Source organism: Mycobacterium sp. DHQP2018-32-09, from assembly GCF_058148405.1.
Genome location: NZ_JBYVYK010000006.1, coordinates 1 through 114,869, shown reverse-complemented (window position 1 = coordinate 114,869; position 114,869 = coordinate 1). Strand labels below are relative to the sequence as shown.

Annotated in this window: 101 protein-coding genes, 2 tRNA genes and 2 pseudogenes (1 of these 105 running past the window's edge); 33 read left to right on the top strand and 72 right to left on the bottom strand. The window is 71.0% G+C overall.

Going from position 1 to position 114,869, the window contains the following annotated elements; all coding sequences use genetic code 11:
* Together leuD and leuC are read right to left on the bottom strand one after the other, a co-directional pair.
* Positions 1-380, bottom strand: partial view of a 3-isopropylmalate dehydratase small subunit gene (gene leuD / locus AC30CM_RS05035; protein ID WP_490115723.1) — the 5' portion only. Its footprint begins 214 nt before the window's first position; only the first 380 of its 594 coding nucleotides appear in the window; its start codon is at positions 378-380; its stop codon lies off the left edge, out of view.
* A gap of 72 nt (positions 381-452) precedes the next feature.
* Entirely contained in the window at positions 453-1,868 is a 1,416-nt protein-coding gene (gene leuC, locus AC30CM_RS05030) for a 3-isopropylmalate dehydratase large subunit (RefSeq protein ID WP_490115722.1), read from the bottom strand.
* A gap of 79 nt (positions 1,869-1,947) precedes the next feature.
* Here leuC and AC30CM_RS05025 point away from each other — a divergent pair, with 79 nt between their 5' ends.
* On the top strand, positions 1,948-2,649 hold the full coding sequence (locus tag AC30CM_RS05025) for an IclR family transcriptional regulator (RefSeq protein WP_490115721.1): 702 nt from the start codon (positions 1,948-1,950) through the stop codon (positions 2,647-2,649).
* 173 nt (positions 2,650-2,822) lie between these two features.
* On the opposite strand, the gene AC30CM_RS05020 is transcribed toward AC30CM_RS05025, so the two are convergent.
* The 4 genes from AC30CM_RS05020 to AC30CM_RS05005 all read right to left on the bottom strand — a co-directional run bounded on the left by AC30CM_RS05020 (position 2,823) and on the right by AC30CM_RS05005 (position 5,468).
* Positions 2,823-2,895 (bottom strand) — tRNA-Glu (locus AC30CM_RS05020).
* A 60-nt stretch (positions 2,896-2,955) separates the two neighbouring features.
* Positions 2,956-3,030, bottom strand: a tRNA-Gln gene (locus AC30CM_RS05015).
* Positions 3,031-3,171: 141 nt separating this feature from the next.
* Positions 3,172-4,671, bottom strand: coding sequence for a glutamate--tRNA ligase (gene gltX, locus AC30CM_RS05010; RefSeq protein WP_490115720.1), 1,500 nt, complete (start codon positions 4,669-4,671; stop codon positions 3,172-3,174).
* Positions 4,671-5,468, bottom strand: a complete 798-nt coding sequence (locus AC30CM_RS05005; RefSeq protein WP_490115719.1) for a fumarylacetoacetate hydrolase family protein — start codon at positions 5,466-5,468, stop codon at positions 4,671-4,673. Before AC30CM_RS05005 ends, gltX begins: the two co-directional genes overlap by 1 nt.
* Before the next feature lie 108 nt (positions 5,469-5,576).
* Here AC30CM_RS05005 and AC30CM_RS05000 point away from each other — a divergent pair, with 108 nt between their 5' ends.
* Positions 5,577-6,776: an MFS transporter gene (locus AC30CM_RS05000; protein ID WP_490115718.1), complete on the top strand. Its 1,200-nt coding sequence runs from the start codon at positions 5,577-5,579 to the stop codon at positions 6,774-6,776.
* 3 nt (positions 6,777-6,779) lie between these two features.
* On the opposite strand, the gene AC30CM_RS04995 is transcribed toward AC30CM_RS05000, so the two are convergent.
* From AC30CM_RS04995 to serA, 3 genes are read right to left on the bottom strand one after another with little or no spacing between them, the layout of a single operon-like run.
* Positions 6,780-7,397 carry a hypothetical protein gene (locus AC30CM_RS04995; protein ID WP_490115717.1) on the bottom strand — a complete coding sequence of 206 codons (618 nt, stop codon included), beginning with the start codon at positions 7,395-7,397 and terminating at the stop codon, positions 6,780-6,782.
* 7 nt (positions 7,398-7,404) lie between these two features.
* Positions 7,405-8,415, bottom strand: coding sequence for a 3-isopropylmalate dehydrogenase (locus tag AC30CM_RS04990; protein ID WP_490115745.1), 1,011 nt, complete (start codon positions 8,413-8,415; stop codon positions 7,405-7,407).
* Positions 8,416-8,423: 8 nt separating this feature from the next.
* Positions 8,424-10,010 (bottom strand): phosphoglycerate dehydrogenase, encoded by a 1,587-nt coding sequence (gene serA / locus AC30CM_RS04985; protein WP_490115716.1) that lies wholly within the window; start codon positions 10,008-10,010, stop codon positions 8,424-8,426.
* 31 nt (positions 10,011-10,041) lie between these two features.
* Between serA and AC30CM_RS04980 the strand changes: the two genes are divergently transcribed.
* The 5 genes from AC30CM_RS04980 (at position 10,042) to AC30CM_RS04960 (ending at position 16,797) form a co-directional block, all read left to right on the top strand.
* Complete coding sequence (locus AC30CM_RS04980) at positions 10,042-11,487, top strand: phytoene desaturase family protein (protein WP_490115715.1); 1,446 nt, start codon at positions 10,042-10,044, stop codon at positions 11,485-11,487.
* Positions 11,488-11,773: 286 nt separating this feature from the next.
* Entirely contained in the window at positions 11,774-13,291 is a 1,518-nt protein-coding gene (crtI, locus tag AC30CM_RS04975; RefSeq protein WP_490115714.1) for a phytoene desaturase family protein, read from the top strand.
* Between the two features lie 2 nt (positions 13,292-13,293).
* On the top strand, positions 13,294-14,247 hold the full coding sequence (locus tag AC30CM_RS04970; RefSeq protein WP_490115744.1) for a phytoene/squalene synthase family protein: 954 nt from the start codon (positions 13,294-13,296) through the stop codon (positions 14,245-14,247).
* 1 nt (position 14,248) lies between these two features.
* Complete coding sequence (locus AC30CM_RS04965; protein ID WP_490115713.1) at positions 14,249-15,769, top strand: FAD-dependent oxidoreductase; 1,521 nt, start codon at positions 14,249-14,251, stop codon at positions 15,767-15,769.
* Positions 15,766-16,797, top strand: a complete 1,032-nt coding sequence (locus AC30CM_RS04960; RefSeq protein WP_490115712.1) for a Rieske (2Fe-2S) protein — start codon at positions 15,766-15,768, stop codon at positions 16,795-16,797. The genes AC30CM_RS04965 and AC30CM_RS04960 overlap by 4 nt, the downstream gene beginning before the upstream one ends.
* 27 nt (positions 16,798-16,824) lie before the next feature.
* Here the strand turns inward: AC30CM_RS04960 and idi are convergent, their stop codons facing one another.
* From idi to AC30CM_RS04935, 5 genes are all read right to left on the bottom strand, one after another.
* Positions 16,825-17,394 carry an isopentenyl-diphosphate Delta-isomerase gene (idi, locus tag AC30CM_RS04955; RefSeq protein ID WP_490115711.1) on the bottom strand — a complete coding sequence of 190 codons (570 nt, stop codon included), beginning with the start codon at positions 17,392-17,394 and terminating at the stop codon, positions 16,825-16,827.
* Between the two features lie 29 nt (positions 17,395-17,423).
* Positions 17,424-18,074 carry a TetR family transcriptional regulator gene (locus AC30CM_RS04950; protein WP_490115710.1) on the bottom strand — a complete coding sequence of 217 codons (651 nt, stop codon included), beginning with the start codon at positions 18,072-18,074 and terminating at the stop codon, positions 17,424-17,426.
* A gap of 77 nt (positions 18,075-18,151) precedes the next feature.
* Complete coding sequence (gene ilvC / locus AC30CM_RS04945) at positions 18,152-19,153, bottom strand: ketol-acid reductoisomerase (protein ID WP_490115743.1); 1,002 nt, start codon at positions 19,151-19,153, stop codon at positions 18,152-18,154.
* Between the two features lie 50 nt (positions 19,154-19,203).
* Positions 19,204-19,710 (bottom strand): acetolactate synthase small subunit, encoded by a 507-nt coding sequence (gene ilvN, locus AC30CM_RS04940; protein ID WP_490115709.1) that lies wholly within the window; start codon positions 19,708-19,710, stop codon positions 19,204-19,206.
* 4 nt (positions 19,711-19,714) lie between these two features.
* Complete coding sequence (locus tag AC30CM_RS04935) at positions 19,715-21,565, bottom strand: acetolactate synthase large subunit (RefSeq protein WP_490115708.1); 1,851 nt, start codon at positions 21,563-21,565, stop codon at positions 19,715-19,717.
* 311 nt (positions 21,566-21,876) lie between these two features.
* Between AC30CM_RS04935 and AC30CM_RS04930 the strand changes: the two genes are divergently transcribed.
* Positions 21,877-22,218: a PH domain-containing protein gene (locus AC30CM_RS04930; RefSeq protein WP_490115742.1), complete on the top strand. Its 342-nt coding sequence runs from the start codon at positions 21,877-21,879 to the stop codon at positions 22,216-22,218.
* A gap of 32 nt (positions 22,219-22,250) precedes the next feature.
* Here the strand turns inward: AC30CM_RS04930 and AC30CM_RS04925 are convergent, their stop codons facing one another.
* A complete protein-coding gene (locus AC30CM_RS04925) occupies positions 22,251-23,096 on the bottom strand; it encodes a DoxX family protein (protein ID WP_490115707.1) in 846 nt (281 codons plus the stop codon).
* A gap of 174 nt (positions 23,097-23,270) precedes the next feature.
* On the opposite strand from AC30CM_RS04925, the gene AC30CM_RS04920 reads away from it, so the two are divergent.
* Complete coding sequence (locus AC30CM_RS04920) at positions 23,271-24,386, top strand: PQQ-dependent sugar dehydrogenase (protein WP_490115706.1); 1,116 nt, start codon at positions 23,271-23,273, stop codon at positions 24,384-24,386.
* An 18-nt stretch (positions 24,387-24,404) separates the two neighbouring features.
* Here the strand turns inward: AC30CM_RS04920 and AC30CM_RS04915 are convergent, their stop codons facing one another.
* The 5 genes from AC30CM_RS04915 to gatC form a co-directional block, all read right to left on the bottom strand.
* Positions 24,405-25,775, bottom strand: coding sequence for a sensor histidine kinase (locus AC30CM_RS04915; protein ID WP_490115705.1), 1,371 nt, complete (start codon positions 25,773-25,775; stop codon positions 24,405-24,407).
* A 15-nt stretch (positions 25,776-25,790) separates the two neighbouring features.
* Positions 25,791-27,281, bottom strand: a complete 1,491-nt coding sequence (gene gatB / locus AC30CM_RS04910) for an Asp-tRNA(Asn)/Glu-tRNA(Gln) amidotransferase subunit GatB (RefSeq protein WP_490115704.1) — start codon at positions 27,279-27,281, stop codon at positions 25,791-25,793.
* A gap of 86 nt (positions 27,282-27,367) precedes the next feature.
* On the bottom strand, positions 27,368-28,399 hold the full coding sequence (locus AC30CM_RS04905; protein ID WP_490115703.1) for an ATP-dependent 6-phosphofructokinase: 1,032 nt from the start codon (positions 28,397-28,399) through the stop codon (positions 27,368-27,370).
* 17 nt (positions 28,400-28,416) lie between these two features.
* A complete protein-coding gene (gatA, locus tag AC30CM_RS04900) occupies positions 28,417-29,901 on the bottom strand; it encodes an Asp-tRNA(Asn)/Glu-tRNA(Gln) amidotransferase subunit GatA (protein ID WP_490115702.1) in 1,485 nt (494 codons plus the stop codon).
* Positions 29,898-30,197, bottom strand: a complete 300-nt coding sequence (gene gatC, locus AC30CM_RS04895) for an Asp-tRNA(Asn)/Glu-tRNA(Gln) amidotransferase subunit GatC (RefSeq protein ID WP_490115701.1) — start codon at positions 30,195-30,197, stop codon at positions 29,898-29,900. Before gatC ends, gatA begins: the two co-directional genes overlap by 4 nt.
* A 66-nt stretch (positions 30,198-30,263) precedes the next feature.
* Between gatC and AC30CM_RS04890 the strand changes: the two genes are divergently transcribed.
* Positions 30,264-30,923 (top strand): ACT domain-containing protein, encoded by a 660-nt coding sequence (locus AC30CM_RS04890; protein ID WP_490115700.1) that lies wholly within the window; start codon positions 30,264-30,266, stop codon positions 30,921-30,923.
* A 48-nt stretch (positions 30,924-30,971) separates the two neighbouring features.
* Positions 30,972-31,241, top strand: a complete 270-nt coding sequence (locus AC30CM_RS04885; RefSeq protein ID WP_490115699.1) for a pyridoxamine 5'-phosphate oxidase family protein — start codon at positions 30,972-30,974, stop codon at positions 31,239-31,241.
* A gap of 261 nt (positions 31,242-31,502) precedes the next feature.
* On the opposite strand, the gene AC30CM_RS04880 is transcribed toward AC30CM_RS04885, so the two are convergent.
* Positions 31,503-32,780, bottom strand: a complete 1,278-nt coding sequence (locus AC30CM_RS04880) for an HNH endonuclease signature motif containing protein (protein ID WP_490115698.1) — start codon at positions 32,778-32,780, stop codon at positions 31,503-31,505.
* A gap of 214 nt (positions 32,781-32,994) precedes the next feature.
* Positions 32,995-35,115 (bottom strand): NAD-dependent DNA ligase LigA, encoded by a 2,121-nt coding sequence (gene ligA, locus AC30CM_RS04875; RefSeq protein ID WP_490115741.1) that lies wholly within the window; start codon positions 35,113-35,115, stop codon positions 32,995-32,997.
* A gap of 125 nt (positions 35,116-35,240) precedes the next feature.
* On the opposite strand from ligA, the gene AC30CM_RS04870 reads away from it, so the two are divergent.
* Together AC30CM_RS04870 and AC30CM_RS04865 are read left to right on the top strand one after the other, a co-directional pair.
* Entirely contained in the window at positions 35,241-35,651 is a 411-nt protein-coding gene (locus tag AC30CM_RS04870) for an MmcQ/YjbR family DNA-binding protein (protein WP_490115697.1), read from the top strand.
* 39 nt (positions 35,652-35,690) lie between these two features.
* Positions 35,691-37,310, top strand: a complete 1,620-nt coding sequence (locus tag AC30CM_RS04865) for a 4-coumarate--CoA ligase family protein (RefSeq protein WP_490115696.1) — start codon at positions 35,691-35,693, stop codon at positions 37,308-37,310.
* A gap of 10 nt (positions 37,311-37,320) precedes the next feature.
* On the opposite strand, the gene AC30CM_RS04860 is transcribed toward AC30CM_RS04865, so the two are convergent.
* Both AC30CM_RS04860 and AC30CM_RS04855 read right to left on the bottom strand, forming a co-directional pair.
* Complete coding sequence (locus AC30CM_RS04860; RefSeq protein WP_490115695.1) at positions 37,321-37,881, bottom strand: hypothetical protein; 561 nt, start codon at positions 37,879-37,881, stop codon at positions 37,321-37,323.
* A 497-nt stretch (positions 37,882-38,378) separates the two neighbouring features.
* On the bottom strand, positions 38,379-39,389 hold the full coding sequence (locus AC30CM_RS04855) for a uroporphyrinogen decarboxylase/cobalamine-independent methonine synthase family protein (RefSeq protein WP_490115694.1): 1,011 nt from the start codon (positions 39,387-39,389) through the stop codon (positions 38,379-38,381).
* A 40-nt stretch (positions 39,390-39,429) separates the two neighbouring features.
* On the opposite strand from AC30CM_RS04855, the gene AC30CM_RS04850 reads away from it, so the two are divergent.
* Entirely contained in the window at positions 39,430-40,062 is a 633-nt protein-coding gene (locus AC30CM_RS04850; RefSeq protein ID WP_490115693.1) for a sensor domain-containing protein, read from the top strand.
* An 11-nt stretch (positions 40,063-40,073) separates the two neighbouring features.
* On the opposite strand, the gene mnmA is transcribed toward AC30CM_RS04850, so the two are convergent.
* The 7 genes from mnmA to AC30CM_RS04815 form a co-directional block, all read right to left on the bottom strand.
* On the bottom strand, positions 40,074-41,144 hold the full coding sequence (gene mnmA, locus AC30CM_RS04845; protein ID WP_490115692.1) for a tRNA 2-thiouridine(34) synthase MnmA: 1,071 nt from the start codon (positions 41,142-41,144) through the stop codon (positions 40,074-40,076).
* A gap of 34 nt (positions 41,145-41,178) precedes the next feature.
* Positions 41,179-42,366, bottom strand: a complete 1,188-nt coding sequence (locus tag AC30CM_RS04840; protein ID WP_490115691.1) for a cysteine desulfurase family protein — start codon at positions 42,364-42,366, stop codon at positions 41,179-41,181.
* Positions 42,367-42,399: 33 nt separating this feature from the next.
* The gene (locus AC30CM_RS04835; RefSeq protein WP_490115690.1) at positions 42,400-43,251 is read right to left on the bottom strand and encodes a lysophospholipid acyltransferase family protein; all 852 of its coding nucleotides are present in this window, start codon (positions 43,249-43,251) and stop codon (positions 42,400-42,402) included.
* Positions 43,248-44,099, bottom strand: coding sequence for a GNAT family N-acetyltransferase (locus AC30CM_RS04830; protein ID WP_490115689.1), 852 nt, complete (start codon positions 44,097-44,099; stop codon positions 43,248-43,250). The genes AC30CM_RS04835 and AC30CM_RS04830 overlap by 4 nt, the downstream gene beginning before the upstream one ends.
* A gap of 183 nt (positions 44,100-44,282) precedes the next feature.
* Positions 44,283-44,942 (bottom strand): nitroreductase, encoded by a 660-nt coding sequence (locus AC30CM_RS04825; protein ID WP_490115688.1) that lies wholly within the window; start codon positions 44,940-44,942, stop codon positions 44,283-44,285.
* A 129-nt stretch (positions 44,943-45,071) separates the two neighbouring features.
* On the bottom strand, positions 45,072-46,025 hold the full coding sequence (locus AC30CM_RS04820) for an electron transfer flavoprotein subunit alpha/FixB family protein (protein ID WP_490115687.1): 954 nt from the start codon (positions 46,023-46,025) through the stop codon (positions 45,072-45,074).
* Between the two features lie 63 nt (positions 46,026-46,088).
* The gene (locus tag AC30CM_RS04815; RefSeq protein WP_490115686.1) at positions 46,089-46,880 is read right to left on the bottom strand and encodes an electron transfer flavoprotein subunit beta/FixA family protein; all 792 of its coding nucleotides are present in this window, start codon (positions 46,878-46,880) and stop codon (positions 46,089-46,091) included.
* A gap of 272 nt (positions 46,881-47,152) precedes the next feature.
* Between AC30CM_RS04815 and AC30CM_RS04810 the strand changes: the two genes are divergently transcribed.
* The 3 genes from AC30CM_RS04810 to AC30CM_RS04800 all read left to right on the top strand — a co-directional run bounded on the left by AC30CM_RS04810 (position 47,153) and on the right by AC30CM_RS04800 (position 50,815).
* The gene (locus AC30CM_RS04810) at positions 47,153-47,956 is read left to right on the top strand and encodes a class I SAM-dependent methyltransferase (RefSeq protein ID WP_490115740.1); all 804 of its coding nucleotides are present in this window, start codon (positions 47,153-47,155) and stop codon (positions 47,954-47,956) included.
* A gap of 49 nt (positions 47,957-48,005) precedes the next feature.
* Positions 48,006-49,484 (top strand): 1,4-alpha-glucan branching protein domain-containing protein, encoded by a 1,479-nt coding sequence (locus tag AC30CM_RS04805; protein WP_490115739.1) that lies wholly within the window; start codon positions 48,006-48,008, stop codon positions 49,482-49,484.
* A gap of 92 nt (positions 49,485-49,576) precedes the next feature.
* Positions 49,577-50,815, top strand: coding sequence for a glycosyltransferase family 4 protein (locus AC30CM_RS04800; protein ID WP_490115685.1), 1,239 nt, complete (start codon positions 49,577-49,579; stop codon positions 50,813-50,815).
* Here the strand turns inward: AC30CM_RS04800 and AC30CM_RS04795 are convergent.
* Positions 50,812-51,363, bottom strand: a complete 552-nt coding sequence (locus AC30CM_RS04795) for a MarR family winged helix-turn-helix transcriptional regulator (protein ID WP_490115684.1) — start codon at positions 51,361-51,363, stop codon at positions 50,812-50,814. The two genes, AC30CM_RS04800 and AC30CM_RS04795, sit on opposite strands and share 4 nt — an antisense overlap.
* Positions 51,364-51,443: 80 nt before the next feature.
* Between AC30CM_RS04795 and AC30CM_RS04790 the strand changes: the two genes are divergently transcribed.
* Entirely contained in the window at positions 51,444-53,027 is a 1,584-nt protein-coding gene (locus tag AC30CM_RS04790) for an MFS transporter (protein WP_490115683.1), read from the top strand.
* Here the strand turns inward: AC30CM_RS04790 and AC30CM_RS04785 are convergent.
* Positions 53,024-53,761: an acyltransferase gene (locus tag AC30CM_RS04785; RefSeq protein ID WP_490115682.1), complete on the bottom strand. Its 738-nt coding sequence runs from the start codon at positions 53,759-53,761 to the stop codon at positions 53,024-53,026. The two genes, AC30CM_RS04790 and AC30CM_RS04785, sit on opposite strands and share 4 nt — an antisense overlap.
* 87 nt (positions 53,762-53,848) lie before the next feature.
* On the opposite strand from AC30CM_RS04785, the gene AC30CM_RS04780 reads away from it, so the two are divergent.
* Together AC30CM_RS04780 and AC30CM_RS04775 are read left to right on the top strand one after the other, a co-directional pair.
* Positions 53,849-55,153 carry an outer membrane protein assembly factor BamB family protein gene (locus AC30CM_RS04780; RefSeq protein ID WP_490115681.1) on the top strand — a complete coding sequence of 435 codons (1,305 nt, stop codon included), beginning with the start codon at positions 53,849-53,851 and terminating at the stop codon, positions 55,151-55,153.
* A 186-nt stretch (positions 55,154-55,339) separates the two neighbouring features.
* The gene (locus AC30CM_RS04775) at positions 55,340-56,887 is read left to right on the top strand and encodes an alanine/glycine:cation symporter family protein (protein ID WP_490115680.1); all 1,548 of its coding nucleotides are present in this window, start codon (positions 55,340-55,342) and stop codon (positions 56,885-56,887) included.
* 13 nt (positions 56,888-56,900) lie between these two features.
* Here AC30CM_RS04775 and AC30CM_RS04770 read toward each other — a convergent pair whose 3' ends face one another.
* The 8 genes and pseudogenes from AC30CM_RS04770 to AC30CM_RS04735 all read right to left on the bottom strand — a co-directional run bounded on the left by AC30CM_RS04770 (position 56,901) and on the right by AC30CM_RS04735 (position 62,992).
* Positions 56,901-57,596, bottom strand: a complete 696-nt coding sequence (locus tag AC30CM_RS04770; protein WP_490115679.1) for an esterase — start codon at positions 57,594-57,596, stop codon at positions 56,901-56,903.
* An 80-nt stretch (positions 57,597-57,676) separates the two neighbouring features.
* Positions 57,677-58,923, bottom strand: a pseudogene (locus AC30CM_RS04765) (THUMP-like domain-containing protein).
* Positions 58,857-59,846 (bottom strand): class I SAM-dependent methyltransferase, encoded by a 990-nt coding sequence (locus tag AC30CM_RS04760; RefSeq protein WP_490115678.1) that lies wholly within the window; start codon positions 59,844-59,846, stop codon positions 58,857-58,859. The pseudogene AC30CM_RS04765 and the gene AC30CM_RS04760 overlap by 67 nt, the downstream one beginning before the upstream one ends.
* A 27-nt stretch (positions 59,847-59,873) precedes the next feature.
* Positions 59,874-60,512 (bottom strand): enoyl-CoA hydratase-related protein, encoded by a 639-nt coding sequence (locus AC30CM_RS04755; protein ID WP_490115677.1) that lies wholly within the window; start codon positions 60,510-60,512, stop codon positions 59,874-59,876.
* Positions 60,509-61,330: an NUDIX hydrolase gene (locus tag AC30CM_RS04750; RefSeq protein ID WP_490115676.1), complete on the bottom strand. Its 822-nt coding sequence runs from the start codon at positions 61,328-61,330 to the stop codon at positions 60,509-60,511. Before AC30CM_RS04750 ends, AC30CM_RS04755 begins: the two co-directional genes overlap by 4 nt.
* Complete coding sequence (locus AC30CM_RS04745) at positions 61,327-62,226, bottom strand: ABC transporter ATP-binding protein (protein WP_490115675.1); 900 nt, start codon at positions 62,224-62,226, stop codon at positions 61,327-61,329. Before AC30CM_RS04745 ends, AC30CM_RS04750 begins: the two co-directional genes overlap by 4 nt.
* A complete protein-coding gene (gene yczE, locus AC30CM_RS04740) occupies positions 62,127-62,822 on the bottom strand; it encodes a membrane protein YczE (protein ID WP_490115674.1) in 696 nt (231 codons plus the stop codon). The genes AC30CM_RS04745 and yczE overlap by 100 nt, the downstream gene beginning before the upstream one ends.
* Entirely contained in the window at positions 62,819-62,992 is a 174-nt protein-coding gene (locus AC30CM_RS04735) for a hypothetical protein (protein ID WP_490115673.1), read from the bottom strand. Before AC30CM_RS04735 ends, yczE begins: the two co-directional genes overlap by 4 nt.
* A 61-nt stretch (positions 62,993-63,053) precedes the next feature.
* Here AC30CM_RS04735 and yczR point away from each other — a divergent pair, with 61 nt between their 5' ends.
* A complete protein-coding gene (gene yczR / locus AC30CM_RS04730; protein ID WP_490115672.1) occupies positions 63,054-64,499 on the top strand; it encodes a MocR-like transcription factor YczR in 1,446 nt (481 codons plus the stop codon).
* 16 nt (positions 64,500-64,515) lie between these two features.
* On the opposite strand, the gene serB is transcribed toward yczR, so the two are convergent.
* Together serB and ctaD are read right to left on the bottom strand one after the other, a co-directional pair.
* A complete protein-coding gene (gene serB, locus AC30CM_RS04725; protein WP_490115671.1) occupies positions 64,516-65,751 on the bottom strand; it encodes a phosphoserine phosphatase SerB in 1,236 nt (411 codons plus the stop codon).
* A gap of 19 nt (positions 65,752-65,770) precedes the next feature.
* Positions 65,771-67,513 (bottom strand): aa3-type cytochrome oxidase subunit I, encoded by a 1,743-nt coding sequence (gene ctaD, locus AC30CM_RS04720; RefSeq protein ID WP_490115670.1) that lies wholly within the window; start codon positions 67,511-67,513, stop codon positions 65,771-65,773.
* A gap of 213 nt (positions 67,514-67,726) precedes the next feature.
* On the opposite strand from ctaD, the gene AC30CM_RS04715 reads away from it, so the two are divergent.
* Positions 67,727-68,785, top strand: a complete 1,059-nt coding sequence (locus AC30CM_RS04715; protein ID WP_490115669.1) for an iron-siderophore ABC transporter substrate-binding protein — start codon at positions 67,727-67,729, stop codon at positions 68,783-68,785.
* On the opposite strand, the gene AC30CM_RS04710 is transcribed toward AC30CM_RS04715, so the two are convergent.
* The 10 genes from AC30CM_RS04710 to AC30CM_RS04665 all read right to left on the bottom strand — a co-directional run bounded on the left by AC30CM_RS04710 (position 68,782) and on the right by AC30CM_RS04665 (position 79,756).
* A complete protein-coding gene (locus AC30CM_RS04710) occupies positions 68,782-69,828 on the bottom strand; it encodes an isopenicillin N synthase family dioxygenase (RefSeq protein WP_490115738.1) in 1,047 nt (348 codons plus the stop codon). The two genes, AC30CM_RS04715 and AC30CM_RS04710, sit on opposite strands and share 4 nt — an antisense overlap.
* A 74-nt stretch (positions 69,829-69,902) precedes the next feature.
* A complete protein-coding gene (locus tag AC30CM_RS04705) occupies positions 69,903-70,430 on the bottom strand; it encodes a hypothetical protein (protein WP_490115668.1) in 528 nt (175 codons plus the stop codon).
* Entirely contained in the window at positions 70,427-71,443 is a 1,017-nt protein-coding gene (gene alc, locus AC30CM_RS04700) for an allantoicase (RefSeq protein WP_490115667.1), read from the bottom strand. The genes AC30CM_RS04705 and alc overlap by 4 nt, the downstream gene beginning before the upstream one ends.
* A complete protein-coding gene (allB, locus tag AC30CM_RS04695) occupies positions 71,440-72,780 on the bottom strand; it encodes an allantoinase AllB (protein ID WP_490115666.1) in 1,341 nt (446 codons plus the stop codon). Before allB ends, alc begins: the two co-directional genes overlap by 4 nt.
* Positions 72,777-73,607 (bottom strand): N-acyl homoserine lactonase family protein, encoded by an 831-nt coding sequence (locus AC30CM_RS04690; RefSeq protein WP_490115665.1) that lies wholly within the window; start codon positions 73,605-73,607, stop codon positions 72,777-72,779. The genes allB and AC30CM_RS04690 overlap by 4 nt, the downstream gene beginning before the upstream one ends.
* A 3-nt stretch (positions 73,608-73,610) precedes the next feature.
* A complete protein-coding gene (locus AC30CM_RS04685) occupies positions 73,611-75,191 on the bottom strand; it encodes an ABC transporter substrate-binding protein (RefSeq protein ID WP_490115664.1) in 1,581 nt (526 codons plus the stop codon).
* Entirely contained in the window at positions 75,188-75,877 is a 690-nt protein-coding gene (locus AC30CM_RS04680; protein ID WP_490115663.1) for a cysteine hydrolase family protein, read from the bottom strand. Before AC30CM_RS04680 ends, AC30CM_RS04685 begins: the two co-directional genes overlap by 4 nt.
* On the bottom strand, positions 75,878-76,882 hold the full coding sequence (locus AC30CM_RS04675) for an ABC transporter permease (protein ID WP_490115662.1): 1,005 nt from the start codon (positions 76,880-76,882) through the stop codon (positions 75,878-75,880).
* A gap of 7 nt (positions 76,883-76,889) precedes the next feature.
* Complete coding sequence (locus tag AC30CM_RS04670) at positions 76,890-77,759, bottom strand: ABC transporter permease (protein WP_490115661.1); 870 nt, start codon at positions 77,757-77,759, stop codon at positions 76,890-76,892.
* A complete protein-coding gene (locus AC30CM_RS04665) occupies positions 77,759-79,756 on the bottom strand; it encodes a dipeptide ABC transporter ATP-binding protein (RefSeq protein ID WP_490115660.1) in 1,998 nt (665 codons plus the stop codon). Before AC30CM_RS04665 ends, AC30CM_RS04670 begins: the two co-directional genes overlap by 1 nt.
* Before the next feature lie 211 nt (positions 79,757-79,967).
* Here AC30CM_RS04665 and AC30CM_RS04660 point away from each other — a divergent pair, with 211 nt between their 5' ends.
* On the top strand, positions 79,968-80,675 hold the full coding sequence (locus tag AC30CM_RS04660; RefSeq protein ID WP_490115659.1) for a TetR/AcrR family transcriptional regulator: 708 nt from the start codon (positions 79,968-79,970) through the stop codon (positions 80,673-80,675).
* Here the strand turns inward: AC30CM_RS04660 and atzF are convergent.
* The 4 genes from atzF to AC30CM_RS04640 are packed head-to-tail and all read right to left on the bottom strand — an operon-like array spanning position 80,624 to position 87,553.
* On the bottom strand, positions 80,624-82,468 hold the full coding sequence (gene atzF, locus AC30CM_RS04655) for an allophanate hydrolase (RefSeq protein ID WP_490115658.1): 1,845 nt from the start codon (positions 82,466-82,468) through the stop codon (positions 80,624-80,626). The genes AC30CM_RS04660 and atzF overlap by 52 nt on opposite strands.
* Complete coding sequence (gene uca, locus AC30CM_RS04650) at positions 82,465-86,076, bottom strand: urea carboxylase (protein WP_490115657.1); 3,612 nt, start codon at positions 86,074-86,076, stop codon at positions 82,465-82,467. The genes atzF and uca overlap by 4 nt, the downstream gene beginning before the upstream one ends.
* Positions 86,073-86,711, bottom strand: coding sequence for an urea amidolyase associated protein UAAP2 (locus AC30CM_RS04645; RefSeq protein ID WP_490115656.1), 639 nt, complete (start codon positions 86,709-86,711; stop codon positions 86,073-86,075). The genes uca and AC30CM_RS04645 overlap by 4 nt, the downstream gene beginning before the upstream one ends.
* Complete coding sequence (locus AC30CM_RS04640; protein ID WP_490115655.1) at positions 86,708-87,553, bottom strand: urea amidolyase associated protein UAAP1; 846 nt, start codon at positions 87,551-87,553, stop codon at positions 86,708-86,710. The genes AC30CM_RS04645 and AC30CM_RS04640 overlap by 4 nt, the downstream gene beginning before the upstream one ends.
* 371 nt (positions 87,554-87,924) lie before the next feature.
* Here AC30CM_RS04640 and AC30CM_RS04635 point away from each other — a divergent pair, with 371 nt between their 5' ends.
* The gene (locus AC30CM_RS04635) at positions 87,925-88,971 is read left to right on the top strand and encodes an NAD(P)-dependent alcohol dehydrogenase (RefSeq protein WP_490115654.1); all 1,047 of its coding nucleotides are present in this window, start codon (positions 87,925-87,927) and stop codon (positions 88,969-88,971) included.
* Positions 88,972-89,095: 124 nt separating this feature from the next.
* On the opposite strand, the gene nrdF is transcribed toward AC30CM_RS04635, so the two are convergent.
* The 3 genes from nrdF to AC30CM_RS04620 all read right to left on the bottom strand — a co-directional run bounded on the left by nrdF (position 89,096) and on the right by AC30CM_RS04620 (position 92,461).
* Entirely contained in the window at positions 89,096-90,070 is a 975-nt protein-coding gene (gene nrdF / locus AC30CM_RS04630; protein ID WP_490115653.1) for a class 1b ribonucleoside-diphosphate reductase subunit beta, read from the bottom strand.
* A 112-nt stretch (positions 90,071-90,182) separates the two neighbouring features.
* On the bottom strand, positions 90,183-91,658 hold the full coding sequence (locus AC30CM_RS04625; protein ID WP_490115652.1) for a flavin-containing monooxygenase: 1,476 nt from the start codon (positions 91,656-91,658) through the stop codon (positions 90,183-90,185).
* 62 nt (positions 91,659-91,720) lie between these two features.
* A complete protein-coding gene (locus tag AC30CM_RS04620) occupies positions 91,721-92,461 on the bottom strand; it encodes a TetR/AcrR family transcriptional regulator (protein ID WP_490115651.1) in 741 nt (246 codons plus the stop codon).
* A gap of 109 nt (positions 92,462-92,570) precedes the next feature.
* Between AC30CM_RS04620 and AC30CM_RS04615 the strand changes: the two genes are divergently transcribed.
* Positions 92,571-93,755 (top strand): NAD(P)/FAD-dependent oxidoreductase, encoded by a 1,185-nt coding sequence (locus tag AC30CM_RS04615; protein WP_490115650.1) that lies wholly within the window; start codon positions 92,571-92,573, stop codon positions 93,753-93,755.
* 265 nt (positions 93,756-94,020) lie between these two features.
* On the opposite strand, the gene AC30CM_RS04610 is transcribed toward AC30CM_RS04615, so the two are convergent.
* Both AC30CM_RS04610 and AC30CM_RS04605 read right to left on the bottom strand, forming a co-directional pair.
* Positions 94,021-94,863, bottom strand: coding sequence for a GNAT family N-acetyltransferase (locus tag AC30CM_RS04610; RefSeq protein ID WP_490115649.1), 843 nt, complete (start codon positions 94,861-94,863; stop codon positions 94,021-94,023).
* A 41-nt stretch (positions 94,864-94,904) separates the two neighbouring features.
* Positions 94,905-95,636 (bottom strand): LysR family substrate-binding domain-containing protein, encoded by a 732-nt coding sequence (locus tag AC30CM_RS04605; RefSeq protein ID WP_490115648.1) that lies wholly within the window; start codon positions 95,634-95,636, stop codon positions 94,905-94,907.
* 41 nt (positions 95,637-95,677) lie between these two features.
* Here AC30CM_RS04605 and AC30CM_RS04600 point away from each other — a divergent pair, with 41 nt between their 5' ends.
* Complete coding sequence (locus tag AC30CM_RS04600) at positions 95,678-96,061, top strand: DUF5997 family protein (protein WP_490115647.1); 384 nt, start codon at positions 95,678-95,680, stop codon at positions 96,059-96,061.
* A gap of 271 nt (positions 96,062-96,332) precedes the next feature.
* Here the strand turns inward: AC30CM_RS04600 and nrdE are convergent, their stop codons facing one another.
* From nrdE to AC30CM_RS04580, 4 genes are all read right to left on the bottom strand, one after another.
* A complete protein-coding gene (nrdE, locus tag AC30CM_RS04595) occupies positions 96,333-98,498 on the bottom strand; it encodes a class 1b ribonucleoside-diphosphate reductase subunit alpha (protein WP_490115646.1) in 2,166 nt (721 codons plus the stop codon).
* A complete protein-coding gene (gene nrdI / locus AC30CM_RS04590) occupies positions 98,483-98,923 on the bottom strand; it encodes a class Ib ribonucleoside-diphosphate reductase assembly flavoprotein NrdI (protein ID WP_490115645.1) in 441 nt (146 codons plus the stop codon). Before nrdI ends, nrdE begins: the two co-directional genes overlap by 16 nt.
* A 42-nt stretch (positions 98,924-98,965) precedes the next feature.
* Complete coding sequence (locus tag AC30CM_RS04585) at positions 98,966-99,208, bottom strand: redoxin NrdH (RefSeq protein ID WP_490115644.1); 243 nt, start codon at positions 99,206-99,208, stop codon at positions 98,966-98,968.
* Between the two features lie 441 nt (positions 99,209-99,649).
* The gene (locus AC30CM_RS04580; protein WP_490115643.1) at positions 99,650-100,192 is read right to left on the bottom strand and encodes an NADPH-dependent FMN reductase; all 543 of its coding nucleotides are present in this window, start codon (positions 100,190-100,192) and stop codon (positions 99,650-99,652) included.
* 111 nt (positions 100,193-100,303) lie between these two features.
* Here AC30CM_RS04580 and AC30CM_RS04575 point away from each other — a divergent pair, with 111 nt between their 5' ends.
* The 3 genes from AC30CM_RS04575 to AC30CM_RS04565 are packed head-to-tail and all read left to right on the top strand — an operon-like array spanning position 100,304 to position 103,165.
* Positions 100,304-100,915, top strand: coding sequence for a TetR/AcrR family transcriptional regulator (locus AC30CM_RS04575; RefSeq protein WP_490115642.1), 612 nt, complete (start codon positions 100,304-100,306; stop codon positions 100,913-100,915).
* Positions 100,912-102,003: a DNA polymerase IV gene (locus AC30CM_RS04570; protein ID WP_490115641.1), complete on the top strand. Its 1,092-nt coding sequence runs from the start codon at positions 100,912-100,914 to the stop codon at positions 102,001-102,003. Before AC30CM_RS04575 ends, AC30CM_RS04570 begins: the two co-directional genes overlap by 4 nt.
* Positions 102,004-102,013: 10 nt before the next feature.
* Complete coding sequence (locus AC30CM_RS04565; RefSeq protein WP_490115640.1) at positions 102,014-103,165, top strand: AAA family ATPase; 1,152 nt, start codon at positions 102,014-102,016, stop codon at positions 103,163-103,165.
* A gap of 16 nt (positions 103,166-103,181) precedes the next feature.
* Here the strand turns inward: AC30CM_RS04565 and AC30CM_RS04560 are convergent, their stop codons facing one another.
* Together AC30CM_RS04560 and AC30CM_RS04555 are read right to left on the bottom strand one after the other, a co-directional pair.
* A complete protein-coding gene (locus AC30CM_RS04560; protein WP_490115639.1) occupies positions 103,182-104,060 on the bottom strand; it encodes an SDR family oxidoreductase in 879 nt (292 codons plus the stop codon).
* Positions 104,057-104,692, bottom strand: a complete 636-nt coding sequence (locus AC30CM_RS04555; protein ID WP_490115638.1) for a TetR/AcrR family transcriptional regulator — start codon at positions 104,690-104,692, stop codon at positions 104,057-104,059. The genes AC30CM_RS04560 and AC30CM_RS04555 overlap by 4 nt, the downstream gene beginning before the upstream one ends.
* 113 nt (positions 104,693-104,805) lie before the next feature.
* Here AC30CM_RS04555 and AC30CM_RS04550 point away from each other — a divergent pair, with 113 nt between their 5' ends.
* Positions 104,806-106,287, top strand: coding sequence for a cytochrome P450 (locus tag AC30CM_RS04550; protein WP_490115637.1), 1,482 nt, complete (start codon positions 104,806-104,808; stop codon positions 106,285-106,287).
* Positions 106,288-106,366: 79 nt separating this feature from the next.
* Entirely contained in the window at positions 106,367-107,677 is a 1,311-nt protein-coding gene (locus tag AC30CM_RS04545) for an MFS transporter (RefSeq protein ID WP_490115636.1), read from the top strand.
* Here the strand turns inward: AC30CM_RS04545 and AC30CM_RS04540 are convergent.
* The 4 genes from AC30CM_RS04540 to poxB all read right to left on the bottom strand — a co-directional run bounded on the left by AC30CM_RS04540 (position 107,668) and on the right by poxB (position 112,660).
* Positions 107,668-108,132, bottom strand: coding sequence for a homocitrate synthase (locus tag AC30CM_RS04540; RefSeq protein ID WP_490115635.1), 465 nt, complete (start codon positions 108,130-108,132; stop codon positions 107,668-107,670). The two genes, AC30CM_RS04545 and AC30CM_RS04540, sit on opposite strands and share 10 nt — an antisense overlap.
* Positions 108,133-108,350: 218 nt before the next feature.
* Positions 108,351-109,517, bottom strand: a complete 1,167-nt coding sequence (locus AC30CM_RS04535; RefSeq protein ID WP_490115634.1) for a phosphotransferase — start codon at positions 109,515-109,517, stop codon at positions 108,351-108,353.
* 60 nt (positions 109,518-109,577) lie between these two features.
* Positions 109,578-110,894 (bottom strand): neutral zinc metallopeptidase, encoded by a 1,317-nt coding sequence (locus AC30CM_RS04530; RefSeq protein ID WP_490115737.1) that lies wholly within the window; start codon positions 110,892-110,894, stop codon positions 109,578-109,580.
* Between the two features lie 29 nt (positions 110,895-110,923).
* A complete protein-coding gene (poxB, locus tag AC30CM_RS04525) occupies positions 110,924-112,660 on the bottom strand; it encodes a ubiquinone-dependent pyruvate dehydrogenase (RefSeq protein WP_490115633.1) in 1,737 nt (578 codons plus the stop codon).
* 161 nt (positions 112,661-112,821) lie between these two features.
* Between poxB and AC30CM_RS04520 the strand changes: the two genes are divergently transcribed.
* Together AC30CM_RS04520 and AC30CM_RS04515 are read left to right on the top strand one after the other, a co-directional pair.
* A complete protein-coding gene (locus tag AC30CM_RS04520) occupies positions 112,822-114,411 on the top strand; it encodes a molybdopterin-dependent oxidoreductase (RefSeq protein WP_490115632.1) in 1,590 nt (529 codons plus the stop codon).
* Positions 114,411-114,869: pseudogene (locus tag AC30CM_RS04515) on the top strand (ATP-dependent DNA ligase); the annotation flags it as partial. The gene AC30CM_RS04520 and the pseudogene AC30CM_RS04515, both read left to right, overlap by 1 nt.

The window sequence follows — 114,869 nt, the reverse complement described above, 5'->3', positions numbered from 1 at the left end:
ATGACCTTCCACAGCAATTCGACGTCATCTTGAGTGACTTCCGCCGCAAGGAGCCCGGCCTTGCCCGAATTGCCCCGGAAGATGTCGGCGAAGCGCGACGAGATGACGACCCGGAAGCCGTAATCCATCAGCGCCCAGACCGCGTGTTCCCGCGAGGACCCGGTGCCGAAGTCCGGCCCGGCCACCAGAACCGAACCCCGGTCGAAGGGCGCCTGGTTCAAGATGAACGCCGGATCGTTGCGCCAGGCGGCGAACAGACCGTCCTCGAAACCCGTTCGGGTGACCCGCTTGAGGTACACCGCCGGGATGATCTGGTCGGTGTCGACGTTCGACCGGCGCAGCGGGACGCCGATTCCGGTATGTGTGGTGAAGGCTTCCATGGGTACTCCTGGTTGACGACGCGGTGGTTGACGGCGCGGTGCTTGGCGACGCGGTGGTTGGCGACGGAGCGATCAGAGATCGGCGGGCGAGGACAGCGTGCCGCGTACGGCGGTGGCCGCGGCGACTGCCGGCGACACCAGGTGCGTGCGGCCGCCCTTGCCTTGGCGGCCCTCGAAATTGCGGTTCGACGTGGAGGCGCAGCGCTCGCCGGGGGCCAGCTGATCGGGGTTCATCCCCAGGCACATCGAGCATCCCGCCTGCCGCCACTGGGCGCCCGCCGCGGTGAAGATCTCGCCGAGCCCCTCGGATTCGGCTTGCGCACGCACCTGCATGGAGCCGGGCACCACCAGCATCCGGACGCCGTCGGCCACCGTGCGGCCGCGCAACACGTCGGCCACCACCCGCAGATCCTCGATGCGGCCGTTGGTGCACGAGCCCACGAACACCGCGTCGACCGGGATGTCCCGCATGGCGGTACCGGGGCGAAGATCCATGTAGGCCAACGCCTTCTCCACGCTCTGCCGCTCGGCGTCATCGAACACCAGTTCGGGATCCGGCACCGATCCACTCAGCGGCACACCCTGACCGGGGTTGGTGCCCCACGTGACGAAGGGGCTCAGCGAGGCGGCGTCGAGGTAGATCTCGGTGTCGAATTCCGCTCCCTCGTCGGTGCGCAACGCCGTCCACGCCTCGACGGCGGCATCCCAGTCGGCTCCGGTCGGCGCGTGTGGCCGCCCCTTGAGGTATGCGAACGTGGTCTCGTCGGGAGCCACCATGCCCGCTCGCGCGCCGGCCTCGATGCTCATGTTGCAGATCGTCATCCGGCCCTCCATCGACAGCGATTCGATGGCAGTGCCGCGATATTCGATGACGTGGCCCTGACCGCCGCCGGTGCCGATCTTGGCGATCACGGCCAGGATGACGTCCTTGGCGGTGACGCCGGCGGGCAGCACCCCGTCCACGTTGACCGCCATGGTCTTGAAGGGGCGCAAGGGCAACGTCTGCGTGGCGAGCACGTGCTCCACCTCCGAGGTGCCGATGCCCATCGCGATGGACCCGAAGGCGCCGTGGGTCGAGGTGTGACTGTCACCGCAGACGATCGTCATGCCGGGCTGGGTGAGCCCCAGCTGCGGCCCGATGATGTGCACGATGCCCTGCTCGGCGTCGCCCATCGGATGCAGTCGGATGCCGAATTCTTCGCAGTTGCGCCGCAACGTCTCCACTTGGGTGCGGGACACCGGATCCGCGATCGGCTTGTCGATGTCGACGGTCGGGACGTTGTGGTCCTCGGTGGCGATGGTGAGGTCGGGGCGGCGCACCGGCCGGCCGGCCAGGCGCAGCCCGTCGAAGGCCTGCGGGCTGGTGACCTCGTGCACCAGATGGAGGTCGACGTAGATCAGATCGGGCTCACGCGAGGCTCCCTCGCCGGTGCCGGGGACGACGACGTGATCGGCCCAGACCTTCTCTGCCATGGTGCGCGGGGTCATGGATTCATCCTTCGGGCGGTCCGCAGGGCTGTGCGGACGTTTCGATGCTTCTCAATATGCGGGACGCTAGTATCTCCCTGTGAGACAGGATAGCGGCATCGGCGTTCTCGACAAAGCCGTGGGGGTGCTCCACTCGGTGGCCGAGTCCCCTTGTGGTCTGGCAGAACTGTGCGAGCGCACCGGCCTGCCGCGCGCCACCGCACATCGCCTGGCCGCGGGCCTGGAAGTCCACCGACTGCTGGCCCGCGACGCGGAGGGACGCTGGCGTCTGGGACCCGCCGTGACCGAGTTGGCCGGCCACGTCAACGATCCCCTGTTGGCCGCGGGGGCCCTGGTGTTGCCGCGGTTGCGCGAGATCACCGGTGAGAGCGTGCAGCTGTACCGCCGCGAGGGCACCGCACGCGTCTGCGTGGCGGCCTTGGAACCGCCTGCGGGCCTGCGGGACACCGTGCCCGTCGGCACCCGGTTGCCGATGACCGCCGGGTCCGGCGCCAAGGTGCTGCTCGCCTACAGCGATGCCGCCACCCAGCAGGCCGTGCTGCCGCAGGCGATGTTCACCGACCGCACGCTGGCGGAGGTCCGCAAGCGCGGCTGGGCGCAGAGCGCGGCGGAACGGGAGCCGGGCGTGGCGAGCGTGTCCGCCCCGGTGCGCGACGCCCGCGGCGCCGTGATCGCCGCGGTCTCGGTGTCGGGGCCCATCGACCGCATGGGGCGCCGACCCGGTGCCCGCTGGGCCGCCGACCTTCTCGCCGCCGCCGAGGCGCTCACCCGGCGACTGTGAGGATGCCCACGTGGCCCACGTGGCCCACGTCCGCGCGCCCCGCGGTGATCGCGCCCTGGTTGCCTGACCCGACGGCGTGGTCCGACGGTGTGGTCCGACGATGTGGTCCGACGGTGTGGTCCGAAGACGTCGAAGGCGCCCGGTCCGGATGGACCGAGCGCCTTCGACTGACGTACCCCCGATGGGATTCGAACCCACGCTACCGCCGTGAGAGGGCGGCGTCCTAGGCCGCTAGACGACGGGGGCTAGAACTTTCTGCGACGAGAAGCATAGCTCAGCGGTGCACGCTGACCTAATCGCCGGCAGTGGCTGGGGTACCAGGACTCGAACCTAGAATGGCTGAACCAGAATCAGCTGTGTTGCCAATTACACCATACCCCAAGGCGACCCATAACCACTGGTCACGGACCTTTCCGAGGCGGCCGCCCCGCGGTGGCCACCGCGGTGCTGCGTTCTCGGGCCGACGAGCAGACTACCAAAGATTTCGACGCCCTCTTGCCACCCACCCCGGGTCGGCCTCCGTCACGACGCGGCGGACGCCGCCTCGGCCCGGGCCCGCCCGGCGCGCAGCCTGGTCAACGTGCGGTCGCGCCCCAGCAGCTCGAGCGACTCGAACAGCGGCGGGCTCACCGACGCCCCCGTGGCCGCGACCCGAAGGGGCCCGAAGGCCTTGCGGGGTTTGAGTTCGAGATCGTCGAGCAGGGCCGCCTTCAGCGCCGCCTCGATGGCCGCGGTGGACCACTCCCCGACCGCCTCCAGCGCACCGACGGCGGCGTCGAGGACCGCGACCGCCTCGGGCCGCAATTCCTTGGCCGCCGACTTCTCGTCGAGGGCGAAGGACGCCTCGTCGAGGAACTTCAACAGCTCCCAGGCATCGCCGAGCACGACGATGCGCGTCTGCACCAGGGCGGCGGCGGCGGCGAACCCGGCGTCGTCGAGCCCGGTGTCGTGCCCGTGCGCCACGAAGAAGTCCCGTAGGCGGGCGGTGAACTCCGCCGCGTCGAGCAGGCGGATGTGCTCGGCGTTGATGGCGTCGGCCTTCTTCTGGTCGAAGCGCGCCGGATTGGAGTTGACGTTGCGGACGTCGAAGGTCGTCACCATCTCGGCGAGGCTGAAGACGTCCCGGTCGTCGGCAATGCCCCAGCCAAGCAGCGCAAGGTAGTTCAGCAGCCCCTCCGGCAGGAAGCCGCGGTCGCGGTGCAGGAACAGGTTGGACTGCGGGTCGCGCTTGGACAGCTTCTTGTTGCCGTCGCCGAGCACCGAGGGCAGGTGCGCGAACTCGGGCACGAACTCGGCCACCCCGATCCGGATCAGCGCGCGGTAGAGCGCGATCTGACGCGGCGTGGACGGCATGATGTCCTCGCCGCGCAACACGTGCGTGATCTTCATCAACGCGTCGTCGACCGGATTGACCAACGTGTACAGCGGATCTCCGTTGGCGCGCGTGATCGCGAAGTCCGGCACCGAACCGGCGGGAAAGCTCACGGGCCCACGCACCAGGTCGGTCCAGCCGAGGTCTTCGTCGGGCATGCGCAGCCGCAGCACCGGCGAGCGCCCCTCGGCGGCGAACGCCGCACGCTGCTCGGCGGTCAGCGTGCGATCGAAGTTGTCGTAGCCCAGCTTGGGATTTCGTCCCGCGGCGAGGTGGCGGGCCTCGACCTCGTCCGGGGTGGAGTACGCCTCGTAGACCTCGCCCGCCTGCAGCAACCGGTCGATGACGTCGCGGTAGATCGCACCGCGTTGCGACTGCCGGTAGGGCTCGTACGGTCCGCCGACCTCCGGGCCCTCGTCCCAGTCCAGACCCAGCCAGCGCAGAGCGTCCAGGATGGCCTCGTAGCTCTCCACGCTGTCACGGGCGGCGTCGGTGTCCTCGATGCGGAAGACGAACTCACCGCCGGTGTGTCGCGCCTGCGCCCAGTTGAACAGCGCCGTCCGCACCAACCCGACGTGGGGCGTCCCCGTGGGCGACGGGCAGAACCGCACGCGTACCACGCCCTGCGCGCCCGCCTCCTGGTTGGCCATCACTTCGCCTTCCGCACAACGGGATTGGTGAGGGTACCGATGCCCTCGACGGTGATGGCGACGGTGTCGCCGTCCTCGATGGGTCCGACACCCTCCGGCGTTCCGGTCAAGATCAGATCACCGGGGAGCAGGGTCATCACGGCCGACACCCACTCGACGATGGCGCCGATGTCGTGCAGCATCAGCGACGTCCGACTCCGCTGGCGCACCTCGCCGTTGACCTCGGTGCGCAGCTCCAGGTCGAACGGGTCGACGTCGGTGTCGATCCACGGCCCCACCGGACAGAAGGTGTCGTGGCCCTTGGCGCGCATCCACTGGCCGTCCTTGCGCTGCTGATCGCGCGCCGAGACGTCGTTGGCGATGGTGTACCCGAGGATGAACTCGGCGGCCCGCGCGGCGGGCACGTCCTTGCACGGGCGCCCGATCACGATCGCCAGCTCCCCCTCGTGGTGCACGGGATGGGCGTCGGCGGGCAGTTGGATCGGCACGTTGGGCCCGATGATCGCGGTGTTGGGCTTGAGGAAGATCACCGGGTCCTCCGGCGCGGGTCCGCCCATCTCGGCGGCGTGCGCGGCATAGTTCTTGCCCATCGCCACCACCTTGCTGGCCAGGATGGGCGCGAGCAGCCGGACGTCGGCCAACGGCCAGGACCGTCCGGTGAACTCGGGTGTGCCGAACGGATGTTCGGCGATCTCGCGGGCCACGGCGTCGGTGGCCCCGCTGCCGAAGTTGGACGCGTCCCCCTCGATCGTGACGAAGGCGACACCGTCGGGACTGGCGATTCGACCTAGGCGCATACGCCCAGCCTAATCGGCACGCCCGGCCGTCGGACGACGGGTGGCGCGCCTCCGACCCGTCTCATCATGCGAGAAAGCTGTTCAAACATATGAGACATCGGTGACACGATGGCCACCATGGCGGAAATCGGGACGGCACGACGCTGGTCGATGTTGGCGATCGCACTGACGGCCACGTTGTTCACCAACGTGTTCATCAACGGCGTCGCGTTCCTCATCCCCACGCTGCACGCCGAACTGGGCCTCGACCTCGGCACCGCGGGTCTGGTCGCGGCCATGCCCAGCTTCGGCATGGTGGTGACGTTGATCGCCTGGGGCTGGGTGGTCGACCGGATCGGCGAGCGCATCGTATTGGCCCTGGGCTCGGCGCTGACGGCGGCGGCCGCCTACGGCGCCGCCGCCGCACACTCCCTGATCGCGGTCGCGACGCTGTTGTTCCTCGGCGGCATGGCGGCGGCCAGCAGCAACTCGGCCAGTGGCCGGCTGGTGGTGGGATGGTTCCCACCACACCAGCGCGGCGTCACCATGGGAATCCGCCAGACCGCGCAACCGCTCGGAGTCGGCTTGGGGGCGTTGGTCATTCCGCGGCTGGCCGAGCAGCACGGCGTCGGGAGCGCGCTGTTGTTCCCCGCCGTCCTGTGCACGGTGGCCGCCGTGATCAGCCTGGCGGGCGTGCTGGATCCGCCGCGGCCGCCCCGCGCCGAGGCTCCGGCCGCGCACCTGGTCAACCCCTACCGGGGCTCGTCGACCCTGTGGCGCATCCACGCGGTGTCGGTGCTGCTGGTCACCCCGCAGGTACTGGTGTGGACCTTCGCGCTGGTGTGGCTGATGACCGACCGCGGATGGTCGGCCGCCGCCGCGGGCGTCGTGGTGACGGGCGCCCAAGTGCTCGGCGCGGCAGGACGAATCGGCGCGGGCATCTGGTCGGACCGCGTCGGGTCGCGGCTGCATCCGGTGCGCGTCATCGCCATCGGCGCGGCCATCGCGATGGGGCTGCTGGCCGTCACCGACCTGCTGGACTCCCCCGTCAGCATCGTGCTGCTGGTGATCGCCTCCGTGGTGACGGTGTCCGACAACGGGTTGGCCTTCACCGCGATCGCCGAGATCGCCGGGCCCTTCTGGAGCGGCCGGGCGCTGGGCACGCAGAACACCGCGCAGCTGTTCACCTCCGGCGTCGTGCCACCGGTGTTCGGCGCGCTGATCGCCGCGGCGGGGTACCCGCTGGCCTTCGCGGTGTGTGCGGTACTGCCGCTGATCGCGGTGCCGTTGGTCCCCGTGGCCGGCGATCCGCTGCGCAGCCGCAGCTAGGCGTCAGGAGAGCGACGCGCGCCCGCCCGTACGGCCCGGCACCACCAGCAGCGCGGCCACCAGGAAGCACAGCGCCCCCACGAACGTCCCCAGCCCGGCGACGTTCGCGTCGACCACCGCGCCGGTGGTCTCGACGAACGCGGCCAGCGCGCTCACCCCGAACGCGATGCACCCCAGCAGGTTGACCCAACCGGCCTTCCACTCCGCAGACCGTGGCGCCCAGGCACCCACGCCGACGGTGACGGCAGCCACCGCCACCACCCCGCTGACCAAGAACGCCGCCGAGCCCACCGCGTCGGGCGCCCACACCAGGCGGCGCTCGGCGAGCACCTGGTGCGCCCACACCGCCGCGCCGGTGCTCACGTTGAACAACACCGTGCCCGCGAATTGGGTTGCCGCCGCGAACCAGTCGAGGCTGCCCTCGGGACCCGAGCGGACCAGCTGGATCCAGGCCGCCGCGGTGAAGCACCACGACCCGGTGAAGCACAGCGCGTTGGCCACCGTCGCGTCACCCGGGAAGCCGGGCATCGTCGCGACGGCGAACAGCGTGGAACCGACGGCGAACAACCAACACTGATGGGTCGACGTGACCAGCTCGCGCAGCCGGGTTCGGCGAGCCACGGCCGGGTCAGAGCTTCGAGACGATCCGATCGCCGATCGCCGACGTACTCGACGACTCGGTGCCTCGCGTGGCCAGATGCTCCGCGACGGCGGCGTCGACCCGCGCCGCGGCGGCAGTCTCACCGACGTGCGCGAGCAACAGCGCCACCGACATGATGGCGGCGGTGGGATCGGCGATGCCCTTGCCCGCGATGTCGGGTGCGCTGCCGTGCACCGGCTCGAACATCGACGGGTTGGTCCGCGTGGCGTCGATGTTGCCGCTCGCGGCCAACCCGATGCCACCGGACACCGCGGCGGCGAGATCGGTGATGATGTCGCCGAACAGGTTGTCGGTGACGATGACGTCGAACCGGCCCGGATCGGTCACCATGTGGATCGTGGCGGCATCGATGTGCTGGTAGGCGACCTCGACGTCGGGGTACTCGGCCCCCACCGCGTCGACGATGCGCGCCCACAGCCTGCCCGCGTACGACAGCACGTTGGTCTTGTGCACCAATGTCAGGTGCTTGCGACGCGACCGAGCGCGCGCGAACGCGTCGCGCACCACCCGCTCGACCCCGAACGCCGTGTTCAGGCTGACCTCGGTGGCCACCTCGTGCGGCGTCCCGACGCGAATGGCGCCGCCGGTGCCCGTATAGGGCCCCTCGGTGCCCTCGCGCACCACCACGAAGTCGATCTCCGGATTGCCCGCCAGCGGGCTGTCGACACCGGGGTACAGCTTCGACGGCCGCAGGTTCACGTGGTGGTCCAGCGCGAAGCGCAGCGACAGCAACAGCCCGCGCTCCAGCACGCCGCTGGGCACCGACGGGTCCCCGATGGCGCCGAGCAGGATCGCGTCGTGGCCGCGCAGTTCGTCGACCATGCCGTCCGGAAGCGTTTCACCCGTGGCGTGGTAGCGACGCGCGCCCAGGTCGTACTCGGTGCGTTCGACCCCGGGCAGCACGACGTCGAGGACCTTGAGCGCCTCGGCGATGACCTCGGGCCCGATGCCGTCGCCTGCGATGACGGCCAGCTTCATGGGCGTGCTCACGACAGGTCCACCAGTTCCAGCGTCGCCGCGTTGACGTCCCGGCCGATCGTGGCCAGCACGTCGTCGGGCACCGGACGGTCCAGGCGCAGCATGATCGTCGCGCCGTCGCCGTCGGCGTCCTGGCTGAGCTGGGCGGCCAGGATGTTGACCCCCGTGCCGCCGAGCAGCGTGCCGATCTTGCCGAGGGCGCCCGGCTGGTCGTCGTAGTTGATGATCAGGTTCACGCCTTCGGCGCGCAGGTCCAGGTTGCGCCCGTTGACCTGGACGATCTTCTCGACCAGCTGCGGCCCCGACAGGGTGCCCGCGACGTTGACCGTCGACCCGTCGGCGGCCACCGCGCGCACGTCGACGACGCTGCGGTGGTTGGGGCTCTCGGACTCGGTGTCGATGGACGCCTCGACGCCGCGCTCGGCGGCCAGGGCGGGGGCGTTGACGAACGTGACCTGATCCTCGATGACCGACGAGAACAGGCCGCGCAGCGCCGACAGCCGCAGCACCTCGACCTCCTCGCCTGCCAGCTCGCCACGCACCTGGACGCACAGGTTGGTCGGCAGCTCGGCGGACAGCACGCCCGCCAGCAGCCCCAGCTTGCGCACCAGGTCCAGCCACGGTGCCACCTCTTCGCCGACGACACCGCCGCCGACGTTGACCGCATCGGGGACGAATTCGCCGGCCAGCGCCAATCGCACGCTGGCAGCGACGTCGGTACCCGCACGGTCCTGCGCCTCGGCCGTCGACGCGCCCAGGTGCGGCGTCACGACGACCTGCGGCAGCTCGAACAGCGGGCTGTCGGTGCACGGCTCGGTGGAGAACACGTCGAGGCCCGCGCCGCGGACGTGACCGCTGGTGATGGCGTCGGCCAGCGCCTGCTCGTCGATCAGTCCGCCGCGGGCGGCGTTGACGATGATGACGCCCGGCTTGGTCTTGGCCAGCGCCTCCGTGCCGATGAGGCCCGCGGTCTCCTTGGTCTTGGGCAGGTGGACCGAGATGAAGTCGGCGCGTCCGAGCAGGTCGTCGAGCGTCAGCAGCTCGATGCCCAGCTGGGCGGCGCGGGCCTGTGACACGTACGGGTCGTAGGCGGTGATGTGGGCGCCGAACGCCGCGAGCCGCTGCGCGACCAGCTGGCCGATGCGGCCCAGCCCGACGACGCCGACGGTCTTGCCGAAGATCTCGGTGCCGGAGAACGACGACCGCTTCCACGTGTGCTCGCGCAGCGTGGCGTCGGCGGCCGGGATCTGCCGCGCGGTGGCCAGCAGCAGCGCCAGCGCATGCTCGGCCGCGCTGTGGATGTTGGAGGTCGGGGCGTTGACGACCAGGACGCCACGGGCGGTGGCGGCGTCGACGTCGACGTTGTCCAGGCCGACGCCGGCGCGGGCGACGATCTTGAGCTTGGGCGCTGCGGCGAGCACCTCGGCGTCGACGGTGGTGGCCGAACGCACCAGCAGCGCGTCGGCGTCGGCAACCGCCGACAGCAGCTTGGGGCGGTCCGGGCCGTCGACCCAGCGCACTTCCACCTGGTCGCCGAGAGCGGCGACGGTCGACTCGGCGAGTTTGTCGGCGATCAATACCACGGGGAGACTCACGCGGTCAGCCTAATGGGCTTGAATCTCACTCATGGACGTGACCGTCGTAGGCAGTGGACCCAACGGGCTGAGCGCGGCGGTGATCCTCGCCAGGGCCGGGTTGTCGGTGCGCGTGATCGAGGCCCAGGACACCCTGGGCGGTGGTGCGCGCACCCTGCCGGACCCGGAGTTCGACGGTGTCGCGCACGACATCTGCTCGGCCGTACACCCGCTCGCCCTGGCGTCGCCGTTCTTCTCCGAGTTCGACCTGCAGCGCCGGGGGGTGACCCTGGCGGTCCCGGACGTGTCCTACGCCAACCCGTTGCCGGGCAGACCGGCCGCCGTCGGCTACCGCGACATCGCGCGCACGTGCGCCGAACTCGACGGCGGCGGCCACGCATGGCGCCGGCTGCTCGGTCCGCTGGTCGCCGACTGCGACGGCGTGGTGGGCCTGCTGCTCGGCGACAAGCGTTCGCTTCCCCCGTCACTGCCTGCGGCGCTACGGGTGGCACCCCGGCTGCTCGCCCAGGGCACCCCGGCGTGGCGCGCGCTCACCGGCGAGGATGCTCGCGCACTGTTCACTGGCGTTGCGGCGCATACCATCTCGACCATGCCGTCGCTGGTGTCGGCCGGCGCCGGCCTCATGCTGGCCACCCTGGGGCACGGCGTCGGCTGGCCCATCCCGGTGGGCGGTTCGCAGGCCATCGCCGACGCGCTGATCGCCGACCTGCGCGCCCACGGCGGCGAACTCGTCACCGGCGAGGAGGTCACCCGGCCGCCGGGCGGCGTGGTGCTCTACGACGTCGCTCCCCCGGCCCTGCTGCGCATCTACGGCGACGCGCTGCCCCGGCGATACGCCAACGCCCTGCGCCGGTATCGGTTCGGGCCGGGCGTGGCCAAGGTCGACTTCGTCCTGTCGGGCGAGATCGATTGGCGCGAACGACGATTGGCGGCGGCGCCGACGCTGCACCTGGGTGGCAGCCGAGCGCAGATGGTCCACGCCGAGCGCACGATCGCCCAGGGCAGGCACGCCGAATGGCCGATGGTGCTGGCCGCGCTGCCCCACCTGGCCGATCCCGGTCGCGTCGACGCCGCCGGCAGACGGCCGCTGTGGACCTACGCGCACGTCCCGACCGGCTCGACGCTGGATGCGACCGAAACGGTGATCGGCGTGTTCGAGCGGTTCGCGCCGGGCTTCCGCGACCTCGTGGTGGCCGCCCGCAGCGTGCCCGCGGCGCACCTGGCCGACCACAATGCCAACCTGGTGGGCGGCGACATCGGCGTGGGAGGCAACAACATGTTCAGCGCGTTGACCGGACCCACCGTGCGGTGGACCCCGTGGGCGACCCCCATCCCGGGCGCATACCTGTGTTCGTCGGCGATGCCACCTGGCGGCGGCGTGCACGGCATGGCCGGGTACTACACGGCGCGCGCGGTGCTGCGCCGCGAGTTCGGCATCGACCGCCTGCCGAGCCTGGCGCCGAGCGGCTCGCAATGATGACCACATCCTTACGGTTTCGGCAGGTTTCGGGCCACGTCCCTGGGGTCATCCATATCCATGATGCTTCCCACGTACCAAGCCCAGCCGCTGACCAATGCCGCTGCTCTGTCGGCCTTCATCGCGATGAGCCCGCTGCTGCGCACCCTGAGGAGCACACGCTCCGGCACCCGCGCCGACCGCCCCCCAGCGGGGAACGTCACACCCCGTCACGGGTGAAAACGGCGGTTGGCGAGCCGTCGAACGGGTATGAATCGATCATGGTCGTTCGTCGTCGGGCCCGTTGATGCGCACGCTTGCCGCCCCCTCGGATGACGTGGTGGTCGTCGGGGCGGGACTCGCCGGCCTGTCGGCCGCCCTGCAACTCGCCGGCCGCGGACGACGCGTCACGGTCCTCGAGCGTGGAGCGCACCCCGGTGGCCGCGTGGGCCGCGAAGACGTGAACGGGTACCGCATCGACACCGGGCCCACCGTGATCACCATGCCCGACATCCTCGACGAGGCGTTCGCGGCGGTGGGCGACTCGCTGGCCGCGCGGCTGACCCTGCACCCGTTGGATCCCGCCTACCGGGCATCGTTCGCCGACGGCAGTGCCATCCACGTGCACAGCGACGCCGATGCCATGACCGCCGAAGTGGAGCGGTTCGCCGGCCCGCAACAGGCCGCGGGATACGCGGCGCTGCGCCACTGGCTCACCAAGCTCTACCGGGCCGAGTTCGACGGCTTCGTCGCCGCCAACTACGACTCGCCGCTGGCACTGGTCACCCCACAGCTCGCGCGACTGGTCGCCATGGGCGCGTTCCGGCGGTGGGAGACCATGGTCGAGCGCTTCATCACCGACGACCGCCTCAAGCGCGTGTTCACCTTCCAGGCCCTCTACGCCGGCGTGCCGCCCCACCGGGCACTGGCGGTGTACGCGGTGATCGCCTACATGGACACCGTCGCAGGCGTGTACTTCCCGGAGGGCGGCGTGCGCGCCCTGCCCGACGCCATGGCCGCCGCGGCAGCGGACGCGGGCGTCGAATTCCGTTACGGCACCACGGTCACCGGGCTGGAACGGTCGTCGGGACGCGTCCGCGCCGTGCTGACCGACACCGGTGAGCGCGTGCCCGCCGACGCCGTCGTGCTGACGACCGAACTGCCCGAGACCTACCGGCTGCTCGGCCGCACCCCGCGCCGGCTGCTCCGGCTGCGGCCGGCGCCGTCGGCCGTCGTCGCGCACGTGGGGTGCCGCGCCGTCGACGACCCCGCCGCAGGCCATCACGACATCCTCTTCGGCGGCCAGTGGGAGCAGACGTTCCGCGACATCATCGACGACGGCCGCGTCATGAGCGATCCGTCCCTGCTCGTCACCCGGCCCACGGCCAGCGACCCTGGGCTGGCGCCTGCGGGTCGAGACCTGCTCTACGTCCTGGCCCCCGCGCCCAACACGTGGGTCGGCACCGTCGACTGGCCCAGCACGCGCGACGCGTACACCCAGCAGATGCTCGACGTCGTCCGGAAGCGCCTGCCGGGGTTCGCCGAGGACGCCGAGGTGCTGCACGTGACGGATCCCGACGACTGGGCCCGCCAGGGGATGGCCGCGGGCACGCCGTTCGCGCTCGCCCACACGTTCGCCCAGACGGGGCCCTTCCGCCCGGCCAACACGATCCGCGGGATCGACAACGTCGTGCTGGCGGGGTCGTCCACCACCCCCGGCGTCGGCGTACCGACCGCCGTCCTGTCCGGTCGGCTGGCGGCCGACCGGATCACGGGCACAATGACCGACAAACGGGTAGGCGGGCGAACTCGGACGGTGGTGTGATGATGATCGGATCGGAACTGGATGCCGCGGGGGTACGGGACCCCGATCTGCGCGAGGCCTACGGCCGCTGCCGCAGGATCAACGCCGAGCACGGCCGCACCTTCTTCCTCGCGACCCGCCTGCTGGCCCCGGACCAGCGCCCCGCCGTCCACGCCTTGTACGGCTTCGCCCGCCATGCCGACGACATCCTCGACGACTTCAGCGCCGCCAGCGTCGAGGAGCGCGCGCGGCGACTGGACGGTCTGGCCACCGATCTCTTCGGCCGCCTGGTGGAGGGCCGCGCCGCCGGTGACGATCCCACGCTGGCCGCGGTGACCCACACCGCGATCCACTACGACATCCCGTGGCAACTGTTCGACGACTTCCTGGCGTCCATGCGCATGGACCTCACCGTCACCGACTATCCCGACCGGGCCGCACTCAACCGCTACATGTACGGCTCGGCGGAGGTCATCGGGCTGCAGATGCTGCCGGTGCTGGGCACCGTGACCTCCCGCGAGGAGGCGGCACCGTACGCCGCAGGCCTGGGCACGGCGTTCCAGCTGACCAACTTCCTGCGCGACGTCGACGAGGACCTGCGACGCGGCCGCGTGTACCTGCCCGCCGACGAGTTGGCGGTGCACGGCGTCGATCGCGACGTGCTGACGTGGTGCCAGGCCAACCGGCGCACCGACCAACGGGTCCGGCGGGCGCTCGTCGAGCAGCTCGCCGTCACCCGCGGCGTCTACGACTACGCGCGCCACGGCATCGACATGCTCCAACCACGTTCGCGGCCCTGCGTTTCCGCCGCTTTGGTGCTGTACTCCGAGATCCTCGACGCCATCGAGGACAGCGACTTCGCCGTGTTCGACCGGCGCGCGACGGTGAGCACCCGGCGTCGGCTGGTGGTGGCGGTCAAGGGGCTCGCCGGGGCATGGCGGGCCCGCGCCCGTGGCGGTGCCGCCCGAGGGCGGTGACGTGACCGACCCGAGACGGGTCCACCACCGGGCCGCGACCGGTCGACCCGACGCCGGCCACCTCGCCGTACGGCCGCGCGCCGTGGTGGTCGGGGCAGGCATCGCCGGGCTCGCGGCGGCCACGGGCCTCGCCGAACGCGGTGTCGACGTCGACGTCGTCGAACGCCTGGAGCACCTTGGTGGCCGCGTCGCCGGGTGGACCGACACCGCGAGCGACGGCACGGCCCTGGCCATGAACCGCGGCTTCCACGCCTTCTTCCGGCAGTACTACAACCTGCGCGCCCTGTTGCGTCGCGTCGACCCCCGGCTGGCCATGCTGACCGGCGTCGAAGACTATCCGCTGGTCGACGCCCGCGGTCGGCGCGACACCTTTCGCGGGCTGCCGTCGGCGCCGCCGCTGAACGCGCTGACGTTCGCACTGCGCAGTCCCACGTTCCGGCCATGGGATCTCCTGCGGATCGACGCGCGCGCCGCCGCACCGCTGGCCGCGGTGTCGGTGCCCGCGATCTACGACCACCTCGACCATCGCAGCGCCGACGAGTTCCTGCGCGCCATCAACTTTCCCGAGGCCGCCCGGCATCTGGCGTTCGAGGTGTTCTCGCGCAGCTTCTTCGCCGAGCCGCACGCACTCTCGGCCGCCGAACTCGCGACGATGTTTCACATCTACTTCCTGGGGTCCAGCGAGGGTCTGGTGTTCGACGTCGCCTCGGCCAACTTCGACGACGCCCTGTGGAATCCGTTGGCCGCGCATCTGACGTCGCTGGGCGTACGCCTGCACACCGGGGTGTCCGTCGACCGGGTGGATCCCTCGTACCGGGTGACCACGAGCACCGGTGAGACCATCGCCGCCGACGCGGTGGTGCTGGCCACCGACGTCCCGGGCCTGCGCCAGATCGTCGCGAACTCCCCCGCCCTCGGTGACGTCGCGTGGCGCCGGTCCGTCGAAGGTCTGGGGACGGCACCGCCCTTCGTGGTCGTCCGACTGTGGCTGGACCGGCCGGTGAATGCCGATCGGCCGGCGTTCATGGGCGTCGGCGGCCATCCCCCGCTGGACAACGTGAGCGTGCTCGAACGCTACGAGCGCGAGGCCGCGCAGTGGTGTCGGCGCACCGGCGGTTCCGTCGTGGAGTTGCACGCCTACGCCGCACCCGGACGGCCCGACGAGGTACGCGATCGACTGGTGGCCCGGTTGCACGCCATGTACCCCGAGACCGCCGCGGCCGGCGTGGTCGAGGAACGGCTGCTGGTCCGCGAGGACTGCCCGCGGTTCGCGCCGGGCGACTTCGCCGGCCGACCCGGCGTGGTGGGACCCGCCCCCGGCCTGACGTTGGCGGGCGACGGCATCCGCATCGACCTGCCCGTCGCCCTCATGGAGCGCGCGGCCACCACCGGGTGGGCCGCCGCGAACGCCATCCTCGCCGAGCACGGCATCCGCGGTCACGACCTCCACACCGTGCCCACCCGGGGACGTTCGACGGTATTGCGGGGACTGGCCGAGCGCGTTGCGGGTATGCCAGCATGACGATGGTGAACACCTTCCGGACCACGCTGGCGAACGCCTGGCCCTTCGACGTGCTGCCCCGCCTGGAATGGGCAAGGCAGCGCCCCACGTTCGCCGAGGCGTCACCGGCGGTGATCGGCACCGCGCTCACCCGCTCGCAGCGGCGGCCCAGCGGCAACTGGTACGTGGTCTGCGCGAGCACCGACGTGGCACGAAAACCGTTCGGCGCCAACGTCGGCGGGTACGAGGTGGTGCTCTGGCGCGACGACGACGGGGCCGTGCACGCCGGTCCCGGCGAGTGCCCGCACCTGGGTGCCGACCTGTCGACGGGCACGATCGACTGCGGCGCGCTCGTCTGCCCGTGGCACGGCCTGCGGATCACCGGGCGCCGCCAGGCCGGCTGGCGCCCCCACCCGGTGCACGACGACGGCGTGCTGGTGTGGGTGCGGCTCGACGAACTGGGCGGTGAGACCCCGACCGAGGCACCGGTGCTCGCGCACCGCCCGCCCCAACCGACCATCGCGACGGTGGCGCGCGTGGAGGGGACCTGCGAACCCCAGGACGTCATCGCCAACCGGCTCGACCCGTGGCACGGCGCGTGGTTCCACCCCTACTCGTTCACCCGGCTCGACGTGCTCGAGGCCCCGCCCGCCACGCTCGACCTGCCCGACGAACTCGACCGGCTCGAGGTGGCCGTGACGTTCCGGATGGGGCCGCTCGGCATCCCGGTGATCGCGGCGTTCGTGAGCCCCGAACCTCGCACGATCACGATGGTGATCACCGCGGGCGAGGGTGCGGGCAGCGTCGTCGAGACCCACGCCACGCCCCTGGCGCCCAGCCCCGACGGATCGCCGCGGACGGCGGTCATCGAAGCCGTCATCGCCCACTCCGACCGCCCCAAGTTCGGCTACGCCACCGCGCTGGCCCCGGTGATCACGCCGCTGGCACGCCGCGTGGCAGCGCGGCTGTGGCGCGACGACATGGTGTACGCCGAGCGGCTGTTCGCGCTGCGCAAGCGCACCCCGGCCCCGGGAGAAGGGTCGCCGTGAGCGCCGCCGACACCTGCGCGGTCGGCGCTACTCGGTGACGAACCGGGGCCCGGACCCCTTCGAGAAGTAGGCGTCCAGCAACGGGATCTGGGTCACCGCCCATGGGCTGATCGCCCAGTCCAGCGTCGCGGCCGCCCGCGCCTGGCGCCACGGCACCCACCGCGCGTCCATGGTCTCGTCGGGTGCCGGATCGACCGCCGACGCCGTGCGGGCCACGAACACCGGACAGATCTCGTTCTCCACGGTGCCGTCGGCCGCGGTGGCGCGGTAGCGGAAGTCCGGGAGCGCGCACTGCAGGTCGTCGACGTCGACGCCGAGTTCCCGGGAGGCGCGCCGGTGCACCGCATCCGTGACGTCCTCGCCGGGAGCGGGATGACCGCAGAACGAGTTGGTCCACACGCCCGGCCAGGTCACCTTCGTCAGGGCGCGGCGGGTGAACAACACGTTGCCGCGCCCGTCGAAGAGGTAACAGGAGAAACCGAGGTGCAGCGGCGTCTCGACGTGGTGCACCGTCGACTTCTCGGCCCGTCCCACCGGCCGACCGTCGTCGTCGAGCAGGACCACGAACTCCACCTCGGTCTGCTGTGTCATCGACATCAGTCGTTGATACCCCAGATTCGGTTCGGTTACCCGGTAAAGGGTGCGACGTTGCGCACGCCCAGCGCCGCCCGCCGGTCCACGAACTGCACCAGGTAGTCGACCCGGTGCGGGTGCGCGAACCCTGGAAGCGACGTGCGCCAACTGCGGGCGACGCCTGCGAAGAACCCGGCCGGATCGTCCAGATCGCTGAGGCGGCGTACCCCGACGTAGTGGCTCACCAGCATCGTCGCCAGACCCTCGGGGTCGTGCTCGGATCGCACGTCGCCGTCGGCGATCGCCTGCTCCAGCACCAGGATCGACCCCTTCACCCACTCGTCGAGCAGCGTCGTGGGCGCGTCGGCCGAATGGCTCAGTCCGAGTTCGAGATTCATCGCTGCCCGCGCATGGCGGTCCGACACGTCCATGCCCGCCACCATGAACGTGATGTCGACGAGCGTCTCGATGCCCGACAGCCCACGGGCCAGCAGGCCCATGGTGTTGGCCCGCACCTCGGCGGCGTGCTGCTCCACGATCGCCAGCGCCAGTGTGTGTTTGGACGCGAAGTGCAGGTACAGCCCCGCCTTGGTCACCCCGGCGGCAGCGGCGACGTCACCGATGCCGACCGCCGCGAAGGGCCGGCGCGCGAACCGGCGGGCGGCCGCGTCCAGGATGCGCTCGCGCGTCTGCTCGGCACTCACGTCTTCTTCTTCGGACGACACACGAATTCGGCGCGGAAACGTTCGCCAGACGAACGTTTCCGCGCCGAAATCTCGAACTAGGCCGTCTCGGTGATGGGGCGGTCGACCCAGCTCATCAGGTCACGCAACTTCTTGCCGGTGACCTCGATGGGGTGCTCGGCGTTCTGCTTGCGCAGCCCCTCGAGTTCCTTGTTGCCCCCCTCGACGTTCGCCACCAGGCGCTTGACGAAGGTGCCGTCCTGGATGTCCTTCAGGATGCCGCGCATCCGCTCCTTGGTGCCCTCGTCGATGACGCGCGGGCCGGAGACGTAGCCGCCGAACTCCGCGGTGTCGGACACCGAGTAGTTCATCCGGGCGATGCCACCCTCGTACATCAGGTCGACGATGAGCTTCAGCTCGTGCAGCACCTCGAAGTAGGCCATCTCGGGCGCATAGCCCGCCTCGACCATGATCTCGAAACCGGCCTTGACCAATTCCTCGGTGCCGCCGCACAGCACGGCCTGCTCACCGAACAGATCGGTCTCGGTCTCTTCCTTGAAGTCGGTCTTGATGACGCCGGCACGCGCACCGCCGATGCCCTTGGCGTAGGACAGCGCCAGGGCCTGGCCCTCACCCTTGGGGTCCTGGTGCACGGCGATCAGACAGGGCACGCCCTTGCCGTCGACGAACTGGCGGCGCACCAGGTGGCCCGGACCCTTCGGGGCCACCATGCCGACGGTGATGTTGGCGGCCGGCTCGATGAGCTTGAAGTGGATGTTCAGGCCGTGGCCGAAGAACAGCGCGTTGCCGTCCTCCAGGTTGGGCTCGATGTCGGACTTGAAGATCTCGGCCTGAGCGGTGTCGGGCGCGAGCAGCATGATGACGTCGGCCCACTTGGCCACCTCGGCCGGGGTGTCCACGGTGAGGCCCTGCTCGGTGACCTTGTCGCGCGACTTGCTGCCCTCGCGCAGGCCCACCTTCACCTCGACGCCCGAGTCACGAAGGCTCAGCGCGTGGGCGTGGCCCTGGCTGCCGTAGCCGATGACGCCGACCTTGCGTCCCTGAATGATCGACAGGTCTGCGTCGTCGTCATAGAACATCTCAACTGCCACTTGTCCGGTTACCTCTCTAGTTCTGGGTCGAAAGAATGTTACTTGGCGGTGACGATGCCACGCGGACCGCGGGCCAGCGTCACCATCCCGGACTGCGCGATCTCGCGAATCCCGTAGGGCTCCAGCAGGTTCAACAGCGCCTGCAGTTTGCCCGGCGTACCGGTGGCCTCCACCACCAGCGACTCCGTCGACACGTCGACCACCTTGGCGCGGAACAGGTTGACCGCCTCGATGATCTGGCCGCGCGTGGACGCGTCGGCGCGCACCTTGATCAGCGCCAACTCACGCGAGACGGAGTTGTCCTCGTCCTGCTCCACGATCTTGATCACGTTGACGAGCTTGTTGAGCTGCTTGGTGATCTGCTCGAGCGGGAAGTACTCCTCGACCGAGACGACGATCGTCATCCGCGAGAGGTGCTTCTGTTCGGTGGCGCCCACCGCGAGCGACTGGATGTTGAAGCCGCGCCGCGAGAACAGCGCCGCGACGCGGGCCAGGACGCCGGGCTTGTCCTCGACGAGGACCGACAGGGTGTGGGTCGTGGTCATGGCACTACACCTGATCCTCGTTGTCGAACAGCGGTCGGATGTTGCGCGCCGCCATGATCTCGTCGTTGCTGGTTCCGGCGGCCACCATCGGCCACACCTGGGCGTCGGCCCCGACGATGAAGTCGATGACCACCGGGCGGTCGTTGATGGCGCGCGCCTGGTTGATCACCTCTTCGACGTCTTCGGCACGCTCACAACGCAATCCGACGCACCCCAGCGCCTCGGCGAGCTTGACGAAGTCGGGGATGCGGTGGCTGTGCGTGTTCAGGTTGGTCTGGCTGTAGCGCTCCTCGTAGAACAGCGTCTGCCATTGCCGCACCATGCCGAGGTTGCCGTTGTTGATCAACGCCACCTTGATCGGCGCACCCTCCAGCGCGCACGTCGCCAGTTCCTGGTTGGTCATCTGGAAGCAGCCGTCGCCGTCGATGGCCCACACCTCGGCCTCCGGGCGGGCGAACTTCGCACCCATCGCGGCGGGAACCGCGTAGCCCATGGTGCCCAGGCCGCCGGAGTTCAGCCACGTCCGCGGGTTCTCGTACTTGACGAATTGCGCCGCCCACATCTGGTGCTGTCCCACGCCCGCGACGTACACCGCCTCGGGTCCGGCGATCTGGCCCAGCTTCTCGATGACGAACTCCGGCGACAGGCTGCCGTCGCTCTGCGGCCCGTAGCTCAGCGGATAGGTGGAGCGCACCTCGCGCAACGACTCCCACCAGGCCGCCGTGTCCAGGGTGTCCGCCGCCACGCCGTCGCGGCGCAACGCGTCGAGCAGGTCGGTGATGACGGCCTTGACGTCGCCCACGATCGGGACGTCGGCGTGCCGGTTCTTGCCGATCTCGGCGGGGTCGATGTCGGCGTGGATGACCTTGGCCTCCGGCGCGAACGACGACAGCTGACCGGTGACCCGATCGTCGAAGCGCGTGCCCAGCGCGATCAGCAGATCACTGCGCTGCAGCGCGGCCACGGCGGCCACGGTGCCGTGCATGCCGGGCATCCCGAGGTTCTGGTCGTGGCTGTCGGGGAACGCTCCGCGCGCCATCAGCGTGGTGACCACCGGGATGCCGGTCAGCTCGGCCAGTTCCAGCAGCTCGGCGCTGGCCTCGCCGCGGATGATGCCGCCGCCCACGTACAGCACGGGCTTGCGGGCCGCGGCGATCAGCTTCGCCGCCTCCCGGATCTGGCGGCTGTGCGGCTTGGTGTTCGGCTTGTAGCCCGGCAGGTCCATCTGCGGCGGCCACGCGAACGTGCACTGCCCCTGCAGGATGTCCTTCGGGATGTCGACGAGCACCGCACCCGGCCGCCCGCTGCGCGCGATGTGGAAGGCCTCGGCGATGACGCGCGCGATGTCGTCACCATCGCGGACCAGGAAGTTGTGCTTGGTGATCGGCATCGTGATGCCGGAGATGTCGGCCTCCTGGAAGGCGTCGGTGCCGATCAGCCCGCGACCCACCTGTCCGGTGATCGCCACCACGGGGATGGAGTCCATCTGCGCGTCGGCGAGCGGGGTCACCAGGTTGGTGGCACCGGGGCCGGACGTGGCCATCATCACGCCCACCTTGCCGGTGGCGTGCGCGTAACCGCTGGCGGCGTGTCCGGCGCCCTGCTCGTGACGCACCAACACGTGGCGCAGCTTCAGCGAGTCGTAGAGCGGGTCGTAGACCGGCAGGACGGCACCGCCGGGGATGCCGAAGATCACGTCGACGTCGAGTTCCTCGAGGGAGCGGATTACCGCCTGCGCACCCGTCATCTGTTGCGGGGCAACCTTCTTGGCCTTCGCAGCGGGTGCTGCCGCGCCGGCCGGGGTGCCGCCACTGCGGTGTGCAGCGCTCGGCGGTCGGGTGGTTGGTGCGCTCACGGTGTCCTCTTCACGTTCTCGGGCAACAAAAAACCCCCGTCAGCTTCCGCTGTACGAGGGTTGCGCGTCGGTGCTCAAAGAAGATTGATTACGCACCCACGCGCGAACCAATTACTACGAGCTTGCCGATGTACTGCATAGCGCGCAACGGTAGCGCTCGGGAACGCCTGCGGTCAAATTCCCGGTCATCCCCCACCCGATGGGAGGATGGTCGGGTGAGCCGAAAGAGTGCCAGGAAAGCCAGTCCCCGGACAGCTGAGGGCGCGACGCCGACCCCGGCCGGGCGCCGCGTCGTCATCAAGATCTCCCCGATGGCGCTCGTCGCGGTGTTCTTCTTCACGCTGGGTCTGATGACCATCGTCCTGGCCAACCCGCGCCTGTTCACGGTCACGCTGGTGGTGCCGCTGATCGCCGCCGTCGCGGTGTTCCGCTACCGCACCGTCGCCGACGCGGACACCGTCACCGCCCGCACCCTGTTCTCCCGCCGCACGGCGAGGTGGGCCGACGTCGACGGGCTGCGGTTCGACCGCCGCTCCTGGGCACTGGCCCGGCTCACCGACGGCACCGAGTTCCGGCTGCCCGCCGTCACCTTCGCCACGCTGCCGCAGCTGACGGCCGCGACGGGCGGGCGGGTGCCGAACCCCTACGACTGAGAGGTCCGGGCGTGACGGCCTGGGCGCGCGGCTCAGGCCAGCGGGTTGACGCCGTTGAGCAGCACCCACACCGCCACGCCGACACCGACGCCGAGCAACAGCGCGGCCAGCGACCCGATGAACGGCCTGCGCGCCCACCCGCGGCCGGCGTCGAAGCCGTACCGGCCCGGCCCCACCAGGCACAGCGCGACGGCCACCACCAGCAGCGTCACCTGATACTCGTGGCCATCGGGCAGGAAGAACGCGAACCGGCCCGGCTCGGGCTGGGCGACGACGGCCGCGAGCAGCGAGTTGGTCAGCAGGGCGACGGCACCGGCCGCCGCCAGCGGCGTGAACAGCCCGAGCACCAGCAGGACGCCGACGGCGATCTGCGCGCCCGCGCCGACGTAGGTCAGGATGCCGGCGTGCTGGTAGCCGACATCGGCGAGGGACCGCTGGAAGCCGTCCAGACCGGCGCCGCCCCAGAGGCCGAACGCCTTCTGCAGACCGTGCGCCACCAGCAGGGCGCCAAGCCCCACGCGCAGGACCATCAGGCCGAGGTCTTGGGTGCCCCGCTTGCCCGCCGCACGGACGCGGTCGTCGAGCAGCGGGTCGGGCCCCACCTCGGCGGGGCCCGTGGGGTGGGCACCGTGGCGGGCACCCGGCTGCACGTAGGGCAGGGGTTCCGGGTCGCCGAGGATGCCGTAGGTCGACTGCTGCGCAGGCGACGAGTCGTAGCGGGGAATGGCCGTGGTCGCCAGGTCGCCGGAGTACGGGGTCGAGGGGACGTCGTCTTCGGGGTCGACCAGGCGTGCCGACGCGGGCGCAGAGCCCTCAGCGCCGGCAGATCCTTCGTGGGGGCGCTGCCAGGCGCGCGGGTCGTGTGAGGTACTGGTCACGAACGCCAGGGTAAGTGCAGATCACCCGCGACCCGTGGATTGGCGCGGCGCGTTTGCCGTGCCCATCCACTTCGTTGCCGTGTCGTGACGTTGGGCGCCCCTGCCGCAGGTGGTGCCGCAGGTGACGGGCACCAGCGTGGCGCACTCCCGGCCGCGATCCGTAACCTGGCCACCATGAGATCGGGCCGGCAGATGCTGGGGGCGCTGGTGTTGTGCGCCGCGGTGACCCTCGGCGCGGGCTGCGCCCGTTTCGACTCCGCGCAATCCGAGCCGTTCACCACCGAACCCCAGATGGAGCCGGGCGCCAGCCCGCCGCCACCGCCGCCTCCCCCGCTGCCGGGCGAGCCGTTCCCCAAGGAGTGTCCCGCACCGGGTGTCATGCAGGGCTGCCTGGAGAGCACCAGCGGCCTCATCATGGGGCCCGACAGCAAGACCGCACTGGTGGCCGAGCGCCAGACCGGTGCCATCAAGGAAGTGGCGGTCAACGCCGAGCCCAAGGTCAAGATGACGCTGCCGGTCGACCCCTCCGGCGACGGCGGGTTGCTCGACATCGCGCTCTCACCCACCTACTCCCAGGACCGGCTGCTGTACGCCTACGTCAGCACGCCCACCGACAACCGCGTCATCCGCATCGCCGACGGCGACGTGCCGAAGCCCATCCTGACCGGCATCCCCAAGGGGGCGACGGGCAACACCGGGGCGCTGAAGTTCACCAGCCCCACCACGTTGACGGTGCTCACCGGCGACGCGGGCAACCCGGCATTGGCCAACGACCCGGGGTCCCTGGCCGGCAAGCTGTTGCGCCTCGAACAGCCCACCACGGTCAATCCGGCTCCGCCCACCACGGCGCTGTCGGGCATGGGCGCCGGCGGCGGCCTGTGCATCGACCCCGCCGACGGCTCGCTGTACGTCACCGACCGTGCCCCGGGAGGCGATCGCCTGCAGCGCATCACCGAGGACTCCAAGGTCTCCACCGTGTGGTCGTGGCCCGACCGGCCCGGGGTCGCCGGATGCGCCGCGCAGGACGGCACCGTGCTGGTGAACCTGGTCAACACCATGCAGACGGTCGCCGTGCGCCTGGCCACCGACACCGGTGCCGTGACCGGCGAGCCCGAGGTGGTCCGCCAGGACACCCGCGGACACGTGTGGGCGCTGAAGATGTCGCCCGACGGCAATGTCTGGGGTGCCACGGTGAACAAGACCGCGGGCAACCTCGAGCAGTTCGACGACGTCGTGTTCCCGCTGTTCCCGCAGGGCGGCTTCCCCCGCAGCAGCGACGAGAAGACGTAGAACGGGCGGTCGGGCCGTCTAGGACGCCTTGGGGCCGGATCCCGGCAGCCGCAGCATGAGCCGCGTACCGCCCATGGGACTGACCTCCAACGTGGCCGTCCCCCCGTGCAATTCGGCCTGCTGCGCCACCAGCGCCAAGCCCAGCCCGGAACCCGAGCGCGACGCGGTGGTACCGCGGTGGAAGCGGTCGAATACCCTCTCGCGCTCCTCCTCCGGAACGCCCGAGCCGTTGTCGTCGACCGCGATCTCGACCCCGCTTGCCGAGCTGATCACCGACAGCCGGACCTCGGTGGCGTCGCCGTGCTTGACGGCGTTGGCGATGGCGTTGTCGACGACGAGGCGCAACCCGGCGGGCAGGCCCAACATCAGCACGGTGGTCGCCGACGCCAGGGTCACCCGAAGCCCCGGATAGTTGCGCATCGCGTCGTGGGCGGCCCGGTCGAGCATCTCGGTGACGTCGACGGGCACGAAGTCGTCGGTGGTGGTCAGCTCGCCCTGCGCCAGGCGTTCCAGCGCGGTGAGCGTCGCCTCGATGCGGCCCTGCGTGCGCATGACGTCGCCGATCACCTCGGCCCGCTGCTCCGGCCCGAGGTCGAGCGTCTGAAGCACCTCCAGGTTGGTCCGCATCGCGGTCAGCGGCGTCCGCAGCTCGTGGGACGCGACGGCGGCGAAGTCCCGCGCGGACTCCAGGGCCGCCCGCGTGCGCTGCTGTTCGTCGCCGATGCGCGCCAGCATGCCCTCGACGGCCTCGGAGATCTCGACGGCCTCCCAGACGCCGCGCACCTGCACCTCGTCGGGGTTGGACTGCGCGTTGATGGCCCGGGCCTGTTCTGCCAGCAGACGGAACGGGTTGACCATGATCAGCGAGATCACCCAGCCGATGAGCAGCGTGCTGACGATCACGCCGAAGCAGATCCAGAACACCCGCCAGTGCAGTGAATCGATGCGGGCCTGCGTCTCGGCGACGGGTGCGCCCAGCGCGATCGACGCGTTGCCGGCCGTGATGGTGCGGACGCGGTACTCGACGCCGTCGAGGTTGGCGTTGGCGTAGCCGTTGGGCAGCTGCGGCAGGACGATGTCGGCAGGGATCGACACCGTCGCAGGCCCGTAACGCGCGGTGCGCACGAATCCGCCTTCGGCGGGCACGGGCGCCGTGCTGTCCTGGCGCGCACTGTTGATCAGCGTGTTGACGTCACCGAGGCTGCTCAGCGAGTCGAGGCGACGGTCCAGCTGGCTGTTCTGGTCGTTGGTGACGCCCACCCACACCCAGACGCCCAGCACCAGCACCAGGATGATGACGCCGAGCTGGCCCACGATGACGATGGAGCGCAGCGACAGCAGCCGCAGCGGCTGGGCCAGCAGGCGGAAGACCAGGTCCTGGGGCTTCACGGGTGCCTCGTGATCTCAGGCGCAGGCAGCGATGACCAGTTCGCGGACCAGCGCCGCGTCGGCCTGGCCCTTGGTCGCCTTCATCACCGCACCCACGATCGCGCCGGCCGCCTGCACCTTGCCGCCACGGATCTTGTCCACGATGTCGGGATTCGCGGCCAGCGCCTCGTCGACGGCTGCCTTGATCACCGAGTCGTCGCGGACCACCGCCAAGCCGCGGTCGGTCATCACCTGCTCGGGCTCACCCTCGCCGGCCAGCACGCCTTCGACGACCTGCCGGGCCAGCTTGTTCGACAGCTTCCCCTGGTCCACCAGGGCGATGACGGCGGCCACCTGCGCCGGGGTGATGGGCAGCGCGTCCAAGTCGACGCCGGCCTCGTTGGCCTTCTGCACCAGGAAGTTGCCCCACCACGCGCGCGCCGACTCGCTGGCCGCACCGTGGTCGACGGTGGCGGCCACCAGCTCGACGGCGCCGGCGTTGACGAGGTCGCGCATGACCTCGTCGGAGACGCCCCAGTCCTGCTGCACGCGCTTGCGCGTCAGCCACGGCAGTTCCGGGATGGTGCCGCGCAGCCGCTCGACGAGTTGGGCCTCGGGCGCCACCGGCTCGAGGTCGGGCTCCGGGAAGTAGCGGTAGTCCTGCGCGGTCTCCTTGCTGCGTCCCGCGGTGGTGTGACCGTCCTCGTGGAAGTGCCGCGTCTCCTGGGTGACCGTGCCCCCGGAGGTGAGCACCGCGGCTTGACGCCGCATCTCGTAGCGCACGGCGACCTCGACGCTGCGCAGCGAGTTGACGTTCTTGGTCTCGGTGCGGGTGCCGAACTCGGCGGTGCCCTTGGGCTTGAGCGAGACGTTCGCATCGCAGCGCAGCGAGCCCTGATCCATGCGGACGTCGGAAACACCCAAGGCGCGCAACAGGTCTCGCAGAGCGGTGACATAGGCGCGGGCGATCTCCGGCGCCCGCTCGCCGGCACCCTCGATGGGCTTGGTGACGATCTCGATCAGCGGCACGCCCGCACGGTTGAAGTCCGCCAGGCTGGTGGTGGCGCCGGCGATGCGCCCGGTGTCGCTCCCCAGGTGGGTGAGCTTGCCGGTGTCCTCCTCCATGTGGGCACGCTCGATCTCGACGCGCCACGTACCGCCGTCGTCCAGCGGCACCTCCAGGTAGCCGTTCACCGCGATCGGCTCGTCGTACTGGCTGATCTGGTAGTTCTTCGGCTGGTCGGGGTAGAAGTAGTTCTTCCGCGCGAAGCGGCCCCACGGCGCGATGTCGCAGTTCAGCGCCAAGCCGATGCGGATGGCCGACTCCACGGCGGCCTGGTTGAGCACGGGCAGCGCCCCGGGCAGCCCGAGACACACCGGGCAGACCTGCGTATTGGGTTCGGCGCCGAACCGGTTGGCGCACCCGCAGAACATCTTGGTCTCCGTCGACAGCTCGACGTGGACCTCCATGCCCATCACGGGGTCGAAGCGCGCGACGACGTCGTCGTAGTCCAGCAGATCAGACATGTCTCGATCCTAATGAGTGGCAGGTGTCCGGCCGCGGAGGTGTTCGCGGCCGGGCTTCACGATGTCGGGCCGTCGCGGCCGGGATGTCAGCCGAAGAACTCGGCGGCGTCGTCGTACCGGCTCTGCGGCACCAGCTTGAGCTGGCGCACCGCGTCGGCCAGCGGCACCCGCCCGATCTCCTGCCCACGCAGCGAGACCATGGTGCCGAATTCCCCGGCGTGCGCGGCATCGGCGGCGTTGACGCCGAACCGCGTCGCCAACACCCGGTCGTACGCCGTCGGCGTCCCGCCGCGCTGCACGTGTCCGAGCACCGTGACACGCACGTCCTTCTTGATGCGCTTCTCCACCTCGTAGGCCAGCTGCTGCGCGACGCCGGTGAACTTCTCGTGGCCGAACTCGTCCACGCCACCCTGGCGCAGCGCCATGGATCCCTCGGCGGGCTTGGCACCCTCGGCGACCACGCAGATGAAGTGCGAGTCACCACGCACGAAGCGCTGCTTGACCAGCCGGCACACCTCCTCGACGTCGAAGGGCTGCTCGGGAATGAGCGTCATGTGGGCACCCGCGGCCATGCCCGCACCGAGCGCGATCCAGCCGGCGTGGCGGCCCATCACCTCGACGAGCATCACGCGCTGGTGCGACTCGGCGGTGCTGTGCAGCCGGTCGATCGCATCGGTCGCGACCTGCAGCGCCGTGTCGTGACCGAACGTCACGTCGGTGCAGTCGATGTCGTTGTCGATGGTCTTCGGCACGCCGACCACCGGAACGTTCTCCTCCGACAGCCAGTGCGCCGCGGTCAGCGTGCCCTCGCCGCCGATCGGGATCAGCACGTCGATGCCGTTGTCCTCGAGCGTCTGCTTGATCTGGTCGAGCCCCGCCCGCAGCTTGTCGGGATTGACCCGCGCGGTGCCGAGCATGGTGCCGCCCTTGCCCAACAACCGGTCGTTGCGGTCGTCGTTGGCCAGGTGCACGCGACGGTTCTCCAGCAACCCCCTCCAACCGTCCTGGAACCCGACGACCGACGAACCGTAGCGGGCGTCGCACGTCCGCACCACGGCACGGATCACCGCGTTCAGACCGGGACAGTCACCGCCACCGGTGAGAACTCCGATTCGCATGGGGGTATCCAATCAGCTCAGAGCGCAGTCGGCAGGGCGCCGCGGGCGGCCTCGTAGGCCGCACCCACGCGGTACAGCCGATCGTCGGCCAACGCCGGCGCCATGATCTGCAGCCCCACCGGCAGCCCGTCGTCGTCCGACAGCCCCGACGGCACCGACATGCCGCAGTGCCCGGCCAGGTTGAGGGGCAGCGTGCACAGGTCGAACAGGTACATGGCCAGCGGGTCGTCGACCTTCTCCCCCAGCCGGAACGCGGTGGTGGGCGTGGCGGGCGAGACCAGCACGTCCACGCGCTGATAGGCCTCGTCCAGGTCGCGCGCGATCAACGTACGCACCTTCTGGGCCTGGTTGTAGTAGGCGTCGTAATACCCCGCCGAGAGGGCATACGTGCCGATCATGATGCGGCGCTTGACCTCTGGACCGAAGCCCGCGGCCCGCGTCAACGCCATGACCTCCTCGGCACTGCGTGTGCCGTCGTCCCCGACGCGCAGCCCATAGCGCATGGCGTCGAAACGGGCGAGGTTGCTCGACACCTCCGACGGCAGGATGAGGTAGTAGGCGGCCAGCGAATGGTCGAAGTGCGGGCAGTCCACCTCGACGACCTCGGCGCCCAGCGCCGTCAACTGCTCGACGGCCGCGGTGAACGACGCCAGCACGCCGGGCTGGTAGCCCTCGCCGCTGCGGAGCTGCTTCACCACGCCGACGCGCACGCCCGTCAGGTCACCGGTGGCCCCCGCCTTCGCCGCGGCGACCACGTCGGGCACCGCCGCGTCGATCGACGTCGAATCCTTGGGGTCGTGCCCGGCGATCACCTGGTGCAGCAGCGCGGTGTCGAGCACCGTGCGGGCACACGGGCCGCCCTGGTCCAGCGACGAGGCGCACGCGACCAAGCCGTACCGCGACACCGTGCCGTAGGTGGGCTTCACCCCGACCGTCGCGGTGAGCGCGGCGGGCTGGCGGATCGAGCCGCCGGTGTCGGTGCCGATGGCCAGGGGCGCCTGGAACGCCGCGAGCGCCGCGGCGCTGCCGCCGCCCGAGCCGCCGGGGACCCGCTCGACGTCCCACGGATTGCGGGTGGGCCCGAACGCGGAGTTCTCGGTCGAGCTGCCCATCGCGAACTCGTCCATGTTGGTCTTGCCGAGGATCGGGACGCCCGCCGCACGCAACCGGGTGGTCACCGTCGCGTCGTACGGCGAGCGGTAACCCTCGAGGATCTTCGACCCGCAGGTGGTCGGCATGTCGACGGTGGTGAAGACGTCCTTGAGCGCCAGCGGCACTCCCGCCAGCGCCGACGGCAGGGTCTCCCCCTCGGCCACGGCGGCGTCGACGCGCGCCGCCGCCGCCAGCGCCTCGTCGCCGGCGACGTGCAGGAACGCGTGGTAGGCGTCGTCGGTCGCGGCGATCTGGTCCAGGTGCGCCTGCGTCACCTCGGTCGACGACACCTCCTTGGCGGAGATCTTGGCCGCCAGCGTTGCGGCGTCCATGCGGATCAACTCGCTCATTCCGCCTCCCCCAGGATGCGCGGCACGGCGAAGCGGCCCTCGACGGCGTTGGGCGCGGCGCCCAGCGCCTCGTCCTGCGTCAGGCACGGCTCGGGAGTGTCCGGACGTGTGACGTTGACCTGCTTGAGCGGGTTGTCGGTGGCCTCGACGCCGGTGACGTCGACCGACTGAATGGCACTCACGTGAGCCAGGATCGCGTCGAGTTGGCCCGCGAAGCCCACCAGCTCGTCGTCGGTCAGGGACAGCCGGGCCAGGCGCGCCAGGTGGGCGACGTCGTCGGCGGATATCTGTGACACGGTCACCAACCCTAGTGGCTGCTTCCGAGTCGCTGGGCTGCGGGCGAACGTGACACAGTGTTGGCCGTGCCGTCATATCTGCTGCGGGTCCAGCTGGAGGACCGACCGGGTCGGCTCGGCGCACTGGCGGTCGCCCTGGGCTCGGTGGGCGCCGACATCCTGAGCCTCGACGTCGTCGAGCGCGCATCGGGGTACGCCATCGACGATCTGGTGGTCGACCTGCCGCACGGGGCGATGCCCGACACGCTCATCACCGCCGCAGAACGCCTCGACGGGGTCTACGTCGACAGCGTGCGCCCGCACACCGGGTTGCTCGAGGCCCACCGCGAACTCGAGTTGATCGACCACATCGCCGCCGCGCCAGGACGTGACGAGAAGCTGCAGGTCCTCGCCGACGAGGCGCCGAAGGTGCTGCGCGTGGGCTGGTGCACGGTCGTGCGACTGGGCGAGGGCGGGCTGCAGCGCGTCGTCGGCAGCTCCGGCGCCCCCGAAACCCATGCCACGGCCGCGCCGTGGTTGCCGCTCGAGCACGCCGCCGCCCTCGACGGCACCGCGGAATGGCAGCCGCAGGTGTGGCGCGACATGGACACGACGCTGGCCGCCGCACCGCTGGGCGACCCCCTCACGGCGGTGCTGCTGGGCCGGGCGGGCGGCCCGGCCTTCCGGCCGTCGGAGGTGGCGCGGCTGGGCTACCTCGCGGGCATCGTCGCGACGATCATCCGATAGCGCGGGCCGTCCTCCGGGCCGTCGCGTCGGGAGGCAGGACGTCGGTGCATGAACGGCGACCGAGCCCGCCTCAAGCACCTGCAGAACAACGGCCACGTATCCCTGACCGTCATGGCGGCCGACGACTTCGGCACTCACGTCTCGCTGCAAGGACACGTCGTGTCCATCAAGCCAGACGAGGGGCTTGCCGACATCGATCGGCTCTCCCGGCACTTCCTCGGCAAGGACTATCCGGCCAGGGACCGCCCACTGGTGACGGTCCACGTCGAGATCGACCGCTGGTTCGGGTGGTCGGGCGGTCGCCCTCTGCAGTACTGACCGCAGGGACCTGCACGCGCTCGGCGAGCACCGGTGCGGCCGCAGCCGAAGACCGGCCGCCACCAGACCGACGGCGGCGGCAGTCGACTGCGAGGCTTTGAGCCGAACGTCTCTGCACGGCAGTCGGATTCGTGCATGTGGGGTGAGCGTCGGGCCAGTCGTCGGTGGCCGGTCGCCGGAGGCGTCGAGTGCGACACCTCAGCTCACCGCGCCTCTTGGCCATGGCGAAGAACCCCGTCCGACATGGCTTTTCAGCAGACGTCATCCGGCTCGTAGCTCGTCCTCGTCGTCCGTCGGTGGTGGTTGGGGTTGGTAGGGCTGATACCACCACCATTGGGCGCGTTCGCCGGTAGGGCCGGGGCACGGTGGCACGCCGGGTGGGTCGGTGGTGGGTGGGCGGGCCACCGACCCGCCGCTCAGCGGCCGACCCTCGCGGTCGGCGACGACGAGGGCATGGGCGGGGCCGGTGAGCGTGATGCCGCCGCGGTGATGCAGCCGGTGATGAAACGGGCACACCAGCACCAGATTCGCCAGCTCGGTCTCGCCGCCGTCCTCCCAGTGCACCAGGTGATGGGCGTGCAGACCCCGGGTGGCCCCACAGCCGGGGACCACGCAGCAGCGGTCGCGGTGCTCCAGCGCCCGCCGCAACCGGCGCCCGATCTGACGGGTGCTGCGTCCGGCGCCGATCGGCTGACCGGCCCGCTCCAGCCACACCTCGCACGTCGCATCGCACAGCAGGTACTGGCGATCGGCGGCGCCGAGGTGCGCGCCCAGATGCAGTGCCGCCGAGGGGGCGTCGAGATCGACGTGCACCACCACGGTGGTGTGCTGGCCGTGCGGGCGGCGCGCCACGTCGGCGTCCCAGCCGGCCTCGACCAGGCTCAGGAACCCGTCGACGGCATCGGGAAACGGCGCCGTGGTGTCCGACTCCGGGCCACGGGCGCCCTCGGCGTGCCGGCGCTTCCACTCGGTGACCAGTGCATCCCGGTGCGCGGCGAGGGCGGCGTCGAACACCGCGGCCTCGACCGTGGGCAGGGTGATCCGCCACGTGGTGCCGTGCTCGCCGACCCGCGCGCTGATGGACCGCTGCGGTTCAGGCTGCGGTGCCGGCTCGGGCCGCGGTTCCAATGCCACCGCGGTCCGCAACTGCGTCACGGTCGCGTTGCCCACCAACTGCGCGTAGTGCTCGTCGGACCCCGCCGCGGCGCGCTCGGCGATCACGGCGACCTGATCCAGCGAGAACCGGCCGTCCCGCAACCCGGCGGCACAGCGGGGGAACTCCTCGGCCCGCCGCGCGACGGCGACCACGGTCTCGGCGTTGCGCGGGGACACCCCGGTCTTCCACGCCACCAACGCCGCCAGCGACCGCGCACCGGTGGCGCCCCACAGCTCGTCGCGCTCCAGCTCGGCGACCAGATCCACGATCCGCCCGTCGATGGCATTGCGCTGCCCCACCAACTCGGCCAACTCGGCGAACACCGGCTCCAGCCGCGCATACGGATTGACCCCCTCGGTCAAAACCCCTGCCGCACCGGACATACCACCATTCTGTCAGGGGGGTCTGACAACTCGGGGGCATGAGAGAGATGGCCGGGACGTCCGGTTGGTGGCGCCGGCCACGGCTGCGGCGGGCCCTTTCCACGGGGGGAGCGGGGCGTCCCGCCGGGGCCGCCGATGACGAAGAAAGACGGCGCGCGGCAACGTGATTCGACGACCGGGGACGCTCGCCGAACGGCCGCGACCGGCGGCGCGACTACTCCCCCTGCGACACCGAATCGTCGCGCGCCGAATTCTCGTGCGTCGAATCGTCGTGCGCCGCAGCGTCGTCGGGCACCGCGGGTCCGTTGGCCAACAGGTCCCGGAAGCCGTCCTCGTCGAGGATCGGCACGCCGAGTTCGACGGCCTTGTCGTACTTCGATCCCGGAGCATCACCGGCCACGACGTAGGCGGTCTTCTTCGACACCGACCCCGCGGCCTTCCCGCCCCGCACCAGGATCGCCTCCTTGGCCTCGTCGCGCGAGAACCCCGTCAGCGAACCCGTGACGACGATGGACAGCCCCTCCAGCGTGCGCTCGATCGACGCGTCCCGCTCGTCGGCCATCCGCACGCCGGCGGCCCGCCACTTGTCCACGATCGCGCGATGCCAGTCGACCGTGAACCACTCCACCACCGCCGCGGCGATGGTGGGTCCCACGCCCTCGACCGCCGCCAACCGTTCCTCCGACGCGGTCGCGATGGCCTCCAGGTCACCGAACTCCCCCGCCAAGGCCCGCGCCGCCGTCGGGCCGGTGTGCCGGATGGACAACGCCACCAGCACCCGCCACAGTGGTGCCGCCTTCGCCTTGTCCAGGTTGGCCAGCAGCCGCTTGCCGTTGGCCGACACCTGTCCCTTCTGCGTCGTGAACAGATCGGTCTTCAGCAGGTCGTCCTCGGTCAGCGAGAACACGTCACCCTCGTCGGTGAGCACCCCCGCCGCCAGCAGGGCCGTCGCTGCCTCGTACCCCAGCCCCTCGATGTCGAACGCGCCGCGGCCCGCCACGTGGAACACCCGCTCCCGCAACTGCGCGGGGCACGACCGCGAATTGGGGCAGCGGATGTCCGCGTCGCCCTCCTTGGCCGGCGCCAGCGTGGTGCCACACTCGGGGCACTGCGTCGGCATGACGAACTCGCGTTCGCTGCCGTCGCGCAGGTCGACGACGGGGCCCAGCACCTCGGGGATGACGTCACCCGCCTTGCGAATCACCACGGTGTCGCCGATCAGCACGCCCTTGCGCTTGACCTCCGAGGCGTTGTGCAGCGTCGCCTGCGCCACCGTGGAACCGGCCACCTTCACCGGTTCCATGAACGCGAACGGCGTCACGCGCCCGGTGCGCCCCACGTTGACCTTGATGTCGAGGAGCTTCGTGGTGGCCTCCTCCGGCGGGTACTTGTAGGCGATCGCCCAGCGCGGCGCCCGCGACGTGGCCCCCAGGCGACGCTGCAGCGACACGTCGTCGACCTTGACCACCACCCCGTCGATCTCGTGCTCGACGTCGTGGCGGTGCTCACCCCAGTACGCGATGCGCTCGGCCACCTCGGCGATGCCCGTGACCTGCGCGGTGTGTTCGGACACCGGCAGTCCCCACGCCTTGAGCGCCAGGTAGGCGTCGTGCAGGGTCTTCGGCGTGAAGCCCTCGGTGCGGCCAAGACCGTGGCAGATCATGTGCAGCCGGCGCCTGGCCGTCACGGCGGGGTTCTTCTGCCGCAGCGAGCCCGCGGCGCTGTTGCGCGGGTTGGCGAAGGGGGGCTTGCCCTCTGCCACCAGGCCCGCGTTCAGTTCCTCGAAGTCCGCGACGCGGAAGAACACCTCACCGCGCACCTCCAGCACCGCGGGAGTGGGGTACTCGTCGGACGCGCTCAGCCGTTCGGGCACGTCGTCGATGGTGCGCGCGTTGAGCGTCACGTCCTCGCCGGTGCGCCCGTCACCGCGGGTCGCCGCACGCTCCAGCTTGCCGTCGCGGTACACCAGGGCCAGCGCCACGCCGTCGATCTTCAGTTCGCACAGGAACTGCGGATCCGCGCCGATCTCCCCGGTCAACCGCGCCGCCCATGCCGTGAGTTCGTCGGAGTCGAACACGTTGTCCAGGCTCAGCATGCGTTCGAGGTGATCGGCGGCTCCGAACTCGGTGGCGAACCCCGCCCCGCCCACCTGCTGCGTCGGCGAGTCCGGCACGCGCAGTTCCGGGTACTGCTCCTCCAGGGCGGTCAACGAGCCCAGCAGCGCGTCGAACTCGCCGTCGGAGACGATCGGTGCGTCCTTGACGTAGTAGCGGAACTGGTGGCCGCGCACCTCTTCGGCCAGCTCCTGCCATGCCCGCCGGACGTCCGGCGGCACGGGGTCTGCGGGCGTATCGGAGCTGGGCGCAGTCACCCGTGCAGATTAACGGAGCATTCCGACAGCCAAACCGTGCCGCCAGCAAGCCCCCCGCGTATGAGATGGCGCACAGTAGAGTTGCCGACATGCCGCATCCCGTGATGTTTCGCGAGGGCGATCCCGGCTTGGCCGAGGTGCGGGACATCGCCTTGGGTCTTCCGGAGGCATTCGAGAAGGTGTCCCACGGCAGACCGGTGTTCTGTGCGCCGAAGATGTTCGCCGTCTACGGCGGCAGCACCAAGTCATCGGGCACCCAGTCATCGGGCACCCTGGTCGCCGTGCCCCACGGGGTGCTGGTCAAGGTCGAGGACTCGGAACGCACTGCGCTGGAACACGATCGGAGATTCTTCCGGCCCGCGTACTTGGGGCCGTCCGGCTGGCTGGGTCTCGACTTCGACGCCCACCCGGTGGACTGGGACGAGGTCGCCGAGCTGATCGACGCCTCGTTTCGCCTCGTGGCGCCGAGGAAGCTGGTGCACCGACTCGACCAACGGTGACGTATCAATGGTTTCGACTGTGATCCGATCGGAGACATCATGAGTTTCGCCAGCCCCTACCCCGACGTCGACATCCCGACGACGAGCCTCTACGACTACCTCTTCGGCGACCTCGCCGGCGACCCCGGCCACCCCGACGCGGACCGCATCGCCCTGGTCGACACGACCACCGGCACCGAGACCAGCTATCGCGACATGGTCGCCCGCATAGACGCGTTCGCCGGGGCACTCGCCGAGCGTGGCATCGGCGTCGGCGACGTGGTGGGTCTGCTGGCCCCCAACAGCTCCGCCTTCGCGATCGCGTTCCACGGCATCCTGCGTTCCGGGGCGACCGCGACCACCGTCAACGCCCTGTTCACCCCTAAGGACGTCGCCAAGCAGCTCACCGACTCCGGCGCGAAGGTCCTGGTCACCGTCACGGCCCTGCAAGCGACCGCCGCCGAGGCCGCCGCGACGGTCGGGCTCGCCGACGACCAGCTCTTCGTGCTCGACGGGCCGGGACTGGACGCCTCCGGCCACCCGAACGCCACCGACCTGCTGGGACCCGCGCATCCCGCGCCCGACGTGACCTTCGACCCGGCCACGCACCTGGCCGTGCTGCCCTACAGCTCGGGGACGACGGGAAATCCCAAGGGCGTCATGCTGACTCACCGCAACCTCGCGGCCAACGTCGCACAGATCCGGCCGGTGCAGGGCATGGTGGCCGACGACCGCATTCTGGCCGTGCTGCCGTTCTTCCACATCTACGGGATGACCGTGCTGCTCAACGCCGCACTGCACGCCCGCGCCCAGCTGGTGATCATGCCGAGCTTCGACCTGACGAAGTTCCTCGGCAACGTGGCGGAGCGCAAGTGCACCATCGCGTTCATCGCGCCCCCAGTGGCGGTCGCGCTGGCCAAGCATCCGCTGGTCGAACGCTACGACCTGTCGAGCCTGCGCGGCATCATGTCCGGGGCCGCACCACTCGACGACGACCTGGCGACCGCGGTCATCGACCGGCTGGGATGCGCATTGGTGCAGGGTTACGGGATGAGCGAGCTGAGCCCCGTCAGCCACGTCACCCCGTTCGACCGGGGCCGCGAACTCGTGGGCACCGCCGCGCCGCTCAGCTCGTGCGGATGGACGGTCCCCGGAGCGGTGAGCAAGCTGGTCGACTCCGACACCGGCGCCGAGATCGACCCGCCCACGTCGGGGCTGTCGGAGACCGGCGAGCTGTGGTTCAAGGGCCCCAACGTCATGGCCGGCTACCTGAACAACGAGACCGCCACCAGCTCGACGATCGACGACGAGGGCTTCCTGCACACCGGCGACCTGGCCCGCGTCGACTCCAGCGGCTGCGTGTACATCGTCGACCGGCTCAAGGAGCTGATCAAGTACAAGGGCTACCAGGTGCCGCCGGCCGAACTGGAGGCGCTGCTGCTGACCCACCCCGGTATCGCCGACACGGCGGTCGTCGGCGTTCGCGACCCCGAGTCCGGCGAAGAGGTGCCCAAGGCGTTCGTGGTTGCGCAGCCCGACGCCGAACTCACCGAGACCGAGGTGATGGAGTTCGTCGCCGGGCAGGTGGCGCCCTACAAGAAGGTGCGCCAGGTGGCGTTCATCGACGCCATCCCGAAGTCGGCGGCGGGCAAGATCCTGCGCAAGGACCTGCGCGGCTGAGCCGGCTGGCCTAGCGGTCCGCCAGCGCCGACGTCAGTTCGGCGGCAGCCTTGTGCCCGCGCGCCTGACGCAACCCGAGCCAGACCCCGGCCAGCGGGGCCAGCACCAGGCCGGCCAGCCCCCACAGCGGATCGATGCCGCCGCCCGCGCCGCTGCCGGCCACCGGCGACGCCAGCAGCGGCACCGCGGCATCCGGCGCCTCGCCAGTGCGCGGCGGCACCGGCGCGACGGGCGCAGCGGGCAACGGTCCCGGCACGGCGGCAGGCCCGCCGTCCACGAGACGCACGGACCCCGCCGACGACGCCGCGACGGGGGGTGTGGCGAGGGCGGGCATGCGGTCCTGCCCCGGTATGCGCCCGTTGCCGAACACCACGCGGGGGCTCACCGGGCCGACGGCGATGCCCGTCGGCAGCGCGCCACCACCTCCACCCGCCGCGGCGGCGACGTCCGCAGAGACCGCCGCGAGCGTGGACTGCTGCGGTACTGCGGCGGCGTCGGCCTGCTGTTCGGGCTGTGCCGCGGCTTCGGGTGCGGCCTCGGGTGCGGCCGCCGGTGCGCTGATGCGCGCCACCGGCGTGGGTCGAGAAGCGGCGGCATCGGGTTGCGCGTCGTTCGCGCTGGTGCCCCGCCCGTTGCCGACGGTCGGCCCCCGGTCTCGCCCCCCGGGTCGGTCTGCGCCCACGCGCGCTGGGGAATCCCGGTCGGCACCGTCAGGGCCGCCGCGGCCGGCACCGTCAGGGCCGCCGCGGCCGGGCGCGTCGTGCGCCCGCCAACTTCCCCGCGGCCCGGAAGCGGCACGGCCGTCACGTCCGTCGCGCCCCCGATCGCCACGGTCCTCGCGCGAATGCTGTCCATGCCGCGGGCCCGGGTCGGCGCCGGCGACGGCGAGCGTGGGGCCGGCCAGGACGAGGCCACCGGCGACCACCAGACAGGACGCGGCACCCGCGATCGACGCTCGCACCACCTCGGCTCGGGCCACGCTGCCCCTCCCCCCGACCTGTCGTCCACGTCACACGGGCTCGTCCCATCTTCGCACGACGGGCCCGACCGTGGCACCGCGCCGCAAACTCAGGCCGAGTCCGGGTCCTCGGCGATGCCGTCCGCGACCCGCTGCGCCAACTCCACCGCGGTGCGCGCCCACGCTGCGGTCGCCCCTGCGAGCCCGCACGCCGGGGTGATGCCGATGCGCTCACGCAACACGGCGCGCGCAAACCCCAGCCGATCGGTCACCGCCGCCGCGGCGGCCGCGATCTGCTCCGACGCCGGGCGCACGTCGGGAGCCAACGCGGGGACGACGCCCAACATCACGACCCGACCCGACTCGACGAATTCGCCGATGCCGTCGAGGTCGCCGGCCACCAGCGTCGTCGCGTCGAGCGCCACGGCGTCGACGGCGCTGCGCTGCAGCAGCCGCCACGGCAACCCCGCCGCGCAGGCGTGCAGGGTCACCGGGGCGCCGACGCGCGCGACGACCTCGTCGATGAGGCTGCCCGCCAGCGCCTCGTCCACCGGGTGCACGGGCGACAGGCTGGTCACGCCGGTCAGGCGGCCAGCGAGCGCCGCGACCAGCGACGGCTCGTCGAGTTGCACCACCACGTCGGTCTCCAAGCGCCGGGCGACCTGCGCCCGGTGGGCGGCCAAGCCCTCGGCCAGCGATGCCGTGAGGTCGCGCACCGCGCCGGAGTCGGTGATGGCGCGGTGGCCGCCGCCGAGTTCGAGCTGCGCTGCGAGGGTGATGGGGCCGACTGCCTGCACCTTCACCGGCCGGCCGCTGCCGCGCAGTCCGGACTTCTCCCACGCCTCCTCGAGCGCGTCGACGTCCTCGTCGAGCAGGCTGGCGGCGCGCCGGCTCGCAGCGCTGCGGCCCGCGGCGATGCGGTAGCCGCGAGGCACGGTGTCCACCCCGATGTCGACCAGCAGGGCCGCGGCCCGGCCGACGACGTCCGCGCCGACGCCGCGCGCGGGCAACTCCACCAGGTGCGTCAGCGTCGTCAACTCACCGACCACCACCTCGGCCGCCTGCAGCGCCGACGTACCCGGCCAGGACCCGATGCCGGTGGCGGTCGCGAAAATACTCACGCGGCCAACAGTATTCGATGGGTCGGCGGTAGTCTCAGGCATGGCCGTCCGCCGCGCCCCACTGCTCGCGGCGCTGGCGTGCGTCACGGCCTGCTCGCAGACGTTGACCGGCACCGCCGTGCGGTCGGCCCCCGAGGTCGACGAGCACTCCCGCTCCCCCGTCGACGTCGACACCGTGCTGCTGGCGCGGGACCGCCTGCAGGCCATCACCGGCGCGGGCCAGGACCTGACGCCCATCCCGGGCATGGACGGCAAGCGGCCCGTGGACGTCACCGGGCTCGCCGACGCCGCACCACCACCGTGCCGCTGGTACTTCGCCGAGACCGAGACGTTCGGCACCGAGGTCGAGGAGTTCCACAAGACCACCTATCAGGACCCGCCGGCGTCGGCCCAGCTGTCGCAGGGGGCGGCCGGTTACCGGGACCCGGCCACCGCGCGGCGCGCGTTCGACGCGCTGGCCGCCCTGGTCGATCGGTGCGCGGCCACCGCGGCGGGCCCGGTCTACGTGGGCGAGTGGACGGCCGACGACGACGCGATCACCACCCGCACGGCACGCTGCGGCCGCGACTACCGGCTGAAGTCGGTGGTGCTGGCGGAGGTGACCTGGTGCGGCTACCCGGATTCGGTGCCCGACATCGTGCTGACGAACATGCTCGCCCGCGTGCCCGGCTAGGTGCGGTGACGCTAGGCCGCGGCGATGGTGGCGCTGGCCAGCACCTCGTCGCCCTGCGGGTCCGGACGGTAGAGCACCATGGTCTGGCCGGGGGCCACGCCGCGCAGCGGGTGGCGCAGGGTCGCGACCAAGCGCTCGCCGCGCACCTCGACGACGGCGGGCGTGATGCCACCGTGCGCCCGCACCTGCACCTCGCACTCGACCGGGCCGGCGAGCGCGCGACCGGAGGTGAACACCGGCCGTTCGCCGACCAGCGCGTGCACGTCGAGGTCGGCGGCACTGCCGACGCGCACCGTGCCGGTGGCGGCGTCGATGCCGGTGACGTAGCGCGGCAGGCCGTCCGGGCCCGGGCCGGCGATGCCGAGTCCCTTGCGCTGACCGATCGTGAAGCCGTGCACCCCATCGTGTTCCGCGAGGACCGTGCCCGCCCCGTCGACCACCGCACCGCGCCGCACGCCGATGCGCGCACCGAGGAACGCCTGCGTGTCACCGGACGGGATGAAGCAGATGTCGTGGCTGTCGGGCTTGTCGGCCACCGCCAGCCCGCGGCGGGCGGCTTCCTCGCGGATCTCGGGCTTGGGGGTGTCCCCCACCGGGAATGCCGCGCGCGCCAGCTGCTCGGCGGTCAGCACGCCCAGCACGTAGGACTGGTCCTTGTCGACGTCGACGGCGCGGCGCAGCCTGCCGTCGGCCAGGCGGGCGTAGTGCCCGGTGGCCAGCACGTCGAAGCCCAGCGCCACCGCGCGGGCCGCCAGCGCGGAGAACTTGATGCGCTCGTTGCAGCGCACGCAGGGGTTGGGTGTCTCGCCGCGGGCATAGGAGTCGACGAAGTCGTCGATCACGTCCTCGGCGAACCGGTCGGCGAAATCCCAGACGTAGAACGGAATGTCGAGGATGTCGGCAACGCGGCGAGCGTCGCCGGCGTCCTCCTTGGAACAGCATCCGCGGGAGCCGGTGCGCAGTGCGCCGGGTGCCCGCGACAGCGCCAGGTGCACGCCGACGACGTCGTGACCGGCGTCGACCATCCGGGCGGCCGCCACGGACGAGTCGACACCGCCACTCATGGCGACCAGGACGCGCATCAGCGGCCGGCCTCCGCGCGAGCGCCGTCGAGCCTCACTTGCGCAACCCCGCACTGGCCAGCGCGGCCTGCCGGGCGCGGTCGACGGCGGCGGGCAGCACGGCCAGCGCGGCGGCCACGTCGGCCTCGGTGCTGGTGTGGCCCAACGACAGTCGCAACGATCCGCGCGCGCTGGCGGGGTCGGCACCCATGGCGGTCAGCACGTGCGACGGTTGGGCCACGCCCGCGGTGCACGCCGAACCGGTGGAGCATTCGATGCCCTTGGCGTCCAACAGCATCAGCAGCGCATCGCCCTCGCAGCCGCGGAAGGTGAAGTGCGTGTTGCCGGGCAGCCGGGCGTCGCCCGTGGCCCCGTTGACGGTCACGTCGTCGATGGCGGCCAGCACGCCGTCGATCAGCGCGTCGCGCAACGCCATCACGCGGGCGCGGTAGGCCTCCAGTCCCTCCACGGCGATCCTGGCCGCGGCGGTCATCGCCACCGCGGCGGCGACGTCGGGTGTACCGGAGCGCACGTCGCGCTCCTGCCCGCCGCCGTGCAGCAGCGGGGTGCACGCGGTGTCGCGCCGCAGCACCAGAGCCCCGATTCCCATCGGGCCGCCGAACTTGTGCGCGGTCACGCTCATCGCCGACAGCCCGGAGGCGGCGAAGTCGACGGGCACCTGGCCGGCGGCCTGCACGGCGTCGCTGTGCATGGGGACGTCGAACTCGGCGGCGACGGCCGCCAGCTCGGCGATGGGCTGGACGGTGCCGACCTCGTTGTTCGCCCACATGATCGAGACCAGGGCCACGTCGTCGGGCTGGTGCAGCGCCTCGCGCAGCGCCGCGGGGGCCACCGAGCCGTCGGCACCCACGGGCAGCCACGTGACCTCGGCGCCCTCGTGTTCGACGAGCCAGTGCACCGAGTCGAGCACGGCGTGATGCTCGATGGGCGTGGTGATGATGCGACGCCGACGCGCGTCGGCGTCGCGACGGGCCCAGAAGATGCCCTTCACGGCCAGGTTGTCGCTCTCGGTGCCACCCGCGGTGTAGACGATCTCCGACGGCCGGGCACCCAGCAGACCCGCCAGTGTCTCGCGCGCCTCCTCCATGCGGCGGCGGGCGGCGCGGCCCGAAGTGTGCAGCGACGATGCGTTGCCGACCGTGGCCAGCGCACCGGCCAACGCCTCGATGGCAGCGGGATGCATCGGGGTGGTGGCGGCGTGGTCCAGGTAAACGGCGCTCATGGCCCACCCAGGATACCGGCAGGCCAGAAATCCCTAGGCGGCCAGCGCGTGCCCGCCGGACCCGTGCCGCGCGCGCGTCGGCGTCGCACCGGTGCCACGCACCGCGGCCTCGCACCGCGAGGCCAGGTCACGTCGACTTTCTCCGGGCAGCTGCAGCGACGTGACCTGCACGTGGGCCACCGTGAGACGGGCCGTGATGACGCGGCCGATCGAGTTCAGCAGCGAGTCGTCGCCGATGAAGGCGGGCACCGTCGAGGGGGCCCCGTCGCGGTGGTGATAGGTCAGGCGCAGCGGCTGTACCGGTCGGCCCGCGTCCACCGCACCCTGGAACATCGCCGGGCGGAAGCGGCCGTAGCCCAGACCGCACCAGGTGGTGGCCTCGGGGAACGCGACGACGGTGTGGCCCTCGCGCAGCCGGGCGGCGACGGTCGCGACGACCTCGGGCAGCCTGCGCAGGCTGGCGCGCTCGATCGGGATCACCTTCATCAGCCGCGTGACCCAGCCGAGCACCGGCCAGTCGATGAGGTCGGCGCGCGCGACGAAGGAACCCGGCAGCACCGCGCCGATGACGAAGACGTCGACCCAGGACACGTGACCACTGACCACCAGGACGCCCTGCAGGTTGCGAATCGGCCCGCCGGACAGCGTGATTCGCACGCCGAGGCAGCGCAGCACGAGCCGGCAGTAGCCGCGCTGCACGCGGGACTGGCCCGGCAGCGGCACGGCGAGCAGGGGCACGCACGTGAACAGGGCGACGGCGCACAGGATGCGCGCGGTGGTCCGGACGATCACCACGGCGCGCCGCGACGAGTGGGAGAGCTCGAGGTGGATGCAGCTTTGGTCACACGACGCCCGCGGCAGCCAGGAGTGCTCGGTGGTGGTCATCGGGACGCCCCGTCGGTCGCGCCGCCCGCCACGTCGCCGGCCTGCCCCACCGACCGCAGTCGCTTGAGGTAGCGCACGTCGGCCTCCCGCTTGTCGAGCAGCACCGGGAAGTCGCCCACCCCGAAGTCGGGATCGTGGGCCGGGTCGCCGCAGACCCGCGCACCCAGTCGCAGGTAGCCGCGCATCAGCGGCGGCATGACGACCCGGGCGGGCGGCTCGACGTCGTCGAGGCCGCGGCCGTCGACGATCACCGGTCGGTAGGGCCGCAGCTGGTAGGGCGACGCGTGCCGCTTGCGGACGAAGTCCCGGACGCTGCGCAGCTGGGTGCCCGGCGCCTCCAGGGGCGACCCCTGCACGGGCACCGAGACGCAGCCGGTCACGTAGTCGTAGCCGCAGCGGTCGAGGTAGGCCAGGATGCCCGCCCACATCAGCAACACCACGCCGCCGTTGCGGTGGTCGTGGCGCACCACGGCGCGGCCCATCTCCACCAGCGATCCCCGGAGGGCGTCGAGCGCACCGACGTCGAATTCGGTGGCGGTGTAGAGCCCGCCCGCGGCGATGGCTGCCGGCGGGGGCAGCATGCGGTAGCACCCGACCAGTTCGCCGGTGGTGTCCTCGCGCACCAACAGGTGGTCGCAGAACTCGTCGAAGCGGTCGGCGTCGCGGCCGTCGGGGGCACCGGCGAGCGCGTATCCGGGCTCGGAGGTGAACACCTGGTGCCGCAGTCGCTGTGCGGCATCGATCAGGGAGGCGTCGGTGGACAGCAGCAGGGTGTAGCGCGGGCCATCGGTGGCGGGCGCCGGGCCATCGGTCTCGTCGGCGGCGATGAGTACGGATGCTGTGCTCATGGCCGTACGGTCGCGCAGCCGTCCGGCGATACTCCTACGGCGGCGTGACGTGTGCGTGCACGCTGGGTGACGACTGCGTGCGGTCGGCGATCGCGGGTGGTGGGTGGGTCAGCGATCGCGGGTGGTGGGTGGGTCAGCGATCGCGGGTGGTGGGTGGGTCGGCGATCGCGGGTGGTGGGTGGGTCAGCGATCCAGGAACACCACGTTCTGCGCGACGTCGTCGCGGGGGGTGGTGACGAAGTTGGCGGCGAAGGCCGGGTCGGGGTAACCGATGGAGATCCCGCACAGCACCTTCTGCTCGTCGGGGATGTCCAACTGCTCGCGCAGCACGTCGGGGTACAGCGCGATGGACACCTGGACGCAGCTGCCCACGCCCCGCTCGGTCAGCGCCAGCAGGAAGGTCTGCAGGAACATGCCGACGCCGAGGGCGTCGACGTCGCCGAAGTCGCGGTGCATGCAGACGACGCCCGCCACGGGGGCACGGAAGAACTCCCAGTTGCGGCGCTGCGCGGCCCACCGGCCGACCACGTCGCCGCGTTCGATGCCCATCGCCCCGTAGATCAGCGCCCCGCTCGCGGCGCGCCGGTGCGCGAACGTCTCCGGCAGGCCCGCCGAGGCGATGGTGGGGGGATGGTCGTCGACGGCGTCGAGCAGCGCCGTCACCAACCGCCGCTTGCGCTCGCCGGTGGCGAAGTACACGTGCCACGGTTGGGTGTTGGAGTTCGACGGGGCCCGGGTGGCGATGGCCACCGCCTCCTCGAGGACCTCGTGCGGTACCGGCTTGTCCGGCAAGAACATTCGTGTGGACCGACGCTGCCGTACCACGGTTTCCAGCGCGCTCATGGGGGTCGCCTCCGTTTCACCGAACCTACCCATGACAACGGCGCGCGGGCGCGTGATTCATCCACGAACGACGAAACCCCGGTGTTCCGTGGAACACCGGGGCCTCGGTAACGATCAGCCGGTAGCGGATCAGCCCTTGCGCGCCTTGACGGCGTCGGTCAGCTGCGGGGTGACCTTGAACAGGTCGCCCACGACGCCGAGGTCGGCGATCTCGAAGATCGGCGCCTCTTCGTCCTTGTTGACCACGACGATCGTCTTGGACGTCTGCATGCCGGCCCGGTGCTGGATGGCGCCGGAGATGCCGAGGGCGATGTACAGCTGCGGCGCGACCGTCTTACCGGTCTGCCCCACCTGGAACTGGCCCTCGTAGTAGCCGGAGTCGACGGCCGCGCGCGAGGCGCCCACGGCGCCACCGAGCGCGTCGGCGAGGTCCTCGACGATGCTGAAGTTGTCCTTGCTGCCGACGCCACGGCCACCGGCCACGACCACCTTGGCCTCGGTCAGCTCGGGGCGGGCACTCTTCTGCGCGGGCTGGCGCGACACGATCTTCGTCGCGCCCTCGGGCACCTCGGGCACCTCGACGGTGACGACCTCACCGGCGCCGGCCTCGGGAGCCGCCTCGACGGCACCCGGACGCAGCGCGATGATCGGGGTGTCCCCGGCCGTCGCCTCGACGGTGTAGGCACCACCGAACACGGAGTGCACGCCGACGCCGCCCTCCTTGATGCCCACGACGTCCCACAGCACACCGAAGCCGGTGTCGGCGGCCAGGCGACCGGCCACCTCCTTGCCCTCGGCGGTGGATGCCACCAGCACGCCGGCGGGGGCGGCCGATTCGATCAGCGCCGACAGCACGCCGACCTTGGGGACGACCAGGAAGCCGTCCGCGGTGTCCGACTCGGCGACGTAGACCTTCGCCGCGCCGGCCGCCTTGAGCCCGTCGACCAGCTTGTCCGCGGTGCCGGGGGCACCGACGACCACTGCCGACGGCTCACCCAGCGAGCGGGCGGCGGTGATCAGTTCGCCGGTGATGCTCTTCAGATTTCCTTCAGCGTGCTCGACGAGCACGAGTACTTCTGTCATAGCTGTTGCGCCTCTTGTCTTCGAACGTGGTGGGAATGTGGCTGGATGCGGTCGGGTCGGCTGCTAGATGAGCTTCTGCGCGACCAGGTACTCGGCGATCTTCTGACCACCCTCGCCCTCGTCGGTGACCTTCTCGCCCGCGGTCTTCGGCGGCTTGGGCGCCACGTTCTGCACCTTGGTCGACGCGTCGTCGCCACCGACGATGCCCGACTCGACGCCGACGCTCTCCAACGTCAGCGGGGTGACCGTCTTCTTCTTGGCGGCCATGATGCCCTTGAACGACGGGAACCGGGCGTCCTCGACGATCTTCTCGCTGACGCTCACCACGGCGGGCAGCGACGCCTCCAGGCCGAAGATGCCGTCGTCGGTCTCACGCTCGCCGGTGATCTTGCCGTCGGCGATCTCGATGCTGCGCATGTGCGTCAGCTGCGGTACGCCCAGGTAGTAGCTCAGGATGGCCGGTACCGCGCCGCCGACGCCGTCGCTGGACTCGTTGCCCGCGATGACCAGCTCGACGTCCGGGATCTGCCCCAGGGCGCTGGCCAGCGCGTACGAGGTCTGCACGATGTCGGAGCCGTGGAGCCCGGCGTCGGAGAGGTGGTAGGCCTCGTCGGCGCCCATCGACAGCGCCTTGCGGATCGCCGTCTCGGCTCCCTCGGGGCCGGCGGTCAGCACGACGACGTTGTAGCCGGCGTCGGTGTGCTTCTCCTTGAGCTGCAACGCGACCTCGACGGCCTTCTCGTTGATCTCGTCGAGCACCGCGTCGCTACCCGCACGGTCCAGCGTGTGGTCGTCGGCGAGCTTGCGATCTTCGTAGTCAGGGACCTGCTTGATCAGGACCACGATGTTTCCCATGAGTCTGGTTCGTCCTCCTCGATGAGGCCTCACATGAGACCTTGTTACGGCCGCGGTACCACGTATGTCGCGAACACCAACATGTTACTCGACGGTAACTTCGGGCGTCACGCAGCATCACCATAGCTTGTCCAACTAGGTTGTCGACGTCCCCATGTCGAGGATCACGAGCGGTGCGACCACGACGGCAGCGACCGGGCCGGCAACCGTCCCGTCCGCGCGAACCCCTGACGAACGACTCGGCTGGGTTAGCCTGCGTGGCAATGAGCGCGATTTCGTCCCACCAGTCCGAGGCAGGCCGGTCCGAGGCCGGTGCCGTCTCCGAGCCGACGCTGCCCCTCACCGGCGAGCGGACCGTGCCCGGGCTCGCCGAGGAGAACTACTGGTTCCGCCGCCACGAGGTGGTCTACGAGCGACTCGCGCAGCGGTGCGCCGGGCGGGACGTGCTCGAGGCGGGCAGCGGCGAGGGATACGGCGCCGACCTGCTCGCCGGCGTCGCCCGCCGCGTGGTGTGCGTGGACTACGACGAGAGCGCCGTCGCGCACGTCCGCGCGCGCTACCCGCGGGTGGAGATGCGTCACGGCAACCTGGCCGCGCTGCCGCTGGCTGCCGGCGAGGTGGACGTCGTCGTGAACTTCCAGGTGATCGAACACCTCTGGGACCAAGGGCAATTCGTCGCCGAGTGCGCCCGGGTGCTGCGTCCCGGCGGCGCGCTGCTGATGTCGACGCCCAACCGCATCACGTTCTCCCCCGGCCGCGACACCCCCGTCAACCCGTTCCACACGCGCGAGCTGAACGCCGCGGAACTCACCGAGCTGCTCACCGACAACGGCTTCTCCGTGGAGGCCATGCTCGGCGTCTTCCACGGTGCGCGCCTGCGCGACCTGGACGCCCGCCACGGGGGGTCGATCATCGACGCCCAGATCACCCGCGCGCTGGCGGGCACCGCCTGGCCTGCCGAGCTGCTGGCCGACGTCGCGTCGGTGAGCACCGCCGACTTCGACCTGGTCGACGCGGCAGAACGTGACATCGACCACAGCCTGGACCTGGTGGCGATCGCGGTGCGCCGTGACTGACCTCGGACACGACCGTTCGCCCTCGAACGCCGCCCCGACGGTGCCCGGCATGTTCACGCTGGTGCTGCACACGCACCTGCCGTGGCTGGCGCACCATGGCCGCTGGCCCGTGGGCGAGGAGTGGCTCTACCAGTCGTGGGCCGCCTCGTACCTGCCGCTGCTGCGGGTGTTCCAGACGCTGGCCGACGAGGGGCGCGCCCACCTGCTCACCCTGGGCATGACCCCGGTGGTCACCGCCCAACTGGACGACCCCTACTGCCTCACCGGCATGCACCACTGGCTGGGCAACTGGGAGTTGCGAGCCAGGGAAGCGGCAACGCGCACCGCGGATTTCGGGCGTCGCGAGCGCGCCGAGGCCCACCGGGCGCTCGACGACTTCGCGGTGGCGTGGCGCCACGGCGGCAGTCCCCTGCTGCGGAGGCTCGTCGACGCGCAGACCATCGAGCTGCTGGGCGGCCCACTGTCCCACCCGTTCCAACCACTGCTGAATCCGCGGCTGCGCGAGTTCGCCCTGCGCGAGGGTCTCGCCGACGCCGCCGAGCGCTTCGGCCGCACGCCCGGCGGCATCTGGGCCCCGGAGTGCGCGTACGCCCCCGGCATGGAGACCGGCTACGCCGCGGCCGGGGTCACCCACTTCATGGTCGACGGACCCTCGCTGCACGGCGACACGTCCCTCGGCAGGCCCGTCGGGGACTCCGACGTCATCGCGTTCGGCCGCGACCTGCAGGTGAGCTATCGCGTCTGGTCCCCGAAGTCCGGCTACCCGGGGCACGCCAACTACCGCGACTTCCACACCTACGACCACGTCACCGGGCTCAAGCCGGCCCGCGTCACCGGGCGTCACGTGCCGTCGGAGGACAAGGCGCCCTACGATCCGGGGCGCGCGGACGCGACCATCGACGACCACGTCGCGGACTTCGTCGCCGTGGTACGTCGCAGGCTGGCATCCGAATCGCAGCGCACCGGGCGGCCCGCCCACGTCATCGCCGCCTTCGACACCGAACTGTTCGGGCACTGGTGGTACGAGGGGCCGACGTGGCTGGAGCGCGTGCTGCGAGCCCTGCCTGCGGCCGGTGTGCGCGTCGGGACGCTGTCCGACGCCATCGCCGAGGGGTTCGTCGGGTCGGCCGTGGACCTGCCACCGAGTTCGTGGGGGTCCGGCAAGGACTGGCAGGTGTGGGCGGGCGAGCAGGTCGCCGACCTGGTGACGCTGAACGCCGAGGTGGTCGACACCGCGCTGGCCACCGTCGACAAGGCGCTGGCCGAGACGCCCGGCCGCCACCGCGTAGCCGATCAGATCCTGCGCGAGGCTCTGCTGACCGCGTCGAGCGACTGGCCGTTCATGGTGAGCAAGGACACCGCCGCCGAGTACGCCCGCTACCGCGCGCACCTCCACGCGCACGCCACCCGCGAGATCGCCGGCGCGGTCGCCGCGGGCCGCCACGACCACGCGCAGCGCCTGGCCGACGGTTGGAACGCCGCGGACGGGATGTTCGGGGCGCTGGACGCCCGGAGGTTGCCGCGATGAGCGCTTGCGCGAAGAGCCGAGGGACCCGATGAGCGCTTGCGCGAAGAGCCGAGGGACCCGATGAGCGCTCGGGCGAAGAGCCGGGGGACCCGATGAAGGTCCTGCTGGTGTCGTGGGAGTACCCGCCGGTGGTCGTCGGCGGGCTGGGCAGGCACGTGCACCATCTGGCCACCGCGCTGGCCGACGCCGGTCATGAGGTGGTGGTGCTGTGCCGCCGCCCCACCGACACCGATCCCAGCACGCACCCGTCGACCGACGAGATGGTCGAGGGCGTGCGCGTCGTCGCCGCGGCGCAGGACCCGCACGAGTTCGCCTTCGGCGCCGACATGATGGCGTGGGTGCTGGCGATGGGGCATGCCATGGTGCGTACCGGGCTGGCGATCTCGGGGCCGTCGGGCCGCTGGGCGCCCGACGTGGTGCACGCCCACGATTGGCTGGTGGCCCACCCCGCGATCGCGTTGGCCGAATTCTTCGACGTACCACTGGTTTCCACGATTCACGCGACCGAGGCGGGGAGGCACTCGGGCTGGGTGTCGGGTGCCATCAGCAGACAGGTGCACGCCATCGAGTCCTGGCTGGTGCACGAATCCGATTCGCTCATCACGTGTTCGGCCTCGATGAGCGAGGAGGTCGTCGAGCTGTTCGGGCCGGGGCTGGCCGAGACGCACGTCATCCGCAACGGCATCGACGCCGCGCTGTGGCCGTTCGCCCGGCGCGCGGCGCACGGCGGGCCGCCGCGACTGCTGTACCTGGGTCGGTTGGAGTACGAGAAGGGCGTCCACGAGGCCATCGCCGCACTGCCGCGGATCCGGCGCACCCACCCGGGCACCACGCTGACCATTGCCGGCGACGGCACCCAGCAGGAGTGGCTGCTGGCGCAGGCGCGAAAGCACAAGGTGCTCAAGTGCGTTCGATTCGTCGGCCGCCTCGGTCACGCCGACCTGGTGGAGATGTTGCACGCCACCGACGCCGCCGTCCTGCCGAGCCACTACGAACCGTTCGGCATCGTCGCCCTGGAGGCCGCGGCCACCGGCGCCCCGCTGGTGGTGGCCGACGTGGGCGGCCTGGGCGAGGCCGTCATCGACGGACGGACGGGGCTGTCGTTCCCGCCGCGCGACGTGGCCGCGCTGGCCGCCGCGGTGCGCCGCGTCCTCGACGATCCCGAGGCGGCACAGCGGCGCGCGGTGGCCGCGCGCGAGCGGCTCACCGCCGACTTCGAATGGCACACGGTGGCCGAGGAGACCGCCCAGGTGTACCTGGCGGCCAAGCGTCGCGAGCGCGAGCCGCACCGGCGCCGCACCATCGTGGAACGGCCGCTGCCGGGCCGCTAGCGCCGTCGGTCGTCCGCGGTGTCCTCACCGCCGTCGTCAATGCGGTGCGGTGCGGCATCCACGAGCTGGCGTGCCAGATGGTCGGACATGGCCTCGGTGACCTCGTCGAGGAACCGTTCGAAGCGCGCCAGATCGGCCGCCGAGTAGGTGTCGACCAGGGCGTCGAGCCGCGCGCCGAGGGGGGTGAAGAACCGCACGGCGCGACCGATCACGTCGGATCCGGCACGCAGGGTGACGATGCGCCGATCGTCGTGTTCCCGGGATCGCACGACGTAGCCGGCACGTTCCAGCCGCTTGAGCAGGGTCGCCGTCGCCCCACTGGACAGCGACAACCAGGCGGACAACCGGGCAGGCGTCAGCGGATCGTCGCGCATCTCGGCCTCCGAGATCGCGAGCAGCGCTTCGGCATCCGTGGCGTGCAGGCCGATCCAGTCGGCGAACGCCCGGGCGTAGCGGTGATGGACCGACCCGTACCGGCGCAGCAACCGCACCAGCGAGTCACTGGGGGCCGTGTCGTCGGCGCGGCGGTCGGCTGTCACGTCGTCCATGATCCTCCCCCGGGAATTGCGCGGCGCGCCGACCATGATTATCTTCATCGTGAAGATTCTTTACGGAGGAGATGGATACGATGCGCCCCGAACGACGTCGCTGGCTCGCCCTCGTCGTGATCGCGCTCGGCGTCGCCCTGATCGTCGTCGACACGACCATCGTCAACGTCATCGTCCCGTCCATCGTGCGCAGCCTGGGCATCGATTCGGTTGCCACGCAATGGGTCCAGGAGTCCTACGCCATCGTCTTCGCCGCACTGCTGCTGGTGGTCGGCCGCATCTCGGACATCGTCGGCGCCCGACGCGTCTTCGTCACCGGCGCGGTGGCATTCGGTGCGGCCAGCCTGGTGGCGGGCATCGCCCCGACCGGCGCGGTGCTCATCGGCGCCCGCCTGGCGCAGGGCGTCGGCGGTGCGCTCATCCTGCCGACGTCGCTGGCGCTGCTCAACGCCCTGTTCAGCGGACCGGCCCGCGCCAAGGCATTCGCGGTGTGGGGCTCCACGATCGGCGCCGGATCGGCGCTCGGACCGCTGCTGGGCGGCTGGCTCGCCGAGCATCTCAGCTGGCGCTGGGCCTTCGGCGTCAACATTCCGCTGGTGGTCGTCATCGTGGTCGGAGCGCTCTGCTTCGTCGAGCGCTCACCCCGCACCCCCGGCACGCTCGACCTCGTGGGCGGCGCCCTGTCCATCGTCGGGCTCGGCCTGCTGGCGTTCGCGCTGATCGAGGGCCGCCGCTACGGCTGGCTGCTGATCGTGACACCCGTGCACCCGTTCGGGGTGACCTGGGACTCCGGACCGTCGCCCGCGCTGGTGGCCGCACTGTGGTCGGCAACCGCGATGACGCTCTTCGTGATTCGTCAAGTCGCGCTGGCCAGGTCCGCGCGCGCCGACCTGGTGCTGGTGGACGTCGGGCTGTTCTCGATCGCCTCGTTCCGCGGCGGCAACGTCGCCACCCTCATCATCGGGGTCGGCGAGTTCGGCATCGTCGCCGTGCTGCCGCTGTGGCTGCAGTTCGGCATGGGCTACTCCCCCGTCGCGGCCGGTCTGGCACTGGTGCCGATCGCGATCGGCAGCTTCGCCGCCAGCGGCATCAGCTTCGGGGTGGCGGCCACGCCGCTCACCTTCGTCCGCGTCGGGCTCGCGTTCGAGGCGGTCGGGTTGGTGGCGGTCGGAGCGCTCGCCGGCACCGAGACCGCCTGGTGGCAGCTGGCTCTCGCGCTCTTCGGGTATGGCGTCGGGGTCGGGTTCGCCACCGCGCAGGTCACCAACGTCGTGCTCGACGAGGTGCCCGAGGCGTCCTCGGGGCAGGCCTCGGGCATCCAGAGCGCCAGCCGCCAGCTGGGATCCGCACTCGGGATCGCGCTGCTCACCACGACCTTCTTCACGGTGCTCGGGTCGTCGCTGGACACCCGGTTGGCCGACTCGGGGGTGCCGCAGGCCCCCGCCGCCGCCGCACGCGGGGCCATCACCGACAGCGCGGGCGCGGCGATCGAGGGATTCGCGGCGCGGCCCGAGACGTCGGCCATCGCACGGGCCGCGGACGCGGCCCTCGCCGACGGGGTGTCGGTGGCCGCCTACCTGGCTGCCGGCTTCATCGCCTGCGGACTGGTCGCGACCCTGCTCATCCCCGCGGCCGCCCGCAGGCCGACCGTGTCCGCCTCCTAGCGGGACGCCTTCTTGCGCTCGATGTCGGCCAGGGCGGCCGCCAGCTCGGCCCGCTCGGCGGCCGACGTCTCCCAGGCCAGCTTGCGGTTCTTCACGACCTTGGCGGGGGCGCCGACGGCGATCGAGTAGTCCGGCACCTCGCCCTTGACCACCGCGTGCGCGCCGAGCACGCAGCCCCGGCCCACCGAGGTGCCCCGCAACACCGTGACCTTGGCGGCCACCCAGGTGTCCGGGCCGATGCGCACGGGGGCCTTCACGATACCCTGGTCCTTGATCGGCATCTCGACGCTGTCCATCCGGTGGTCGAAGTCGCAGACGTAGCACCAGTCGGCCATCAGCACCGAGTCGCCCAACTCGATGTCGAGGTAGGTGTTGATGACGTTGTCGCGTCCGAGCACCACCTTGTCGCCGAAGCGCAGCGACCCCTCGTGGCAGCGGATGGTGTTCTTGTCGCCGATGTGCACCCACCGGCCGATCTCCAGGGTGGCCAGCTCCGGCGTGGCCTGGATCTCGACACCCTTGCCCAGGAACACCATGCCGCGCGTGATGACGTGCGGGTTGGCGAGCTTGAACTTCAGCAGCCGCCAATAGCGCACCAGGTACCAGGGCGTATAGGCCTTGTTGTCGATGACCCACCGCAACGACGCCCTGGTCAGGAAGCGCGCCTGCCGCGGATCACGCAACCGGGAGCCACGCCACCGAACGTGAATCGGAGCACCCCACATCGTGGTCATGGCGGCACAGCCTACGCGAGGACGCGACCGCGCTTGCCGGGTCGCTACGCCAACTCGCCCCGGTCGTCGGGATAGTCTCGGATCTCGATGTCCGATCGACGAACGGCCGTGCGCCGACTGGTCAGCGCCGCGGCCGCCCTGGCGGTGGCACTCGCCCCGACCGCGTGTTCCACCACCGACGAATGGGTGCAGGCGCACGCGGCGCAGGGCTGGGCCGCCCAGTACGCCGACGCCGCCAACAGCAGCTTCTCCCCCGTCGACGGCGCACCGGCGCTGCGCCCGGACTGGCGGCGCTCGGTCAAGGGTGCCCTCGGCGCCCAGGTCGCGCTGGGATCGGGCAACTACCTCGCCGTCAACGGCCAGACCGCGGCGGGCTGCTCACTGATGGTGTGGGAGGTCGACAACCGCGCCCGGCAGCGGTGGTGCTCCCGGTTGTGGCAGGGCGGCGGACTGTCGGGGCCGCTGTTCGACGGGTTCGACAACCTCTACGTCGGTCAGCCCGGCGCGGTGCTGTCGTTTCCCCCGACGCAGTGGATCCGCTGGCGCCAACCGGTCATCGGGCTGCCCCTGACCCCGCGCCTGATCGCCCCCGGCCAGTTGCTCGTCGTCACCCACCTCGGCCAGGTGCTGGTGTTCGACGCCCACCGCGGCACGGTCGTGGGGACGCCGATGGACCTCGTCGCCGGCGTCGACCCCAAGAACTCCGAGCGCGGTCTCGCCGACTGCCAGCCGGCCAAGGCCGGGTGTCCCATCGCGGCGGCGCCGGCGTTCTCCGCGCAGACCGGGATGATCGTGACGAGCCTGTGGGAGCCCGGCGCCGAGCGTCCGGTCCTGGTCGGACTGCGCTACCGGCAGGGCCAGTCCCCCCTGCTGACGCGCGAGTGGACCAGCACCGACGTCGGCGGTGGCCCGCTGGCCAGCCCCGTGGTGTCGGCCGACGGCCGCACCGTCTACGTCGACGGCCGCGACCGGCACCTGTGGGCCCTGTCCGCCGACGACGGCTCCGTGAAGTGGTCGGTGGACCTCGGCTTCCAACCGCAGACACCGCCATCGGTGACCCCCGACGGCATGCTCGTGGCCGGCGGCGGGCCGGGCGCCCGCCTCGTCGGCGTCCGCGACGACGGCGACCGCGGCGAGGTGGCGTGGACGCGCGAGGACGTGCAACCGCTGGCGACCTCCAGCCGCGCCGGCGACGGCGTGGCGTACACGGTGGCCCGCGACGGCGAGAGCGGGATGGCGCTGCTGGCGTTCGACCCGGCCGACGGCCGCACGCTGAACTCCTACCCGCTGCCCAACGCCGAGGGCTACCCCGTCGGCGTCTCGGTGGGCCACGACCGTCGGGTGGTCGCGGCCACCAGCGACGGCCGCGTCTTTGGTTTCGCGCCGGCCTGAGCACCTGCTCTGGGCCACCTGCTCTGGCCCACCTGCTCGGGCCACCTGCTCTGGGCCACCTGCTCTGGGCACCGGCAACACCGGCGTGACATCGCCGTAATCGACCGATCGCGACACCCCGCCATCATTCCCAGGTAGCTTGCAGCGCATTGCCAGCTGACGAGACACCACCCGAGGGAGGCAACGTTGTCGGAATTCCTGAACGCGGTCAACGGCTACGTCTGGAGCAATGCCCTGGTCTATCTGTGCCTGGGCGCGGGCGTCTACTTCTCGATCCGGTCGCGGTTCGTCCAGGTGCGTCAGGTCAGGGAGATGATCCGACTGATGCTCACCGGCGAGAAGTCGCCGGCCGGGGTGTCGTCGTTCCAGGCGCTGACCATGTCGCTCGCCGGACGCGTCGGGACGGGCAACATCGCCGGTGTCGCCACGGCGATCGCGTTCGGCGGACCCGGGGCGCTGTTCTGGATGTGGTTGGTGGCGTTCCTGGGGGCGTCGACGTCGTTCGTCGAATGCACGCTGGGCCAGATCTACAAGACCAAGGATCCGCTGACCGGCGAGTATCGGGGCGGGCCTGCCTACTACCTCAGCCGGGCGTTCGCGCACACCCGCGCCCGCGGCGCGTTCCGCGTGTACGGCTTCGTCTTCGCCGCGGTCACGGTGCTGGCGTGCGGGGTGCTGTTGCCCAGCGTGCAATCGAACTCGATGGCATCGGCGATGAACTCGGCGTGGGGCTTCTCCACCTGGTGGGTGGCGGTGGGCACCGTGATCGTGCTGGCGTTCGTGATCATCGGCGGCGTCAAGCGGATCGCCGCCTTCGCGTCGATCGTGGTGCCGTTCATGGCGATCGTGTACATCCTCTTGACGCTGGTGATCGTCGCGGTCAACGCAGACCAGGTGCCCGCGGTGATCTCGCTGATCTTCTCCAGCGCCTTCGGCGTGGACTCCGCCTTCGGGGCCATCATCGGTTCGGCGATCATGTGGGGCGTCAAGCGCGGCATCTACTCCAACGAGGCCGGCCAGGGCACGGGACCCCACGCCGCGGCGGCCGCCGAGGTCTCCCACCCGGCGAAACAGGGTCTGGTGCAGGCGTTCGCGGTCTACGTCGACACGTTGTTCATCTGCTCGGCGACGGGTTTCCTCATCTTGTCGACCGGCGCCTACCGGGTCTTCGACGGCGAGACCGCGGATGGCGCGGTCCTCGCCGAGGGCGGTCTGCTCCCCACCGACGCCGAGGTCGGCCCGACGTTCGCGCAGGTGGGGTTCGACACGCTGTGGGCCGGCGCGGGGTCCAGCTTCGTCGCGGTATCCCTGGCGTTCTTCTGCTTCACCACCCTGATCGCCTACTACTACATGGCGGAGACCAACCTGCGGTTCATGTTGGGCACGGCGGCGACGACGTCGGTGCCGGTGATCCGCGGCACCGTGGGCTCCAACGCCACCCTGCTGCTGCAGGCCCTGATCCTGGTGTCGGTCGCGGCAGGCGCGGTGTCGACGGCGTCGGATGCGTGGACGCTGGGCGACATCGGCGTCGGGCTCATGGCGTGGCTCAACATCATCGGCATCATCATCTTGCAGCGCCCCGCCTACCGGGCGCTGTGGGACTACGAGAGGCAGAAGAAGAGCGGCGTCGACCCGATCTTCGACCCGCTGGCACTGGGCATCCCGGGGGCGACGTTCTGGGAGTCCTACCAACCCCGCACCGAGCGGACGGACCAACCGCAACCGACGCGGTGAGGTCCCGGCGCCGTCAGGCGAGCATGGCGTCGACCGCCGCGCGCGGCACCGACACCTGCAGCGCGCCCGCCGACTCGGGGAGCAGTTCGCCCTGGCTGAAGAAGAAGATCAGGGCATCGTTGGTGAGCGCGAAGTTCTGGTAGCTCTGCGGGTCCAGGCCCACCCCGAGCGGGATGTCCACGGGCTGGCCCGCCTGCTTGGTCAGCTCACCGCTGACGATCGGCAGGATCACCGGGAACGGCAGCGTGCCCGGCCGGAACAGCGTGTCGATCGTGATCGGCTTGCGCAGCCCCTGATCCCAGGTGAACGACTCGAAGAACGTCTGAGGATGGGCGCCGCCGACGTCCTGGAAGGTCTTGAGCACCACGCTCTGGGTGCCCCGCGGCGGCAGGTCGGAGGAGTACTCGGTGGACGTGGTGTCCAGCTCATAGGGCCGGTCGTGACCGCCGGGCATCTTCGCGACGTTGAGGAACCCGTCGCGCGTCTGCTTGACGTAGTCGAACAGCGGGCCCGGATCCGGGTAGTTCGTGGGGTAGGTGATGTCCAACGAGTAGGCCGGGTCGGTGGCCTGGATCCGGCACGTCGACGCACCGTCGACGACGCCGGAGAGATCGGCACAGGTCGGCGGTGCCGCGGTGGCCGTCGGGAGACCGGCCACGCCGATCGTCACGGCCGTCGCGAGGGCAGCGGCCGCTGCGGGAATGCGCATGGATCGAAGTCCTCCACCGAGAAGAAGGCGGCGTGGGCGCCGCCGCCGCCACGATACCTGCGACATCGCGACCTGCGGCGTCAGCGTGACGGCCTGCACACGTAGGCGACGACGCGATCCGCGCCGCGGGCGCCGAGGCGCGTGACCACGACCGAACGGTGCTGCGTGCCGCGCAGCTTGAGTTGCCTGCGCAGGGCGTCGGGGTCCACGTCCACCCCGCGGACGAGGATCTCGACGGCGCCGACGTCACCCGCGGCGAGGACGCCGCGCAGCCGCTTGAGGTCGACCTGGTCGAGCACCTCGAAACCCCGGACGCCCGGCGGCACGTCGTCGCCGGACAGGTACGCGATGTCCGGATCGAGCTGCCACAGGCCGTGCCGCGCCGCGTACTGGCGGACCAGGCCGGCGCGCACCACGGCGCCGTCGGGATCGACGATCCACCGGCCCGCGGGCGCCACCGCGCAATCGTCCGGATCGACGTCGGTGAGGGTCTCGCCGCGGTCGAGGACCGTCGCGCGCCGCGAGACGCCCGGCTCGGTGAGGGGCGCCGTCCACAGGCAGGCCTCGCGGACACTGCCCGCGAGCGACGTCACCTCCACCTCTCCGGCGAAACCCAGGTCGGCCAGCCGCGCGAAATCGACGCCGGGAGCGCACTTCACGGCCATCGCCCGCCCCCGGTAGGCGTCGAACAGCGCGTCCAGGGCGGGTGTGTAGTCGCGCGGGTCGAACCGGCGGCGGCCGCCGCTGCGGCGCGCCGGGTCCGCCACGACCACCGCGTCGCGGGTGACGGGGCGCAACGCGTCGGCCCGCAGCACCGCGACGTCGGGCACGTTGTGGCGCGCCATCGCCAGGCGCACGGGGTCCAGGTCGCTGCCGACGACGGTGGCCGCGGTGGTGCGCAACGCCGCCAACTCGGCGCCGACGGAGCACGTGACGTCGTGCACGACGGCGCCCGTCAAGCGCGAGGCACGGTGTGCGGCAACGGGTTCGGCGGTGGCCTGCTGCAACGCCTCGTCGGTGAACAGCCAGCGCTGCGCGTCGGCGAACTTCGCGGCCGCCCGCCTGCGCAGCAGCACGGTCTCCAGCAGCGCCGCTGCGCGTTCGCCGAAGCGCTCCCGCAACCGCGAGACGTCGGCGATGCGGGTGGCGTCGGCGAGGTCGAGTGCCCCCACCTCGGCCAGCGCGGCGCGGCCGTCGACACCCCTCAGGTAGGCGACGTCGTCGACGCCGAACACGAGTGCCACACCCGGTCGCCTGGCGCTAGTGCGGCTTCACCCCGGTGACCATGACGTTGTAGAACCAGCCCTTGGGCACCACGTGGCGCCAGAGGTTGGCGTCGACCCAGCTGAGCGTCGTCCAGCTCCGGAACGCGAACTTCGCCCATCCCCAGCCGAGGCGTCCCGGCGGGACCGACGCCTCGAAGGTGCGCACGGGCCAGCCCAGCATGGCCGCGGTGAACTCCTCGCTGGCGGTCCGGACGTCGACGGCACCGGCGCGCGTCGCCATGCGCTCGAGGTCGCTCGGCTCGAACGTGTGCAGGTCGACGACGGCCTCCAGGGCCGCCGCCCGCGACGATTCGTCGAGTTCGGCCTGCGGCCGCCGCCAGCCCTGCAGGCCGGGCAGCTTGGTGATGGTGGTGGCGGTGTGCCAGGTCAGCGTCGACAGGTTGCGGGCGTACACGTTGCCCTTGGCGGTGGGCTCCCCGGCGAACACGAACCGGCCACCCGGCTTCAGGACGCGCACCACCTCGCGCAGCGACAGCTCGACGTCGGGGATGTGGTGCAGCACGGCGTGGCCGACGACCAGGTCGAACGTGTCGTCCTCGTAGGGGATGCCCTCGGCGTCGGCGACCCGGCCGTCGACGTCCAGGCCCAGCCCCTGCCCGTTGCGGGTGGCGACCTTGACCATGCCGGGCGACAGGTCGGTGACCGACCCGCGGCGGGCGACCCCGGACTGCATCAGGTTGAGCAGGAAGAAGCCGGTGCCGCAGCCCAGCTCGAGGGCGCGCTCGTAGGGCAGGTCACGCTGCACGTCGTCGGGCACGATGGCGTCGAAGCGGCCGCGCGCGTAGTCGATGCAGCGCTGGTCGTAGCTGATCGACCACTTGTCGTCGTAGCTCTCGGCCTCCCAGTCGTGGTACAGCACCTGGGCCAGCTTGGTGTCGTGGCGCGCCGCCTCGACCTCTTCCGCGGTCGCGTGCGGGTGGGGAGCCGGGTCCGAGACCTCGGTCCCGTTGTCGGTGCTCGTCATGTAGGGCAGCCTAATGGCCCGCTGCGCTCAGGTGAACGCACCCTTGGCTGCGGCCAACGCTGCGCGCGGCGCATCGGCGACGGTCGCCGTCCACGCGAGCGCGGCGTCGTAGACGTGGTCGGGTGCGCACAGTTCGTCGACCAGACCCAGCGTGCGCGCCTCCTCGGCGGCCACGAAGCGACCGCTGAACACCAGCGCCTTGGCCCGGCTCTCCCCGATCACCCGCGCCAGCCGGGCCGCGGCGTCGGGGGCCACCGGCAGCCCGTCGCGGATCTCGGTGGCACCGAACTTCGCGTTGTCACCGGAGACGCGCCAATCGGCGGCCAGCGCCAGCGCGAGCCCGGAGCCCAACGCGTACCCCGTGATCGCGGCGACGGTCGGCTTGGCGATGGCGGCCACCGCCTCGCGGGCGCGACGCGCCACGTCCTCGGCGGCGGCGTCCTCGGCGGCGTCGAGCGTGCCGCGCTCGCCCAGGTCGGCGCCCGCGCAGAAGATCTCGTGGCCGCCGTAGAGCACGACGCTGCGGACCCGCGGGTCGGCGTCGAGTTCGGCTGCGGCAGCGACGATCTCGCGGTTCAGCTGGCGGGTGAGCGCATTCGACGGTGGCCGCGACAGCAGCAGCGTGCCGATGTCGTCCCGCACGTGGGTGGAGACGAACTCGCTCACGGGGCGCGGTGATTGCGGGCGGCGTTGTAGCGCTCGCTGTTGAAGAACTCGATGCTCCAGCTGCCCTGGATCTCGTCGGCACGCAGCGTGGGCTGGATGGCGACGATGTCGCGCTCGTCGGCCAGCACGTCGGCGACCGTGCGCCCGGCCAGCGAATCCAACTGCGACCACGTGGGCGGCAGCAGGAACGACCGGCCCGCCTCGAACTCGCCGAGCGCCGCCGACGGCGTGGTCCAGAACGCCTGGTCGGTCTCGGTGTTCTCGCCGTCGGCGCGCTGCCCCTCCGGCAGGGCGCCGACGAAGAAGTACGTGTCGTAGCGGCGGGTGCGCTCCTCCTCGGGGGTGATCCAGTTGGCCCACGGGCGCAGCAGATCGGCGCGCAGCATCAGCTTCTCGTCGCGCAGGAAGTCGGCGAACGACAGCGACCGATCGGCCAGGGCCGCCCGCTGGGCGCGGTAGACCGAGGCGTCGTCGACCAGCACGTCGGGATCGTCGGCGGCCCCGGCGAACAGCACGCCCGACTCCTCGAACGTCTCGCGGGCCGCCGCGCACACCAGCGCCGTCGCCAGGTCGGATGCCACGCCCAGCCGCTCGCCCCACCACGCGGGCTCCGGCCCGTACCACGCGATGTCGGTGGTGCGGTCGCGGTCGTCGACGCCACCGCCGGGGAACACCATGACCCCGGCGACGAAGTCCATCTGGGAGTGCCTGCGCATCAGGAACACCTCGATGCCGCCGACCTCGCCGCGTTCGCGGACGAGCATCACCGTCGATGCCGGCCGTGGCACCAGGGGATCGGTGGAACGGGACCCGGTCATGCACGCCTCCTGTGTGCCGCGCGGGCGCGGGTGCGCCGCGCGAAGTATCGCCCGTCGATCATCTCCAGCGCGATCGACTGCCCGAACGCCGCGGAGAGGTTCTCGGCCGTCAGCACGTCGGTGAGCAGACCGGACGCGACGACCTCGCCCTCCGACAGCAGCAGGCAGTGGCTGAAGCCCTGCGGGATCTCCTCGACGTGGTGGGTCACCAGGACGGTCGCCGGCGCGTCGGGGTCGGCGGCCAGGTCGGCCAGCCGCGCCACCAGCTCCTCGCGGCCACCGAGGTCCAGACCGGCGGCCGGCTCGTCGAGCAGCAGCAGTTCGGGATCGGTCATCATCGAGCGCGCGATGAGCACGCGCTTGCGCTCGCCCTCGCTCAACGTGCCGTAGGTGCGTTCGGCGAGGTGTTCGGCGCCGACGCTCTCGAGCATGTCGACGGCCTGGGCGTAGTCCACGTCGTCGTACCGCTCGCGCCACCGGCCCAGCACGGCGTAGCCGGCCGAGACCACCAGGTCGCGCACCACCTCGTCGTCGGGCACCTTCTGCGACAGCGCCGAACTGCTCAGGCCCACCCGCGACCGCAGCTCGGCCATGTCCGTGCGGCCCAGCCGCTCGCCCAGCACGTACGCCGTTCCCGACGACGGATGGTCCATGGCGGCCGCGATGCGCAGCAGCGACGTCTTGCCCGCCCCGTTGGGCCCGATCACCACCCAGCGTTCGTCGAGTTCCACCGCCCAGGTCAGGGGCCCCACCAGCGTCTTGCCGCCGCGGCGGAGGCTGACCCGGCGGAAGTCGATCAGCAGGTCTGGGTCGACTCCGGCGTCTGGCTGCTCGTCTCGATCTCCGGCCTGGGACACGCGCCCATCGTAGACACGGCGGGTTGGGTGAAGGCCCACCCGCTGCCGGCGAGCCAGCGGCGTGGCGTCACCCGCAGCACCAGTTGCACCAGCGGCCCGATGCCGAAGGCGTAGACCAGGGTGCCCACCCCGACCGTGCCGCCGAGCAGCCAGCCGACGGCCAGCACGGTCGCCTCGATGGACGTGCGCACCAATCGCACCGAAAGACCGGTCCGCGCAACGAGTCCCGTCATCAGGCCGTCGCGGGGCCCGGGACCGAGGCCGGCGGCGATGTAGAGCACGGTGCTCACCGCGTTCAGCAGGACCGCGCCCAGCAGCATCGCGGCGCGCCCGACCAGGTGGTCCGGCGCCGGCAGCAGGGCCACGCCGACGTCGACCGTGACGGCGATGACCACGACGTTGGCGACGGTGCCGATGCCGGGGCGGTTGCGCAGCGGGATCCAGGCCAGCAGCACGGCGACGCCGACCACCGCCGACGCCACCCCGATCGTCATGCCGGTGCGTTGGGCGAGCCCCTGGTGGAAGACGTCCCACGGATCCAGGCCGAGGTGGGCCTGGACCATGAGGGCCATCGAGGAGCCGTAACCGACCAGCCCGGCCAACAGCGCGCCGGTGCGCGTCAGCGCGCGGGTCACGCGTGGTCGGGGAAGCGGGCGCGGATGGCGTCGAGGTCGGCCTTCGTGCGGCGCCAGTCGGCGTCGCCATCGCTGCGGTCCGCGGGTATTCCGTGCCGCGGTTCGGTGCGAAAGACGGTGCCGAACCGACGCGCCGAACGCGTCATGCGAGAGGTCCAGTTCGAAGCCATGTCTCGATATTGGCTATCGATTTCCTTGTCAGCAATATCCAGTTGAGGCAAACTGGCTCGCATGCGCCGCCTCGACGTCGATCTCCTCGCCCGCGAACTCGGCAACTGGCGTACTGCGAACGCCAGCGGTCCGGCCTACCTCGGCCTCGCCGACGGGCTGCGCATGCTCGTCATCGACGGCCGCGTGCCCGTCGGCGCCCAATTGCCCAGCGAACGGGCCCTGGCCGAGACGCTGCACGTCTCGCGTACCACGGTCACCGCGGCCTACGCCCACCTGCGCGACGAGGGATATCTGGTGGCTCGCCGCGGCGCCCGCAGCACCACCGCGCTGCCGGTCGCCGGCGTGCCCCCGGTGCCCCCGCCGACCGCGACACCGGTCCCCGGCGCGGGCACGGTGAACCTGGCCGCCGCGACGTTCGCCGCCCCCGCCGCGGTGACCGCGCGTGCGTTCGCCGATGCCGCCGTACAGGTGACGCCCTATCTGCACGACATCGGGGTGGAGCTGACCGGCGTGCCCGTGCTGCGCGAGCGGCTGGCCGAAAGATACTCTGCGCGTGGACTTCCCACACATCCCGACGAGATCATGGTGACCACCGGCGCACTGCACGCCATCGGCCTGATCCTGGCCACCTACACCTCCCCCGGCGACCGCGTGCTGGTCGAGCAGCCCACCTATCACGGCGCGCTGTCGGCCATGGCCACCCGCGGCATCCGGCCCGTGCCGGTCGCGGTCACCCACGAGGGCTGGGAGATCGGAGCCGTCGAGGCCGCGATGCGCCAACTGGCCCCCTCACTGGCCTACCTCATTCCCGACAACCACAACCCGACGGGGCTCACGCTCGGTGCGGCCGAACGCACGGATCTGGCCCGCGTGATCGCCGAGACGCGCACCCGCACCATCGTCGACGAGACCATCACCGACATGTGGCTCGACGAGCGCGTGCCCGCTCCGCTGGCCGCCGCCATGACCATGCGCCGTGACCTAGTGCTGACCGTGGGGTCGATGTCCAAGTCGTTCTGGGGCGGACTGCGCATCGGCTGGATCCGCGCCGAGCGCGCCACCCTGGCGACCATCGCCGCCCTGCGGCCGTCCATCGACATGGGCACCGCCATCGTCGAACAGCTGGCGGCCGCGTCGCTCCTGGCCAGCGAGGCCGAGGTCATGCCGGAACGCCGCGACATCCTGCGGCGCCGACGCGCCCTGTTGCTGTCCCTGCTCGAGGATCTGCTGCCGGACTGGCAGCCCCTGCCCGGCACCGGCGGCATGTCGCTGTGGATCCGGCTGCCCGCGCCCATGAGTTCCGCGCTGTCGGCGGCCGCCTCGCGGATGGGGCTGGAGATCCCGCCCGGCCCGCGCTTCGGCGTCGACGGCACGCTGGAGCGGTTCCTCCGCGTGCCGTACACGCTGCCCGACGAGCAGCTCACCGCAGCCGTCGAACTGCTGGCGCGGGCCTGGCACGGGGTCACCGGGACCGCGGCCGCCGAGCGCGTCGCCGTCGTCGTCTGACGGGTCCGCCGCGGCGTCAGACCCCGTCGGGAATGTCGACGCGCCGCAGCGTCCCGTCGACGGCGTCGGCGGCCTCGATCTCTCCGCGGGTGACGCCCAGGATGAACAGCACGGTGTCCAGATACGGGTGGTTCAGCGAGGCGTCGGCGACCTCGCGCAACGCCGGCTTGGCGTTGAACGCGACGCCCAACCCGGCCGCCGACAGCATGTCGATGTCGTTGGCGCCGTCGCCGACCGCCACGGTCTGCTCCATCGGCACGCCGGCCTGCTGGGCGAAGTCGCGCAGCGCCTTGGCCTTGCCGGGCCGGTCCACCACCTGCCCGACGACGCGGCCGGTGAGCTTGCCGTCGACGATCTCGAGTTCGTTGGCGGCGACGAAGTCCATCATCAGCTCGTGCGCCAGCGGCTCGATGACCTGGCGGAAACCGCCGGAGACGATGCCGCAGTGGAAGCCGAGGCGCCGCAGCGTGCGGATGGTGGTGCGCGCCCCGGGTGTCAGCTCGATCTGGTCGGCGACGTCGTCGAGCACGCTGGCGGGCAGCCCGGCCAGCGTCGCGACCCGCTGGTGCAACGACTGGGCGAAGTCCAACTCGCCGCGCATCGCGGCTTCGGTCACCTCGGCCACCGCCGCGAGCGCACCGGCCCGCTCGGCCAGCATCTCGATGACCTCACCCTGGATGAGCGTGGAGTCGACGTCGAACACGATGAGCCGCTTCGCGCGCCGCGACAGGCTGAAGTCCTCCAGCGCGATGTCGACGCCCTGTTCCACGGCCACCCGGGCCATCGCCTGCTGCAACTGCCCGTAGGCCGCGCCCGCGGGGACGGAGACGCGCAGTTCCAGACCCGTGACCGGGTAGTCGGAGACCCCGCGGATGGTGTCGATGTTGACGCCGAGGGCGGCCGCCTCCCGGGCCACGACCGCGAAGGCACCGGCCCCGATGGGCCTGCCCAGCACGACGATGGTGTGCGTCGACGGTTCCCGCAGAACCGGCAGGTCGTCGCTGCGCTCGATCGTCACGTCGAGACCCACCGACCAGATGGCCTGCTGCACCTCGTCGCGCAGGGTCGCGCTCATCACCTCGACGGGGCCGGCCACCAGCACACCGAGCGTCAAGCGCCCGCGCACCACGACCTGCTCGACGTTGCGGAGTTCGACCCCGTGCCGAGACAGCACCTCGAACAGCGCCGACGTGACGCCAGGCTTGTCTCGCCCGGTGACCGTGATCAGCAGGCTGGAAGAAGACGTCGACACGTCTGTGCGTCGCCTGCCGTCAGGTACGGACGTTTTCGTCGAGCCGCGTCACGTCCCCGTCCGAGGGGCCGTGCGCACGGCCGACGTGCGCTTCGGCGCGCATCCTCTCGACCATGTGCGGGTAGTGCAGCTCGAACGCGGGCCGCTCCGAACGGATGCGGGGCAGCTCGGTGAAGTTGTGCCGCGGCGGCGGGCAGCTGGTGGCCCACTCCAGGGAGTTGCCGTAACCCCAGGGATCGTCGACGACGACGGGCTCACCGTAACGCCAGCTCTTGAACACGTTCCACACGAACGGCAGCGTCGAGATGCCGAGGATGAACGAGCCCACCGTGGAGAACACGTTCAAGGTGGTGAAACCGTCGCTGGGCAGGTAGTCCGCGTAGCGGCGCGGCATGCCCTCGTCACCCAGCCAGTGCTGCACCAGGAACGTGGCGTGGAATCCGATGAACGTCAGCCAGAAGTGCACCTTGCCCAGCCGCTCGTCGAGCAGCCGGCCCGTCATCTTCGGGAACCAGAAGTAGATGCCCGCGTAGGTGGCGAACACGATGGTGCCGAACAGCACGTAGTGGAAGTGCGCGATGACGAAGTAGCTGTCGGTGACGTGGAAGTCCAGCGGCGGGCTGGCCAGCAGCACGCCCGACAGGCCACCGAGCAGGAACGTCACCAGGAAGCCCACCGAGAACAGCATCGGTGTCTCGAAGGTCAACTGCCCCTTCCACATGGTGCCGATCCAGTTGAAGAACTTGATGCCCGTCGGCACGGCGATCAGGAACGTCATGAACGAGAAGAAGGGAAGCAGAACGGCTCCCGTCGCGTACATGTGGTGCGCCCACACCGCCACCGACAGCGCGGCGATGGCCAGCGTGGCGTAGATCAGCGTGGTGTAGCCGAAGATCGGCTTGCGGCTGAACACCGGGAAGATCTCGCTGACGATGCCGAAGAACGGCAGCGCGATGATGTACACCTCGGGGTGCCCGAAGAACCAGAACAGGTGCTGCCAGAGCAGCACGCCGCCGTTCGCAGGGTCGTACACGTGGGCGCCGAGGTGGCGGTCGGCGGCGAGGCCGAACAGCGCGGCGGTCAGGATCGGGAACGCCAGCAGCACCAGGATCGACGTCACCAGGATGTTCCAGGTGAAGATCGGCATGCGGAACATCGTCATGCCGGGGGCGCGCATGCAGACCACCGTGGTGATCATGTTGACGCCACCGAGGATGGTGCCGAGACCACCGACGGCCAGACCCATGATCCACAGGTCGCCACCCGCACCGGGCGAGTGGATGGCGTCGGTCAGCGGCGAGTAGGCGGTCCAGCCGAAGTCGGCGGCGCCGCCGGGGGTGATGAAACCGGCCATCGCGATGAGGGCGCCGAAGAGGAAGAGCCAGAACGAGAAGGCGTTCAGCCGCGGGAACGCGACGTCGGGAGCACCGATCTGCAGCGGCAGCACCAGGTTGGCGAAGCCGAACACGATGGGCGTCGCGTAGAACAGCAGCATCACCGTGCCGTGCATGGTGAACAGCTGGTTGTACTGCTCGTTCGACAGGAACTGCAGACCCGGCAGGGCCAGCTCCGTGCGGATCAGCAGCGCCATCAGGCCGCCGACGAAGAAGAAGATGAAGCAGGTGACGCAGTACATGATGCCGATCAGCTTGTGATCGGTCGTGGTGAGCATCTTGTAGATCAGGGTGCCCTTGGCGCCCATCCTGGGCGGGAACGGCCGCCGTGCCTCGAGTTCACCGATTGGGGGCGCTTCGGCTACCAACAGATCCTCCTGGGTCTTCTGGGGCTTCCCGGGCCGCGTGCTCGACGGGCGCGTGCGGGCACACCCGTGGCTCTGCACTGAATCGTAACCCCCTTCGGACCGCCTGGCGCACGTGGTCCTACAAACCGTCGTATTCGTCACCGAAAAGACCCCACCGTGTCGCGTCCCGGCACGTCCCCGGCGGTGAATCCGCAGGGTGTTACCGTCGGCGGCGTGTCGTTGTCCTCCCCGCGCGTCGGACCCGTCCTGGCCGGCGCGGCCGTCCTGGCGGCCGTGTCGACGACCCTGCTCGGCGGCTGCGGCACGAGCGGCGGAGCGGGCTCGTCGGCGGTCCCCAACCCCGCCGACGCCCCCATCACCAGCACCACCAAGGTGGCGGGCGCCGGGGTTCTCGGCAACCAGCGCCGCCCCGACGAATCGTGCGCCGCGGAGCCCGCAGCCCTGGACGCCGGGCCCGACCGGCGCGACCCGCAGCGCATCGTCGTGCTCTCCGGTGACCAGCTGGACATGCTCTGCGCGCTGGGGCTGCAGTCGCGCATCGTCGCCGCGGCCGTGCCCGACGGCGGAGGCCAGCCGTCCTACCTGGGTCGCGTCATCCACGACCTACCCGCCGTGGGCACCAGGACGTCGCCTGACCTCGACGCGATCCGCGCTGCCAACCCCGACCTGATCCTGGGCTCGCGCGAGCTGACGCCGCAGGACCTCGACCCCTTGAACGGGATCGCCCCGACGGTGTTCACCGGCGCCCCGGGTGCCGCGTGGCGCGACACCCTGCGCGAGGTGGGCGACGCCACGGGCCGCCGCGGCGCCGCCGACCGCCTGATCGAGGGGTTCGAGGACGCGGCGCGCACCACCGGCGCGCAGAACGACGGCACGCACTACCAGGCGTCGATCGTGCGGCTGACCGAGACGACGGCGCAGGTGTACGGCCTGGACGACTTCCCGGGCAGCGTGCTCGGCGCCGCCGGCGTCGACCGGCCCGCGACGCAGCGCTTCACCGACAAGCCCTACGTCGAGGTGAGCACCACCGATCTGGCGGGGGCCGACTTCTCCCCCGCCGAGGGCGACGCGGTCTACGTGTCCTTCGCCTCGCCCGCCGCCCGTGACCGTGCCCCGCAGGTGCTCGGCAGCGACGCGTGGCGACGGCTCTCGGCGGCCAAGGACGGCCGGGTGTTCGTGGTCAACGACGAGGTGTGGCAGTCCGGCGAGGGCATCGTCGCCGCGCGCGGCATCCTCGACGACCTGAGGAGCATCAACGCGCCGATCAACTAGGCGGGCGGCCGCGGGGCCCGCGCGTCGTGGCGAGCCTGCTGACCGAACTGGTTGATCCCCAATGCCCCGTCGGGAAGCACGAGGTCGCCGGAGGCGATCCGGGCGCGCAGGTAGGCGAACGTCTGCGCGGTCTGCGCGAACAGGTGCTCCCCCGCCCGCAGCGGCGGCCGCCGCGGGCGGCTCTCGTCGACGAAGCGCGGCAGCGGGCTCACCACGGTGTCGTAGTCCACGTTGAAGAACAGCGGGAACGAGTAGCGCTCCTGCGCGACCTTGCGGACGCGGTGACTGGTCGCGACGAACTCGCCGTTGGTCCACAGCTCCAGCAGGTCGCCGACGTTGACCACGAACGTGCCGTCGATGGGCGGCACGTCGATCCACTCCCCCGCGCCGTTGAGCACTTCGAGCCCGGGTGCGGTGGGCTTGAGCAGCGTGAAGCACTCGTAGTCGGTGTGCGCGCCGATGCCGAGGACGTCCACGGCGTCGGGGTCGTACGGGTAGTGCACCAGGCGCAGCTGGCTCGGCGTCTTGGTCGCGTGGCCGCAGAACACCTCCGGGTCTTCCCCGAGCGCGACGGCGAACGCCGCCAACAGCTGGTGCCCGACGGCGAGCACCGCCTGGTAGTAGTCGGTCACGGCCTCGGCGAACCCCGGCAGGTCCGGCCACGCGTTGGGCCCCAGCATGGGATTGCCCGCCAGGTAGTCGGGATCGTCGGCGGGCAGGTCCAGTGCGGTGTCGAACGCCTCCTTGAGGTCCGGGGTCCCGCTCTCCACGCCCTCCTCCCCCACGGGCACGTAGCCGCGGTGGCAGCGCGACAGCCCGATGTAGGTGCGCATCTTCTCCTCGACGGGCAGCGCGAAGAACTGCGTGGTGACCTCCAGCAGACGCTCGACGAGGGCGTCGTCGACGCCGGTGCCGCCGACGTAGAAGAAGCCGACCTCGCGGGCCGCCCGTCCCAGCTCCGCGGCAACCGCGGCCCGGCACGCCGGATCCGGTGACCGCAGGCCGCTGACGTCGACGACGGGGACCGACGTGAAGGTCGGCATGGTCTCCGGCATGGTCTCCGGCATGGACTCCGGCGTGGTCTCCGGCATGGACTCCGGCGTGGTCGACGTGGTGCTCATGACGGGGGATTCCCTTCGGTTCTTCGAATGGTCCAGCGCACCCCATCGGCCCGGACCTCTGACGTCTCGATCTCCAGCGCCCGCCACCGGGGCGCGCCCACGTCGTCGAGGAACACCTCACCCCCACCGGCGAACCCGAACAGTGCCCCCACGCGTACCAGCAGGCCGGGCGCCCCGTCGGGCCCGGCCAGCAGCAGCGCGCCGCACGGTACGGCGGTGCCCGCATCGCGGACCCAGTGTTCGACGTAGTCCTCGTGCACCCCGGTCTCCACCAGAGTGTCACCCTCCCAACGCATCTCACCGGCATCCGGGAACGGTCCCGGTGCCGTCAGGTCGACGCTGCGGTGCCAGGAGAACACCGAGCCGTCCTGTGACAGCGTGCCCGCGAAGCCCCGGGAGTCGACGTACGCCGACGGGCCCTGCAGCCACCGCACGTCACCGTCGGTCACGTGGGAGCCGTCGGCCTCGATCAACAGCGTGCGCCGCCACTGGCCCGCGCAGTCGGCGATCCGTACCGGCGTCACGAGGTCTGCTCCCAGCGGGTGCGCAGCCGCCGCCGCCCGGACTCGGTGGGTTCGCCGAGCGCCCGGATCCTGGCGATGCCGCCGTCGGGGTGTGCGGCGACGCGGATGGCCCGGATGCCGTCGGCGGCCACGTGGAACGTCTGCCGGGCATCGGCGACCAGCGCGGTTCGCGCCAGCACCACGACGTCGAATGGCAGTGTCGCCCAGTCCCCGTCGTCGTCGGAGTGCCGGCGGGTGCCCAGCACCTCGACCGCCTGCGAGGCGTTGAAGACGTAGTGCGTGGTGTCGATCTCGATGCGGTGCAGGCGTGCCTCGGCGGCGAACGAGATCACGACGGCGTCGTGGGTGTCGGGGCCGACGTCGCGTCGGCGACGGGCCTCCCAGCCGTCGCCCATGTTGCGGGGCCGGTCGGGCGCGATGACCCGGGTCGCGTCCGAGAAGAAGCCGTCGCTGCACCACCGGACGCGCCCGCCCTGCTCGGAACCGGACACCTCGACGGTCACGCCGTCAAAGTCCCGCGGGTCGGGTACCACCTCGCCGTACACGCGCAACCTGGCGACGCCGCCGTCGGAGGCCAGCCGCAGCCGGACGTGGGTGAAGCGGCGGCGATCGTCGACGGCGCGCAGGTTGTGCGAATCCGGCTGCAGCACGGTCCGTTCCACGAGCGTGATCCACGAGACGTCGGATGCCGTCGGGTCGTCGGTCCGGCCGAGCACGCACGCGTCGACCCAGCAGGCCGTGGGATGGTTGCCCGAGAACGACCGGGTGTCCACGTCGACGCCGTGCACGCGGCCGGGGACGCCGAGGCGCACGATCACCCAGTCGCCGTCGGCGCCGGCGTGTCTGCGCGTCTCCCAGCCGTCGACGACCTCGCCGCGCAGGTCGAACGTGCCTGGTACGAAGGCGGGTTCGGCCGCGACGATCAAGTGCTCCTTGACGCCGAACGACTCGTCGCTGGCCGCGACCACGCTGCCCCCGAGCGTGCGGCACGCGAGGTCGACGCCTGCCGTCACGCGCCCAGCCCCCGGTTCGTGGCGCCGGCGGTCACCGGCTGCGGCGTGCGACGGGGCACCGCGACGCCGGCGACCCACGTGCGCACCGCGGCACCCCGCAGGCTGGTGCCGTCGTACGGGCCGCCGGGGTGGCGCTGGTGCGATTCGGCGGCGCGGACCGGCGCCCACACGTCGGGATCGAAGACGCACAGGTCGGCTCGCGCCCCCACCGCGATGCGGCCGCGGTCCCGGTAGCCGGCCAGTGCCGCGGGCCGCTGCGACATCCACCGGCTCAGGTCGGCGATGCCGAAGCCGCGCGCGGCGGCGTGCGTCCACGTGACGCGCGGCGCGAGTTCCAGGGAGCCGATGCCCCCGAACACCGTGCCGAAGTCGCGGCCCTTGGCCGTCGGCGCGCACGGTGAGTGATCGGAGACCACCATGTCGAGCGTGCCGTCGGCCAGTGCGGCCCAGAGGGCCTCGCGGTTGGCGCGGTCGCGGATGGGCGGGCAGGCCGCGTACTCGACGGCGCCGTCGGGCACGTCCTCGGCGGCCAGGCCCAGGTAGTGCGGGCACGTCTCGGCCGTGACGGCAAGGCCCTCCGCCCGCGCCGCGGCGAGCAACGGCAGCACGGTGGCGCTCGAGACGTGCACCACGTGCAGGCGCGCGCCGGTGCGCCGGGCGACGTCGACGACGAGGCGCACCGCCGCCAACTCCGCCTCGTCCGGCCGCGAGCGCAGGAACGCGTCGTAGCGCCGGCCGTGGGGAGCCGGGCTCTCGGCGAGCACCGCGTGACTTTCGGCGTGAACCAGCAGGACCGCGCTCAGTGCTGCGACTTCCGTTGCCGCGGAGAGGAACTCGTCGGGCTTGAGGTGGCCGAAGTCCGGGTTGCCGGAGTCGGCGAGGAAGCACTTGAACCCCACCGCCCCCGCCGCGGCCAGGGGCGCCAACGCGCCCACGTTGGCGGGTACCGCGCCGGCCCAGAACCCGACGTCGACGTGGCAGTTGCCCCGCGCGACGGCACGCTTGGCCGCGAGCGCCGTCACGGTGGTGGTCACGGGATCGCAGTCCAGCGGCATGTCGACGATGGTGGTGATGCCCGCGGCGGCCGCGGCGGCCGTCGCGGTCGCGAAACCCTCCCAGTCCGTGCCGGGTTCGTCGACGTGCACGTGGGTGTCGACGAATCCCGGCAGCAGGACCGCAGGCGCGGTCACCTCCACGACGTCGGCGCCACCGACGGCGTCGTCGCCTCCGGTGATGCCGGTGACGGCGGTGATGACCCCGTCGGCGACGGCGACCGCCGCGGGGCGCAGCACACCGTCGACCAGGGCCCGCTCGGCTCGCAGCAGCAGGTCGGTCACGCGCCGAACCGGTCGTGGAAGTGCTGCGTCAACTCGGGCCAGACGTGCGGGTCGTGGCCGGGGATCAGCGGGTACCCCTTCTCGGCGGCCAGCCGCTTGAGCTTGCGGATGGGTTCGACGGTGTCGTGCGGATCCACGTCGATGAACCCGCCGATGGGCAGTTCGTGCTCGATGTTCTCGGTGAGATCCGCGGCGTCGAAGGCGAACACGAACCCGTCGCCGCCCACGGACTCGTCGAGATCGACCACGAAGCTCTGGTGCCCCGGCGTGTGCCCGTAGGTCGGTACCGCGGTCACGCCCGGCGCGACCTCGGCATCGCCGTCGGCAAGGCGCCAGTCGATGGCGGGATCGTCGAAGTCCACCCGGACGATCGCGTTCCGTTCGGGCTCTGGATGATTCGCCAGGCCGTACTCGAGTTCGCGGCGTTGCGCATGGACCGGCACCTTGCCTGCGAACAATTTCAGACCGCCGGCGTGATCGTGGTGCAGGTGGCTGACCGCGACGGTGTGGATGGCGTCGAAGTCCACCCCCACCTCGGCGAGCCGCTGTTCGATCGGCTCGCCGGGGCCGGGGAGCACCGGGCGGTACTCGACGGTCGGGAAGAACCGCCGATACAGAGCGGGGTCGCGCACCAGCGCGGTGTTGAACCCGGTGTCCAGGAGCACCCAGCCGCCGTCGGTCTGCAGCAGCACGCCCGGCACGGGTTCACGCATGCGTTCCTGCGGGGGTGCGCCGTACACCGACACCGACTTCGGCAGTTCCTCCCAGCCGAGCGTGAGCAGGATGATGCGGCGCACCCCGGCCCTGCGCCCCAGGATCGGCGCCATGCCTCACCCCACCGACAGCGCGGCCAGGCGCAGCGAGTTCGGGTTGGTGACGACGTGCGCCTGCTCCATCCCCTTGAGCCACGGTTGGGCGACCATGAAGTCGTCGACGTCGGCGACGTTGAGCCAGCACCCCGTCTTCACGGCTTCCTCACCGGCGGTGGAGAAGTCGGCGGCGGTGTCGGCCGGCAGCCCCGCGTTCAGCGCCGCGGTGATCGCCGGTGACGAGCACCCGAAGAAGTTCAGGCCGCCGTCGGCGTCCCACGAGATGTGGCCCCACGTGTACGGCGAGGGAGCGTCGGGCCAGCCCAGGTAGGTCATGATCTCCGGCGCCGACTGACCGTCGCCGCCGATCCAGCCGTAGATCTCCGACGTGGGATAGGCCTGCACCTTGGCGGTGAGCCCGGCCGCGGCCAGCTGGGTCTGGATCAGGTTGCTGATCAACTGGTTGTCGGGATTGCTGGAGTCATACCCGATGGTGATCGACTTCTGGTCGGCGGGCAGGTTCGCGGCGAGCGCGCTCAGCGCCGACGGATCGTGCGTCACCGACTGTTTGCCGTATTCGGCGGCCATCATGTTCGGCGGATAGATCTGCTCGGCCTTCTTGCCGCGACCGAAGTACGTCTGCTTGACCAGCTCGTCGACGTCGATGGCGCTCATCACCGCGGCGCGGTTCTTGACGTCGGTCATCATGCCCTTGCGGGGGTTGACGTAGACGTAGTTCGACATCATGGTCGGCAGTGAGTAGTTGGCGTACTTCTCGTCGTCCATGTAGGACTGCACCGCCGAGGACGGCAGGTCGTGCAGGATGGCCGCGAGCTGACCGTTGTTGAACTGCAGCTGCTGGGCCGACACGTCGGTGATCACCGGGAGGTCGACCTTCTCGAAATAGGGCTTGGCGCCCCAGTAGTCACCGAACGCGGTCAGCTCGTACTTCGAACCCACCTCGGCGGCCGTCAGCGTGTACGGCCCAGTGCCCAGGTCGTGGGTGGTGAGATAACCCTGCGCGTGGTCGGCCCCCGCGTTCTTCTGCAACCCCTCCGGGCTGAGCATCCGCGGCCCGTACGGGCAGGCCAGGTAGTCCAGGAAGGCCGAGTTGGGCGCCTTGAGGGTGACGGTGACGCCGTAATCGCCCTGCGTGGTCACCGATTCGACGTCGGCGACCATGTACGCGGGCCCCTGGTTCACGGCGAGTCTGCGATCGAACGACGCCTTGACCGCCGCCGACGTGAACGGGGTGCCGTCGTGGAACTTCACGCCTTGGCGCAGGGTGAAGGTGAACACCTTGTTGTCCGGGGAGGCCGTCCACGCGGTGGCCAGCAGCGGCTCCAGCTCGGGCTTGTCTGTGCCCGCCTTGTACTGCAGCAGACCCTCGTAGGTGTTGGTGGTCAGCAGCAGTCCCTGACCGGCGTAGTAGACGTCGGGGTCCGGCGGCTGCCCGGGATCCTGCAGGAACGACAGGTGCAGCACCTTGTCGGTGGGCGCCGCGTTCGGCGTGCCGCCGCCCCCGGAATCCGATCCGCCACAGGCGGTCACGGCCAGCATGGCGGCCGCCCCGACGGCCAGCAGGGTGCGCAGTCTGGTCATCGGGTGGCTCCTTGCAGCGTCGGCGTGGCAGGGTCTTGGGTCAGGTCTCGGTTCAGGTCTCGGTTCAGGTCTCGGGTCAGGTCTTGGAACGCCGCGAGGATCTCCTGGGCGGTGCGCGTGGCCCCGGTTTGCAGGTACTCCATGGCGTCCAGTGCGGCGTCGTGCCGGTACTCCGACGAGCCACCGACGCAGTCGGAGACCACGCGGACGTAGAAGTCACGCTGGTGGGCATCGGCGAACGTGTAGTGCACGCAGACGTCGGTGAGACCGCCGACGAGGATGAGCGTGTCGGCCTTCAGACCGGACAGCACGATCTCGAACTCGGTTCCGATGAACCCGGAGTAGCGCCGCTTGACGATGTGGAACTCGTGGTTCGGACCGTCGAATTGGGGCAGCAGTTCGGGGTGCAGCGGGGTGCCGGGGCCACCGTCGAGGCAGTGTGGGCCCTCCACGCCGTCGAGTTCGCGGCCGAAGTCGATGCCGCTGGCGCGATGCACCTCCTGGAAGAACACGATCGGGATGGTGGCGGCACGGGCGGCGGCGATCAGCTGCTTGACCCTCTCGATGCGACCGGCGTAGCCCGCCATGTGCGGGATGCCGACGTCTTCGACGGGCATGTCGCCGGACTCCTGCATGTCGACGACGACGAGCACGGGATTGCCCACGATGAGCGGTTGTTTCGGCACCTATCCTCCTGTGACTGCGATGCGGGGGTCTGCGGCGGCCTGGAGCAGGTCCACGGCCGTGTTGACGACGACGTAGAGGGCGCCGAGCATCAACGTGACGCCGGCGATGGCGGGAAAGTCGGCGACGGGGATGCTCTGCGCGATGTACTGCCCGATGCCCGGCCACCCGAAGACCTGCTCGACGACGAGTACGCCGGAGAACATCAGTCCCACTTGCAGTCCCGTCATGGACAGCGCCCCGCCGACGGAGTTGCGCAGCACGTGGCGCGCCAGGATCTGCGTCTCGGACAGGCCCTTGGCGCGCGCGGTCCTGGCGTAGTCGCTGCCGGTGTCCCCCACCAGGCTGCTGCGCAGCACCCGGCCGATGGCCACCGCGGGGCCCAGCGCGATCACCAGGGCGGGCAGGATCAAGTGGTGCAGGGCGTCGGCGACGACGTCGAAGCGGCCGTGGAGCAGGCCGTCGACGGTGAGCAGGCCGGTGGGGCCGTCGGGTGGGTTCGGCAGCGAGATGCGCCCGTTGGCGGGTACCCACCCCAGGGTCTTGTAGAAGACGATGAGCCCCAGGATGCCGAGCAGGAACATCGGCGCCGACGATCCGGTGAACAGCACCGCGCGCAGCAGCCCGGCGCCGCGCCAGCGCAGCGTCGTGCTGAACGCCAGCAGGACGGCGAGCACCAGCGCGACGGCCATGCCGTACAGCGCCAGTTCGAGGGTGGCGGGCACGAACGTCGCGAGGTCGGACACCACCGCGTGTCGGGTCCGGTAGGACGTCCCGAGATCACCCGTCACGGCACCGGTCAGGTAGTTCCAGAACTGCACCAGAACCGGCTCGTCCAGGCCCAGCGCCTCTCGGCGCGCCGCGACCGCCTGCGCCGACGCCTGCGCGCCCAGTTGCGCCTTCACGGGGTCCAGCGGCGAGATGCGTTGCAGCACGAACATCACGCCGGTGAGGGCGACCAGGATGGCCGCCATGGCGGCCACGCGGGTGGCGATGAAGGTCTTCACGTCCGGCTCACCTCGACTTCATCAGGTTGCGCAGGCAGTCGCCTGCGACGTTGCCCACCAGCGCCAGCACCAGGACGCCGAGACCGGGCATCACCGGAATCCACCACTGCTGCAGGAAGTAACTCAGGTTGCGGGCCGAGTCGGCGCCCAGTTCCGGTGCGGGAGCGGCCTGCCCGAGACCCAGGAACGACAGGGCCGCGAGCGTGAGGATCAGGGTGCCGACGTCGAGGCTCGCGGCGACGACGGCGTTGGGCATCGCGCCGGGCAGCAGGTGCCGCAGCGCGACGCGCAGCGGGCCGGTGCCCGCGAGCCGGGCGGCTTCCACGTGTGGCCGTGCGGCCAGCCGCGCCACGTCGCCGCGCACCAGGCGGGCGTAGAACGGCCACCACACGATGGAGACCGCGATCAACGTGTGCACGAAACCGGGCCCCAGTGCGGCGACCACCGCAATGGCCAGCACCGGTGCGGGCAGGGACAGGAAGGCGTCGGTGATGCGCATGAGCACCGTGTCCACCCAGCCGCCCGCGGCGCCGGCGATCAGCCCCACCAGGCCGCCGATCAGCAGCCCGATCGCCACCACGGCCAGGGCGGCGAACCAGCTCGACCGGGCGCCGTAGAGCACGCGCGACAAGATGTCGCGCCCGATGCTGTCGGTGCCGAGCAGGAAGCCGTTCTTGCCGGGCGCCTGCAGGGGCATGCCCACCGGCAGCAGCGGATCGTGCGGGGCCAGCACCGGGACCGCGACGGCGATCAGCGTCACCACGACGACGAGCGAGAACCCTGCCCAGTTCACCATCGTCGAGCCGGACGTGGGCAACGTCAGCACGCGACGGGTGCGGCCCCGCACCAGCGGCGGCGCGGGTAGTGCGACCGACATCAGCCGGCCCTCCTCTCGATGCAGGCGACCAGGTGCGGGTTGTCGGGGGCGCCCTGCAGGCGGACGTCGAGGTCCGCACCGCTGCACGCGTCGACCGCGATGGGGCAGCGCGGGTGGAACGCGCATCCACTGGGCGGGGCCAGGGGGCTCGCGGGTTCGCCTGGCAGTACGCGGGTTTCGCGACCGAGGTCGGGGATGGCGTCGACGAGCGCCCGGGTGTAGGGGTGCGTGGGGTCGGCGATGACGCGTTCGGCGGGACCGATCTCGACGATCCGCCCCAGGTACATCACCGCGATCCGGTCGGCGACCACGCGGGCCACCGAGAGGTCGTGCGTCACGAACACCACGGACATGTCGAGGCTGCGGCGCAGGTCGCCGATGAGGTTGAGGACCGACGCCGCCAGCGACACGTCCAGCGCGCTCGTCGGCTCGTCGCACAGCAGCACCGAGGGCGGCACGACCGTGGCCCGCGCGAGCGACACCCGTTGGCGCTGACCGCCGGACAGCTGGGCCGCCCGCGAGGTGGCCACCTCGGCGGGCAGGCCGACCCGCTCGAGGACCTCGACGACGGCGGCGCGCCGCTGCGCCCGGCTCAAGGAGGAGCCGCGCAGCCGCTCACCGATGAGTTCGCCCACCGACATCCACGGCGTCAGCGAGGCGCCGGCGTCCTGGAACACCATCTGTGGGCGCTGTCCACCCGCCACGTCGACCGAGCCCGCGGTGGGCTTCTCCAGACCCGCCAGCACTCGCAGCAGCGTCGACTTGCCGGATCCGCTCTCGCCCACCAGCGCCACCGATTCGCCATGGGCGACACGCAGATTCACGCCGCGCAGGGCCTGCAGCTTGCCGTGCCGTCTGACCGGGAACGACTTGGTGACGCCCTGCAGCACCGCCGCCGGGGGGTGCTCGCCGGGCCCGGAGGTCCTGGCCGCGTACGGTTGCGCGGTCGTGGTGGCGGCCGCACCCAGCTTCTCGGCCACCTCGGCGACCGGCAGCACGCACGCGCTGACGCGCGCGGGCCCGATGCTCAGGGGGTTCGGCGGCGTGGCCGAGCACGCGTCGTGGGCCAGCGCGCACCGCGGCACGAACGCGCACCCCGGCAGCGGTGCGACCGGGCTGGGCACCGAGCCGGGGAGCGCGGCGAGCCTGCGGTCCCGGGCGGTGTCGAGCGTGAGCCGCGAGCGCAGCAACCCGTGGGTGTAGGGGTGCGCGGGCGCGGTCAGCACGTCGGCCGTCGGGCCGATCTCGGCGATGCGGCCGGCGTACAGCACCGCGATGCGGTCGGCGATCTGAGCGGCCACCCCCAGATCGTGGGTGATGAACACGATGCTGCACCCGATGTCGTCGCGCAGACGCTGCAGCAGCGCCAGCACCTGGGCCTGCACCGTCACGTCGAGCGCCGTGGTCGGTTCGTCGGCGATGATGAGTTCGGGGTCACCCGCGATGGCGATCGCGATCATCACCCGCTGGCGCAGGCCGCCGGAGAGTTCGTGGGGGAACGCCCGCATGCGCCGCGCCGGGTCTGGGATGCCCACCGCGGTGAGCAGGCGCAGCGCCTCGTCGTCGCTTCCCGCCGCCTCGGCCACCTGCCTGCCGATGCGCATCGTCGGGTTGAGCGACGTCATGGGGTCCTGAAACACCGCGCCCAGGTCCAACCGCCGTACCCGGCGCAGCGTCTTGGCCTCGCCGGAGACCATGTCGGTTCCGGTGACGCGCACGGTGCCGTCGACCCGGGTCCCCTCCGGCAGTAGCCCGAGCATCGTGAACCCGAGCACGCTCTTGCCAGAACCGGACTCGCCGACCAGGCCCAGGATCTCGCCGGGGGCGATGGCCAGCGACACGCCGCGCAGGGCGTGCACGGCGGAGCCGTTGCGGCGGAACGTGACGTGCACGTCGCCGACGGTGGCGACGGGATCGGCGACCGGTGGCGCCCCCGCCGGCACGGCAGGGGCGCCGCCGACCGCAGGCGCGTCGACTGCGGAGGCAGCGCTGACCATCGGCGTACTCCACGGGTGAGATCTCGGTGCCAGGGGTACCTCGACGTCCGCTGGCCTGTCACTTGACAGTTTTCCCGCGGCCCCGACCCGTTGGGTGTCGCTGGCGTAACCAAAAGTCGGCGTACGTAACCGCTGCGTGTCGCGCGTTTCTATCGGATGACAGAAACGCCGGGGGTATCGCTTCCGCCCGCCGATGGGTCACGATGGGCTCATGTCGCTTGCCAGGGCCGGCCGACCCCGACTGCACACGCAGCGGCGTCCGGGAACCACCGCACGAGACGAAATCCTGGATGCCGCAGGCGAACTCTTCACCACTACCGGCTACACCGCCACCTCGACGCGGTCGATCGCCGAGTCGGTCGGCATCCGCCAGGCATCGCTGTACCACTACTTCAAGACCAAGGACGACATCCTCTGCGCCCTGCTGAGCGAGACCGTCACCCCCACACTGGAATTCCTGCCGCACCTGCTGGGCGCCGAGCCGGCGCTGACGGCGGCGGCACACCTGCACGCCCTGGCCGCGTTCGACGGCACCCAGCTGCTGTCCGGCCGGTGGAACCTGGGAGCGCTCTACCTGCTACCCGAGCTGCGCGACGCCAAGCTGGAGCCGTTCTGGTCCGAGCGGGAACGCCTGCGGCTGCACTATCTGGCCTGCGCCCGCGCGGTCGTCGACCACACCGGTGTACACCCCGCGGCCGCCGACCTGCCGTTCCGGCTCGTCGAGTCACTGGTCAACATGTGGGACGCCCGCGGTCCCGAACGCGAGGACCTCCCAGGGCACGTGGCCGATGCGTGCCTGCGCGTCCTCGGCATCACCGACGACGCGCTGCCCGCCCTACGCGAGCGCAGCAGGCAGGAAGTGCGGCGTCACACCGAGGGCGCGGGTGATCCGGCGAGCGATCCGGAGTACGCCAGATAGGTCGGCCAGTCGCCGTGGGGTGAGATGTCCTCCCCCGCCTGCCAGGCGTCCAGCGCACAGCCGAACCCGACGACCTCGGTCCCGTCGTCGAGCGTCACCGGACCGAGCGCCATCGGCGCGGGCAGTGCCGCGAGGAAGTCGCCGAGCATCGCGGTGGCGATCAACCACGTCTCACCGCCGATCACGACGCCGTCGCCCGCGCCCACCCGGGCCAGTCCCGGCTTCGCCGGCTGCGTCGCCAGGCGCACCAGCCGATACAGCGGCGCGGTGGCCGCGGGGCCGAGCCACCGGGCACCGCGCTCGGTGAGCTGCCATGCCAGGGGGTGGCCGCGCAGGTGCGCGCCCACCACGAACAACCGCGTGGCCCCCAGACCCGCACGTACCGGCCACGGGCACCGCGCCGCGGCGTCCGTCGTCGTCGCCGACGGCGCGGGATCCGACACCGCCGACGGCGCGGGATCCGACACCGCCGACGGCGCGGGATCCGACACCGCCGACGGCGCGGGATCCGACACTCCCGGCGGCGGCGGGGGCGGCAGCGTCACCAGACGCGCCACGTCCGCGGCCACCGCGTCGGCGCCGGCACGGGCCACGACGGACACGCCGAACTGGTCGTCTCCGGCCATCCCCGAGGGCACCGCGACGGCGCACAGATCCATCAGGTTGCAGAAGTTGGTGTACGTCCCCAGCCGGGAGTTCACGGCCACCGGCGCGGCGGTGACCTCCGCGATGCTCGGATGCTCGGTGGTCGTCGGCACCAGAAGCGCGTCGCAGCCCGCGATCTCGGACATGGCCGACGTCGTCAGGTCGGCCAGCCGGACCCGGTCGCGCAACAGATCCGTCGCCCGCACCGCGCCCGCGGCCGACACGATGGCACCCACGGTCGGATCCACCTCGTCGCGGTGGGCGTCGACGAAGGCACCGACGGCCTCGTGCCGTTCGGCCACCAGACCGCCGTCGTAGAGCAGCCGCGCGGCATCCAGGAACGGCCGCAGGTCGACCTCGCGCACCTCGGCCCCGGCGGCGGTCAGGCGGGCGACCGCGGCCGCGAACGCCGCACGCCACTCCGGTGACAGGTGTGGCAGCTCGCGGGGGACGGCCACCACCGGCCGTTCCGGCGCCGCCAGCGGGGCCGCGGCGGGAAACGGGCGGGCACCGCCTGCCACCACGCCCATCGCGACGTCGGCGGTGTCGAGGTCGCGGGCGAACACCGTGACGCAGTCGTAGCTGCGGCAGGCGGGCACCACGCCGTCGACCGGAACCACGCCGACCGTGGCCTTGATGCCGACGATGCCCTGCAGCGCCGCGGGGACGCGACCCGATCCCGCGGTGTCGGTGCCCAGCGCGACGTCGACGAGGCCGAGGGCCACCGCCACCGCCGACCCGGAACTCGAACCGCCCGAGATGCGTTCGGGGCGGCGCGCATCGCGGACCGCGCCGTGCGGGCTACGGGTGCCGACCAGCCCGGTCGCGAACTGGTCCAGGTTGGTCGCCCCGAGCACCACCGCACCGGCCGCCCGCAACCGCGCCACCACCGGGGCGTCGACGGCCGCCGGTGCACTGGCGTACGCCGGGCAGGCCGCCGTGGTGGGTACCCCCGCGACGTCGACGTTGTTCTTGACGGCGGCCACCAGACCCGCCAGCGGGAGGTCGTCCCCCGCGGCCACCGCGGCATCGACGGCCTGCGCCTCGGCGAGCGCAGCGGCCATGGGCCGCAGCGTGATCCAGATCTCGGGGCGCTCGGCGCGCCCGATCGCGGCATACGCGGCGCGCACGCGCTCGACGGCGTTCACGCCACGTCCCGTTCGTCGGCGGACACCACGGCCAGCGGGGCGCCGGGGTCGACCTGGTGGCCGGCCGCGACGAGCACCCGGGTCACCACCCCGTCGACGGGCGCGCGCACCACGGTCTCCATCTTCATCGCCTCCAATGCCAGCAGCGGGTCCCCCGCGGTCACGCGTTGGCCCACGGACACGTCCACCTTCCACACGCTCGAGGAGAAGGGCGCGTCGACACGGTGCTCCCCCGCGTCCAACACCAGCTCCGCAATCCGCTCCACGACACGGGATTCGGCGCGCTCGGCGCGATCGAACTCACCGGCTGCCGCCCACGCCGCCCGCTCGGCGGCGAACGCCGCGCTCTGCGTGGCCCGGAATGCGGCGATCGACTCGGCGTTGTCGGCCAGGAAGCGCTCGTGGTCGGCCAGGGAGAACGTGCCGTCGGCGACGTCGACCGACCCCCGGCCCGCCGCCATGTCCGCCCGCAGGTCCAGCAGCTCCTCGGCCGACACCGGATACCAGGAGATGCGATCGAAGAACCTCAGCAGCCAAGGACTTCCGGGCTCGAACGGCGGCGTGTGCCGATGGGTGCTCCACACCTGGGTGGTGCGGCCGACGAACTGATATCCGCCGGGACCCTCCATGCCGTAGATGCACAGGTACGCCCCGCCGATGCCCACCGAGTTCTCGGCGGTCCAGGTGCGCGCCGGGTTGTACTTCGTGGTGACCAACCGGTGCCTCGGGTCCAGCGGCGTGGCCACCGGCGCCCCGAGGTAGACGTCGCCCAGACCCAGCGTGAGGTACTCGGCGGCGAACACCACGTCCATGACGTCGGCCTCCGACGCCAAACCGTTGACGCGCCGGATGAACTCGATGTTCGACGGACACCACGGCGCATCGTCGCGCACCCCCGAGACGTACCGGGCGATGGCCTCGCGGGTGGCCGGGTCGTCCCACGACAGCGGCAACCGGACGGTACGGCTGGGCACCACGAGGTCCGACGTCGCGGGCAGGTCGTCCTCGATCTCGGTCAGCAGTCCGAGCAGTGCGCCGATGGGCAGAACCGCGGGGTCGACGTGCACCTGCAGCGACCGGATTCCTGGCGTGAGGTCCACGATGCCGGGCGTGCCGAGGGCCCGGAGACGCTGGTGCAGCGCGTGCACCCGGGCGCGCAGGGCCAGGTCGAGCACCATGTCGCCGTATTCGACGAGCACGTTGTCGTCACCCGAGCGCCGGTAGGTCACGGTCGGCGCACCGTCACGTCGACCGCGTGCCAGCACGCCGTCGTCGCCGTCGCCGCCACGGGCGATGCCCACGCGCGCCGCGGCGCGCAGGCGTCCCGTGACGTGTCGCGACGGCGCGTCGGACGCGCGGATCGGGACGAAGCGCACGGTGTCCCCCGGACGCAACTGGCCCAGCTTCCACCGGTCGGCGGTGACCACCGTGACCGGACACACGAAACCGCCCAGGCTGGGACCGTCGGGCCCCAACAGGATCGGGGTGTCGCCGGTGAAGTCCAGCGCCCCCACCGCATAGGCGTTGTCGTGCACGTTGGACGGATGCAGGCCGGCCTCGCCACCGTCGGGACGGGCCCACCGCGGCCGCGGCCCCTCCAACCGCACGCCGGTGCGCGCGGAGTTGAAGTGGACGCGGTAGTCCGCCGCATACAGCGTGGCGACGTCCTCGCGGGTGAAGAACTCCGGGGCGGCGTGCGGCCCCTCGGTGACCGCCAGTTCCCAGGACGACGGGAACTCCGGACGGTGCGCGACGGGCACCGTCCGGCCTTCGGCGGTGGGCGCGTCGGGGCGGACGCGCAGGACGTCACCGACGACGAGCGGCCTGCCACCGTGGCCGCCGAAGCGGCCGAGCGTGAACGTGGAGGCGCTGCCGAGGTATTCGGGCACGTCCAGCCCACCGGCGAACAGCACGTAGGTCCGCAACCCCGCGCCGTCGACGTCGCCCACGTCCAGCACGCCTCCCGCGGGGATCACCACCGGTTCCCACATCGGCACCACGGCGCCGTCGACGGTGACCACGCACGGTGCACCCGTGATGCACACCAGCGTGGGGTGCGTCACGCACACGGCCGGTCCCGACGCCGTGCATTCCAGGCCGGGCGCGCCGTCGGCGTTGCCCAGCGCGCGGTTGCCGAGCCGGAAGGACAGGTCGTCCATGGGACCGCTCGGCGGCACGCCGACGTCCCAGGATCCGAGGCGGCCGGGCAGGTCCTGCACGGTGGTCAGCAGCCCGGCCCGCTCCACGGTGATGCGAGGCCGCGCATCGGCGATGCCCGCCAGCGTGGACGTGCTGTGCCGTGCGGCCCGGACGTCGACGTCGTCGACGGCGGCTCGCAGCGTGCCGACGTTGACCTCGATGCCGTGCAGCAGGGTGGCGTCCAGCGCCGCCCCGAGCCGGTCGAGCGCCTCGTCGCGATCGGCGCCTGCGGCGATCACCTTGGCCAGCAGCGGATCGTAGAACGCCGACACGTCGGTGCCCTGCTCGATCCAGGTGTCGACGCGGGCGAGCGCCGCGTCCGGAAGTGTCACGGCCGTCAGGGTTCCGGTGCTCGGCCGGTAGTCCCGGGACGGGTCCTCGGCGTACACGCGGGCCTCCACCGCGTGGCCGGTGACGGGCACCTCGCCGGCGGTGTACGGGTCCAGCATCCCCGTCTCACCGAGGGCCAGCCGAAACATCCAGCCCGCCAGGTCGATCCCCGTGACCGCCTCGGTGACGGGGTGTTCCACCTGCAGGCGCGCGTTCACCTCCAGGAACGAGGCCTCGCCGCGGCGCGCGTCGTAGACGAATTCGACCGTGCCCGCCGAGCGGTAGCCGACGGCGGCCGCCAGCGCCCGCGACGACGCGTGCAGCCGCCGGCGCAGTTCGTCGTCGAGGCCGGGGGCCGGGGCCTCTTCGAGTACCTTCTGATTGCGACGCTGCAGCGAGCAGTCGCGGTCACCGAGCGACACGACCCGGCCCGTGCCATCGCCGAACACCTGCACCTCGACGTGCCGGGCGTCGTCGACGAAGCGCTCGACGAACACCCCGGCCGCGCCGAAACTGCGCTCGGCGAGCCGCACGACGCGCTCGTAGGCGGTGCGCAGTTCGGGTTCGTCGCGGCACACCTGCATGCCGATGCCACCTCCGCCGCCGGTGGCCTTGAGCATCACGGGGTAACCGATCCGGGCGGCGGCCAGTACCGCGGCCGCCGCGCTCTCCAGCAGATCCGACCCCGGGAACACCGGGACACCCGCGGCGGTGGCCGCCGCGCGGGCGGTGTGCTTGGTGCCGAACACCCGCAGCTGCTCGGGGGTCGGGCCGACGAACGTCAGCCCGGCGCGTTGCACCGCATCGGCGAATTCGGCGTCCTCGGAGAGGAATCCGTATCCGGGGTGGATCAGCTGACTGCCGGTGGCCGCGGCCGCGTCGAGGATCGCCTCGGCCCGCAGATAGCTCTCCGCGGGCGCGGCCGGGCCCAGGCGGACGGCCTCGTCGGCGAGCCGGACGTGCGGCGCGCCGCGGTCGGCGTCGGAGAACACCGCGACCGTCCGCAGCCCGACGTCTCGCGCCGCGCGGATCAGGCGGACGGCGATCTCGCCGCGGTTGGCGATCAGCGCGGTCGTCACGCGACCACCTCGCGGGTGACGATCATGCGCACCGGGGTGGGATCGAAGGCGTTGCAGGGGTTGTTGATCTGCGGGCAGTTCGACACCAGGACCAGCGTGTCGACGTCGGCGCGCAGCGCGACGCGCTTGCCGGGCCCGGACAGTCCGTCGACGATGCCGAGTGCGCCGTCGGGGTCGACGGGCACGTTCATGAACCAGTTGATGTTGCCGACCAGGTCGCGAGCGCCGAGACCGTGCTTGGCGCCCTCGAGCAGGAAGTTCTCCATGCACCCGTGCTGCGCCCTGGTGTGCTGGCCGTAGCGCAGCGTGTTCGACTCCTTGGAGCAGGCGCCGCCGAGCGTGTCGTGCACCCCCACCTCGTCGGCGATCACCGTCATCAGGGCCAGCCCGGTGTCGGCGCGCAGCACCGAACCCGTCGTCAGCGTGATGTGACCCTGTCGCGCAATGGTTTCGGCGGCGGAGTAGCGCACGCCGGTGTCCTCGGCGGCGTACAGCAGGCAGTCCACGGCCTGGTTGCCGTGCAGGTCCACGATGGTGAGCACGTCACCGGCGGCGACGACCGCCGACCACGGTGCGCGGGCGGGCACCGTCTGGTCGAGGACGACGTCTCCGGCGACGAGGGCGGGTGCGGTCACAGGACTCCTCGGGCGGTGAGATCGGCATCGGTGTTGGCGATGGCCTGCAGGTGTTCTGGGCCCAGGGGGCCGAGCAGATCGCCGGAGGCCAGGTCTGCGAGTTCGCCGGGAGCGCGCCAGGCGTGCACCAGCAGGGGGCCGCAGGTGAATTCGGGACGCGGATCCAGCGGGTGGGCGGTGTTGGCCAGCAGCACGATGGCGTCCACGTGCAGCAGCAGGTCGACGGTGGTCCCAGGACCGCTGGACCCCTGCCAGCGCAGCGCACCGTCGGCGTCGACGCGCACGCCTTGGAAGAACGACACCGACGGCGGCAGATCACGTTGTCCGAGGCCGTGTTTGAGCGCGGCGAGCAGCAGCAGCTCACGGCCCGCGGGCGAGGCGGACTCCGGTGCACCCGCACCGTAGCGGGCGACGCTGCCTGCGAGCGTCGTGGTGCCCGCGAGCGCATCGTGGCGGCCCGACGTGTCGGCGACCACGGTCGCCAGGACGCGGCCGTAGCCGCTGAGCAGCGGATGGCCGCTCCCCAGGTAGGCCTGCCACGGCACCTTCACGGTGTCAGCGACGTTGAGGCGCTCGTGCGGGGCGTCGGCCCGGTGCAGGAGCAGGTGCGCGCAGGCGTCTCCGACGGCGTCGGTGAGCCGGATGCGCGTGCCGCGGCTCAACACCGCCTCGACGTATCCGCCCGGCGCGACGGTCTCCGACCACGTCAGCCGCTGCGGATCGACACCGGCCGGTGCCGTCGGGCTGGTCGCCGCGGGCACGTGGCGCATGACGTCGGCCGTGCGCCCGTGCTGGGCGCGGGCATGCGTGCGCGCGCCCGCCGTGGTGGCTGTGCTCGTCACGTGGACTCCCGTCTCGCGAGTTTCTGTCGATCGACAGTTTTCTCGCGGACGGCCCGCGGGTGGTTGCCGCGGTGTAACCGATGCCCCGACGGTCGTTAACAACGCGCAACGCCGGTGTCCAGCATGTGACGGCCCGGTGTGAAGGCCCGGTGTGACGGCCGGTGTGACGGCCCGGTGTGAAGACCCCTGGAGGAACGACGCTGCACGGCGTCCCCCGCGGTGCGATGATCATCACGTCGCGGCACAAAATCCCGCGCGCCAGCGTTGGACCCCACGGCGGGGCGCCCGACCGTGCCCCGAAATCATCGACTTCGCCACACTCCGGGCGAAGAATGTTTGCACGACGAGACGAAGAGGGCACGCAGAAGACCATGACCACGACTGTTTCCGCATACGCCGCCACCTCGGCCACCGCGCCGCTGACCAAGACCACCATCGAGCGGCGCGACGTCGGCCCCCACGACGTCGCCTTCGACATCAAGTTCGCCGGTATCTGTCACAGCGACATCCACACCGTCAAGGAAGAGTGGGGCACCACCAAGTACCCGATCGTCGTCGGCCACGAGATCGCCGGCGTCGTCACCGAGGTGGGCTCCGAGGTCAGCAAGTACAAGGTGGGCGACCACGTCGGCGTGGGTTGCATGGTCGGCTCGTGCCAGAACTGCGAGAACTGCAAGGCCGGCAAGGAGCAGTACTGCACCGGCACCGGCATGATCGGCACCTACGGCGCCAAGGACCGCGACGGCACCATGACCCAGGGTGGCTACAGCCAGGCGATCGTCGTCAACGAGGACTTCGTGCTGCGGATCCCGGACTCGATCCCCCTCGACAAGGCCGCGCCGTTGCTGTGCGCCGGCGTCACGCTGTGGTCTCCGTTGAAGCACTGGAACGCCGGCCCCGGTTCCAAGGTCGCCGTCATCGGCCTCGGCGGCCTCGGGCACATGGGCGTCAAGCTCGCCACCGCTCTCGGCGCCGAGGTGACGGTGCTGAGCCAGTCGCTCAAGAAGATGGAGGACGGCCTGCGGCTGGGCGCCAAGGAGTACTACGCCACCAGCGACCCGGAGACCTTCTCCAAGCTCGCCGGGTCGTTCGACCTCATCCTCAACACCGTGTCGGCGAACCTGGACCTGGGCCAGTACCTCGCGCTGCTGAAGATCGACGGCACGCTGGTGGAGCTCGGCGCTCCCGAGAAGCCCCTCGAGGTCCCGTTCTTCCCGCTCGCCGGCGGTCGCCGCAGCATCTCCGGCTCGATGATCGGCGGCATCCCCGAGACCCAGGAGATGCTGGACTTCTGCGGTGAGCACGACGTGACCCCCGAGATCGAGGTCATCGAGGCGTCCTACGTCAACGAGGCCTACGAGCGCGTGCTGGCCAGCGACGTGCGCTACCGCTTCGTCATCGACACGTCGACCATCTAGGTCTGCGTTCGACGCCATTCGGCGGCCGCCCCTGTCGGGACGGCCGCCGAATTCGTGTCAGGGCTGGATCGCCTCGGGGTCCACGCCTGCCGGCGGCGCGCCCGATGACGAGGGGGCCGGTGGGTTAGAAGTCCCAGTCCTCGTCGGTGGTGTTGACGGCCTTGCCGATGACGTAGCTGGAGCCCGAGCCGGAGAAGAAGTCGTGATTCTCGTCGGCGTTGGGGCTCAGCGCGGACAGGATCGCCGGGTTCACGTCGGTCTCGTCCTTCGGGAACAGCGCCTCGTACCCGAGGTTCATCAGCGCCTTGTTCGCGTTGTACCGCAGGAACTTCTTGACGTCCTCGCTCAAGCCGACGCCGTCGTACAGGTCCTGGGTGTACTCCACCTCGTTGTCGTACAGCTCGAACAGCAACTCGTAGGTGTAATCCTTGAGTTCCTGACGCTTGGCGTCGTCGACCTGGGCCAGGCCACGCTGGAACTTGTATCCGATGTAGTAGCCGTGCACGGCCTCGTCGCGAATGATCAGGCGGATCATGTCGGCGGTGTTGGTGAGCTTGGCGCGCGACGACCAGTACATCGGCAGGTAGAAGCCGGAGTAGAACAGGAAGCTCTCCAGCAGCGTCGAGGCCACCTTGCGCTTGAGCGGCTCGTCGCCCTTGTAGTAGCGCATCACGATCTCGGCCTTGCGCTGCAGGTTCGGATTCTCCTCCGACCAGCGGAACGCCTCGTCGATCTCCACCGTGGAGCACAGCGTCGAGAAGATGTTGCTGTAGCTCTTGGCGTGCACCGACTCCATGAACGCGATGTTGGTGTACACCGCTTCCTCGTGCGGCGTCAGCGCGTCCGGGATGAGGCTCACGGCGCCGACGGTGCCCTGGATCGTGTCGAGCAGCGTCAGGCCGGTGAACACCCGCATGGTGAGCTGCTTCTCGGAGGCCGTCAACGTGCTCCACGACGGGATGTCGTTGGACACCGGCACCTTCTCGGGCAGCCAGAAGTTGCCGGTCAGCCGGTCCCACACCTCGGCGTCCTTGTCGTCCTGCAGCCGGTTCCAGTTGATGGCCGACACACGATCGATGAGCTTGACGCCATCACTCACAGCAACCCCACTTCAGACGAAACGATGCGATGCCTTGAACACTACAACTGGGGGACGACAACTCGGCGCAACACAACGGGTTGTGTCGCGCGTGTTCTCCCCGACACGCCGGTCAGCGGCCGCTGAACTCGTATTCCGCGGTGCGCAACCGCCGCGTCGACAGCCAGTACTGCCACGTCATCCCGCTCCACAGCGTGCGGTTGACCCCGTGGGAGTCGAGATACCAGCTGCGGCAACCGCCGGTGCTCCACACCGTGCCCGCCAGCTCGCCCTGCAGCTCGGCGTTGAACGCGTCCTGCGCCTCGCGGGTGGGCGCAAGCGCGTGGGCGCCGCGCTCGTCCACCGCGGCGATGGCCTGTGCCACGTAGCGGATCTGCGACTCGATCATGAACACCACCGAGTTGTGCCCCAGCGCGGTGTTGGGCCCCAGCAGGAAGAACAGGTTCGGCATGCCGGCGACGGTGATGCCGCGGTGGGCCTGGATGCCCTCCCGGTTCCACCGGTCCACCAGGTCCTCGCCGGCCGCGCCCCTGATGTCGACGTAGGTGTAGGAGTCGGTCACGTGGAACCCGGTGGCGAACACCACCACGTCGACCGGGCGCTCGACGCCGTCGGCGGTGACGATGCCCGTCGGCGTCATGCGCTCGATGCGCTCGGTGATCACGGTGGTGTGCGGGTGTGCGATGCCCCGGTAATAGGTGTCGGAGTTCAGGATGCGCTTGCATCCGGCGGTGTAGCTGGGCACCAGCTTGCGGCGCAGCTCACGGTCGGAGACGCTGCGCCGGATGTTCCACCTGCCCAGCAGTTCGCCGATCTTGAGCAGCCGGGGCTGCCTGGTCATCGCGAAGCCCACCGCCTCGTGAATCCAGTAGATCGCCGCCCGCAGCAGCGCCCGGGCGCCGGGCACGTTGGTGAAGACGTCACGCATCCACTGCGGGAAGGCGTTGTTGATGCGCGGCATCACCCACGCCGGCGTGCGCTGGTAGACGTGGAGGGCGCCGACCTGATCGACGATCTCCGGAACGATCTGGATGGCGCTGGCCCCGGTCCCGATCACCGCCACGCGCTTGCCGGCGAGGTCGACGCCGTGGTCCCACCGAGCCGAGTGGAAGGTGACTCCGGTGAACTCGTCGGCGCCGGGGATGTCGGGCACCAGCGGGATGTGCAGCCCACCGGCGGCCGAGACCAGGAACTGCGCCACGTACTCGCGGCCGTCCTTGGTGTGCACGTGCCAGCGCCCCTGGGCGTCGTTCCAGTGCGCGCGGTCGACGTGGGCACCGAAGTGCACGTGGTCGCGCAGCCCGTACTTCTCGGTGACGCCGAGCAGGTACTCCTGGATCTCCGGCTGGAAGGACCACATGTGCGTCCAGTCCGGTTTGGGCTCGAAGGAGAACGAGTACATGTGCGACGGGATGTCGCACGCGCACCCCGGATAGGTGTTGTCGCGCCACGTGCCGCCGATCTCGTCGGCCTTCTCCAGGATGAGGAAGTCGACGCCCTGCTGCTGCAGCGCGATGCCCATGCCCAGGCCGGAGAACCCACTGCCGATGATCAGGGTCCGCGTGGCGACGGGGGCGGGGTCGGTCATGCACCGACCATACTGGGGAACGCCGGTACCGGGTACCGCCGAAAGGCCCGAGTCCGGCGACGTCAGGCCACGGATTCGCGGCGGCGGACGCCCTCGTGTACCGGCAGCTCGGCGTCGATCCTGATGCCCAGCAGCTCACACGTGCCGTTGATGGCGCCGAGCATGATCGTGGTCATGTAGCCCACGAACGCCTCCCGCGGCAACCGCCGCGGGCTGTCGACCGTCGGGCCCAGCCACCAGTCCGTGGCCGCGGCCGCGGAACCGTACGTGGTGTACGCGGCCAGCTCGATCGCGGCGGCGTCGAGTTCCATCTCGCGCAACTCGTTGTTGAACATGCTGGCCATGGCCAAGGTCACCGCGCGGCCCTCGTTGAGCGCGCGCATGGTGGACTCGCTCTGCTCGGCGAACCGGCCCTGGATCAGGAAGCGGCAGACGTTGGGATGGGCGTCCACCAGCAGCACGTACTGCTCGACGCTGCGCCGGATCACCTCGCGCGCCGGGTCCTTCGCGATGTCGACGTGGGGGTAGATCGCGTCCCACAGCATGTCGCGCAGCCGCTCGCCGATCGCCTGGAAGAGGTCCGACTTGTCGGTGAAGTGCCGGTAGATCTTCGGCTTGGCGGTCCCCGCCTCCTCGGCGATCTCACGCAGGCTGACCTCGGGGCCCAGGCGGTCGATGGCGCGGAAGGCCGCGTCGACGATCTCGGCCCGAACCTTCTTGCGATGCTCGCGCCACCGTTCGCTGCGCGCATCCACCTTCGCCCCGGGCTGGGGGCCCGGGCGGGTGATCGACGGTCGGCGCACGGGTTGACTGTACCCGCTGGTACCGCCTGACCTGCCCGGACCGGACAGCGCAGGCCCGCCACGGGTACCATCGCCGACGATAATCCGACCAGCAAGTGAGACGAGACGAATGACGCAGCGATACGACCTGGTCATCTCCGGAGGCGGGCCCTCGGGTTCGGCGGCGGCGTGGCAGGCCGCACAGACCGGCGCCAAGGTGATCGTTCTGGACAAGGCCCAGTTCCCCCGGGCCAAGCCGTGTGGCGACGGCCTGACCGCCCGCGCCGTCAGCTACCTGCAGAAGATGGGGCTGGCCGACGAGGTCGCGACCTTCCACCGGGTCAACCGCGTCACGGTCTACAGCCCCAGCGCGTGGGAGCTGTCGTTCCCCCGTCGCCCCGGCATGCCCGACCACGGCCACACCGTCAGCCGCGAGCACCTGGACACGCTGCTGCTCAAGCACGCCGAGTCCGCGGGTGCCGAGGTGCGCCAGGGCGCCGAGGTCGCGGGCCCCGAACTGGACGCCACCGGCCGCGTCGTCGGCGTCGTCCTCAAGAGCGGCGAGAAGGTGCTCGGCGACGCGGTGATCGCCGCCGACGGCGCCTACTCCCCCATCAAGCGGGCCCTCAAGATCGACTCGGAGTACAACGGCTACTCCGCCATCGCGATCCGCTCGGAGATGCACGCCAACCGCGCGGACTCCGACTCGCTCGACATCTACCTCAAGCTGCTGTTCAACGGCGACCAGCTGCCCGGCTACGGCTGGGTGTTCCCCATGGGCAATGGCGTGTTCAACATCGGCCTGGGCTACGTCAACAGCTACAAGAACTGGCAGGCCATCAACGCCACGCAGTTCCTCGGCGACTTCCTCAAGACGCTGCCGCGCGACTGGGAGCTGCCGCCCATCGAGGAGCTGAAGAAGAACAAGAGCGTGCGCGCCTGGCGGCTGCCCATGGGCTTCACCGCGTGGCCGCCGTTCCGTCCCGGCGTGCTGTTCACGGGCGATTCGCTGGGTGCGGGCAAGCCGGCGTCGGGTGCGGGCATCTCCAAGGCGCTGGAGTCGGGCCTCGCCGCCGGCGAGTGCGCGATCGCCGCGCTGCAGAACGGCGGGCCGGACGACTTCACGAACTACGCGCAGCGGATGGAGGCGGCGTGGGGCCGGGAGTACCGCCGCGGCCGCTACATGCACAAGTTGATCGGCAACCCGAAGCTGGCCGGCGCGGGCATCAAGCTCATCGACAACGCCGCGTTCCGCGACCGGATGCTCAAGGTGCTCTACACGAAGGCCCAGGGCCCGCAGCACGTCACGAAGTAGCGCGAGCTGACTTGGGGCGCGCGCCGCGGCTGGCGCGTGGCTCTGCCAGGGCACTCGTGGCCATGCCCACCTCGTAGCGACGACGAGCGACAACGTGGGGCGCGGCGGGGCGTCTGGGGGCGCGGCGGGGCGTGGATGGGTGTCGCGCTGGTGGCGGCGCACGACCCTCGTGCAGAACTCGGCGAGATGTGCGCGAGTTCTGCACCAGGGTCGTCGACCACGTCACACCCACGACCCTCGTGCAGAACTCGACGCGAATCTCGCGTCAGCCTGACGCGGGCAGGCGCAGCGCGTATCCCACCATCTCGGTGACGGGGCGAAAGCCGATGCGCCGGTACACGCGGTTGGACACCGGGTTCGCGACGTCGGCGAACAACACGACGTCGCGGGCGCCGAGCCGACGCGCCAATGTCGCTGCCGCCGCGGTGGCCGCCGCCGCGAACCCGTGGCCACGTTGCTCCACGGGCGTGAACACCGGCCCGATGCGCGTCATCGCCGCCGCGGGCGGGTGCACCCGCGCCATGCTCACCGGGGTGCCGTCCACCTCCCACAGCACGATGCGGCTTCCGTCGTCCAGCGCGCCCTGCAGGAAGCGGGCCCGCTGCAGGCGATCGGACGCCTCGCGCTGCGACTCGGCGAAGAACCCGTCGAGCCAGTCGACCACCAGCTCGGTGTCCGACGCCGTGATCGCCCGCGGCGCACCCGGCACGCCGCTGGGCGGCACCAGCTCGTCGAGGCGATACAGCACGTCCGCGCGGGTCTGCTCGGGGCGACCACCGGTCTCGGCCGCCCAGGAGTTCGCGAATTCGTCTGCCGCGCCACGAGTTCCGCGGACGCTCGGGACGCCGCGCAGCGCGTCGGCGGCTTCGGCGAACAGGGTGGCGGCCAGACCCGTCGGCAATCCGCTGACCAGCAGGCAGCCGTCGGCGCCCTGCACGGCGGCCCCCAACGCACCGTCGCGACGCACCGAGGCGAGCACGCGGTCGGCGGGCCAGTGCGCGGTGTGCAGCGTCGTCAGTTCGAGGGTGAACGTCACCGGGTCCCTGCGGTAGACCCAGTGCGCGACCGGCGCGAAGTCGATCGGAGAGGGGAACAGGCGAACGGTCATACTGTCCGAGGATGAGTCGTTGGCTCGCCGGACTCCACCGATTATTTGCCGGACGCGCCCCGCCTGCCGCGCTTGACGGGCGTCCGGGCGACCTTGCCCGCCGCGGCGCGCGCCGCCTGTTTGGCCAAGGTCTTCTCGCGCGCGGTGCGCTTCGGCGTCGTGTCGGCCTGCCCGCGCGACGAGCCGGGCTTGCGTCCCCGGACGACGCCGATGAACTCCTCGACGAGGGCGGACTGCGGCCCTTCCGGGACCGCGAGCGCCACCGGACACGTGGGTGCGTCGGTGATGGGACGGTAGGTGAGATCCCTGCGATGGTGCAGCCGCGCCAGCGACTGCGCCACGACGAGGACACCCATCCCGGCGGCGACGAGTTCGATTGCCGCACCGGTGGTCTCGGGCCGATGATCGATCGTCTCCCCCGACCGGTCCGCCCAGGGCACGGTGTCGTCGAGCGGCACCAGGACCGGCTCGCCGTCGAGGTCGGCGGCGGCGATCTGGTCGACGGCGGTCAGGACGTGGTCGACGGGGACGACGGCGACGGTGGTCTCCTCGTAGAGCGGGATGACCGCCAGCCCGGTGGTGTCCGTGGGCAGCCGCAGCAGCGCGACGTCGACGCCGCCGGAGCGCACCAGCTCGGCGGCCTCCGCGGCGTCGACGGCGCGCAGCTGCAGCGGGGCGTCGGGATGGCGCTGCGTCCAGACCCGGGCCCACTTCGCCGGCGTCGCCCCGGGCACGTAGCCGAGGGTGAGCGCGGGCAGCGAGGTCGGAGCCACCGCTTCAGGTTACCGGTGCGCGCCCCCGATAAACTCTGCCCATGAGCAGGCCGAACGCACAGTCCATGAAACCCGCGACCGCGGCCAAGAAGCTGGACGTCTACCTGCCCGCGACGCCGCCCGAGTTCCAGGAGAACGCGATCACCCGGGCCGAACTGGCTGCGCTGCAGGCGGACCCGCCGCCGTGGTTGGTCGAGCTGCGCCAGCACGGGCCGCATCCGAAGAACCTGGTGGCGGCAAAGCTCGGCGTCTCCATCGCGGGTCTGGCGCGTGGCGGCGTGACCGAGGCGCTGACCACCGAGCAGATCGCGGCACTGCTCGCCGACAAGCCCGACTGGTTGGTGGCCGAGCGCGAGAGCTATCAGGCGGTGCTCGCCGAACAGCGCCGCGTCAAGGCGCTGCACGCCGAGCAGCGCGACGGCTGAGCGGCCCCGTCGTGCTGGGCGTGGTGACCCGCACGGGAAACCTGCCGGCGCCGCCGCACGTGGTGTTCGACGACCTGACCGTCCCGGACCGCAGCCCGTCGCGGCCGTGGCTGTTCCTGCTCGACGACGAGGTGGCGCCCCGCCACCTCGTCGGGCGACCACGGCTCCCAGCTGTCGTCGGGCTACACCGCGCTCCGTACGGTGACCGCCAAACGACGGAAGGTGACGGATTCTCGGGCGAATCCGTCACCTTCCGTCGTCTCGACCGGCGTCACAGCATGCAGGACACGCAGCCCTCGACCTCGGTGCCTTCCAGCGCCATCTGGCGGAGGCGGATGTAGTACAGCGTCTTGATGCCCTTGCGCCAGGCGTAGATCTGCGCCTTGTTCACGTCGCGCGTGGTCGCGGTGTCCTTGAAGAACAGCGTCAGCGACAGGCCTTGATCGACGTGCTGCGTCGCCGCGGCGTACGTGTCGATGATCTTCTCATAGCCGATCTCGTACGCATCCTGGTAGTACTCCAGGTTGTCGTTGGTGAGGTACGGCGCCGGGTAGTAGACGCGGCCGATCTTGCCTTCCTTGCGGATCTCGATCTTGCTGGCCACCGGGTGGATCGACGACGTCGAGTGGTTGATGTAGCTGATCGAGCCCGTCGGCGGCACCGCCTGCAGGTTCTGGTTGTAGATGCCGTGCTGCCGCACCGACTCCTTCAACCGCTTCCAGTCGTCCTGGGTGGGGATGCGGATGTCGGCGTCGGCGAACAGCTGCCGCACCTTGTCCGTCTCGGGCTCCCACACCTGATCGGTGTACTTGTCGAAGAACTCACCCGAGGCGTACTTCGACTTCTCGAACCCGCCGAAGCTCGTACCGCGTTCGATCGCAATGCGATTCGACGCCCGCAGCGCGTGATAGAGCACGGTGTAGAAGTAGATGTTCGTGAAGTCGACGCCCTCGTGCGAGCCGTAGAAGATCCGCTCGCGCGCCAGGTAGCCGTGCAGGTTCATCTGGCCGAGGCCGATGGCGTGCGACTGGTCGTTGCCGTGCTCGATGGACGGCACCGACGTGATCCGCGTCTGATCGCTGACCGCCGTCAACGCTCGGATGGCCACCTCGATGGTCTGCGCGAAGTCCGGCGAGTCCATGGTCTTCGCGATGTTCAACGAGCCCAGGTTGCACGAGATGTCCTTGCCCACCTTGGCATACGACAGATCGTCGTTGAACTCCGACGGCGTGGAGACCTGCAGGATCTCCGAGCACAGGTTGGAGTGGGTGATCTTGCCGGCGATGGGATTGGCCCGGTTCACCGTGTCCTCGTACATGATGTACGGGTAGCCCGACTCGAACTGCAGCTCGGCCAGCGTCTGGAAGAACTCGCGGGCCTTGATCTTCGTCTTGCGGATCCGCGCGTCGTCGACCATCTCGTAGTACTTCTCGGTGACCGAGACGTCGGCGAACGGGACGCCGTAGACGCGCTCGACGTCGTACGGCGAGAACAGGTACATGTCCTCGTTCTTCTTGGCCAGCTCGAACGTGATGTCCGGGATGACCACGCCCAGGCTCAAGGTCTTGATCCGGATCTTCTCGTCGGCGTTCTCGCGCTTGGTGTCGAGGAACCGGTAGATGTCGGGATGGTGGGCGTGCAGGTACACCGCACCGGCGCCCTGCCGGGCACCGAGCTGGTTGGCGTAGGAGAACGAGTCCTCCAGCAGCTTCATGATGGGGATGACGCCGGAACTCTGGTTCTCGATGTTCTTGATGGGCGCGCCGTGCTCGCGGATGTTGGTGAGCAGCAACGCCACCCCGCCGCCGCGCTTGGACAGCTGCAGCGCCGAGTTGATGGAGCGGCCGATGGACTCCATGTTGTCCTCGATGCGCAGCAGGAAGCAGCTGACGGGCTCGCCGCGCTGCTTCTTGCCGGAGTTGAGGAAGGTGGGCGTCGCCGGCTGGAAGCGGCCGTCGATGATCTCGTCGACGAGCTTCTCGGCCAGCGTGGTGTCCCCCGCGGCCAAGGTCAGCGACACCATCACGACGCGGTCCTCGAAGCGCTCCAGGTAGCGCTTACCGTCGAACGTCTTGAGGGTGTAGGAGGTGTAGTACTTGAACGCGCCGAGGAACGTGGGAAACCGGAACTTCTTGGCGTACGCGCGATCCAGCAGGGACTTGACGAAGTTGCGCGAGTACTGGTCGAGCACCTCGCGCTCGTAGTACTGCTTCTCGATCAGGTAGTCGAGCTTCTCGTCCTGACTGTGGAAGAAGACCGTGTTCTGGTTGACGTGCTGCAGGAAGTACTGATTGGCCGCCTCGCGGTCCTTGTCGAACTGGATCCGACCGTCCTTGTCGTACAGGTTCAGCATCGCGTTGAGCGCGTGGTAGTCCGTCTCGCCCGGCAGCGCGTGCACGGCGCTCTCCGGCTCTACGGCGGTCACGGTTGGAGACACGTCTGTTCCTTCCAAAAGTCCTCGAGGCCGGCGCGGACGGCGAAGACGTCGTCCGTTGTCCCCATCAATTCGAATCTGTACAAGAAGGGCACACCGCACTTGCGTGACACCACGTTGCCCGCATAGCCGAACTCGGCCCCGAAGTTGGTGTTGCCCGCGGCGATGACGCCGCGGATCAACGACCGGTTGTGCTCGTTGTTGAGAAAGGCGATCACCTGCTTGGGGACGTATCCCCCGGCCTCTGGATCGGGTCCGTTGGCGTGCCCACCGCCGTAGGTGGGCAGCACCAGGACGTAGGGCTCGTGGATGACGGCGGGGTCGTCGATGCGCCCGTGGACGGGGATGCGGATGGCGGGCAGCCCGAGCTTCTCCACGAATCGGTGCGTGTTCTCCGACACGCTGGAGAAGTACACGAGGTTCGCCATGCCCGTCTCCCTGCTCGACTCCCTGCCGTCACCCCAGCAGGATCAGGCGGTGGCGGCGACGGCTCCGCCGAGGGCCTTGATGCGATCGGGACGGAAGCCCGACCAGTGCTCGCTGCCCGCCACGACGACGGGCGCCTGCAGGTAGCCGAGGGCCATCACGTAGTCACGCGCCTCGGGGTGCTCGCTGATGTCGACGACCTCGTAGGGCACGCCCTGCTTGTCGAGCGCCTTGTAGGTGGCGTTGCACTGGACGCAAGCGGGCTTGGTGTAGACGGTCACGGTCATGTCAGGCTCCCTCAGCGAAATCTCGTACGTTGTTCGACGACCACTCACGACATGCACTCCACCTGGTGGGCCGGCCCCGTGGCCGACACGCTCCGCTGCTCGTGCCGACGCCATTCCTACAACGTCCTGCGCGAGCGAGCGCTTCCCTCGAGTATCCCTCGACGTTGGTCGATGGGCCACTAGATGTTGTGCCCCGTTAGTAGAGCACACACAAGATGCCCGTAATCACATGTTTGGAATTTTTCCTGGTAACTGCGGTGTGTCGCCGTGCCGACGGCGTGTCGGCCCGGGTTTCCGAGCGACCGCACCGCCGTATACCAGGTCTATCACCGGGCACCGACACGACCGCGGGCCGACGGCCGCCAGGCCCCGCCGGAAACGGGCACACGGCAAAGCCGCCGCCGTCCCCCCGAAGGGGCACGGCGGCGGCTGGACGTGCGGTCAGGCCGCTTCGGCGGCCAACTTCTCGACGATGTCGCGAAGTCGATCGACGACCTCGGCATTCTCGCGGGGGTGCTTGCCGTCGAACGTCGCCGACGGCACCGACAGCTTCAGGTCCTCGATCACCCGGGGGCCGGCGATGCCGAAGGACTTGCGCGTCTCGTCGTGCGCCCACACCCCGCCGTACTGGCCGAGCGCGGCACCGACGACGGCCACCGGCTTGTCCTTCAGCGCGCTGTCGCCGTACGGCCGCGACAACCAGTCGATGGCGTTCTTGAGCACACCGGGGATGCTCCCGTTGTACTCGGGCGTGACCACCAGGGCGGCGTCGGCATCCGCGGCCGCGGCCCGCAGCGCCCGGACGGTCTCGGGGACGTCGTCACCGTCGACGTCCTCGTCGTAGAACGGCAGCTCGCCGAGCCGATCGAACGGCACCAGCGTGACTCCCTCGGGTGCCACCTCGGCGGCCACCTGGGCCAGCTGCCGGTTGACCGACTCCTTGCGGAGGCTTCCCACCAGTACCAACACGTTGACGTCTGACATCCTTGGTCCTTCCTCGTCTGCGGCCCGATCGGCTGACATGCTCGCACAGTTTAACCGGACCACGGTCCGATTCATTCCGGGTGAGTGCAACCGCTGCGTTAGAGTGCGACGGTGGGCGCCCCCGACCAACCCGTGACCGGCCTCTCGGTCACCGACGCCGCGCCCGCCGAGCGCGGGGACGCCGCCCGCAACCGCGCGCTCCTCCTGGACGCGGCGCGCCGGCTCATCGCCGAACGCGGCGCCGACGCCGTGACCATGGACGACGTCGCCAACGAGGCCGGCGTGGGCAAGGGCACGCTGTTCCGCCGCTTCGGCAGCCGGTCCGGCCTGATGATCGTGCTGCTCGACGAGGACGAGACCGCCCAGCAGCAGGCCTTCATGTTCGGCCAGCCCCCGCTGGGTCCCGGCGCCCCGCCCCTGGAGCGGCTGCTCGCCTACGGCAGCACCCGTCTGACGTTCGTCTGGGATCACCGCGCCCTGCTGTCCGACGCCTTGCGCGACACCGCCACCCGGTTCAACGCCCCCGCGAACCTGCACCGCACCCACGTGCGCATGCTGCTGGACGAGGCAGGCACCAGGGGCGACCTGGACCTGCAGGCCGACGCCCTGCTGGCCCTGCTCGACGCCGACTACGTCACCCATCAGGTCGACGACCTGGGCCGCAGCCTCGACGAACTGGCGGTCGCGTGGGACGAGGTGGCGCGAAAGCTCTGCGGAACGTGACGAACTGGGTGCTGCACGTCGACCTGGACCAGTTCCTGGCCTCGGTCGAACTGCGCAGGCACCCGGAGCTGGTGGGGCTACCGGTCATCGTCGGCGGCAACGGCGATCCGACCGAACCGCGCAAGGTGGTCACGTGCGCCTCCTACGAGGCCAGGGCGGTCGGCGTGCACGCCGGCATGCCGCTGCGCGCCGCCGCCCGCACGTGCCCGGACGCCACCTTCCTGCCCTCCGACACCGCCGCCTACGACGAGGCCTCGGCGGAGGTGATGGGGCTGCTGCGCGATCTGGGACATCCCGTCGAGGTGTGGGGTTGGGACGAGGCCTACGTCGGGGTGGCCGGCGGGTCCGGTCCCGAGGACGGCCCCGTCGACCCGTTCGAGGTGGCCGAGCGCATCCGTGCGGCCGTCGCCGCCGAGACCGGCCTGTCGTGCTCGGTGGGCATCAGCGACAACAAGCAGCGCGCCAAGGTCGCCACCGGGTTCGCGAAACCCGCCGGCGTGTACCTGCTCGACGACGCGACCTGGATGCCCACCATGGGTGACCGGCCCGTCGACGCGCTGTGGGGCGTCGGCCCCAAGACCGCCAGGCGGCTGGCCGCCATGGGCATCACGACGGTCGCCGACCTGGCCGCCACCGACGCCCAGGTGCTCACCGCGGCGTTCGGCCCGGCGACGGGCCTGTCGATCCTGTTGCTGGCCAAGGGCGGTGGCGACGAGACCGTGAGCGCCCAGCCGTGGGTGCCGCGCTCGCGCAGCCACGTGGTGACGTTCCCCACCGACCTGACCGACCGCACCGAGATGGCCGCCGCCGTCCGGGACCTGGCCGTGCGAACGCTCGCCGAGGTGGTCGCCGCGGGCCGCGTGGTCACGCGCGTCGCGGTGACGGTGCGCACGGCGACGTTCTTCACCAGGACCAAGATCCGCAAGCTGGCGGTACCCACAACGGCCGAAGACCCGGTGGTGGCCACCGCGCTGGCCGTGTTCGACCAGTTCGACCTGGACCGTCCGGTCCGGCTGCTGGGGGTGCGGCTGGAACTGGCCATGCCAGCCGGGGGCACGACGCCCGAGCCCGTCGGACCCACGAACTAGGTTCTCGACCATGCTGCAGACCGTCGCCGTCAGGGGGTACCGCTCGCTGCGCGAGCTGGTGCTGCCACTGTCCGGGCTGACCGTGGTCACCGGAGCCAACGGCACCGGCAAGTCGTCGGTGTACCGCTCGCTACGGTTGCTCGCCGACTGCGCGCGCAACGAGGTCGTCGGCTCGCTGGCCCGCGAGGGCGGCCTGGAGTCGGTGCTGTGGGCGGGCCCCGAGTCCCTCGGCGGCGCCCGGCGTACCGGACGCGCCGAGGGCACCACCAGGACGCGCTCGGTGTCACTCGAGTTGGGTTACGCCGCCGACGATCTCGGCTACCTCATCGACCTCGGCCTGCCCCAACACGCCGGGCCGCGGTCGATGTTCACCCGCGACCCGCAGATCAAGCGCGAGGCGGTGTTCGCCGGCGACCGGTTGCGGCCCAGCGCCACGCTGGTCTCGCGCGGATCGGCGTATGCGGGCGTCGCGTCGGAATCCGGGCGCGGCTTCGACGAACTCACCAAGGCGCTGCCCCTGCACCGCAGCGTCCTCGCCGAGTTCGGCAGCCTGCCCGAGCTGGCGGCCGTCCGGGATCGCCTGCGGCAGTGGCGGTTCTACGACGGCTTCCGCGTCGACGCCGCGGCGCCCGCACGGCAGCCGAGGGTGGGGACCCGCACCCCGGTGCTGGCCGACGACGGCGCCGACCTGGCGGCGGCCGTGCAGACCATCGTCGAGGCGGGCCTGCCCGACCTCGCTCACGCGGTGGCCGACGCCTTCGACGGTGCCACGGTGTCGGTCGTGGAGAACGACGGCCTGTTCGAACTGCAGCTCCACCAGCAGGGCATGCTGCGCCCGCTGCGCACGGCCGAGCTGTCCGACGGCACGCTGCGCTTCCTGCTGTGGGCGGCGGCGCTGTACAGCCCGTCCCCGCCGTCGCTGATGGTGCTCAACGAGCCGGAGACCTCACTGCACCCCGACCTGATCGCCCCGCTGGCGGCCATGATCGTCGCGGCGGCCCGGCACACCCAGGTGCTGGTGGTGACGCACTCGCACGCCCTGCGCGGCCACTTGGCCGCGGGCGGATCCACCGAGATCGAGTTGATCAAGGACTGGGGCGAGACCCGCATCGCGGACCAGACGCCGCTGACGGCGCCGCCGTGGGACTGGGGCAGCCGCTGAGCGGGGCGCCGCGCCGCTACGTCGGGGTGCGGGGCCGCAGCGCCCGGGTGAACACCACGTTGACCCCCCGCATCGCGACGCTGTAGGGCCACCACGCGAAGCGCTTGAACGCATACAGCGCCCGGATGTCGGGCGAGGTGTAGACGAGGAACCGGTTGCGCGCCACGCCCGTCAGGATGCGGTCGGCCACGTGCTCGGGCGACACGGCGTGCCCACCGAAGCGATCCACCCACTTGGCCACCTGGGGATGCTCGCGGTCGACCCCGGCGATCTCGACGGTCTGCACCAGTGGCGTCTTGACGGCTCCCGGTACCACCAGCGAGACCCCGATGCGGTGCCGGGCCAGGTCGAAGCGCAACACCTCGCTGGCACCGCGCAGGCCGTACTTGCTGGCACTGTAGGCGGCGTGCCACGGCAACGCGACCAGCCCGGCAGCCGACGACACGTTGACCAGGTGCCCGCCGCGGCGGGCCGCGACCATGGCGGGTACGAAGCACTCGATGACGTGGATGGGGCCCATCAGATTGACCTCGACCATCGACCGCCACTGCCGATGCTCGAGCGTGGACACCGTGCCCCACGCCGAGACGCCGGCGATGTTCATCACGACGTCCACCGCCGGTGCGGCGCCGCCGATCTCGCGGTGGACGTCGGCGGCGAAGGCCGCCACCGCGTCGTAGTCGGTGACGTCGAAGGCCCGGTGCGCGCCGACCGTGGCGCCCAGGGCGCGGGCGTCGGCGACCGTCTGGGCGAGACCGTCGGCGTTGCGGTCGGTGAGGTAGAGGTGAGCGCCTTGCGCTGCCAGCGCGAGCGCGGTGGCCCGCCCGATGCCGCTGGCCGCACCCGTCAGCAGACAGCGCTTGCCGGCGAAGCGCCGGTCGTCGGTCCGCGTCACCGGGTTTCCTGCCCGCCCCACAGCGCGTTGAGCCACAGTCGTTCCACGACGTCGACGGCGCGCCCCGGGTCGGTGTTGCGCCCGACGAAGCCGGAGTCGTGCGACAGCGTCATCGCCGTGCACGACGTCAGGGTGCGCACCAGCGCGGGCAGGTCGTCGGTGATGGGCCGCGCCCCGGTGTCCTGGCGCACCAGGCCCACGATCTTGTCGATCACCGTGTCCTCGAAGTCGTTCATGATCTCGCGGATCTGCGCATCGCTGCTCTGCGCCAGCGTGCAGGCCTGCATGATCGGGTCGTTGCTCGCGAACACCGCGGCCGCGCTGCCGACCATGCGCTTGGCGAACTCGGCCGGGGTCTCGTCGGCGTCGCGCGGGGCGAAGGAGTGCGTGAGCTTGTCGAGTTGTTCCATGGCGTCGGCGACGATGACCGCCAGCACCGCGTACTTGGAGTCGAAGTAGAAGTAGAAGCCCGACCGGGCGACGCCGGCGCGCTCGCTGATCGTGCTGACCGACAGGTCCGCGAACGACGTGCTCTCGAGCAACTCGCGCACGGCCCCGATGATCGCCTCGCGCTGCCGGTCGCCGCGACTGCGGCGTGGGGTCACCTCACCGGTGATGGATTCGGCGGTCATGGCTATCAACCTTCGCACCGCGGCACGCCAGGTTCAAACTTGACATGCGTCAAGTGTGGCGGCCAGGATGGTGCGAGAGTGATATCGACCACACGACTCGGCCCAGGAGAAGCATGGCGACCATCAGCACCCCCAAGTACCTGCTCGATCAGGCGAAGCGCCGGCTGACCCCGACGCCCGTCACCATCCCGGGCCTGGGTGCCGTCGAGAAGCGTTTGCTGGACCGGCAGTGGGAGCAGAAGCCCTATGCCGAGGCTCCCGCCGGCAGCGGCCTGAAGACCATCCACGGCGACGGTGGCCTGCCCGTCCTGGGGCACATGATCGAGATGTTCCGCGGCGGCCCGGACTTCGTGCTGCACACCTACCGCAAGTACGGCCCGCTGCACTACGTCTACTCCCCCGTACTGCCGGCCGTGCTGGCCCTGGGCCCCGACGCCACCCAGGCCGTCTTCTCCAACCGCAACAAGGACTTCTCGCAGCGCGCGTGGGACCCGGTGATCGGGCCGTTCTTCGAGGGCGGGCTCATGCTGCGCGACTTCGACGACCACATGTTCCACCGCCGCATCATGCAGGAGGCGTTCACCAGGACCCGGCTCACCGGCTACGTGGAGCACATCGACTCGGTGGCCAGCCAGGTACTCGCCAACGACTGGGTGGCCAACGACAGCCGCTTCCTGTTCTACCCCGCGGTCAAGGAACTGACCCTCGACATCGCGTCGGTGGTCTTCATGGGCCACGAGCCGGGCACCGACAAGGAACTGGTCACCACGGTCAACAAGGCCTTCACCACCACGACGCGCGCCGGCAACGCCATCGTCCGCAAGCCGGTGCCGCCGCTGGGCTGGTGGCGCGGCGTCAAGGCGCGCGAGACGCTGGAGAACTACTTCAACGAGCGCATCGCCGCCAAGCGCGCGTCGCACGACACCGACATGTTCAGCGTGCTGTGTCACGCCGAAGACGAAGACGGCCAACGCTTCACCGACGACGACATCGTCAGCCACATGATCTTCCTGATGATGGCCGCGCACGACACGTCGACGTCGACGCTGACCACCATGGCCTACCAGCTGGCGGCCAACCCCGAGTGGCAGGACCGCTGCCGCGACGAATCGGCGCGCATCGGCGACGGCCCGCTGGACATCGAGTCGCTCGACAAGCTCGAGACCTACGACCTGGTGATCAACGAGTCGCTGCGCATGGTGACGCCGCTGCCGTTCAACTTCCGCCAGACCGTCCGCGACACCGAACTGCTGGGCTACTACCTGCCCGCGGGCACCAACGTCATGACGTGGCCGTCGATCAACCACCGCCTCGAGGAGCTGTGGACCGAGCCGGAGCGCTTCGACCCGGAACGCTTCACCGAGCCCCGCAACGAACACAAGAAGCACCGCTACGCCTTCGCGCCGTTCGGCGGCGGCGCCCACAAGTGCATCGGCATGGTGTTCGGCCAGCTCGAGATCAAGACCGTCATGCACCGCCTGCTGCGGCGTTACCGGCTGGAGCTGGTGCACCCCGGCTACACCCCGCGCTACGACTACGGCGGCATGCCCGTGCCCGTCGACGGCATGCCGATCGTGCTGCGCCCGCTGCGCTGACCTCCGCCGCGCCGCGGGTTCGACTCACCGCGCGCGCAACCCTGGTCACCCGGGGCCACGTCGGGCTGACTGGACCGACGTGACCACCACCGCCTCAGCGCCCGCCCCCGGCACGACCGTGCCGGGGGCCCGGGTGCGTACCGCACTCCTGGCCAGCCTCGTCGGCACCACCATCGAGTGGTACGACTTCTTCCTCTACGCGACGGCCGCCAGCCTGGTGTTCGGCCGGACGTTCTTCCCCGATGCGAGTTCACTGGTCGGCACGCTGCTGGCCTTCGCCACGTTCGCGGTGGGTTTCGTGGTGCGCCCCATCGGCGGTGTCGTCTTCGGACACGTCGGTGACCGCATCGGACGCAAGCGCACGCTGGCGCTGACGATGCTGCTGATGGGCGGGGCCACGGCGCTCATGGGTGTGCTGCCCACCGCGGCGCAGCTCGGCGTCGCCGCACCGCTGCTGCTCCTGCTGCTGCGCATGGTGCAGGGCTTCGCACTGGGCGGGGAATGGGCCGGTGCCGTGCTGCTGGCGGTCGAACACGGCCCGGCCCGCCGACGCGGCCTGTTCGGCAGCATCCCGCAGATCGGGCTCGCGCTCGGACTGGCGCTGGGCACCGGCGTCTTCGCCCTGTTGCAGGTCACCATGTCCGACGAGGCGTTTCTGACCTACGGCTGGCGCATCGCGTTCCTGGCGAGCATCGCCCTGGTGGTCGTCGGGGTCGTGGTACGGCTGAAGGCAACGGAGACACCGGAATTCGAGCGCGCCCGGGCCGCGGGTGAGACCTCCGGTGCGCCGGTGCGCGAAGTGTTCACCCCGCCGGCGCTGCGCGCGACCGTGCTCGGCATGCTGTCACGCTGGGGCGAGGGCGCGGCGTTCAACACCTGGGGCGTGTTCGCCATCTCCTACGCCACGGGCACGCTGCACCTGGCCAAGGTGCCGGTGCTGGCGGTGGTGACCGTGGCCGCGCTGCTGATGGCCGTGCTGCTGCCGGTGTCGGGACTGCTGGCCGACCGGTTCGGCCCGAAACGCGTGTACGCCACCGGAATCGCGGCCTACGCGGCCCTGGTGTTCCCGGTCTTCGCACTGTTCGGCACCGGTGAGCTGACGTGGTACGCCGTCGGCATGATCGTCGTGTTCGGTGTGGTGCACGCCTGGTTCTACGGCGCCCAGGGCACGCTGTACGCCTCGCTGTTCCCCACCCGCATCCGCTACACCGGGCTGTCCACGGTGTACCAGCTCTCGGGCGTGTACGCCTCGGGCCTGACGCCGATGATCCTCGTCGCCCTGATCGCCGCGGCGGGCGGCACCCCGTGGCTGGCGTGCGGGTACCTGGTGGTGACCGCCCTGATCAGCGTCGCGGCCACCGCGGCACTGCGCCCCCTGGCTCAGGCGTAGAGCCGGTTGGCGCAGGCGATCATCGCCCGCAGCGCCGACGTGGTCTGGTCGTCGTCGACCGCCATCGCCCACTTCGCGCTGCTGCCGTCGCTGCCCCACACGAACGTGGCGGTGGCCGCGCCGGACCGCACCTGGTGGAACTCGCGCAGCTCGACGCCCATGCCGTGGTCGTACAGGATCGCGGTGAGCGCGCCGATGGGCCCCCCGGCCGTCGTGGTCGTGGTGCTGATGGTGTCGCCGTGGGCGAGGGTGGCGTGAAACGTCGACGCGTGCGGACCCAGCCGCCGTTCGTCGGTACAGCGCCACTGCCCCAGCCTCAAGGGACCCGCCGTCGGCGCGTAGGTGGCCTGGAAGACCTCCGGCGGCATGGCCGCGGCTTCCTCGCGCAATCCCCGCGGCAACGGGAACGCGGACGGGCTGGACGGTGCGGTGAACGCGGAGATCGAGGTGGTCACGTGCCGGTCTTTCGAAAGAAGGAGGTCGACCGACGGAGTAGCTTCGACCCACAGCGAGGGGTCGGTCTGGATCAGACCCCGCTGCGGGTGGCTACTACGAGTCGCTTCGGCACGTCGGCGATGCTAAGCGCCCAGGCGGCCATCGTGCAACCCCTTTCGGCGCGGCTCAGCCGAACACGTCAGCCGAAGACGTCAGCCGAAGACGTCAGCCGAAGACGTCAGCCGAAGACGTCGAGGCCGCGGGCCACCCGCGCACCCAAGCCCAGCAGCGTGGCGGCCGAATCGTGCAGCCGCTCCCCGGCGTCACGGGTGGCCTTGCCCGCCAGGTACCGCGACCACGTGCCCTCCAGGACGACGCCGAGCTTGAAGCACGCCAGCGCGACGTACCACGCCAGGTGCTCGGTGCGCCGCCCGCCCGCAGCGACGTAGGCGTCGAGCAACTCGGTGCGCGTGGCGAGCCCTCCGAGCGCCGACAGCGCCGCACCCGCATCGATGGTGTTGGGTTCCGTCGGCCAGCACACCAGCATCCAGCCCAGGTCCAGCAGGGGGTCGCCGACCGTGCACATCTCCCAGTCGACGAAGGCCGCCAGCTCCGGCCGGTCCCGGCGCAGCATCACGTTGTTCAGGTGCGCATCGCCGTGCATGATGCCCGGCGGGCCGTCCTCGGGCCGGTGGTCGCGCAACCACGTGGCGAGCCGTGCCACCTCGGGCAGCTCGGCCGGGTCGTAGCGGTCGTGGCGGTAACTCTCGAGCAGACCCAGGAATTGGGGTACCTGGCGGTCGAGGAAACTTCCGGGGCGACGCAGCCCGGCCAGCGGGCCGTCCTGCCATGCCACGGTGCCCAGCCGAGCCAGGGCGGCCGCGTACGCCAGGCCCACGTCGTACCGCATGCTCGCGTCGTCGACGTAGGCCTGGCTGATCTCGGTTCCCGGATTGACGCCGTCGACACGTTCCATCAGGTAGAACACCACGCCGAGGACGTCGAGGTCACTGCACGCGGCGACGAACCGCGGGTGCGGCACCGTGGTGGGGGCCAACGTCTGCAGCGCGGCGATCTCCCGCAGCATCGTCTTGTCACTGGTGGGCCGCGGGTGCAGCGGCGGCCGCCGCAACACCAGAGGTCGGCCGTCGACGTGCAGCTCCACCACGATGTTCTGGGTGCCGCCGGCCAACGGCCGAACGTCGGTGACGTCGTCTCCGATCCCGTTGTCGCGCAGCCACTTCCGTACGGCGTCCAGATCGCCGGCGGACAACGTCGGCAGGTCTGACGGTGGAGTGGTCGCGTCGGCGCCGGACGGGTCGGCGCCGGTTGCGTCGGCGCCGGACGGGTCGGCGCCGGTTGCGTCGGCGCCGGACGGGTCGGCGCCCTGGGCGTCGTCGGCCATACCCGCCATCGTGGCCGGTGCGCGCCCGTCGGGCAACCAGCCGCGCCGCGGGCGCGTCGCTCACCCGCCGTAGGTCACGCAGGCCGGAGCACCGCGCAGCACGCCCTCCCGGAACGCGCGCACGCGGTCGAACCCCGACGCCGAGGGCGGCCCGCCGCCGAACGTCAGCAGCGCCTTGATGCCCTCGTCCAGGTCACCCGGCGAGATGGTCCACGCGCTGGTCTCCTTGCGGTTGTGCAGGATCACCGACGCGGTGTACGACCCGGCGAAGCAGTCCCCCCGCAGCGTCGCCGTCGGCTCGCCGGAGCGGTCGCCGAGCCGCGTCAGCACTGCCCGGCCGAACTGCGTCGCCAACAGCGTGGCCACGGCGTAGTCCCCGCTGCGCTGATACACCCGGGGCATGGCCTGCACGTCATCCCACGCCACGTAATCCTCCGGCGCGCAATAGAACGGCTCCTCCGCGGGTGCAGGACGGCCACCACACGACGGCGGGTCGGCAGGCCCGTGGGGCTGCATCCGGGCGACGGGCCGCCATGGCGCACCCCCGGCGATTTCCGGATACACCCGCGACCAGTAGTCCTGCAGGTCCGCCGGGACGCCTGCGACGATCGACGCGTACGGGGCGTCACCCCCGGCCGCCTGATCCGCGCCGCTGGTGAACGGCAGGTCGAGCACCACGGGATCGCCGTCGCGGTACTCGCGGCAGCGCGCGAGCCCGGCGTCGTAACCGTCGCCGAAGGCGCCCACGCGGTCGAAACCGCTGCCGTGCGCGTTCGGGTCCAGCCGGCTGGTGCCCGGGGTGTCCTCGAGGTCGAGGACACCGGCCAGCGCGGTGTCGAGCTGTTCGTCGGTGACGTCGAAGACGCCGTCGTCCCTGGCGTGGCGCGCCCAGGCGCCCGCGAAGCAGTCGGCCTGCAGCTCCCGCGTCACCGGCAGGCCGCCGACGTCGGCGCGCGCCTGGATGGCGTGGCCCCACTCGTGCGCCATCACGACCGGGATGGCGAAGTCGCCGAAGTTCTGCTGCAGGTATGGCAGGAGGTTCTCGGCGTCCCAGGCCAGCACGTCGCGACCCGGGCAGTAGTACGCGTTGCCCGAGACGTCGCTCGGGCTCGCGGCACAGGGCGGCAGGTCCCCCGACGACGGCGTCGTCGCGTAGAAGCCGCCGTCGACGGGACGGTAGTCCGTGCCGTACAGCTGCCGGAACTGGCCGGCCCAGTAGGACTGCAGGTCCGCGATGGCCCGCATCGCCAACTGGTTGCGCGGGTCGGAGGCGTCACCGTCGATGGTCACCCCACCCGCGGTCGGGTGCTCCGCGGGACGGCCGGACCCTTGCGGACCCAGACCACACCCGGTGACGACACCCACGACCACACCCACGAGGACCCACACGATCGCCCCCCGCACGGTCAGTCCAGCAACCGCCGCGCGACGTTCGTGCTCACCAGGTCCAGCAACTCGTCACCGCGCCCGGCCATGATGGTGCGAATGGCGTAGAGCGAGAAGCCCTTTGCCTGCTCGGCGGTGATCGCGGGCGGGATCGACAACTCCTGGCGGGCGGTCACCACGTTCACCAGCGCGGGTCCGTCGTGCGCGAACGCCTCGGCGAGCGCGCCCTCCAGCTGGTCGGGTGCCTCCACGCGGGCCCCGAACAATCCCATCGAACGCGCCACCGCCGCGAAGTCCGGATTGTGCAGGTCGGTTCCGAAGTTCACGATGCCGGCCGCCTTCATCTCCAGCTCGACGAAGTTCAGCGAGGAGTTGTCGAACACCACCAGCTTGACCGGCAGCCGGTTCTGCATCAGCGTGATCAGCTCGCCGAACATCATGGTCAACCCACCGTCGCCGGCCAGCGCCACCACCTGGCGTCCGGGGTGCGCGGTCTGCGCGCCGATGGCGTGCGGCAGCGCGCACGCCATGGTGCCGTGGTTGAACGAGCCGATGAGCCGGCGCTTGCCGTTCATGGTGAGATAGCGCGCCGCCCACACCACCGGGGAGCCGACGTCGACGGTGAACACCGCGTCGTCGGCCGCCATCCGATCCACCAGTCCCGCAACGTATTCGGGACGAATGGGACTGCGATCACGATCGTTGACGGCCAGCTCGTCGAGGCGCTGCCGGGTCTTGCGGTAGTGCTTCTGCGACCGGTCGAGGTGCTCGCGCGTCGGCTTCTGGGTGAGCAGCGGCTGCAGCGCCTCGAGCGTGTCGGCCACCGTACCCACCAGCGGCAGGTCGACGGGCGTGCGGCGGCCGAGGTGCTCGCCCCGCACGTCGACCTGGATCACCTTGGCGTTGTCGGGATAGAACTGCTGGTACGGGAAGTCGGTACCCAGCATCAGCAGCGCGTCGGCCTCCTTGATGGCCTTGTAGCCCGACGGGAAGCCCAGCAGACCGGTCATGCCGACGTCGTACGGGTTGTCGTACTCGATGAACTCCTTGCCGCGCAACGCATGGACGATGGGGGCGTGGAGCGTGCCCGCGGCGCGCACCACCGCGTCGTGGGCGCCCTGCACGCCCGCGCCCGCCAGGATCGTGACGCTCTGGGCCGCATTGAGGATGTCGGCCGCACGGCGCAGCCCCGCGTCGTCGGGTCGGATCACCGAGCGGGTGGGCGCGATGGGCCTGGTCAGCCACCGGGTCTCGGTGGAGCGGGCCAGGAAGATCTCGCCGGGGATGACCACGACGGCCACACCGTTGCGCTCCACCGCGGCGCGCATCGCCATCTCGAGGATGCGCGGCGCCATCTCCGGGGTACTCACCAGTTCGCAGTAGACGCTGCAGTCGCGGAACAGCTCCTGCGGATGGGTCTCCTGGAAGTAGTCCGACCCGATCTCGGTGCGCGGGATGTGAGCGGCGATGGCCAGCACCGGAACCCGACTGCGCTGGGCGTCGAACAGGCCGTTGATCAAATGCAGGTTGCCCGGCCCGCAGCTACCCGCACACACCGCGAGCCGGCCGCTCAGGCCGGCGTCGGCCGCCGCGGCGAACGCCGCCGTCTCCTCGTGCCGGACGTGCTCCCACCTGATGCCCTCGGAACGCCGGATGGCGTCGGTGAAGCCGTTGAGACTGTCTCCCGGCAGACCGTAGACGCGCTGGATGCCACTGCGGCTCAGCGCGTCGATGATCTCGGTGGCGACCGTTGCCATGTGCCATACCCTTCCGAGCGGCTCGGGCGCGGCCCCTCCGCGCCTCGCTCACCCTACTGGCGCCGCCCCGCGGCGTCCGGGTGAAGCGCGGTCCGGGCCGGCACGCACGACGTCACGGTCCGTTAAGGCGTGAGTGCCTCTGCCATGGGTACGTTGGAGCCGTGCCTGACGTGGCTGTCCGCCCGAGCCCCCTGACCGGCGTCGCCGCCGCCGCGGTGGCGCTCGGCGTCACCCAACTCGTGGCCGCCTTCTTCGGCCCGGCGGCCGACTCGCGCACCGCCGTCGGATCCGCCGTCATCGACCTGGCGCCGGGTCCCGCCAAGGAGTGGGCCATCCAATTGTTCGGCACCGCCGACAAACTGGCGTTGACCGTCGTGGTGCTGGCGGCCATCGCCATCGTCGCCGGGCTCACCGCGCGGCTGGAGACCAGCGCGCTGCCGGTGGGCAGCATCGCCATCGGCGTGGCCGGCCTCGCCGGGTGCGCGGCGGTGCTCACCCGGTCGGGCGCCGGCCCGCTCGACGTGATCCCCACGATCGTGGGCACGGTGTGCGGGATCATCGTGCTGCGCCTCCTGGTGTCCGGCCGCTTCGTCGACCACGACCCGGAACCCTGGGATCCACGCGACGGCCCGGCACCTGACCCGGCCCGCCGGCTGTCACTCGTCGCCCTCGGGTTCCTCGCCCTGGGCGCCGTCACCGGCGTCGGCGGCGTGGTTTTGGGACGCAAGCGGTCCTCGGTGGCCGGCGACCGCGACGCGTTCGCGCTGCCCACCCCCGCCAGGCCCGCCGCGCCGATCCCCGCCGACGTCCAACCGGCCGGCGTCGACCTGCCGCCGTTCCTGACCCCCAACCGCGACTTCTACCGCATCGACACCGCGCTGTCGGTGCCCCAGGTCAGCCGCGAGACGTGGCGGCTTCGCGTCCACGGCATGGTGGATCGAGAGGTCACGCTGTCGTTCGCCGACCTCCAGCAGTTCGAGGCCGTCGAGAAGGTGGTGACGCTGACCTGCGTGTCCAACCCGGTGGGCGGCGACCTGATCTCGACGGCCCGCTGGACCGGGTACCGCGTGCGGGACATCCTGGCCCGAGCCGGGGTGCACGCCGACGCGGACATGCTGCTGTCGACGTCGATCGACGGTTTCACCGCGGGGTCACCCATCGACGTCATGACCGACGCTCGGGACTCCCTGCTGGCCGTCGGCATGAACGGCCAGCCGCTACCCACCGAACACGGCTACCCGGCACGGCTGGTGGTCCCCGGCCTGTACGGCTACGTCTCGGCCACGAAGTGGGTCGTCGACCTCGAGTTGACGCGCTTCGATCGCGCGCAGGCGTACTGGACCAAGCTCGGCTGGTCCGAACGCGGACCCATCAAGACGCAGTCGCGCATCGACGTCCCCCGCGCCGGCGCCGACGTCGCCCGCGGACCGGTGACGTTCGGCGGCGTCGCGTGGGCGCAGAACCGCGGCGTGCGGTCCGTCGAGGTGCTGATCGAAGGACCGGCAGACCTCGGGGACGATGCGGCCTCCGATCAGCCGTCCGGCAACTGGCAGCAGGCCACGCTGGGCGCCGCCTACTCCAACGAGACGTGGCGGCTGTGGTCGTTCCCCTGGCAGGCCGATCAGCCCGGACGTCACCGCATCACGGTGCGCGCCACCGACGGGACCGGGGCCACGCAGACCTCGCAGCAGGCAGGCGTCATCCCCGACGGCGCGACGGGGTGGCCGTCGGTGTCGTTCACGGTGACCTGATGCTGCTGGTCGACCTCGCCACCGCGTCGGCCGACGTCGGGGCCACCTCCGCCCGCACCGCGAAGATCGCCCGCATCGCCGAGGTGGTGACCGCCGCCCACGACGGCGGTCCGGACGAGGTGGCCATCGCCGTGTCCTGGCTGTCCGGCGAGCTGCCGCAGCGCCAGATCGGCGTCGGCTGGGCCGCGCTGCGCACGCTGCCCGACCCCGCCACCGAGCCGACGCTGACGGTCACCGGCGTCGACGCGACGCTGTCGGAGATCGGCGCCGTCGCAGGCAAGGGGTCGCGGGCCCGCCGGGACGCCCTGCTGGCCGGACTGTTCTCCGCGGCCACCGCCGTCGAGCACGCGTTCCTGCGCCGCCTGCTCAGCGGTGAACTGCGCCAAGGCGCGCTCGTCGGCGTCATGGCCGACGCCGTGGCGCGCGCCGCGCAGGTGCCCGCGGCCGGCGTCCGGCGG

What these genes read in the sequence shown, in the direction of transcription:
- AC30CM_RS04660 (WP_490115659.1), top strand. Translation starts at nt 79,968, where the DNA reads ATGTCGCTTGCCAGGGCCGGCCGACCCCGACTGCACACGCAGCGGCGT.
- AC30CM_RS04865 (WP_490115696.1), top strand. Translation starts at nt 35,691, where the DNA reads ATGAGTTTCGCCAGCCCCTACCCCGACGTCGACATCCCGACGACGAGC.
- AC30CM_RS04670 (WP_490115661.1), bottom strand. Translation starts at nt 77,759, where the DNA reads ATGTCGGTCGCACTACCCGCGCCGCCGCTGGTGCGGGGCCGCACCCGT.
- ilvN (WP_490115709.1), bottom strand. Translation starts at nt 19,710, where the DNA reads ATGACCACGACCCACACCCTGTCGGTCCTCGTCGAGGACAAGCCCGGC.
- AC30CM_RS04905 (WP_490115703.1), bottom strand. Translation starts at nt 28,399, where the DNA reads ATGCGAATCGGAGTTCTCACCGGTGGCGGTGACTGTCCCGGTCTGAAC.
- AC30CM_RS04825 (WP_490115688.1), bottom strand. Translation starts at nt 44,942, where the DNA reads ATGAGCGCGCTGGAAACCGTGGTACGGCAGCGTCGGTCCACACGAATG.
- poxB (WP_490115633.1), bottom strand. Translation starts at nt 112,660, where the DNA reads ATGGCAACGGTCGCCACCGAGATCATCGACGCGCTGAGCCGCAGTGGC.
- AC30CM_RS04785 (WP_490115682.1), bottom strand. Translation starts at nt 53,761, where the DNA reads ATGACCACGATGTGGGGTGCTCCGATTCACGTTCGGTGGCGTGGCTCC.
- mnmA (WP_490115692.1), bottom strand. Translation starts at nt 41,144, where the DNA reads ATGCGCGTCCTGGTCGCCATGAGTGGCGGTGTCGACTCGTCCGTGGCG.
- AC30CM_RS04820 (WP_490115687.1), bottom strand. Translation starts at nt 46,025, where the DNA reads ATGACAGAAGTACTCGTGCTCGTCGAGCACGCTGAAGGAAATCTGAAG.
- AC30CM_RS04600 (WP_490115647.1), top strand. Translation starts at nt 95,678, where the DNA reads ATGAGCAGGCCGAACGCACAGTCCATGAAACCCGCGACCGCGGCCAAG.
- AC30CM_RS04880 (WP_490115698.1), bottom strand. Translation starts at nt 32,780, where the DNA reads ATGTCCGGTGCGGCAGGGGTTTTGACCGAGGGGGTCAATCCGTATGCG.
- AC30CM_RS04685 (WP_490115664.1), bottom strand. Translation starts at nt 75,191, where the DNA reads ATGACCAGACTGCGCACCCTGCTGGCCGTCGGGGCGGCCGCCATGCTG.
- AC30CM_RS04750 (WP_490115676.1), bottom strand. Translation starts at nt 61,330, where the DNA reads ATGACCGGGTCCCGTTCCACCGATCCCCTGGTGCCACGGCCGGCATCG.
- gatB (WP_490115704.1), bottom strand. Translation starts at nt 27,281, where the DNA reads ATGTCTGATCTGCTGGACTACGACGACGTCGTCGCGCGCTTCGACCCC.
- AC30CM_RS04610 (WP_490115649.1), bottom strand. Translation starts at nt 94,863, where the DNA reads ATGACCGTTCGCCTGTTCCCCTCTCCGATCGACTTCGCGCCGGTCGCG.
- AC30CM_RS04850 (WP_490115693.1), top strand. Translation starts at nt 39,430, where the DNA reads ATGGCCGTCCGCCGCGCCCCACTGCTCGCGGCGCTGGCGTGCGTCACG.
- AC30CM_RS04770 (WP_490115679.1), bottom strand. Translation starts at nt 57,596, where the DNA reads ATGCGCATTCCCGCAGCGGCCGCTGCCCTCGCGACGGCCGTGACGATC.
- AC30CM_RS04735 (WP_490115673.1), bottom strand. Translation starts at nt 62,992, where the DNA reads ATGGCTTCGAACTGGACCTCTCGCATGACGCGTTCGGCGCGTCGGTTC.
- AC30CM_RS04835 (WP_490115690.1), bottom strand. Translation starts at nt 43,251, where the DNA reads ATGACCACCACCGAGCACTCCTGGCTGCCGCGGGCGTCGTGTGACCAA.
- AC30CM_RS04970 (WP_490115744.1), top strand. Translation starts at nt 13,294, where the DNA reads ATGATCGGATCGGAACTGGATGCCGCGGGGGTACGGGACCCCGATCTG.
- AC30CM_RS04710 (WP_490115738.1), bottom strand. Translation starts at nt 69,828, where the DNA reads ATGCCGACCTTCACGTCGGTCCCCGTCGTCGACGTCAGCGGCCTGCGG.
- leuC (WP_490115722.1), bottom strand. Translation starts at nt 1,868, where the DNA reads ATGACCCCGCGCACCATGGCAGAGAAGGTCTGGGCCGATCACGTCGTC.
- AC30CM_RS04565 (WP_490115640.1), top strand. Translation starts at nt 102,014, where the DNA reads ATGCTGCAGACCGTCGCCGTCAGGGGGTACCGCTCGCTGCGCGAGCTG.
- idi (WP_490115711.1), bottom strand. Translation starts at nt 17,394, where the DNA reads ATGTCGATGACACAGCAGACCGAGGTGGAGTTCGTGGTCCTGCTCGAC.
- AC30CM_RS04960 (WP_490115712.1), top strand. Translation starts at nt 15,766, where the DNA reads ATGACGATGGTGAACACCTTCCGGACCACGCTGGCGAACGCCTGGCCC.
- AC30CM_RS04990 (WP_490115745.1), bottom strand. Translation starts at nt 8,415, where the DNA reads ATGAAGCTGGCCGTCATCGCAGGCGACGGCATCGGGCCCGAGGTCATC.
- AC30CM_RS04885 (WP_490115699.1), top strand. Translation starts at nt 30,972, where the DNA reads ATGAACGGCGACCGAGCCCGCCTCAAGCACCTGCAGAACAACGGCCAC.
- AC30CM_RS04780 (WP_490115681.1), top strand. Translation starts at nt 53,849, where the DNA reads ATGTCCGATCGACGAACGGCCGTGCGCCGACTGGTCAGCGCCGCGGCC.
- AC30CM_RS04615 (WP_490115650.1), top strand. Translation starts at nt 92,571, where the DNA reads ATGACGCAGCGATACGACCTGGTCATCTCCGGAGGCGGGCCCTCGGGT.
- AC30CM_RS04805 (WP_490115739.1), top strand. Translation starts at nt 48,006, where the DNA reads ATGTTCACGCTGGTGCTGCACACGCACCTGCCGTGGCTGGCGCACCAT.
- AC30CM_RS04930 (WP_490115742.1), top strand. Translation starts at nt 21,877, where the DNA reads ATGGCGCTCGTCGCGGTGTTCTTCTTCACGCTGGGTCTGATGACCATC.
- AC30CM_RS04840 (WP_490115691.1), bottom strand. Translation starts at nt 42,366, where the DNA reads ATGAGCGCCGTTTACCTGGACCACGCCGCCACCACCCCGATGCATCCC.
- AC30CM_RS04815 (WP_490115686.1), bottom strand. Translation starts at nt 46,880, where the DNA reads ATGGGAAACATCGTGGTCCTGATCAAGCAGGTCCCTGACTACGAAGAT.
- AC30CM_RS04800 (WP_490115685.1), top strand. Translation starts at nt 49,577, where the DNA reads ATGAAGGTCCTGCTGGTGTCGTGGGAGTACCCGCCGGTGGTCGTCGGC.
- nrdI (WP_490115645.1), bottom strand. Translation starts at nt 98,923, where the DNA reads ATGGCGAACCTCGTGTACTTCTCCAGCGTGTCGGAGAACACGCACCGA.
- AC30CM_RS05005 (WP_490115719.1), bottom strand. Translation starts at nt 5,468, where the DNA reads ATGCGCCTAGGTCGAATCGCCAGTCCCGACGGTGTCGCCTTCGTCACG.
- gltX (WP_490115720.1), bottom strand. Translation starts at nt 4,671, where the DNA reads ATGGCCAACCAGGAGGCGGGCGCGCAGGGCGTGGTACGCGTGCGGTTC.
- AC30CM_RS04580 (WP_490115643.1), bottom strand. Translation starts at nt 100,192, where the DNA reads ATGTCAGACGTCAACGTGTTGGTACTGGTGGGAAGCCTCCGCAAGGAG.
- gatA (WP_490115702.1), bottom strand. Translation starts at nt 29,901, where the DNA reads ATGAGCGAGTTGATCCGCATGGACGCCGCAACGCTGGCGGCCAAGATC.
- AC30CM_RS04980 (WP_490115715.1), top strand. Translation starts at nt 10,042, where the DNA reads ATGGACGTGACCGTCGTAGGCAGTGGACCCAACGGGCTGAGCGCGGCG.
- ilvC (WP_490115743.1), bottom strand. Translation starts at nt 19,153, where the DNA reads ATGTTCTATGACGACGACGCAGACCTGTCGATCATTCAGGGACGCAAG.
- AC30CM_RS04665 (WP_490115660.1), bottom strand. Translation starts at nt 79,756, where the DNA reads ATGGTCAGCGCTGCCTCCGCAGTCGACGCGCCTGCGGTCGGCGGCGCC.
- yczR (WP_490115672.1), top strand. Translation starts at nt 63,054, where the DNA reads ATGCGCCGCCTCGACGTCGATCTCCTCGCCCGCGAACTCGGCAACTGG.
- AC30CM_RS04795 (WP_490115684.1), bottom strand. Translation starts at nt 51,363, where the DNA reads ATGGACGACGTGACAGCCGACCGCCGCGCCGACGACACGGCCCCCAGT.
- AC30CM_RS04555 (WP_490115638.1), bottom strand. Translation starts at nt 104,692, where the DNA reads ATGACCGCCGAATCCATCACCGGTGAGGTGACCCCACGCCGCAGTCGC.
- crtI (WP_490115714.1), top strand. Translation starts at nt 11,774, where the DNA reads ATGCGCACGCTTGCCGCCCCCTCGGATGACGTGGTGGTCGTCGGGGCG.
- AC30CM_RS04690 (WP_490115665.1), bottom strand. Translation starts at nt 73,607, where the DNA reads ATGGCGCCGATCCTGGGGCGCAGGGCCGGGGTGCGCCGCATCATCCTG.
- AC30CM_RS04550 (WP_490115637.1), top strand. Translation starts at nt 104,806, where the DNA reads ATGGCGACCATCAGCACCCCCAAGTACCTGCTCGATCAGGCGAAGCGC.
- AC30CM_RS04870 (WP_490115697.1), top strand. Translation starts at nt 35,241, where the DNA reads ATGCCGCATCCCGTGATGTTTCGCGAGGGCGATCCCGGCTTGGCCGAG.
- AC30CM_RS04760 (WP_490115678.1), bottom strand. Translation starts at nt 59,846, where the DNA reads ATGACGAGCACCGACAACGGGACCGAGGTCTCGGACCCGGCTCCCCAC.
- AC30CM_RS05000 (WP_490115718.1), top strand. Translation starts at nt 5,577, where the DNA reads ATGGCCACCATGGCGGAAATCGGGACGGCACGACGCTGGTCGATGTTG.
- AC30CM_RS04585 (WP_490115644.1), bottom strand. Translation starts at nt 99,208, where the DNA reads ATGACCGTGACCGTCTACACCAAGCCCGCTTGCGTCCAGTGCAACGCC.
- AC30CM_RS04830 (WP_490115689.1), bottom strand. Translation starts at nt 44,099, where the DNA reads ATGAGCACAGCATCCGTACTCATCGCCGCCGACGAGACCGATGGCCCG.
- AC30CM_RS04790 (WP_490115683.1), top strand. Translation starts at nt 51,444, where the DNA reads ATGCGCCCCGAACGACGTCGCTGGCTCGCCCTCGTCGTGATCGCGCTC.
- AC30CM_RS04625 (WP_490115652.1), bottom strand. Translation starts at nt 91,658, where the DNA reads ATGACCGACCCCGCCCCCGTCGCCACGCGGACCCTGATCATCGGCAGT.
- AC30CM_RS04535 (WP_490115634.1), bottom strand. Translation starts at nt 109,517, where the DNA reads ATGGCCGACGACGCCCAGGGCGCCGACCCGTCCGGCGCCGACGCAACC.
- AC30CM_RS04920 (WP_490115706.1), top strand. Translation starts at nt 23,271, where the DNA reads ATGAGATCGGGCCGGCAGATGCTGGGGGCGCTGGTGTTGTGCGCCGCG.
- AC30CM_RS04635 (WP_490115654.1), top strand. Translation starts at nt 87,925, where the DNA reads ATGACCACGACTGTTTCCGCATACGCCGCCACCTCGGCCACCGCGCCG.